Genomic DNA, 115,343 nt, shown 5'->3' with positions numbered 1-115,343 from the left:
GCTGTGCAACAGCAAGTCTTTCCACTTGAGCACCAGCATCAGCCCTACGCCTGCCGAGATGATACCGGCCGTCCAGAGCTCATGCGCCTCAACCCCGAGCATGTTGCCAAAGAGGATGTGATCCAGATGCGCATTTGTCTCTACCGAGACATAGAGAACGATGCCCACGCCAAACATGCCGGAAAAGACCACCCCCATCACCGTGTCCTGTTTCACCCGGCTGTTGCTGGAGAGGTACCCCGTTGCGAGGGCGCAGGTCATGCCTGCCGCAAACGCGCCGAGGATCAGCGGGATGCCCAGAATATAGGCCAGCACGATGCCCGGCAGAACGGCGTGGCTGACCGCATCGCCCATGAGGGCCCAGCCTTTCATCACCAGAAAGCAGGACAACAAAGCAGTGGGCACGGACACGATGATCGAGATTAGGAAGGCGTTCTGCATGAAGCCGAAGGTGAAGGGCATCAGGAGGGTCTGCATATCCATCAGGCGACCTCCTCCACCGGGATGGGCGCGCCCTCTCGCAAGGCAATCCTGGCCTTGCGCCGCGCCGCCAGCAGCCCGTGTGTGGGGGCAAAGACGAAGGCCAGAAGGAAGATCAGCGTCTGCAGGGTGACGATGATACCGCCCGTGGCGCCATCGAGGAAATAGCTGATGTAGGCGCCGGCAAAGCTACTGCCTGCGCCGATGGCCACGGAGGTCGCGATGAGGCGCGGGAAGCGGTCACAGAGCAGGTAGGCGGTGGCGCCCGGGGTGACGACCATGGCTATCACCAGAAACGCGCCGACGGTCTGCATCGCGGCCACCACAGAGGCGGACAGCAGCACGAAAAAGACAGCCTTGAGCAGGCCGGGGTTCAACCCGATGGCGCGCGCGTGATTTTCATCGAAGAAGGTCACCATCAGATCCTTCCATTTCGCCAGCAGCACAGCAAGCGACACAAACCCGATCAACGCCAGTTGCAGCGTGTCCTCTGGTGTGATGGCAAGGATATTGCCCATGGTGATGGTCTGGATCGACACCGACATCGGGTTGAGCGAAACGATGAAAAGGCCCAGGCCAAAGAAAGAGGTGAAGATCAGCCCGATGATCACATCGACTTTGAGACCGGAGCGTTCGGACAGGAACAGCATGGCCCCCGCCGCAAGCCCGCCCGCGATAAAGGCCCCAAGCGCGAAGGGCAGACCGAGGATATAGGCCCCCGCGACGCCGGGCACGACGGAATGGGACAGCGCGTCGCCGATCAGCGACCATCCCTTGAGCATCAGGTAGGCCGACAGGAACGCACAGACACCCCCCACCAGTGCAGAGACCCACATGGCGTTTGTCATGTAGGTGTAGGCGAAGGGTTCTGCGAGCGTCTCGATCACTCCCGCGGCTCCGTCCGTTGGGTTTTGTCGCCGTATTGCACAAACGGGCGTTCATCATCGGTAAAGATCGTGACCGCGCGGGCGTCTTCATCGTCGTGCAGCGTGTCGCCGCCAAGGGTGAAGTGCCGCAACACGCCACCAAAGGCTTTTTCGAGGTTTTCGCGGGTGAAAGTCGTTTCCGTGGGGCCGTGACAGAGCACGGTGCCCTTGACCAGAACCGTGCGGTCGCAGAATTCCGGTACGGACCCAAGGTTATGGGTTGAGACCAGCATCACCCGGCCTTCGTCGCGCAAGGATCGCAGCAGCGCCACGATCTGCTCTTCGGTTTTCACATCGACACCGGTGAAAGGCTCGTCCAGCAGGATGACTTGCCCGTCCTGCGCCAGGGCGCGGGCCAGAAAGACACGTTTGCGTTGGCCGCCGGACAGCTCCCCAATCTGGCGGTGGCGGTAGTCCTGCATGTTGACGCGGGCAAGCGCCTGATCGACGGCAGCGTGATCGGCAGGGGCGGGGCGGCGCAGAAACCCCATATGCCCGTAACGCCCCATCATCACCACGTCTTCGACCAGCACGGGGAAGGCCCAATCGACCTCCTCGGACTGCGGCACATAGGCGACGAGGTTCTGGCGCAGCGCGTCGCGCACGCTTTGACCCAGAATGCGGATTTCCCCCTTTGAGGCCGGGACAAACCCCATGATCGCCTTGAAGAGCGTCGACTTGCCCGCACCGTTCACGCCGACCAGTGCCGTCACCGTACCGCGCGGGATTTCGAAGCTGGCGTTCCACAAGGCGGTGTGGCCGTTGCGATAGGTGACCGTCACATCCTGCGCCATCAGGCCGCTGGTGCGGGCATCGCCACCGGGAAGCTCCCGTTCTGCTGGCAGATCATCGCGCATTCGGTCGTCCTCACCTTGCAAAGCATGCGCAGTCCTCACCGACCGCACATGCTGCTTCATCGCCTGCAAATAGGGCGCATTTGCCCGTCAATCAATTGGTCGCCTCCGTCAGCCCTGTGGCCACGGTCCCCGCCGTCACTTTCAGAAGGTCCAGATAGGTCGGCACCGGACCGTCCGCTGTGCTCAGCGAATCCACATAAAGGACGCCGCCATATTGAACGCCGGTCTCCCGCGCGACTTGTTTGGCCGGGGCCGTATTTACCGTGCTCTCGCAGAACACCACCGGGATATCGTTGGCGCGGACCGCATCAATGACACCGCGCACCTGTTGAGGGGTGCCCACCTGATCCGCGTTCATCGGCCAGAGGTACAGCTCCTTCATGCCGAAATCACGCGCCAGATAGCTGAAGGCCCCTTCGCAGGTGACAAGCCAGCGGGCGTTCTGCGGGATCTGCGCGATGGCCGCACGCAGCGGTTCTATGGTCGCCCGCAATTCGTCTTTGTAGGCAGCTGCGTTTGCCGCGTAGATTTCCGCGTTTTCCGGATCCTGCTCCGCGAAGGCTTTGGCGATATTGTCGATATAGATCAACGCATTGTCTAGCCCCATCCAGGCATGCGGGTTGGGTTTGCCGGTGTAGCTGCCCGAGGCAATCGGGATCGGGTCGATCCCATCCGTGAGGGTCGCTGATGGAACATCTTTGAGATTGGACAGGAATTGTTCGAACCACAGCTCCAGGTTCATACCATTCCACAGGATCAGATCGGCATCCGATGCGCGCACGATGTCCTGCGGCGTTGGTTCATAGCCATGAATTTCAGCGCCGGGCTTGGTGATGGAGACCACATCTGCCGCGTCACCGGCGACATTTGCCGCCATATCCGCAAGCACGGTGAAGGTCGTGACCACCTTCATCTTGTCGTCGGCATAGGCATGTGTCGCAAGAACGGCGGCGAAAACGGCGCAGGACGTGGATTTGATCAGCGAGTACAGCATTGGAGTCTCCGTCATGACTATAGGGCTTTCTCGACTGTAAATGCAAATCACTCGCAACTGTCAAGGAGTTTGAGAACGACTCGCAACTGGAGGCGATCACTTTCTAGTGCGCGTCCTGCGGCCTGCCCAGAAGATAGGTATCCATGATCCACCCATGCTGCGCACGCGCCGCCTGTCTCGCGGCAACGATCCTTGTGGCCACATCGGCCAGCGGCCCGTGATCCAGAACCTGTTCGGGCATGCCCAGATAAGCCCCCCACCAGATCAGCAGGTCAGGCTCGTCCAGATGTTGGAAACTGGCCTCCCCGTCCAGCATAACCACAAGACGTGTCGCGCCAATTGGCCAGCCGTGATCGCGCAAACGGCGGCCCGTGGTGATCTGGATGGGGCCATTCACATCGTTCAGCGGGATGCCATGGGCGGCGGTCAGCGCCTGAACTGCGGTGATCCCCGGCACAACCCGCAGCGTCGGTTGTGGGGTCAGACGCCGGGCGATACGGATCGTGCTGTCATAAAGCGATGGATCGCCCCAGACCAGCAAGGCAACCGGACCGGATACGCCGACATCTGCCAGTGCCGTCTGCCAGCGGGCGGCAATCTCGTCATGCCAGCGTTCGACCCGCTCCAGATAGGGCAAGGCGGGATCGCGGATGGGATAGTCAAACGGTACAATCCGCGCCGTCGATCCGGCGGCGGCAATGATGCCGTGCCGCAGGGAGGCGAGATCATCTTTGCCCGCGCCTTTGTGGGGGACAAGAATGACCGATGCCTCGCGGATAGCCTGCATCCCCTCCATCGTGACATGGGCGGGCGACCCGGTGCCGATGCCGATGAGCCAGAGGGTATCGATCATGAGAAATGTCCGCGAAAAAGCCCGGACCCCGCAAAGGGACCCGGGCCATTGATGTCAATCGGATCAGGCCGCGTTGTAAAGACGTGACGTGAAGAGGCCCGACAGTTTGCCCGACCGCACTGCTTTGGCACCCGCGAGCACCGCCAGATCGGCAATCGGTTCAATGAGGACGACCAGCATGTAGGCGGCCCCGAAGGTCAGCACGGATTGCGCAGTTTCCGCCCCGATGCCCTGGCCGTAGAAAGCCCAGAAGGCCACCCAGGCGACGACGCCACCCTGATACATCGCAGAGAGCTTGAAGACATCCGCATAGGCAAGGTCAACATAGGCTTTGTCCCGCGGGATGAACCGGTTGGCCAGCGCCGAGATCGCAAAGAGCGGCACCAGAAGCGTCGTGACGTTGACGAAAAACATTGGCAGGTCGCTGGGCGCAAAGAACGCGCCTTGAACCAGCAGGCCAAGGGCCAGACCAAGGGCGGCGGGTGCTGCTCCCATCAACAGGAACAGCGTGGTGCCCAGAATGAAGTGTACTTCAGAGACACCTACGGCGAAATGCGGCAGCACTTCGAAGAAGATGAAGGTGCCCACGGTAGCAATGACCGTGCGCAGCGCGAAAGAGGCGACGTTGTGGCTTTTGAGGTCTTCGAAAGCGAGTTTCGCGGTGTATCCGGCGGCGCCTGCTGCGGTTGCGTAGGCAAAGGCCATCTTGGCCCCATCTACTACGCCTGGTTCGATATGCATGTGCTGTCCTTTCTGTCCTGCCCCTCCGGCAGGTAATATCCCGTGCAAGCACGGCGTTGCGTTGTGCGGCAGGTCTCCTGACTTGCGGGTCGCAGCGCTCAGGTCCTTCCCAGCCGTCAGGCCAGTGGGTCATCCATCGCGCTCACCGCTTACAGTTGCGGGGGCAGTCTGAGACTTTCACTCAGTTCCCTTTTCAGCCACAAAACGTGGCACCGTAGTCCAGTCCTATCTCCGATGCGCGCGCCCGAACAAGCAGAAAAGCGACTTTCAACCCTCGGCAAACGGCCCATAGAGGATCAGGGCCGGTTTATCACCGATTTCCTGTGCCAGCTGCCTCGCCAGTTGTGACACGGTGGAGCGATGGATGCTCTGCTCCGGGCTGCTGACACTTTCGGCGAGAATCGCCGGTGTGTCAGGCGGCAGGCCTCTCTTGGTCAGCTCTTCCAGCAGTTTGGGGAAGGTGCGTTTACCCATGAACACCACCGTTGATGCTGTCGGATCGGCAAGCGCCTGCAGGTCCAAATCCTGTGGCAGTTGACCACTGACATCATGGCCGGTGACAAATTGCACACGGCGCGCGGTCAGACGCCGCGTCAGCGGAATGCCCGCCGCCGCCGCAGCGGCGCAGGCGGAGGGGATGCCCGGAATGATCTCATATGGAATACCCGCCGCGCGCAGGGCCACCAGTTCCTCCTCCAGCCGGCCAAAAAGCCCGCTGTCGCCTGACTTCAGGCGCACCACACGCTGATCCATCTGCGCGTATTCAACCAACAGTCGGCTGACGTGCTGCTGTTTCGGTGAAGGCCGCCCTGCCCGTTTGCCGACCCCGACCAGATCTGCGCCCGATCGCGCATGGCTGAGGATCGGCCCCGAGGAGAGATCGTCAAACAGTACGGCATCGGCGCGTTTCAACCGGTCTACAGCCTTCAGCGTCAAAAGCTCGGGATCGCCGGGACCGGACCCCACAAAGCTGACGAAACCGGTCACGCGTTTTCCTCTGCGGTGATGAAGTGGAAAAACGTGCCGGAAACGTGATCACGGTGCGATCCGGTCTCGGGCACGGAGTTGCCGTCAGCATCTGCGACGTCGGCCAGCGCCGCATCGGGTTGTTCCAGAATGGTAGAATAGTGGAATTCATGCCCCCGCAAAGCAACACCCGGCCCATACCCCGGCAGCGGGGCCGTCAGCACCGCCCGCCGATAACCCAGATGGAACTTGCGTTTCTCGTAGCTGGTGACAAGACCCAGCAGCCCTGCCATCTGGTGCCGGGTGCCTTCCTTGTCGATCAACGCTTCTCCAAGGGCCATGTAGCCCCCGCACTCCCCATGCACGGGCCGCGTCTCTGCGTGTTTCCGCAAGCCGGTTTGAAATGTGGTGGCTGAGGCCAGCACGCCACCATGCAGTTCCGGATAGCCCCCCGGCAGCCAGACCAAATCGGCGCTTGCATCCGGGGCCTGATCCGCCAGCGGGGAAAAGGGCAGGATTTCCGCCCCCGCCTCGCGCCAGCCCTTGAGCACATGCGGATAGGTAAAGGAAAACGCCGCATCCCGCGCCAGGGCGATACGCTGAGCCGGTGGTGTTGGCAGCTTGGCGCTGTCGAGGGGTGTGATCTGGCCCTTGGCCGCTGCACGAATGGCCGCGATGTCGACATGGTCGCGCAGAAACTGCGCATAGCCTGCAATGGCGGCCTCCAGATCGGGATGTTCAACTGCCTGGATCAGCCCCAAATGGCGTTCCGGCAAGGTCAGGTCCCCCCGGCGTGGCAGGACGCCCAACACGTTCAACCCGGCGTTTTCCATGCCCAGACGCGCAAGGCGTTCATGGCGCGGCGAGGCGCAGCGGTTCAGGATCACCCCGGCAAAGGGGACATCCGGGTTGTAGGCCTGAAATCCGAGCGCCGTTGCCGCCGCCGATTGCGCCTGCCCGCTGACATCCACGACCAGAACCACGGGCCAGCCCATGCGCTGCGCCGTCTCAGCGCTGCTGCCAAATCCGCTCTGCCCCCGGGTGGCCACACCATCATAGAGGCCCATAGACCCTTCGGCGACACAGATATCGGCACCCGTCGCCTCGGCGGATATTGCGGCCAGCAAATCCGACCCCATCGCCCAGCTATCGAGGTTGAAGGACGCGCGTCCACTGGCCGCATGGTGAAAGGCCGGGTCGATGTAGTCCGGCCCGGATTTGAAGGGTTGCACCCGCAGCCCGTCTTCTGCCAGCGCGCGCAGCAGCCCCAGCATCACCGTTGTTTTCCCTGTCCCCGATGACGGCGCAGAGATCATGATGCCCGGCATATCAGTCATCGCCATGGCTCCAGCTTGCCCAGGGGCTTTCCGCGCTTTGCGGGCGGTAGCGCCTGTCGTAATCCGTTGAATAGAGGCAGCTTTCGTCAAACCCCTCCGCTGCCAAAGCCGGTCCAACGAGGATCAGCGCCGTGCGCGCAATCCCGGCATCCAGTCGCGTGGCAATGTCCGAGAGCGTACCCCGAATAATCTGCTCATCCGGCCAACTGGCACGATAAACCACCGCCACCGGGCAGTCGGCACCATAGGCGGGCGTCAGATCATCGATAACCGTATCAAGGTTCTGAATGGACAAATGGATGGCCAGGGTTGCACCGGTCGCGGCGAAATTCGTCAGGGTTTCGCCTTCCGGCATCGAAGAGGCCCGGCCCGGCGTGCGGGTCAGCACCACCGATTGCGCCAGCCCGGGCAGGGTCAGCTCCGCCCCCAAGGCGGCGGCGGCGGCCGAGAAGGAAGGCACGCCGGGCGTGACCGACACCGGGATACCGGCCGCGCGCAGGCGGCGCATTTGTTCGCCCATCGCGGACCAGACGGACAAATCGCCTGAATGCAGCCGCGCGATATCCTTACCCGCCGCATGTGCGGATTGGATCGCGCCCATGATGTCATCCAGCGACATCGACGCGGTGTTCACGATCTCTGCCTCCGGTGGGCAATGCGCAAGGATCGCCTCCGGCACGAGGGAGCCCGCGTAGAGGCACACAGGGCAGGACGCAATAAGATCGCGCCCGCGCAGGGTCAGAAGGTCGGGAGCGCCCGGTCCGGCGCCGATGAAATGGACGGTCATGATGTCTCTCTGATGGCAAGCGCGCAGGTCGCAAGCTTGTCGGCTGAAATATGTCTAAGGGTCAAGAGGCGGGCGTCCGGGCCAGCTGCGGCAAGGGCTGCGGCCTCGGCGACCGATCCGGTGCCATGCGCCTTTTGCGAGGCCTCAGACTGGGTTGTGGTGGATTGCTGCTGCAGGATGTCGGCGGGCACAGCCTTCACTGGTATTCCGATCTTTTCCGCGAAGAGACGGAACGCCTCTGCGGTTGCTTTGTCTTCTGATGTTGCCAGCACATCCGGCTGCACGGCCTCGCAGGCACGATCAAGGGCGTCCTGCAAACTGCCGACGGAGGCGGTTTTGCGAAAGCCAAAACCGGCGGCAATCATAGGGACACGCTCCATTGAACAATCGGGTAGCTGGTTTTCCACCCGCGTTTCGGCCCCAGCGGCTCGGCGCGCGCCACCTCCAGCCGGATCAGCGTGCCGCCTAGGCGGCGGTGGGCTTCAGCAACAAGTGCTTCGGTTTCGAGTGTCACGGCATTTGCCACCAACCGCGTGCCCTTGGCAAGATTACTCTCCAGCCACTGCAGCAGCGCGCCGGTCAGCCCGCCGCCAATGAAAACCACCTGCGGCTCTTTCTGCCCAACCAACGCATCTGGTGCTGCACCGGTGACGACCTTCAGGCGGTCGACCCCAAGCCGCCCGGCATTTGCACTGATCCGGGCGGCACGGTCCGGGTTCGGCTCAAAACTCGTGGCCTCAAGTGTCGGATGCGTCAGCAACCATTCGATCCCGATGGATCCGGAACCGCCACCAATGTCCCACAGGTGTTCAAAGGGCCTTGGAGCCAGCGCGGAGAGTGTCATCGCGCGCACCGGTTGCTTGGTGATCTGCCCGTCCGTTTCAAACCAGTCGTCCGGTCGACCGCTGGCCAGCGGCAGGGCAGCCCCACCCCCGGCAACCTCAACGGCGACGCAAAGGGGATGTTCGAAGCGCTCCGTCGCAACGGCATCGACGCGCAGATGCGTCACCCGCTCGCGCGGCCCCCCCAAGGCTTCAAGCACGCTTAAAGCGGAAGCCCCAAACCCGGCATCGCTCAGATAGGCCCCCAACGCCCCAACGGCGTCACCATCGCGGAGCAGCGCGATGATTTTCACATCGGGTGCCAAATGAGGCCGCAAGCGCGTCAAGGGAGCCGCATGCAGGCCCAGGCAAACCGTCCGCTCCAGCGACCAGCCCATGCGATTGGCCGCAAGGGAAAAGCTGGAGGGACCGGGGAAGGAACACCACTCTTCCGGCTCCAGATGGCGCGCCAGCGTGGCCCCTGCGCCGAACCAGAAAGGATCACCCGATGCCAGCACAACCACGCGTTTGCCCCGCAGGCCCGACAGGATATCGATGCCGTCAGAAAAGGGAACCGGCCAGCGTCGCGTCTCACACGGCAAATCGCCCACCAGCGCCAGATGCCGTGGGGGGGCCATGACGATTTCCGCAGCCTCAAGGGCGGTTCGACTTGCAGGCCCCAGGCCTTTGAGGCCATCTTCGCCCAATCCGATGATGGTCAACCACGGGGTCTCAGACATGGAGCCAAACCTGCTTGTTCTTGGCGGCACGACCGAAGCCACCGCGCTCTGTCACGCCATGAGCGATGCAGGTGTGCGGGGCACGATCTCCTTTGCCGGTCGCGTGGCGCGGCCGGTTCGGCAACCGCTGCCGCAGCGGGTTGGCGGGTTCGGCGGTGTTGCGGGGCTGGTGGACTATCTGCGCCAGGCCGCCATCACCCATGTGGTTGATGCCACACACCCCTTTGCCGCGCAGATGAGCCGGCATGCGATTGCTGCCTGTTCTGAAACCGGCGTGCCGCTCACCGCGCTGACCCGCGCCCCTTGGACGCCGGAACCGGGGGACAATTGGACCCATGTTGCGGATATCGACGGTGCCGTCGCCGCGCTGGACCGGCCCGCCGCGCGCGTCATGCTGGCCATCGGGCGGATGAACCTGCCCGCGTTCGCCCCGCGACCACAGCATTTCTACCTGCTGCGTCTCGTCGATCCGCCCGAAACACCGCCCGCCCTGCCCGACCATCACGTCGAGGTCGACCGTGGCCCGTTCAGCTTTGACGGTGACCTCGCCTTGATGCGCCAGCACGCAATTTCGCTGGTTGTGTCGAAAAACTCTGGCGGGACAGGGGCTTATGCCAAAATCCGCGCCGCGCGCGCACTGGGGCTGCCGGTCATCATGATCGCCCGCCCGGATTTGCCCCCCCGGCATGAAGTGCATGATGCCCATGCCGTATTGGACTGGGTGGGTCATGCCTCCACCGACCTCGGCGTATAGACAATCGGCGCGCCATCCCGTTCGATCACACGGGTGGTGGAGGAGCCGATAATCACCATCGTGCGCATATCCGCCATATCGGGCGTCGCCTGCGACAGGGATACGATACGGATGCTTTCCTCCGGTGTGGAGACGGCCCGCGCAAAGATGATGGGGCGGTCATCGCGGCAGGCGTCCTTGAGGATCGATAGCGTTTTTTCAAAGCCTTCGGGGCGCGATTTCGACCGTGGGTTATAGAACGCCATGGCAAAATCGCCTTCTGCCGCCAGTCGCAGCCGCTTTTCGATCAGCGCCCAGGGTTTGAGATTATCGCTGAGGTTAATCGCACAAAAATCATGACCCAGAGGCGCGCCCACCCGCGCCGCAGCGGCCAACATCGCCGTGATCCCGGGCGCAACCCGTATGTCCAGCGCATGCCAGCCCGGCGGTCCGGCCTGGACCGCTTCGAACACCGCGGCCGCCATGGCAAAAACGCCCGGATCACCGGATGACACCACCACGACGCGCCGCCCTGCCGCCGCCATTTCCAGCGCATGATTGGACCGGTCGATTTCCACGCGATTGTCACTTGGATGCAGGCGCAGGCCTTCGCGTTCAGGCACCCGCGCCACATAGGGAATATAGCCCACCACATCCGTCGCCTCGGCCAGCGCACGGCTCACCTCCGGGGTGATAAGGTCCGGATCACCCGGCCCCAACCCTGCGATGACCAGCCAGCCGCTCATGGTCTGCGTCCCTGCCCATGCACCACGATGATGGAGAAATAGGGCGTGATCTTGTCACCTGCCTCGGACAGGCGCTGCACTGTCTGATTGGGCATGCTGGCGTATTCCACCAGCCAGGCGGCGTCGAGTTTGCCTGCCCGTTTCAGCGCCGATTTCACCTTTTCAAAGTGTCTGCCGATCTTCATGACGACGACGGCATCGCTGCGCTGCATGGCGTCGGCCAGCATGTCCTCTGGCAAGGTCCCCATCAGCACCGTCAGGATATCATCCCCCCAGGTGACCGGTTGCCCGGTGGCCGTCCAGGCCCCCGACATACCCGTAATCGCCGGTACGACCTCGACCGGCACCACGTCTTTCAGCCGGGTATATAGATGCATGAAGGAACCGAAAAAGAAGGGGTCCCCTTCGCACAGCACCACGACATCTTCCCCAGCTTCGGCCAGTTTGCGCAGATGGTCGGTGCATTCTGTATAGAACGCAGAGAGGGCCGCGTTGTAGCCGGGATCGGTGACCGGGATTTCCGTGGTCACCGGGTATTCCATCGCGAATTCCACCACCTCGTCGTGCAGCATGCCGTTGACGATGCGCCGTGCCTGCCCGGACCGGCCCGCCTTGCGGAAAAACGCCACATGACGCCCGTTCCGCAGCAACCTGTCCGCGCGGACGCTCATCAAATCCGGATCACCCGGACCAAGGCCAACGCCGTAAATCGTGCCGACACTCATTCCGCGCGGCTCGCAAGGGCGTTGACGGCCGCGACGGTGATCGCGCTGCCGCCCAGGCGTCCTTGCACGATGCAACAGGGCACCGGTTGATCCGCCCAGAGCGCATCCTTGCTCTCCACGGCACCGACAAAGCCCACCGGACAACCGATGATCGCAGCCGGGCGCGGGCACGCGGGGTCCTGCAGCATGTTGAGCAGGTGGAACAGGGCCGTGGGTGCGTTGCCAATGGCGACCAGGGCACCGGCCAGATGGGGCCGCCACAGCTCCAGCGCTGCGGCAGAGCGCGTGTTCTGCATCTTGGCCGCGAGGTCGCGGACGCCATCATCATGCAGGGTGCAGATGACCTGATTGTCTGCCGGCAGACGCGGGCGCGTGACCCCTTCGCTGACCATGCGCGCATCGCAAAGGATCGGGGCGCCGGCCTCCAACGCCGCCCGCGCGGCCTGCGCGAAGTCAGCGGAGAGCCGGATGTGTTCTTCCAGACCGACAAGCCCTGCCGCGTGGATCATCCGCACGGCGATCTGCTCTTCATCCGCGCTGAACCGGTCCAGCTGTGCTTCCGAGCGGATCGTGGCAAAGGACTGCTTGTAGATCGCGGCGCCGTTGGTCTCATAGGTGTAGGTCATCAATGGCTCTTCACTTCCGCCAAAAGGTCATTGGGCACCAGCCCGGATTTCTCGGGGGCATCCCATGCACATCCCTGCCGGACAAGGTCAAATCGTCCCGCTTTGCCAACTAAAGTCACGTCAGCCGGTTGGCTGCGCGCGCATCCCTTGGCACATCCCGACACATGCAGCGTGCCCGACATTCCTTGCGCGAGCGCCTGTGCAAGCCCGCGCGTTTCGACGCTGGCACTCTCGCAGAAGGGGGCGCCGGGGCAGGCATCTGCATGCAACAACGGGTCATCGGGCGTTGACACAAAATCCGCACCGGTGAGCGCAGAGCTCCCCTCCAGCACAAAGAGCCGCCACGGTGTGACCCGCAGCGCCCGCGCGCCGGATGTTTCCATGGCCCGCGCCAATGCCCCGGCATCAAGCTGACCAAAGGCAGCGCCCAGGATCAGTCCGGCGGCATGGGGTCCGGGCACAGGCAGGGGCCCGGCAGCCAGTGGCGCCGCCGTGTCCCATCCCTGCGGCAAGGAGGTGCGTGCAAGCAGGGTCCGCATGCGCCGCTCGTCCGGTCGGCGTTCTGCCGTGAACCATGCGGCAAGCTCCAAGATGGTCGCGATGACCGCGCTGCGCGGCACCGGTTGCCCCAGGGGCGACCCATCGGCCCGCACGATGAACCCCTCCGCACTACGCTCCACCCGGATATCTGCCGAGGCATTCTGCAAGAGCGGTGCAGGCCCGGTATCGATGGCAAATCCGAACTTGGCAGGCAGGTCCGGCAAAGAGGGCAGCGCCTCCAGCAAATGCGTGACGATGTCGTGGGTGTCATCGCCAGCGTCCCAGAAGGGAGACACCAGAATGTTCCGGCGCGCCTCTATCTCAGGCGTTGCGTCCAGCAGGTCCAGATCGTTCAATGCGGCAAGCAGCGGCTCAAACCCTTGCTCCGACACGCCCCGGATCTGAAGATTGGCGCGGTTGGTCAGGTCCAGAAAGCCGTTGCCATAGGTCTGTGCCAGATCGCACAGACCAAGCACCTGCCCGCGATCGAGGCGGGCGTGAAACGGGCGCACCCGCACGATCAGCCCGTCGCCCGACATCATCGGTTTGAATGCCCCCGGGCACCATCCTTTCACACTGAGCTGCACGCTCATTGTGCAGCTTCCAACTGGGCCAGGATCGAGTTGCGCCGTGTCTGCCACAGACCGGCGGCATGCAACTCGGCGAACCGTGCCAGCATGGCCGCGTGGGCTGCCGGGTTGGCATCCTGCAAGAACTGATCCGTCTCCGCGTGGCCCAGCGTTGCATCGTGATAGAGATCAAAGAGATGCGGTGAAACAGCCCCTGCCAGATGCGCAAAAGCAGCCATGTGATCCAACGTTGCCGCAATCTCTGCCGCACCGCGAAAGCCATGCGCGCGCATACCCGCAACCCAGCCCGGATTGGCGGCCCGCGCCTGGACCACACGGGCGACTTCCTCGGGCAAGGCCCGCGCCCGGGGGCGGTTTGGGTCGGTATTGTCGAGATGATAGAGCGCCGCCTGCCCGCCGGTGATCGCCTGCGCCGCCGCAAATCCGGCCTCATGCGCGGCGTAGTCAGCCGCCAGCAGCAGATCCGTTTCGGGCAGGTCCTGCGCGTGCACAAAGGTATCCGCTTCGGCCACACGGGCGCGAATGCCGTCTTCGTGCCGTTCGGCCTCGTCGCCATCCAGCCTCCAGGCGCTGGCGTTGAGCCATGCTTCACCGGCGCGCTGACGGCCCTCGGCCGTGTAGGTCTCTGCCGCGTCGGTCATGCCAACGCCGAAACGCCCCGGGGCCGGGCCATAGACCCTCGCCAGATCACTGCGCCCGACATAAGGGTTCCAGTCAGCGGCCTCGTCCCGCGCGGCCAGGGCGCGGACCGCCTGACCAAAAAGCGCCGACAGCGTCGGAAAGACATCGCGGAACAGCCCCGAAACCCGCAGCGTGACGTCGATCCGCGGGCGGTCCAGTTCGGTGATGGGCAAGACCTCGACCCCCGAGACCCGCTCGGACCCGGCATCCCATACCGGGCGCGTGCCCAGCAGATGCAGTGCCATGGCAAAGTCTTCGCCCGCTGTGCGCATCGTGGCCGACCCCCAGAGATCAACGATCAGCCCGCGCGGCCAGTCTCCAGCCTCCTGCAGGTGGCGGCGCACCAATTCCTCGGCCAGCCGAACGCCCTGCTTATAGGCGGCCCGGGTCGGTACGGCACGCGGGTCCGTGGTGTAGAGATTGCGCCCGGTGGGCAGCACATCGGTCCGCCCGCGATAGGGGGAGCCGGAGGGCCCGGCGGCAATGCGTCGGCCATTCAGCGCATCAAGCAGCGATTGCCGCTCTGCCCTGGTTGACGATGCCGTCTCGAAAGTAGTCTCCGATTTAACGGGTCGCCCCCAGATGTGCAGCCCCTCGCCAAACTGGCTTTCTTTGATGTCACAGACAAAGCGGTCAATGCGCGTGATCGCCTCGGCGTCGCACCCGGCACGGTCCAGCCCGAGGTCCTCCTCGACGCCCAGTGCCTGCGCTTCGGCGCGGATGTCTTCCTGCAAACGGTCCCGGCGCCGAGGGTCGAGCCCGTCCGCATTGGAAAACTCATCCAGCAGCGCTTCCAGACGCACCAACCGGTCCGGCGTGCCGCTTTCCCGCAGGGGCGGTGGTACGTGGCCCAGCGTCACCGCACCGATCCGCCGCTTGGCCTGTGCCGCCTCGCCCGGATCATTCACGATGAACGGATAAATCACCGGCAGCGCCCCGGTCAGCGCCTCTGGCCAACAGGTCTCGGATAGGGCCACTGACTTGCCAGGCAGCCATTCCAGCGTGCCATGCGCGCCGATATGCACAAGCGCGTCCACATGGGATTGGAGCCACAGGTAAAACGCCACATAGGCATGGCGCGGCGTGCGCGACAGGTCGTGATAATCATCATCGCGCTGCGCGTGGTTGCCCCGCTCCGGTTGGAGCGCCAGAACGGCGGCGCCTTCGCGCAACATGGAGAAGTGAAATGACCCATCCCGCACGTCCGGATCGGTCTCCGGCGCGCCCCACGCTTCGGTCAGATCATCGCGAAGCTTTTGCGGCAACTTGCCCAGAGCCGCTTCATATGCTGCGATCGGCCAGATTTCGCGCTGTTCGAGCAGCCGGTGCGACAGGTCATCCGCAACGGGCGCTACGTCATAGCCCACGGTGGCAAGGTCCCGCAGAATGGCAAGCGCGGATTCCGGTGCATCCAGCCCGACCGCATGGCCCATGTTCCAATCCTTGCCCGGATAGGTCGAGAGCACCAGCGCGACGCGACGTTCGGTAATGGGCGTGCGCGCCAGCGTGAGCCAGCCGTGCACCCGATCCGCAATCGCGTCGATCCGATCCGCGTCCGGCGCATGGGCGAACCGGGAGTATTCCAGATCAGTGTCGCGGACGCCGGGCTCTTTGAACGACGCCACGCCGCCCATGAGCCGCCCATCCACCTCTGGCAACACCACATGCATGGCCAGATCGGCAGGGGACAATCCCCGCTCTGCCTCAGCCCAGGCGGCGCGGGTCGATGTGGCGAGCGCCACTTGAAACACCGGCACCTCACCTGCATCCAGCGGCGAGGTGCCATCCTCTCCCTTGCCGCTAAAGGCGGTCGCGTTCGCGATCGCCGCCGGTTTCAGATGCGCCACCTGCCGACGCAACCATGCGGCGGCCTGAGGGGCCTTGAGTGAAGGGACGAAGAGCCCCGTGACATCATAACCGCGCGCCCGGAAGACCTCAAAAAGCTTCGTGATCGGTGCCAGATCGGCGGAGACCAGATAGGACCGGTAGAAGGTCACCAGAATGCGCGGTTTGGCCTCGGGCGTCTGCGCCATGACAGGACAGGTGACTCCATGTTCCGGGGTCCAGGCGCCCAAGGGCGGCAGAACCTTCGCACCCTTGACCGGCCCGGCATAAAGCCCCGCCGCAAGGGACAATTGGGCCAGCGCCGCCTGTGCCGCCACCACGCCGCCCGTGTCACAGAGATGCGCGAGCCTGCGCAAAGTGGATACGGGCAGCGTGGCATAGTCATCCAGACGCGTATCCACCCGGCCATCCGCGGGCAAGACGGCCAGTGCGATGCCTTTCCGCTCTGCCAAGGCCCGCACTTGCTGCAGCCCGTAAAACCAATAGGGCACCCCGCCGATGAGCCGGATCAGGATGCCCTTTGCGCCCTCAAGGGTCTGTTCGACATAGGTGTCGACGGACAGCGGATGTTTGAGCGCCACCAGATTGGCCAATCGCAGCGTGGGCAGGCGCCCTTCCGGGCCGCCCCCGCGTCGCCACGCCGCCGCGAAAGCACCGAGATCACTGTCGGAGAAGGACAAAACCACCAGATCGGCTGGGCTCTGCCCCAGATCCGTCGGCGTCTCGGTCTCTTCCAACCCGTGGCTTTCGCGGAAAACGACGTGCATTGGCTGTTACTCAGCCGCCTCGACGGCTCTCACGCCCAGAACGGATTTGATGGTGTCCGCGTTGATGTCGTCATGCTCGGCAATCACCACCAAGCGCCCTTGGCGCGCCTCATCCGGCTGCCAGGGGCGGTCATATTGGTGTCGCACGCGGGCGCCAACCGCCTGCACCAGCAAGCGCATCGGCTTACCGGCCACCGCTGCATAGCCCTTGACCCGCAGGATATTGTGATCATTGGCCAGAGCTTCGACCGCGCGCACCAAATCTGCCGGATCCGCCTGTTCCGGGATGTCGACAACGATGCTTTCAAAATCATCATGCTCGTGATCATCATGGCCATCGTGATGGGAAGGGCGTGCCTCCATGTCATCTTCGGCGGCAGCCTCAAGCCCGAGGATCACACGAGGATCCACCACACCTTCGGCCACTTCGACCACGGGCAGCGGGCGGGGGGCTTCGGCGGCGATGATCGCCTTGGCCTTGGCCACGCCTTCAGGACCCGCAAGGTCAGGCTTGGTCAGCAGGATGATGTCGGCGCAGGAAATCTGATCCTCAAAGACCTCCGACAGTGGCGTTTCGTGATCAATGCTCTCATCGGCTTCGCGCTGCGCGTCCACTGCGGCCACGTCAGGGGCAAACCGGCCCGCAGCCACGGCCTCGGCATCGGCCAGCGCAATCACACCGTCCACGGTGATTTTGGAGCGGATATCAGGCCAGTCAAACGCCTTGAGCAGGGGTTTCGGCAACGCCAGACCCGACGTTTCGATCAGGATATGATCGGGGCGCGGCTCCAGCGCCATCAGCGCCTCGATGGTCGGGATGAAATCATCGGCCACGGTGCAGCAGATGCAGCCATTGGCCAGTTCCATGATGTTCTCGGCCGGGCAATCGGGAATGGCACAGCTTTTCAGGATGTCGCCATCCACACCCACATCGCCGAATTCGTTCACAACCACGGCGAGGCGCTTGCCACCGGGGTTCCGAATCAGTTCGCGCACCAGCGTGGTTTTGCCCGAGCCCAGGAAGCCGGTGATGACGGTCACGGGAAGTTTTGCAAGATCAGTCATGTTCGTTCTCCAGCGGCGGGATGCGCGCGATACAGTTGCGTTTAAAGTGTTCGGGGCGTTCACGCCACGGGATCAACCCATCCTGCGTGGCGTTGTAGCGGGCGGCCCCATCGATCAGGATGTCCGGATGCGACACTTCATCGATGTTTCCGTAGATATATGTCCACCGATCCCCGCCCCGCAGGGCAATGGTGCAGCCATAGTCGCAGTTTTGCAGGCATTCGACCGCCTTGAGGCGAATCCCCGGTGGCATCTCGCTTTGCGCCAAAGTGTCATAGAGCCGTTGTCCCGGGCGGCGCTCGTCCTCCGGGATTTCGAGGCCGCGCCTGCATTTGACACAGACCAGTAATTCTGTGGTGTGACCGTCAGGCGCCGTGGCGTTGGTCGTCATGAGGTTATGTCCCATATGTCATGGGACGTGGGTCAGATGGCGAGATGGGCCTGATTGCCTCAGGACTTTTCCCGACACCGGAACACCCCGTCCGGTTTCTTCACGCGTTGCTGGCAGGTCTCCCGGCTCACGGATTTTGGCGTCTGCCTGCGGTCTGCCTGCCTTCCCGGAGCACGGCTCCAGTGGCATTGGCGAACCTTTCCGTTCACGGTCGCGGGGGCGGCTGTGCTTTGCCAAAAAGAGGTCCGGCTGCACATTCCCTTTTCACTTGCCTGAGCAAGCACCAACAGGAAAGCAGTTGCTTCGGAATGTGGGGTGATGTCAAGCGCAACCGGTGGCACGCTGGCAGGATCAGGAGGTCATATTGCCCGGCCTATTGTGTTTCCCGCGCCGGAGCATTCCAGAAATCGACGGGCATGTCCTGCAACAGTTGTGCGGCACAATCCTCGATCCAGTCCTGCTGTTCCTCAGCAGACCAACCGTCAAAGCCCTTTTCCTGCGCGGACAATGTCCGGGCATTCCGCAATGCCTGCTCGTACTTCAACGCCTCAATCGGTTTGTCGGGTACAATCGCGTAAACGAATTTACCTCCCATCGAACGGGCAAGCCGGTCCATCTGCTTGAGCGAGATGGAACCTTCTTTTTCGCTCCGTTCCGCCTGATAAATCGCGTTCCGGCTGACACCCTTGCGCGCGGCCACATCCTCGGCAGACATGAACAATGCTTGACGCATTGTCGAAATCCATCCCTTTTCCGGCGGAGACAAATCAGCGACAAGATCGGCACTGCGGTCAAGAAACCGCGCCCACCTGCGTCGTCGCATGAAGTCCGGCATGTCACGTCCTTGGCAAAGGTTTCGTTGGATGTTCGTTAAAACATAGAGTGGAGATCAGTAAATACAAGATATAGTCACTTTTTTTGGAAAAATGCACATCTATACCTAACAATCATGTGATGTAACTCCTATGTATTTATTGAAAGGACTTTTATGATTGATCTGTTTCTTGCCGCGCAGTCTTTGCCATTTGCAAGCGCCCTTGCCGTGGTCTTCGGGTTGTTCCTGCTGGAAATTCTGAGCCTTCTGCTGGGCAGTACGGTTCTGGGTTTCGGCGGCGAGGCGCCCGATCTGGATGCAGATATGGACGCGGATTTCGACTTGTCCTCTGATCTGGAGGCGGAAACGCCGGGTCTGAGTGACACAGATGTCAGCAGCCCTTCCGGCCTGCTGGGCTGGCTGGGCATCCGCGATGTGCCCTTTCTGATCTGGCTGGTGTGCTTTCTGACCATGTTCGGCCTCTCCGGCCTGATCCTGCAGTCCGCAATTGGCAGTATTTTCGGCGCTCCGCTGCCCGCGCTGATCGCGTCAGGGATTGCCCTGATACCTGCCGCGGCGCTCACACGGTTTCTGACCGGTTGGGTCGCCGCCCTGATGCCAAAGACCGAGACAAGCGCCATGCGCAAACGGTTCCTGGGTGGGCATCGCGGCGTCATTTCGCAGGGCACCGCCACACGTGGAAAACCCGCGGAGGCAAAGATCAAGGATCGGTTCGGAAATACCCACTACCTGCGGGTCGAACCGCTTTATGACGGTGATGTCTTTCCCCAGGGCAGCGACATCACGCTCATTCGCAAACGCGGCGATCAGTTCTTCGTAATCTGACGCCACCCTAGAATTATCCCGTTCTCACAACTTGAGGAGTTTACTATGACGTTCACACCTATTCTTACGATTGCCGCAACGATTATCGGGCTTCTCCTGTTTGTCGCCCTGATCATGGCACGGCTCTACAAACGGGCGACCCGCGAGACCAGCCTCGTGAAAACCGGCTCTGGCGGGCGCAAGGTCATCATGGACGGTGGCACAATCGTGGTGCCCTTCCTGCACGAGATCTCCAAGGTCAACATGAAGACCCTGCGCCTCGAAGTGGCGCGTGTGAACGAGCAGTCGCTGATCACCAAGGACCGGATGCGGGTGGATGTGGGTGTGGAATTCTACGTCTCGGTCAATGCGACCGAAGATGGGATTTCGCGTGCGGCCCAGACGCTGGGCGACAGAACGTTCCATGTGGACCAGCTGCGCGAGATGATCGAAGGTAAGCTGGTGGATGGTCTGCGCGCCGTGGCCGCGCAGATGACCATGGACGAGTTGCATGAGAACCGCGCCAGCTTTGTACAGGAAGTGCAGAATGCGATTTCCGAAGACTTGCTGAAGAATGGTCTGGAACTGGAAGCGGTTTCGCTGACCGCGCTGGACCAAACACCGTTCGACTCGCTGGACGAGAACAACGCCTTCAACGCGGTTGGTATGCAAAAACTGGCGGAGGTCATTGCCACCTCGCGCAAGAAGCGCGCTGAAATCACGGCAGAGGCAGATGTCTCTGTGGCGCGGTCCGAAATGGAAGCCGAGAAGATCAAGTACAATATCGACCGGGAGCAGAAAGAGGCCTCCATCGATCAGATCCGTGAAATTCAGACCCTGCAGGCCAAGCAGGAGGCGGAAATCGCGCGCAATCAGGAAGCCTCCGACCAGGCCAAGGAACAGGCGCGGATCGAGCGGGAGCGCGCCGTGCGCGCCGCGGAGATTGAGCGGGAGCGGACCATCCGCGAAGCAGAAATCGCCAAGGAACGTGAATTGGAGGTGGCTGATCAGGAACGTCAGATCATCGTGGCGCGCAAGTCCGAAGAGGAAAGCCAGGCCCGTGCCTCTGCTGACAAGGCGCGTGCCGAGGCCAAGAAATCGTCCGAGGCCATCGAGACCGCCCGCGCCGTCGCCGAGGCGGAACGTCTGAAAAGCATCGCGATTATCGAGGCGCAGAAGGAAGCGGAGCGTCAGGCAACCGCCATTCGTCTTGCCGCCGCGGCGGAGAAAGAAGCCGCCAGTGACAGGGCCGCCGCGCTGCTGGAAGAGGCACAGGCCGATGCGGATTCCGTGAAGGTCCGCGCGGAGGCCAAGCGCACCGACCTGCTGGCGACAGCGGAAGGTCAGACCGCCATTGCGAACTCCGAGAATGAGTTGAGCGCCGAGATCATTGCAATGAAAGTGCGCCTTGCACAGCTGGAGGCGATGCCTGCAATCATTGCCGAAATGGTCAAACCAGCCGAAAAGATCGACTCCATCAAAATTCACCAGGTCACTGGCATGGGTGGCGGCGCAGGCACACAGGGCGAAGCAGGCGGTACACCTGTCAACCAGGCGCTCGACTCCGTGCTTGGCATGGCCCTGCAAATGCCCGCGATGCAGGCTCTTGGCAAAGAGCTCGGCATCAGCCTTGAAAATGGAATTGCAAATGTCGCCAATGGCACGATTGCAGGGCCGACAACCGCCCGATCCGCAGAGGAGCCGACAGAAAAACCGCTGATTGAGAAAGCGACCGCAGAGCCTGTTCAGACCGAAGAAAAACCTTCGGTACAATAGCCGATAACGTCAGCGTCATACATCACGCCCCGGATCCGCTTCGAAAGTGGGCCTGGGGTTGCCCAAAGAGGAGTGCCATTTGGCTTCCGAGCTGTTTCTGATGTCAGAACCGTTTGTCGATGGGCCAAGGTCGATAGTCTGATGAATTGGCGGTCGTCGCCTTCACTCGGCAACCATGGACCAACGAAGATGGATAAAGCAGACATTGGTGCGCGCAGCAGGTGCCGCACGCCGACAGAGCTCAAATGTCGATCCGCTCCGCGATACTCAGCATGTCATCCAACTCGACGCCCAGACAACATATCGTACTACGGACCTTGGTGTGACCAAGCAAAGGCTGTACCGCTCGGAGGTTCCCAATCGTGCGATAAATCTTCGCAACTTTGCTTCGGTGGAGTAAGCGGGTACCGCGAACGCACGAGGCGACTGAAAACCCATTTGATTGGCTGCTGAGCTCTGCAGCAGATCAGCTTTGTCGGTGAGCCCATTGGTGCAAGACTTTCCGATGACTTATGGCAGAAGGTCCTTCGGCATGTTCTGGTAACACACCGGACGCAGAAAACGACGAATGGCCATGTTGCCGACCGATGTGGCCTCAAGATTGGTCGAGGCGGGATAGGGGCCGCCATGGACCATGCTGTCACAGACCTCTACGCCGGTGGGAAACCCATTGGCCGACAGCCGTCCGGCCTTGCGTTCAAGGATCTACAAAAACGCCCTGGCGTCGACCGTGTCGTCAGCGTCGAGATGCATCGTGCAGGTCAACTGACCGGGAAGCGCTTGAGCCACGGCGCGCATCAATCTGTGCGGCGACCTCATTGAGGAATGCGGCACGCTCATCGGCAGAGCTATAGCCATAGCTCGGAACGCGTCTTCCGCTGCTTGGCAGGCGCGGTTGATCAACTCGGGTGTGCCCGCCGCGAAACTGTCCGAGGCACGGTCTACGGGTTCATTGCAGAAGTCCGGTCCGAGCCGATCCAGTCACCTGCGACCAGTGAAACGCCTTTGAGCATGTCAGTTTCCTTCTGTGTATTCCGTGATGGTCAACCCTGCTTCGCCCAACATACGCGCGGAGACCTGAAAGCTGTGATCCAATGCGCCGTCCGCCTTTGGGATCGGCGGCGCCACGATCCGCGCCACGCCAGACTGGATCAGGGCGCGTCCGCAATCGGCGCAGGGAAAGCGGTTCACAAAGGCGGTGCAGCCCATAAGGGACACGCCGGTGCGTGCTGCGTTGTAGATGGCGTTGCGTTCGGCATGTTCGATCCAGTGAAACTTCTCGCCGCTGGCGCGATCAAAGCGGGCGTCGTCATCGGCCAGAACACCGCGCGGCAAGCCGTTATAGCCCACCGTGCGCACTTCATTGCCGCGCGGGTCGACGATGACACAGCCGACCTGAAAATCACGATCTTCGGACCAGCCTGCAATGTGGTCGCATAGGCCCATGAAGCGGCGCGCCCAGATTTTCTCATCCGCCATCTCCGCTAACCCTCTACTGCGGTTCCAAGATCCCGCCGGGCCGCGCCCGTTAGCGTACAAAAAGGGGGCAGAACGGCCCGCCACCGCGCATCCTGCGTGCGATCCGCCACAAGCGATTTCACGTTTGCGATCAAGCGCGGACCAGCGATAAGCCCCCGTTTGCGTGCGATTTCACTGCATAAATCTGCAGGTGGCGTTTCGCGGTGCGCCCAGATTGCGCCGGCCAGTGGCGCAGTGATGTTGACGCTGGCAGAAATGCAGCCCGCGAACCCATCCTGATGCGCTGTTACAAGCGCGGTTTCGGAACTTGGGAACACGCCGAGTGCGGGGTTTGCCGCAACGATGCTGCGGCAATAGTCCAGATCGCCTGACGAATCCTTGATGCCTGTAAATCTTGCAGGCACGCGCCGTGCCAGATCGGCGATAACAGCGACCGGCATGGCGATGCCTGTCATCTGCGGGAAGTTGTAAAAGTAAATCTGAATGTCGCGCGCGCCCAATGCCGCGTGCAGGGCCATGAACCAGTCGGTCAAGCCTTCGTCCGTAAGCGGTTTGTAGTAGTAAGGGGGCAGCACCAGCGCGACCCCGTAGCCCAGATCATCGGCATGTTTTGTCAGGGCAATCGTCTCGTGCAGCGAGGGCGTGCCGGTGCCCACCATTAGGCGGTCCTCTGGCAGGTTTTCCGCGCCCCAGGCCATCACAGCGCGGCGTTGTGCGGTGTCAAAGGAATTGGCCTCGCCGGTTGATCCCAGAATATTGAGCGCATCACACCCATGGGCCACTGCCCAGCAGCAATGTACGACGAACAACTCTTTGATCGGTGTGCCGTCTGCGTCAATCGGTGTGGGAACGGCTGCGATGACACCCTGCATCTTATCCGACCGCGCTTGTTTTGGGCTGAACCAGCCCGAGCAGATCGGGCGGGTCCTTGACTGGCGCATCACCTTTCTTCCACCCGCCGGGTTCCGCCATACGGCCATCGGCATCGCGGAATGCCGCGTCATTCAGTGCCACAAAGGCCTGCTCCTCCTCACCCACCTCATCGTCATAGCGGATCGCGTCGACCGGGCAGATGCTTTCGCACATGCCACATTCAATGCATTCGGTGGGGTGGATGTAATACATGCTTTCGCCCTCATAGATGCAGTCCACCGGGCAGGAGGTCGTGCAGATGCCGTCCTTGACGTCAATACAGGCGCTTGTGATTACGAGGGTCATAGGCTCAGCGCCCCGTCCAGACGGGTCGGCGCTTTTCGCGAAACGCGGCGACACCCTCATCCGCGTCATCGGACTGCAACGCAGTGATCAATTCCGGTGTTTGCCGCGTGAACGCATCGTGGACGGGCATATCCGGTGTCTCGCGTACCAGCGCCTTGATGGCGCGGAGCGATAGCGGGGCGGAAGCAAGGATATCGGCAACCCACGCATCAACTTCAGCATCGAGGCTGTCTTGCGGCACCACGGCATTGATCAGACCATAGCGCGCCATCTCTACCGCCGGGACCATGCGCCCCGTCATCATCATGCCAACAGCAATGTTGCGCGGGATCAGCCGTTGCAGCAGCACCATGCCCCCATCAAGCGGGACGCGCCCGACCTTGGCCTCGGGCAGGGCAAACCGGGCAGTGTCGGCCGCAATGACGATGTCACAGCCCAGCACCATTTCGAGCCCGCCGCCAAGGGCCAGCCCGTTGACCCGCGCAATCACCGGGGTTTTCATTGTCCGGCGCAGCGCCAGCCCTGAAAACTCTCTGCTGATACTTTCCCAATACGCGACACCGCTATTGCCGGTGTCATCCTTGAGGTCGGCACCTGCACAAAACGCCCGCGCGCCTGCGCCTGTCAGTACGACGCATCGGATGTCGGGCGTGGTCTCGACCTCTTCCCAGATCTCGCACAGGCGCTGGTGCGTTACCGTGTCGATGGCATTCATGCGATCCGGGCGGTCGATGGTCACGCGGGCCACATGATCATGAATGTCAAAAATGACGCTCATTCAGCGGCCTCTGTCCGCAGCCGGGCGGCCAACCCCTCCAACACTTCCTGGGTATGTTCCCCCAACCGTGGCGGCAGGCGGTGGACCTGCATTGGCGCGTCACTCAAATGAATAGGAGAACCTACAAGGGTCATTTCACCCAGCAACGGATGATCAATGGGGCAGAGCATCCCGTTGATCTTGGTCTGCTCGTCATCCAGGGCTTCGCCGAGCGACCGCACAGGCGCGCAAAGAAGATCCTGCGCCTCCAACCGCTCCAGCCAGTAGGCCGAGGTGTTGGTTGCAATCCGGTCGCTGAAGCGCTTCTGCAAGAGCGATTTGTTGGCCCGCTGCATCTCCAGCGTCGGATAGTCGGGCGACATGTCGTCAAGTTCGAGCGCTGTGCAGATATCCCGCAGCGGGTTGGCCTTAAACGCCCCTACGATCACAATCGCGCCGTCCGTCGCGTCGAACACACCGGTCAATGGCATCGCGGCCCAGTTCAGCACGTCGCGATGTTTGGACCATTGGGCGGCCTCCTGCATCTGCATGGCGATCATGCTGTCAAAAAGCGATACGCCCACTTTCTGGCCCCGCCCCGTTTTGTCGCGCATCAACAGAGCGGCAAGAATGCCTTGGACAAGATGCATCCCCGCAGAATAGTCGCACAATGTCGTCGGATAGATGGATTTCGGGATGGACGGGTCCTGGGTCTTTTCCATGACCCCCGACATGGCCTGCGCCAGCACGTCCTGCCCGCCCTTATGAGCATAGGGGCCGGTTGGACCGTAGCCCGTACCGGACGCGCAGATGATGCGCGGGTTAATCTGGCTCAGCGCGTCATACCCAAAGCCCAACCGATCCATCACGCCTGCGCGGAAGTTGTCGACAACCACATCCGCCGTGCGCACCAGATCAAGAACCTGCTGGCGCCCTTCTTCTGATTTCGTGTCGATCTCGACAGAGCGCTTGTTGCGGTTGAGCGAGGCAAAAACTGCGTTGTTCATGGCCTCTTCCGAGGGTTCGCCAAAGAAGTTGCGGCTGAGATCGCCTGAGCCGGGGCGTTCGATCTTGATCACATCGGCCCCGAAATCGCCCAACATCTGGGTTGCGCAAGGGCCAAGCATCACTTGAGTGAAGTCGATCACCCGAATGCCGCCGAGCGGCGTCGTTTCCTCTGACATTTTGAAGTCCTTGTTATTCTGCTGCGACGGTGTCGCGGAGCCGCGCGTTGGGGGAGGGCACATCGCCAGGATCGGCGCCTTGGGCGCGCATCTGTTTCTGGATGGCCTTGTAATCCACGTCGCGCAGCGCCTGATCCCCGTTCAGCGCCAGTGACACTGCAACGCCTGCGGCTTCGCCCTGTGCCTGACAGGGGGGGATTTCTCGGCTGAGTTTCTGCGCATCGCTTTCCACGGAGTAATGACGTCCCGCGACGATCAGATTGTCGATGCCCTTGGGCAAAAGCGCGCGGTAAGGAGTATAATAATCCCGGCCCCGGCAGACTGTGTCGTCAAAGTAGCGGCGGCTTTTGACGTCGTCCTTGTTGACCACATATTCACCCTGCAACAGGCGTGTCTGGCGGACGCCCATCTGCTCTGCCGCGCCCAACATCACTGAATTCTCAAACCCGGGGATGTTCTCCTTGGCAAAAGCATGCAGCGCCATCATCCGGTCGCGGCCCTCGCATTCGGCCTTGACCATGTCTTCGACCGACAGGCCGTCATAGCCCGGCATATGAGGACAGTTGCACCAGACGATCCCCGGCAGCGGCGTCTTGAGCCACCACATGCCCCAGGCCCCGCCGATCACGCGGCGGGCCTGACGGTCGAGTTTTTTGTATTCTTCCGGCTCGGCAAATTCGAAAGCCACGGCCTTGTTCGTGTCGACATTGGCGATCCGAAACACGGTCGTCACGATGAACTGCCCATCCGTGTAGTCCGCCCCGGCTGCCGCACCGACGTCCAGATCTCCGGTTGCGTCGATAATATATTTCGCGCGGATCACCTGCCGGCCCAGTTTGGTCTGTGCGATTACGCCGGTGATCCTGCCCCCCTCGCGCAATACGTCAGAAAACCAGCTATGAGTGCGCAGGTTCACGTCGGTTTCGCGCACCATATCCAGACTGACCCGCTTCCACGCATCAGGGTCAAAGGCCACCGCGTGAATGATGGGCTGCGGCATCATTGCCTTGTGGAAATCAATGCAGCCCCAGCGGGACCACTTCTGCCACATCTCCCAATTGGTCTGGTGGTCTTCCTTTGGCGGATAGACGGCAGCCTCCTGCCTTTCCAGCCGCTCGACAAATTCACTGACGATGCCGGTGGTGACAATCTCGTTGCCTTCATTGACCATGTCGTCCAGCACGAGAACCATACCGCCCGACGCCATGCCGCCCAGATGGTGGTACCGTTCCAGAAGCGTGACCGACGCGCCGTTGCGCGCGGCGGAGATGGCAGCTGCATGACCCGCAGGCCCTGCCCCGACGACCACGACATCGCAATCAGCGACGACGGGCAGTTGCTCCCCCTCGGTCTTAACGAATGTTGTAGTGCGATCTGTCATAACAGGTCCTTTCAAAAGTGGCCTTTCCCATGGGGCAAAGCGATGAGCGGCGTCCGCGCTACCAGCGAACGATCAGTTTTTCGGCGATTGTGACGCTGGCAAAGAGCAGCACCGACAGGCCGGATGAGACGAAAACGGTCGCGTAGAGAAGTGGCGACCGGAAATTGAAGGTGCTTTCGATGATCAGCGCCCCCAGCCCCACATTTGCGCCGATCCATTCGCCCACAATCGCGCCAATGACGCAGGTGGTGGAGGCGATCTTGAGCGCGGAAAACAGGAATGGCAGCGATGACGGCAAACGGATTTTCCAGAACACTTCGGATTTGGAAGCCGACAGGATGCGCGCCAGCTCCAGCGTCTGGGGCGAGACAGACTGCAGGCCCCGCACCATGTTGACCAGGGTCGGGAAGAAGCAGATCAGCGCGGCAATCACGACCTTTGCCGTCATGCCGGGACCGAAGATCAGCACCAATATCGGAGCAATCGCAAGGATCGGGATGGTGTTGATAAACACCGCGATGGGAAAAAAGGCGCGTTCCACCAAGCGGCTGTGCACAAAGGCCACGGCGATCAGGATTGCCGCCATGTTGCCGATAAAGAACCCGGCCAGACTTTCCAGAAACGTGGGCCAGAAGTTGCGCAGCAAAAGCGCGAAATCGGTCTGAAACACGTGCAACACATCTGTTGGTGCGGGTGCGATATAGATGGGCACCTCGAACACCCGGACCCCAATTTGCCATATCAGTAGCAGCGCCACCGCCGTGCCCAGCGGGATGGCGATATTGACAAGCCGCGTGCGCGATTGCGCCGACAGCATCCGCTCAGTCGCCACGTTTTCAACGGCGGTTTCGGTTACGGACATCAGCAGTCCTCCAGAAGTGCGCGCAGGCGGGCGCAGTAGCTGTTGAACTGAGGGGTATCGCGCAGCGCGATTTCACGCGGGAAGGGCAGATCAACCTCGACCACGTCTTTCACGCGGCCCGGATTGGCCTTGAGCATCAGGACTTTCTGACCCAGGAAAATGGCTTCTGGAATGGAATGGGTGACAAAGAGGATCGTCGTGCCGGTTTCCCTCCAGATGTCGAGCAGTTGCAAATTCAGGTGGTCGCGCGTCATCTCATCCAGCGCGCCGAAGGGCTCGTCCATCAGCAAGAGTTTGGGCTGGCAGACCAGCGCGCGCGCAATCGCCACCCGTTGACGCATGCCGCCGGACAATTCATGCGGCAACGCATCCTCGCGTCCCTTCAGCCCAACCAGTTCCAGCAATTCACGAGGGCTGCGTTCGCCCGTCGGGATATTGATACCCCGCTTGCGTCCGATCTCCAGCGGCAGTTCGACATTCTTGAGCGCGCTCCGCCAGGGCAGCAGCGTGGCATCCTGAAAGACAAAGGCGAACTCGCGGGCCAGTCGCGCGGCCTCGGTTGTCTTGCCGAGAATTTCCACCGTTCCGCTGGCCGGTGGCACAAGGTCCGAAACCAGCCGCAGCATCGTCGACTTGCCGCATCCCGATGGCCCGAGAATGGTCCAGAAATCACCGGCTTCGATATCAAGCGAGATATCGCGCAGCGCCGTGAAATTCCCAAACTTGACCGATGCCCGGTTGAGGGAGGCCGCCACCAGGCGGCTTCCTTGCGTTTGAGTGTGGCTGCCATCCACCGCGATCACCCGATTTTTGGACGCGAGTCGACAGTGGCGTCGAGGATGTCCATCGTCATGATATCCTCCAGTTTTGGCGCGCCGTTGGCGAATTGATCCAGCCCCGCATAGGTGTCGATCTGCGCCTGCCAATTGTCCGCAGTCATCTGTCCCCAGCCATTGCTGGCTGTCTGATCGTTGAACGTAAAACCAAGGACCAGATCGACGGCCTTCATCTCGCTGTCTTTGTCGAGATTTGGATAGCGTTCGACGAGGGCATCAACAGCGGCAGCAGGGTCTGCATGGGCGGCACCCCATCCGCGCGCGATGGCGCGGATTGCTGCGGTGATCTTGTCACCATCCTCATCAAGCACCCTGTCGGTGGTGTAATAGGGGTTGGCGTAAAGCTGAATACCCGCGTCCCACAGCATCATGTCAACGCGCTTGTCCCCCAGCACAGAAAGCGCGCCCACATTGGTTTTCCAACCTGTGACAGCGTCCACCTGACCTGATTTCAGCGCGGCCATATCACCACCCATGACCACGACTTCGACATCGTCCTCGGAAATGCCGTTCTTGGCCAGCAGCGCGCGCAGCAGAATCTGCGCGGTCCCCTGGGTCCCGATCTTTTTGCCGATCATGTCCTCGGGCGTGCGGATTGGATTTCCATCCAGGGAGAAATACGTGAAAGGGTGCTGCTGATAGCCCGCTGCAACGCATTTGATCGGCAGACCGGCAGACCGCGCCAGCATGAGCGATGGCGAGGACGAAATAGAGGCGAAGTTGTTGGCACCAGAAGCGACCGAGGCCACACCGTCGATATTGGGCCCGCCGGGCACGATCTCCAGTTCAAGGCCTTCCTCAGCGAAATAGCCCAGTTTGTCGGCCATCACCTCGCCCAGAATGCCGTTGGATGCGAGCCAGCCCAGTTGCATCCGAATTTTGTAGGCGTCCGCAGCTTGAGCAGGCCCGACCGACAAGAAGGATCCGGTGCTGGCCAGACCTGCCATTGCCCCCATGCCAGCCAGAACACCGCGGCGATTCATTTTTTGATGCGTCATGTGTGTCGTCTCCCAGATGATGATTGATTCTCAGCCCTTTTGGTCATGCTAGACACGCCCAGAGCGATGCGCATAGGATCGAAAGTGCGTCATAGCGCTGCGTTTTTCGCATCACTGCCGTCATCGAAATCCTAAATCCGCGCAAATGAGGAGACCCAAGGTGCATGATAAGTTCTTGACATATTTGGATGAAGTTGCCCGACAGGGGTCAATCCGAAAGGCCGCGGCTGTCCTGAAAGTTGCGTCTTCGTCCGTGAACCGGAAGATCATCGGCGTCGAAGAGAGCCTTGGGACCCGCCTATTTGATAGGCACGCGGACGGTGTCGAACTGACGGAAGCGGGGGCCGTGCTGCTGGAACACTGCCGCAAGACGATCTTTGACTATCAAAAAATTCTCACCCAGATCGAGGACATCAGCGAACTGCGATCCGGGCACATCCATATAGCAACGCTGGACTCCGTCGCGCATAGTGTTTTGCCGAAAGTGCTGGACCAGTTTTCCCAAAGTCATGCGGACATCCAGTATACGATTCAGACGGCTCAGCCCGATGAGGTCATGATGGGGGTCGCGGATGGAGAGGTGAATATCGGCATTTCCTTTTGCAATGATCTGTTGCCGGGAGTCCGGATCCATTCACAAAAGTCGACGCCGATTGGTGCTATCCTGCGCCCTGATCATCCGATGGCAGAGCGCGACGCGCTGGAAATGGAAGACCTTGCCCCGTTTCAGGTTGTGCGATCTTTCGATGGTCGCGCGCAGCAGTCCTTGCTGAACGAAGCCGTTGCCGAGGCGCAAACGGATTTGCCGTTGCAATTGATCACCAACTCCCTGCCGCTTGCCCGCTCTCTGGTGCTGCGCAATCACGGCATCGGCGTCTATTCCAAGATCGGGTTTCTGGAGGAGATCGAACAGGGCCTGCTGCGCTACATCACCATACTTTCGCCTGTCCTGAAGGATCTCAAGATCGGCATTCTCACATCTTCGCGCATCCACCCGACGCCCGCGACCCATCTGATGTGCCGGTCTCTGACAAAGGCACTCAACGCGCTTAGGTTGGACTCCTGAGGCTTCTCTGCCGGTAACGGATTGCAACGATGACATTTCTTTTAGTCTGCAAAACCACGTTTTTGGAGAAGCTTTTGGTTCCGGGTCGTTGTCCGGCGCTTTCATGAGGTACCGCCGGTCGTCTCGAAGTGCATTCGAGTGAACCGGGCCCGAATGTCTTCTGGATGAGCGCTGACAGCCGCTTTAGTCGATTTTAAGCGCTTTTTTCGGGTTTGGCAGTAACGGCGGCGCGCTTCCAAATGCGCCTCTCTGGGCATAATTTTGGAGTACTTGCCGATCCTCCTCAAGCGGCGGTCGCGCTCATAGGCCACGAAGAACGATTTTGTTTTGGCCGGACATAGCACGCCAAAGCCAGAAATTGCTTTATCCCAGTGTTCTTGCTGCCCGCTGGCTGCAGGGGAAGTCCACGTATACTGGTGTCCGTAAAGCGCGTTTTGTCTCCGAATTCGATGATTTACACCCGCCACCCATGAGGAAGCATGGATTTTGCCAGCTGAACTTCGGAAGGGGGCTGCTCTATCCAGTTGACCCATGGAACCGACGTGTTCAGGTCAGATCAACTTCCTGCGCTGGTCATCGATCGTCAAACCATCACGAACCGTGCTTGATAGGGAGGGTTCACCTGCGCTACGAAGGCGCAACAACATAGGGAATTCAGAGTGACAAGACCCAAGCAGCGCCCGTTGACCCTCCGCGATGTATCAGAGGCCTGCGGCGTATCGGAGATGACGGTCAGCCGGGTTTTGCGCAACAGGGGTGATGTATCCGCCGCGACCCGCGAACGCGTGCTGCAGGCGGCAAAGTCCCTTGGATATGTGCCCAATCAGATTGCCGGATCGCTGGCCTCGCAACGGGTCAACCTCGTGGCCGTGATTATTCCCTCCCTGTCGAACATGGTCTTTCCCGAGGTACTGACCGGGATCAACCAGACGTTCGAAGACACGCCGCTGCAACCCGTGGTCGGCGTGACGGATTACATGCCTGAAAAGGAAGAACAGGTCCTCTACGAAATGCTGTCCTGGCGACCCTCCGGTGTCATCATTGCCGGGCTTGAGCATTCGGATGCCACCCGGGCGATGCTGCAGAATGCCGGGATACCGGTGGTCGAGATCATGGATACCGATGGCAATCCGGTGGACGCGATGGTCGGCATTTCGCACCGCCGCGCGGGCCGGATGATGGCGGCGGCGATCCTCAAGGCCGGCTACACGCGGATCGGTTTCATGGGCACGAAAATGCCGCTCGACCACCGTGCGCGCAAAAGGTTCGAGGGTCTGACCGAAGGGCTGACCAAAGCCGGGATCGAGATCGAAGCGCGGGATTTTTATTCCGGCGGCTCGGCGCTCGCGAAGGGGCGCGAGATGACCCAATCCATGCTGGAACGTGCGCCTGATCTGGATTTCCTATATTATTCCAATGACATGATCGGCGCGGGCGGTCTGCTGTACCTGCTGGATCAGGGGATCGATGTGCCGGGACAGATTGGTCTCGCCGGGTTCAACGGTGTAGAGCTGTTGCAGGGGCTGCCGCGCAAGCTGGCCACGATGGATGCCTGCCGGGCGGAAATCGGCGCCGCCGCGGCCAAGATCATTCTTGATCGCAGCGCGCTGCCCGAAGACGCGGACCCCGGTGAGCCTGAGCGTATCACCCTGACCCCCACGATCACCTATGGGGACACGCTGCGCCGCAACCAGCGCGGATGAACACTGCCGTCCTCAGCAACAAAGCTGCGCGGCGGCTGTTTCTGGAGCGCCACGGGCTGAGTGAAGCACCGCAGGGCGAGGCGCACGGCGCAGCGCTTTTGTCGCTCATAGAACGCCTTGGTTTCGTTCAACTCGACAGCATCAACACCGTCGCCCGCGCCCATGACCTTATCCTCTTTGCGCGGCGCCCGCGTTATCGCCCCAAGGCGCTCAAGCGGCTTTATGAACAGGATCGTGCCCTTTTTGAACACTGGACGCATGATGCCGCGGTGATCCCCATGGGCTACTACCGCTGGTGGCAGTTGCGCCGCGAGCGGGACGCGGAAAAGCTGCGGGGGCAGTGGCGCGATTGGCGGCGGGATGGGTTCGAAGCGCAGTTTCAAACGGTGCTGGATCAGATCCGGGATCAGGGTCCTCTGTGCTCCTCCGATGTCGGGGCCGGAGAGAAACGCGGCTCAGGCGGGTGGTGGGATTGGCACCCCTCCAAGACCGCGCTTGAATATCTCTGGCGCAGCGGTGCGCTTTGCGTGGTCGGGCGCGATGGGTTTCGCAAGCGCTATGACCTGACGGAACGGGTGATCGACGAGGGCCTCTGCCATCCTCTTGAAGAGGAGGAGCATGCCGCGACCATCGATTGGTGCTGTGCCGGGGCGCTGGACCGGCTGGGCTTTGCCACGCCCGCGGAAATCGCCGCCTTCTGGGACCACATCACCCTTGCGGAAGCCAAGGACTGGTGCGCCGCGGCACTGGCTAAAGGGGCGCTGCAACCGATTGAGATCACCGGTGCCGATGGCGCACGGCGCAGCTCATACGCAAGACCCGACGTCATGGCCGACCCCGCGTTGGATACCGAGCCCACACAGCGCTTGCGCGTTCTCAGCCCGTTTGATCCGGCCCTGCGCGACCGCAAACGGGCCGAGCGCCTCTTTGGTTTTGACTACCGGATCGAGATTTTCGTGCCCGAGGCCAAGCGCAAATATGGCTACTATGTCTTTCCCATTCTGGAAGGGGACAAGCTGGTCGGTCGGGTGGACATGAAGGCCTTTCGGGACCGCGACACGCTGCGGGTCCGCGCGCTCTGGCCGGAACCCAAAGTACGGTGGGGCAAGGGGCGGATCGCTGCCTTCGAGGGGGAGTTGCACCGATTGATCCGGCTTGCCAACGTCAGCGAGGTTCAGTTCGAGGATGGTTGGCTGCGCGCGCCTCAGTAAGTCGTGGCAGCCCTTGCCGCCTGATCATACTGCCCCGACATCAGGCGTAGAAGCGACGCCGCACGGCTGACCTGCTCGGGCTCAAGCCCGAGTTCGACCACAGCACGCAGCAGCAGACCTTCGCGGATTTCGCGATACCGCACACAGGTTTCAGCGCCTTTTTCAGTCGCGGCGACGGTCTTTTCCTTGCCCTGGCGTCCGTCTTTCACAAGGCCCGCCTTGATCAGTTTCTTGATCGCATAGTTGACCGTGTGGGTGTCTTCGATGTTCAGCACAAGGCAGATGTCGGCAAGTTTCTTGGGCCGTTCGCGGTGGTACACGGAATGCAGCACCAGCACGTCGAGCGCGCCAAGCTCCGGGTACCCCGCCATGGCAATCGCGCGGACCATCCAGCGCTGAAACGCGTTGTTGGCAAGGGTCAGACCAAACTCCAGCTCCGATATCTCTGCAAACGAGCCGCTTGCAAGATGGGCGGAGGACACAACGGGGCCAAGAAATCCATCAGACATGGGTACCAGACTGCCTGATATCGACATTTTGTCAACATTTTGTTGACGTGTTGTGAAAGTTGGGCAGTATTAACGCTAGGGAATCAGCCTTTGCAGGGTTCGTGGTGTATTGAACTGCGCCAGTTGCTCAAAGGAGGGTCTGCAGACGACAGGGGATAAACCTCTGCGCTGAATAATAATTTGAAGTCCAATACGGAGAGACACATGAGACTGACACAAAACCTGATGGCCGGGGCGGCCACTGTCGCGCTGACGGCGGGAACGGCCTTCGCGGCAGAGAAATGGGATATGCCGATGGCCTATTCCGCCTCGAACTTCCACTCCGAGAACGGCGTGACCTTCGCAGAGTGCGTAGGCGCTGGCACCAATGGCGAGATCACCATCGAGGTGCATGCCGGCGGCTCACTCTTTGCTGGGGCCGACATCAAGCGCGCGATCCAAACCGGTCAGGTGCAGATCGGCGAGCGCCTGCTCTCCGGCCACCAGAACGAAAGCGCCGTCTTCGGCTTCGACAGCATCCCCTTCCTCGCGCCATCCTTTGACGACAGTGTAAAGCTCTACAATGCCGCCAAGCCGAAGATCGAGGCGCTGTTGGATGAGCAAAACCTGGAGTTGCTCTATGCCGTGCCGTGGCCGCCCCAGGGCTTGTACTTCAAGAAAGAAGTCAACAGCGTGGCCGATATGTCCGGCGTCAAGTTCCGGTCCTACAACAACACGACCAGCCGGCTGGCTGAGCTGACGGGCATGCTGCCGGTGACGGTTGAAGCCGCAGAGATCAGCCAGGCCTTTGCAACCGGTGTGGCGGAATCCATGGTCTCCTCCGGTGCGACGGGCTATGACCGCAAGGTCTGGGAGAGCCTCACGCATTTCTACGAGGTCGACGCCTGGCTGCCGCGCAACTACGTGATGGTCAATCAGGATGTCTGGGCGGATGTGTCCGACGCCAACAAGGCGGCCATTCAGGCCTGCGCCGCCGAAGCCGAGGCGCGTGGATTGCAAGCCTCCAAGGACTACACCCAGTTCACCATGGACGGGCTGGCCGCGGGCGGCATGACCGTACAGCCTGCCGGAGATGCCCTGATGGGTGAGCTGCGCGAGATTGGTGCGACCATGACCGCCGAATGGCTCGAAGCCGCAGGCGACGACGGCAAGGCGCTCGTCGACGACTTCAAGGCGATGCAGTAATCGCGCCGGGCGGCCTCACGGTTCCGAGGCCGCCCTCCTTCTACCTTCCATGAGAACAGGGGGTGCGCTCGTGACTGCGATCCGCAAGACGCTTGATTTTCTGTACCTTGCCTCCGGCGTGGCGGCTGCCCTGTGCCTGATCGCGATCCTGGTGCTGATCGTGGCGCAGATGGTGGCCCGCTGGACCGGCGAGATTTTCCCCGGCGCGCCGGATTACGCAGGCTACGCGATGGCCGCGGCAAGCTTTCTCGCCTTTGCAAATGCGCTCAATCGCGGGGCACATATCCGCGTGTCGATCCTGCTCAATGCAGTGACGCCGGGCCCCAAACGGTTGTTGGAGATCTGGTGCTTTGCCATCGCCGCCGCGGTGGCGTGGTATTTCACCTATTACGCCTATTGGTTTGTCTATTGGTCCTGGAAGTTCAACGAGGTCAGCCAGGGGCAGGACGCGACGGCCCTTTGGATTCCCCAGTCCGTCATGGTGATCGGCGGTGGGTTGATGGCCATCGCCCTCACCGACAATCTCATCCATGTGATCGTCAAAGGCGACCACCGTATCGTGCGCGACAGCGTCGATCAGAGCCACGGGGAATGACATCATGACCGAACTTTACGCGATCATCCTCTTTCTCGTCGTCCTTTTCCTGCTCTTGGGCACCGGCGTCTGGGTGGGTCTGGCGCTGATGGGTGTGGCCTGGGTGGGCATGGAGCTTTTCACCACGCGCCCTGTCGGCGACACGATGATCACAACGATCTGGGCCTCATCCAGCAGCTGGACGCTCACCGCGCTGCCGCTCTTCATCTGGATGGGTGAGATCCTCTATCGCACGCGACTATCAGAAGACATGTTCAAGGGGCTGTCGCCCTGGCTCGCGCGTATGCCGGGCGGGCTGGTGCATACCAACATCGTTTCCTGCACGATCTTCGCCGCCGTGTCCGGGTCCTCCGCCGCGACACTGACGACCGTGGGCAAGATGGCCATCCCCGAGCTGCGGGCCCGCAATTACCCCGAAAAGATGGTGATCGGCACGCTGGCCGGTGCGGCCACGCTGGGGCTGATGATCCCGCCGTCCATCGCGCTGATCGTCTATGGCGTGACGGTGAACGAAAGCATCACCAAGCTCTTTTTTGCAGGCGTCTTCCCCGGCCTGATGCTGGCGGCGATGTTCATGGCCTATGTCGCCGTGGTGTCCAAGACCTCGCCCTCGTGGAACCCAACCATGGAAACCGGCATGAGCTTTGCGGAAAAGCTGCGTAACTCGCGGTTTCTCGTGCCTGTGCTGGCCCTGATCTTCGTCGTCATCGGCTCAATGTACGGCGGCTATGCCACGGCCACAGAAGCGGCCGCCATCGGCGTGATCGGCGCGCTAACACTCGCGGCGGCACAAGGCTCGCTGACGCCGACGTCCTTTCGTGAGAGCCTGATGGGTGCGATGCGCACCTCGGCGATGATCGCGCTGATCCTTGCAGGGGCAGCCTTTCTGAAGCTGTCGATGGGGTTCACCGGCCTGCCGCGAGCGCTGGCCGATAACATCGCCGCAATGGAGCTGGGACGGTTCGAGCTACTCATGGCGCTCTTGGTCTTCTACATCATCCTTGGCATGTTCCTCGATGGCATCTCGGCGGTGGTCCTGACCATGGCCATCGTCGAGCCGATGGTGCGCGAGGCAGGCATTGATCTGATCTGGTTCGGCATCTTCGTGGTGGTTGTGGTCGAGATGGCGCAGATCACCCCACCCATCGGGTTCAACCTCTTTGTATTGCAAGGCATGACGCAGCACGAAATGGGCTATATCACCAAGGCCGCGCTGCCGATGTTCGCGATCATGGTGCTGATGGTTTTCGTCCTGATCTGGTTCCCGGATATCGCCACATGGCTGCCGGAAAACATCCGAAACACCCCCTAGATGATAGGTGCCTTTGGCTTATGTGCCTCCTACTCCCGCAGCCTGCTGATCCTTGGTCTTCTGGCCGGTGTCGGCCTGCCCGGCCTGGCCGCCGCGATGGCGCCGTGGCTGCCGGAAATGGTCGCGATCCTGCTGGTGGTCACCGCCTTTCGGATCGGTCACCGTGCCGCCTTTGGCGCGCTCAGCGACCTGCGGTGGAGCCTGCCTGCCGTGCTGATCCTGCAGCTGGCACTGCCGCTTGCACTGGTCGCGGTGCTCAACGGCGTCGGACTTGCGGGCACACCTCTGGCCCTGGCGCTTGTGCTCGCCTGCGCTGCGCCAACGATTTCGGGCGGGGCCTCTCTGGCGATCATCCTGCGGCAGGACCCGGCCCGGATGATGCAATTCCTGATCCTCGGCACTGCGATTTTCCCACTCACTATCGTTCCGGTTCTGATGGCGATACCGGTAGCCGTGGATATCGGGTTCCTCGCAAACATCGCGCTACGCGCTCTGGTGATCATCCTTGGGGCCGCCGCCTTGGGGTTTGCACTGCGCCACTGGACACTGCGAACGCCGGACGCGCGACAGATCAAGGCAATGGATGGCGCATCGATCCTCTTTTTCGCGATCATCGTCGTGGGGTTGATGGCCGCCCTCGGGCCGATGCTGCGCAGCGACCCGGCAACCGCGCTGCTCTGGGCGCTGGCGGCGTTTGCACTGTCTTTCGGTTTGCAGGCCATGACGCTCTTGCTGCTCCGCCGTTCCGCCTTGGCCCCTGTGAGCGGCCCTCTCGCACTGGCGGCTGGCAACCGCAACATCGCCCTCTTCCTTGTCTCCCTGCCAACAGAGGTCATGGCGCCGGTGATGATCTTTGTCGCATGCTGGCAGTTGCCCATGTACCTGACACCGATCCTGTTGCCGCGGCTCTACAGACTGGCGGGCTGAGATGACGGAGACACCCTGCATCCGGCGTGTCGGCCTCTCCGGTCTGCTGGTCAGCTTTGGCGATGCCATGAGCGAACCGGCCAACCGCGCCGCCCTCGCCTTTCGCGCCGTGCTGGAAGCCGAGGTCTGGCCGGAAGTGACAGAGACCATGATGTCGCTGGTGTCGGTCTTTGTCGCTGTCGATCTGGTCGACGTCTCTGCCGATGAGATCGAAGAGCGGCTACGGGCCCTGCTGGCCCGGCAGGATTGGTACGCGGCACCCCTGCCCAAGGGCCGCACCCTCTGGCACGTCCCAACGGTCTATGGAACAGATCTGGCCCCACAGTTGGAGGAGGCCGCAGGTGTTGCGGGCCTTGACCCGGACGAGGCCATTGCGCAGCTCTCAACCGCGCGGGTCCGTGTCCTCACCATCGGGTTCGCGCCCGGTCAGCCTTACCTGGGCGAATTGCCCGAGGTCTGGAACATCCCGCGCCAGCAGGGGCTGACCAAGAGCGTGCCATCCGGGGCGCTTGTCACAGCGATCCGGCAGTTGATCATCTTCACAGCTCCCACCCCCACCGGCTGGCGGCATGTGGGGCAAACCGCGTTTCGCAACTTCAACCAGCTGACAGAAGATCCCTTTGCCCTGGTCCCCGGGGACGAGTTGATTTTCCCGGCCATGGATCGCCCTGCGTTTGACAAACTGGTTGCCAAACATAGCTATGGCGCTGCTGACCGTGAGGCGATTTCATGAGGGCCGCGCTGCGCATTCTGTCGGCGGGTCCGGCGCTGAGCCTGCAGGATATGGGGCGGACGGGATACCTGGCGCACGGGCTGACCCGCAGCGGCGCTGCCGACGTGCTTGCCTTGCAGGAGGGTGCCGCACTCCTGCGCCAAAGCGCGACCTGCGCGGCCATAGAGATGATGGGCATGGGCGGCAGTTTCGAGGCCACCACTGATACGGTGATCGCCCTCACCGGCGCGCGGATGACCGCGACACTGGACGGCGCGCCGCTGATCTGGAACGCAAGCCACACCCTGCCCACCGGTGCAAAGCTGGTCATTGGCGGCGCGCAATCCGGCACCTATGGGTATCTCCATATCGCGGGTGGTTTTGAGGCGCCGATGGAGATGGGCGCACGTGCCGCCCATCTGGCGGCGGGGATTGGCGCGCTGCTGAAGGAAGGCGACGCGCTGCCCATTGCGCCCAACCCGCAAACGTCGTCGGGCGTTTTCCTAACCCCGCAAGACCGTTTCAACGGTGGCACCGTGCGCATCGTGGACTCCTTTCAGTCCACGTTTTTCTCGGTGGACACCCGGGCGCGTTTCACCCGCACGGAGTTTCGACGCGACCCTCGCGCCAACCGTCAGGGGGTCCGGCTGGAAACCGATGCAGAAGGGTTTCACGCCGAAGGCGGGCTCAGCATCGTCTCCGAGGTAATCACACCCGGCGACATCCAGATCGCAGGCGACGGCGCGCCCTATGTGCTGATGTGCGAAAGCCAGACCACCGGCGGGTACCCCCGGATTGGCACGGTGATCCCGGCAGACCTGCCGTGCGTGGCGCAGGCGCCGGCGGGTGCACCGCTTCGTTTCGAGACCGTCACGCTAGAAGAAGCCATCGAGATCGAAAAACGCGCCCGCGCCGAGATCAAGGCCCTGCCATCGCGCGTCGAACCGCTTGTCCGCGATCCGCATGACATCGCGGATTTGCTCAGTTACCAACTGGTCAGCGGCGCCGTGTCGGCCACCGCCGACCCATTTGCCCCCTGAAGGAGACCCCATGACCCGCGTAGACCTGAATGCCGATATGGGAGAGAGCTTTGGCCCGTGGAAAATGGGCGATGACGCCGCCCTGCTGAAAATCGTGACCTCGGCCAATATTGCCTGTGGCGCACATGCGGGGGACGCGCAGGTGATGGCGACCACCATGGGGATCGCGATGGAAAACGGCGTAGGCATCGGCGCACACCCCGGCTTTGCCGACTTGCAGGGTTTTGGGCGGCGGCGCATGAACGTGCCGCGCGGCGAGTTGCAGAATTCCATTCGCTATCAGGTGGCGGCCTCAGTGGGGGTCGCGCGCGCGATGGGCACCAAGGTGCGGCATCTGAAACTGCACGGCGCGCTGGCGAATATGGCCTCGGAGGACGAACAGCTGGCGCGGGATTGCTATGACGCGGCGCTCTCGGTTGATCCCGAGCTGATCGTCATGGTGCTCTGCGCCACGGCACAGGAGGCGGCCGTGCGGGCGTTGGGCTGCGCCCATGCAGGCGAAATCTTTGCCGACCGCGCCTACAACGATGACGCAACGCTGGTGGACCGCAGCCTGCCGGGCGCGGTGATCCACGATCCGGAGGTCGCAGGCCAGCGCATGGTCGAGATGGTACAGGCAGGCGCGATCATCACCGCCTCCGGCAAGCAGATCGAAACCGATATCAACACCATCTGCCTGCATGGGGACACGCCGACCGCTGTGCAGATTGCCGGCTCTGTGCGGGGGGCTTTGGAGACAGCGGGGGTGACCGTCACGCAGTTTGACGGTCGGCGCTGATCAGGGCCTTTCCGAGGATCAGAGCGGCCCGCCGTCCACCACTTGCTCCGGGTGGTGGTCCACCCAGTCTGCAAGCAGATCGGCCAACACCGGATCAACAGCCGCATCCGGCGCGCGTCGTGGCACGGGCACGCCTGCTTGCAGGGCCGCCACCAGGCAAGCCGCGTGATCACGCTCTGCCCGTTGCGGGCAATTCTCAGAGCCGTGCAGGATCGTCGACAATAGCGTACCGCCGTAGCCGTTCTGATGATCCAGATTGGCGCCGATCTCGATGAAATACGTCATCAATTCGGGCAGGCCTTCCCAGCCAGCAACATGCAGCGGGGTCAGGCCCTCGGCATCAGGCGCATCGAAGGGGACCCCCAGTCCCACCAGCCGTTTGATGTGATCGCCCTTGCCCGGCAGATGCAGGATCATGCGGATGATATCCCGGTAGGCCCCGGGCAACTGCGCGGGATCGATCCGTGCGCCCCCGACATCCCCGCCTGACGCCGCGTTGGCAAGCATCTCCTCTACCGGACTCAGCCGTGGCGCAGTACCCTTTGCCTCGATTGCATCCGCCAATACCTGATTGCCGAACACACGCGCGTAAGCATAGGCCGAGTGTCCTTCGTAGGTGTCCGCGGGGTCCGCCCCCGCCGCCAGCAGAAGCTCTACCATCTCCCGGCGGGACATCCGGCGTGCGGCCTGATGCAAGGCCGGAATGACCCACGGGCGCTCTCCCCCCACATGGGTGCCATCGAAATCATTGGGCCGCGCACCCGCCGCCAGCAGCAGCCTGACCGCCTCGACATCATGGAAATCCATGGCCCGCAGCAGCGCATTCGTGCCGCGCGGATCGGCCCCGTGTTTCAACAACAGCCGGAGCCCCTCGTGGTGTCCAAGTTCCGTCGCGTGATAGAGCGATTCGCCATCGTTCGGGTCGGCGCCGTGCTCCAGCAGCCACTGCCCGAGTATCATGTTGTTCGCGTGACCGATGGCACCATAGAGAGCGGATAGCTGGTGATCATTGTCCGGTGCCACCGGCATGGAGTCATTCACAGATGCCCCATGGGCGAGCAGCAGTTCAGCAAGTGCAATCATGTCATCGGCACGGTCAGGCCGGTGATGGATGTACCGGGAAAAAGCCAGATGACACATCGGTGTCCGCGGGCCAAGGGGACGGACGGCGGCCTGTTGATCCACCGCCAGCACCGCCTTCACAGCCATCAGATCATAGAGCGCCACCTGCAAGCCGAACTGCCCCTCCGCCAAGTCGGGCGTATCGGTGAGCAGCTTTTCAATCACGTGGCTCTGCCCCTGAAAGATCGCGATTTTGAGCCGTTGTTGCAGGGCCGCCCGATCAAGCCCCTGCAGTTCTGCGGCGAGTTTCAGAGCAGGCCAGCTTTCGAACTGAGCTTCGCGGGCGATGACATGCAGGAAATCAGCATGTTTCAGCGGAGCGCCATCAGGGCGCGGCGGGTGGTTGGCGACGCGTTGCCGCGCATAGATCTCATCGGCCTCGTACGCCCGGCGCAACGCCTTCGCATCACGTCGCAGTTGATCAAGGGATTTTGTCATGGGTTTCCTCATATCCTGCCCTTCGGTCCGCTGGATCGGGCATGAGAAACACCAAAGTGTTCTAAGCGATATGAAAGGGCGCCGATGACGGCTTTCCGCGGACCTGGGTGCCGCCCTCAGTCGGCCAAAACAGACTACCCCAACACCCCGCTTCATGCCAAGAGCGAAGGCATTCGAGTCACCAGTTTCACCGGTTCTGCCACGCAACATGTTCTGATCTTTGAGGTTTTTCCGAGTATGCAGAAAAGTGCAGATTTTACCTCAAAGCTAACCGGTTGTTAGGGTATCCCAAGGCATACAGATCGGGACCGACCACTCGCTAGGAGGCCGATATGTTACCGGAATCGCTCAAAAATACCTCGCTTGATACTCTTTTTCGCATGATCGTCGCGGCATTGACATCTGCGGGCTTGCTGTTGACGGCCTGTGCTGCCGTCATCGTCTATCTTTTGATGGAATCCGAACGCGATGCAGGCATCCTGTCGCATTCTGCCGACCCGGTTGGTATTGAGTTGGGCGAGGTCATTACGTCGGTCGGTTACGGCGGTTTGATCCACTCCTTCAAGAACTATGTCCTCAGAGGCACGGAACGGCATTTCGACGATATCTCTGATGACGCCCACGCTGCGAAAATCGCGCTGGAGCGGCTGGCCAGAACCAGCCCCGAAAACAAGGTACATGCAGAGAACATCACCGCCGTCGTTGCCGCCTATCTGGCAAAGTCCAATGACGTCAAAGCCATGGTGGAGACAGGGGCCACGCCGGAGGACATTGATGCCGTCGTCAAGATTGACGATTCCCCAGCACTCGACGCTCTTGCCGCCATCGCCGCCGCTCAACAACTTGCGTATGTGGAAGCCACAGGCCTCTCTGCGGAAGAAGGAAGCAAGAGCAAGTCCGGATTGTTGAGCGACCTGCGCAGCGCACTTGGCTATGGCGGCATGATCCACCATTTCAAGAACTACGTGTTGCGCAAGGACGCCCCGCGCGTCGAAAAGATCACGGCGTCACTGGAGCGGGCAAAGTTCGATATCGAGCTCTACGCATCCCTGCCCACCAACGACACGGAGATCGCGGCGCTCGACGCCTTGAGAGAGGTTGTTTCGCAGTATGAACAGGGTTTGGAACAAGCCCAGAGGGCGGTAGCGGAGGGTCTCTCAGCCACGGAAATTGACGCCCTTGTGAAAGTGTCGGATGGCCCTGCCCTTGAAGCGCTTGCACAGCTCGATTCGACAATCGATGTGAGCCTTTACGAGCAAACGAGGGATCTGGACGACGATATTCGGTCCTCCAAATACATTGGGATGGTCATTGCATCGGCAACTGCACTAATCTGTGCGGCGCTGGCGCTCGGGATCGGGCGCATACTCAAAACCTCCGCCGTTGCACCTGCCAAAGATCTTTCCGAACGCATCTCGGCGTTGGCGCAGGGGAACACGTCCGTGACGTTCAGCGACCTGGCGGGCGCAACTGAAATTGGTTCTATCGCCGAAGCGGCGAGTTCCTTCCGCTCTTCACTGATCCGAAATCTTGAACTGACCGAAGCGGCCGAGAAAGCGGCGGAAGAGCATCGGGTCATGGCGGAAGAGCAGATGAGAATGCTTGCGGAGCAAAAGGCGCTCCATGAGGAACGTGAGCGTGCTGCAGCGGAAGCATCCCAGCGTCAGAAGGAGCAGGATGCGCTGCAGGAGCGGATCGGACAGGTTTCTCAAGCCGCTGGCAACGGGGATTTCTCCACACGCGTCGCGATGGCATCGAAGCATGAGGATCTGGCCCTGGTCGGGCGACACGTCGATGAACTACTGGAAACGGTGGAGACGGGCCTGGAAGCGATTTTCGCTGTGACAGACAAGATGCATGACGGCGATCTGAGCGCGCGCATGGACGGGGACTTCAAGGGCGCGTTCCGCGAGCTGCAAAAATCGTTCAATGCCTCACTGATGCAGATCGCAAAACTCGTCGATGCGGTGCTCGAGAATGCACAAGCGATTGATGCCGACACGGATGCAATTGCCAATGCAACGAATTCCTTGGCCAAACGCACCGAGTCGCAGGCGGCATCTTTGCAGGAATCGTCCAGCGCCGTGACGGAGCTGTCAGCGTCTGTCGAGTCCGTGTCCACGCAGGCAGGGGAAGCGCGAGACCTCACCAACGAAGCGCTGGATATCGCCAACAAGACCGGGGATGTCGTGAAGCGAGCAGTGGCATCCATGGCTGCAATTGTGCATGCATCCAAGGAAATTTCGAAGGTCACTTCGCTGATCGATGATATTTCGTTTCAAACGAACCTGCTTGCGCTCAACGCGGGTGTTGAAGCGGCCAGAGCCGGAGAAAGTGGGCGTGGCTTCAGCGTCGTCGCCTCAGAAGTGCGCGCACTCGCGCAACGCGCGGCAACGGCGGCCAGTGAGATCAACACGCTGATCGAAACCAGCGAAGCACAGGTAACCAAAGGCGCGAAACAGGTGGACGAGACGGGTGATGCGATATCCCGAATTTCAGACTTCATCGAAGGCCTGAACGACGCCATGCATTCAGTTGCAAACGCGACTATTGAACAGACTGCGGCCCTCACCCAGGTGAGCGGTGCCATGAATGAACTGGACGGTGTCACCCAGCAAAATGCTGCGATGTTTGAAGAAACTGCGGCATCGACTGCCGCGCTCAAGGTCAGAACCGACGCGCTCATTGAAACCAGCGGGTGTTTCAAAACAGACGCGCGCGCCACAGTGTCCGAGCAAGCGGCAATGAACTGACCTTCACGGCCAAACCGACACAATGCACCGCGCACAAGTTGCGCGGTGCAAACGCTTGATGAAGCCACATTGGGCTTCCGTCCAGTTGTGCAGCCTTCTTGACCAAAGTCAGCTGCGCGCGACTTTCCGAGATATTCCGAATTTCGGCGAAGATTGGGGCCGCACCTATGCCTTGGGCAGGTCACACAATGTAAATGCGAACGCGCATTCCAAGGGCCCCCTGAAGGAATACGACCGTCCGCCAAGTTAACCTCCCCGATAAGCCAGGCTCAAAGACAAGAGACGGCACGGTACCATCTTGTGATTTCAGGACATGCAAATATATCTGGCATGCAAGAGACGACACCCATCGACACGTGAGCCCATCAGAAATTAACGCCAAAAAAGGAAGCGCGATGACCGCCCGTAAGCCGCCAAATCTCTGTAACAAAATGCAGGATCTACGTGTTGAAATAGATGCCATTGACGCGGATCTGATTGATCTTCTTGTTGAACGAAGCCGCTATATCGACCGCGCCATCGTGATAAAAGAAGCCGAAGGGCTTCCTGCACGTATCACGGACAGGGTTGAGGAAGTGGTGAACAATGTTGCGACGCGGGCCCGTGCACAAGGCCTGGATCCGGTCCTTGTGGAGACCATCTGGCGCGGCCTGATCGAATGGTCGATCGACCGTGAAGCGGAAAGGCTGGGTGCGTAGTCCCAATACACTGAAGAGCGGGGCCTCCGGTAAACCACATTGGCTGAGCACATTGGAAAGTCGCATATGGCAGCCCCCTGCGGTACCCTGTAAACTCTACTGGTCAGGAACGATGCCTTCGGGGTGGCTCAAAAAACACACCTGCTTTGCGATCACCGAGGTAGAAATCAAAGTTGGCGCAGGATCTCTCGATCCGTCGGGTGCGATCGACATGGATTTACTGTCCTAATTCCGAATAACAACCGATTCACCCCAGGCCGTGCCGGTATCAGTTTCACTGGGCGAGATGGTCGCAGGCATTCCAATCACACTGCCTATTGCGCGCTTAAACGCAGCGTTCTTTTCCGGGCCAGAGCTTTTGTTGGATAGATCGAAATGGCAATTGACATGATGACTGAGAGAGATTGCTTCGTCCGCGACCCGCTCGTTCGGCGTCCAATCAGCGGTAGAGACTACACAACCGACCGGTTTTGTCACCGTATTACGGCACAGATTTCCGACCATCTGCAGCAACCTCCTTGTTCCCAGCACACATAACAAGGAAATCGAATTTACCGTTTTTGCCGCTTCCGTCCAAGTCTGTGATGCGCGCCGATATCTGTTCTTGATTGGCGAACGGCAGGTGTCCTGCGCCAACATGGGTTATATGTCGATGCACTCAGCTATTCTCAGAGCATCCTCCATCTCACCGCCTAGGTGCTCACGCCCAATGCACCCTTTGTCGCAGTGGCCGTTGGTTTGATTTTCAAAGGCTTCGAAACTGTGATGTGTGGCAACAGTGATCGGCCCGACGCGGGCAAGGGCTGGCTGGGCAAACAACCACCAAAAGTTGGTCAAAAGCGTTTGTGACCGCGAGCGCCTGATTACCGTGGTCTGATCCGAACGACTGGGTGAAACTCTGACCCCCATTGGCCGTCGGACTCCGATTCCGCTCTGGAGTGCACGGTGTGCCTGCGCACCGATCCTGACGCATCCCGCGTGAGCAGATATTGCGGTTAGCACATTCAGGAAGTGCAGCAAAACCGCTTCCAAAAAACGGGGAAACCCTGCCCTTCAGATGGGCCTTCCATCTAAAACCCGAGCGGCGCGTCCAGCACAGAGAAACTGATACGCGGAATTCACCTGCGGCATGCTATCGTAAGCGATGTTCCGACACCGGCTCTTTGCCTGTCTTACTCAATTCTCCGGCGTTAGGTCAGTGGGGCACACCCCATCAGTCCTGCGGGCAGCACGACAATTGCCCCTGCCTGGTAGAGTTGCGCGACAAAACCCGCATCCTTGCTGACCAGCACCGTGCCAAGCGCCGTGGTATCTGTAATCGAGATGTGGTCCGGCAAGGCATCGATAAAATTCGCCGTCGCAAGCGGGACCAGGGCCGCAGGCGCATCGCTCGACAGCAGCATCACCGAGGCCAGAAGCGCAAGCCAGCCGACACCCAGAACACCCAATCCCATCAGCCATTTAATAATCATGAATGTGTTCCACGGTCACGCCCGCCGCCAGAAATCCGCGCAGGCGGTCCCCTAGATCACGTACCTTGAGCCCGACCAGATGGCGGTGATCCCCATAGCCCTGGCGGCGCATGGAGCTGCGAGCATCCTCGAATTCAGCTGCATCTGCAAGAACGGTCAGCATGATGTCATCATTTCCTGCAATCTCCACAAAATCCACACCCTCCTGCGCCATGCGCAGCATCAACTCGGTCAGCGCGCGGTACCGCGGCGTTTCAAGCTCCGTACCTTCGTCGCGTTGCGCGACCACGCTGACACCGTCCGGCGCGGGGCCAGAATACCCTGTCACAATCATACGCAAGGTTAACGCATCCGCTCCAACATTCTCGACCGCAGCGGCGATGGCCTGCGCATAGACCGCTTTTGCCTTGTATTCCAAACCCAGCGCGATCTGCCGTTCGCGATCGCGCAAACCTGTTGCGACGGAGTTCTCCAGCGCCGCAGCGTCTGCGAGGAAATCCCATTGGTACCACGGCACCTGCTGCAGGAAGGTCGCATATCCGCGCGCCTGTTGTGCGAAAAGATCGTCCAGCGGGGCGCGCGCAGGGCCGCGAAACCAAACCACGGCACGCCCGACGGTTTCCTCATAGGCGGCCCTTAACACCAATTCGACGGTGAAACTGATGCCGATCACATAAACCATTTGCTTGGTCTCCCAGGGAAATCCACCGTGCTGGCCTGATATTTTCGACAGGTCGCATAGCGCGGCCCAGAACCCGTGAATACCCTGCAGAAACCCAAAATCATGCGGATCACCGGTTGCGATGACCTGCGCATAGTCGTCGTAGGCATGCACGATATGCCATTCAGGATAGGTCAGATACGTGCGGCTCTCCGGACGGTGATGCTCTGGTGGCAGGATCGCCGCGTAGTCATCGGGAATGCTCTCGCCCCGGCAGGCAATCTCATTATGGGCAACTGGAATCAGCAACACAACGACAAGCAGCAGCAAAAGGAGGACCGCGCCTCGGATGACGCGCCACAACAGGGAAATCACGCGCGATCCAGTTTCAGACCGGCCCAAAGCGCGACCGCACCCAACAGCAGGTGCGGCACGTTCGCTGCAAGCCGCAGGAAGGTGAATGACAGTCCAGCAGAAGCGTTGGTGAAGATGCCCAGATCAAGATAGCCATAGCCGGTGAAGAAACCGAAGACACCATCGCCCAGATAAAGCGCGCCGAACACGATGAGAAAGAACCTGGCGGATTGCTTAGACCAGAGCGCCGCAAAAAGCGCCCAGAGCGCCGAGGCGACATGCAGGGCGTCGTCGAAGATATCGAGCGCAAAGATACCAAAGGCCAGCCCCTCCGCATCCGTCAGCCCGGGGATGTAGTTGAGCGAGGCCGCGGCCAGCAGCACGACGACATAGACAAGGCAGATCTTTTGCAGAATGCTCATAGCGGCTCCAGATAAGTGTCCCAGAACGCGCTGCGATAGAGCCCGCCCGGATCCAGCACACGTTTTGCCGCCGCGAACTCCACGGCACGCGGGTAGGCGTTTTGAAATTGCGCCGGGGTCGGATGCGGACGGTAGGGCAAATAGTAACTGCCGCCGATTTCGGTGATGGCCCCGACAAGGGCCCGGGTCATCCGCTGCATGTCGGCTTCTCCGCGGGCTGTTTTCTCCTGACTGAAGGACATCACCGCCGCAATACGGGGCACGGTCGCGTAACTGAGCCAGCTTTCGGGATCGCGATCCACAAACCGCAACGTGACATTGAGAAACTCCTGGTAGGAGGCCGGAATGATATCGCGACAGACCTGCAGGAATTCCGGGAACCGGTCCGGTGCCACGAAATATTCATGCAGAATATCGACCCGATGGGGATTGCGGTCGTCCAGCGTGACCACGGGTTCGTTGATCAGAGAGTTGCGCGTGGTCGGCCCGCCACCAACCATGGGTCCGAGTTGTGTCTCAAAGGCCCATCGCAAGGCCTTGCCCGGTTCATTGCCCAATTGCGCACGATAGACACGGCTGGCCAGACGAGACACGGCGCCGGACCCTGCAGCCGCGGGCAGATCGGATTGATCCGCAGACGGGCGGTAGGTGACCAGAAATGCCTCTTCGAAAAAGGAGTCGTGATCCACGTTCAGCCTGCCGTAGGCCATGTTCACCTGCGGATCATTGACCGCCTCCACGAAGACCTCACCAAAGGTCTCTGCGGGCATGCGTTCGAATGAGGGGGCAAGCCTGAGGTTCGGTTCCGCCGCCACCTCCATGGCGACAATGGCGCCGGTGAGCCCATAACCCCCCATGCTCATGGCAAAAAGCTCCGGGTTCTCCTGCCGGGAACAGCGCACCAGATCGCCCTCGGGCAACAGCAACTCGATGCTCCGCACGGTGGCGCCCATCGGGCCAAAGGGCACCGCCCAGCCATGGGCATTCACGCAAAATGTCGCCGCAACGCCAAAGTCATGGTTGGACTGCATCACCTGCGGCGAAAACCCCATGGGGTCGAGCGCTGCGATCACCTGCGACCAGCGCGCCCCGGCATGGACGCGGTAGGTCCTTGCTTGACTGTCGAGTTCGACCAAACCGTTGTCGAAAGTAACCGCGTGGCCACCCCTTGGGATGGCCTGTCCACCCATGGAATGCCGTGCGGCCCCGATATTGATCGGGCGCCCCCCGTTTTTGGCCTCGGCCATTTCGGCGCGCAGACGATCAACTAGCGCGTCCGTCGGGTCTTCTGTCAGGGTGATATGGCGATGAACCGGCGTCGCGCTCAACTCGCTGGCGTCATTCAGCGTAAGCTCCGACGCCGGCCCCTCAGTCAGCAGGGTATCGGCAATCGGTGTGAGATTGGGTTGCAGATAACGGGTGGCGAGAGCGCCGACCGCGGCACCGGTGCCCAGCAAAAGGGCTCGCCTGCCAAATGTCTTCATGCCATTCCTTTCCGGAACGCCTTATTGGTGTGTTTCTACCCAAGGGTATCCTCGAAAATCGCAAAGGTCTAAAAGCTTCACGCCATCGAGCCATAAAAAATGACCTAGGCCAGGCAATATTTGCACACAGGGCGGATACAAAAAGACGTCGCAGGCGACCTATGCCTTGGACGTCGAAGGTGCCAGAAAATCAATTTTTTCAAAGAGGTATTCGATATCTATTGGCTTTTCCATGCCGATGTCCGCACCAATCTGGCGCGCGGTTGACAGGATATGCTCCATGCCGGGAAACTTGGTCGTGCCGGTGATCGCGATGATGGGCATCTTGCAGTGCTTTTCCTGCCGCCGAACCCATGAAATCAGGCCGATCCCTCCATCAGGCACTGCTTGCCCACTCACCTTGACGATAACATCCGTGATCAGCAGATCAAATTCCGCCAGCATAAGCTCTTCCTGCGCGGCCGAGGCCGAACTGCAGGTTTGCACGGTGTGACCCGCCTTTTCCAGGCTCAGCGACAGCTGATAGCTCAATGTCAGATCGTCTTCCATCAGAAGAATGCGTGCCAATTTTTCCTCCACCGAAATCGCGTTTTTCACCCCTAGCGTGTATTTATGCACTACGATAAGACCAGAGGGAAGAACCATATTGGACCGTTCGAGACACAACCGCCCGTAAGGTATGGGATATCTGCGGATGTAAACGCAACGCGCCAGGCAAACGGAGACATCAGATGGGCCAGCGTTTGACCGAGGCGGAGCTACAGCAAGCGCTCGACACCTGTGCCAGCGAACCGGTGCATATCCCCGGCATCGTGCAACCCTTTGGCTATCTGCTTGCCTATGATCCTGACACCGGTCTGGTGCGCTATGCGAGCGAAAACTGCTCCGACCTGCTTGGAAAGCCCCTGAACAAACTGCTTGGCACATCCGCCAAAGACCATCTTGGGCCGGAAATCTGGCACGAGCTGCGCAATGCAGCGTCGCGAAACGAGTTTTCGGACGAAAACCTCTCTGTCTTCAACAGCGAAATCAATGGCATGCTCTGCGCCATCGGCGCTTTTGAAAGCGGCGGCATGCATGTCGTCGAAATCGAGAAGACACGCGAGGACATTCTGAACGGTGCAGAGGCCCTGCGGTCGATGAGCTTTCTGATGGCACAAGTCCACGCGTGCACCGAAAAGCAGGAACTGATGGACCTGACCGTCAACCTGATCCGGCATTTCACGGGCTATGACCGCGTGATGATTTATCAGTTCGACCATGAATTTAACGGCGAAGTCATCTCAGAGACCTGCCGGTCCTCCATGCCGAGCTTTGCAGGGCTGCGCTTTCCACATTGGGATATTCCCGAACAGGCGCGCGCCATCATGAAGAAAGTCCCGGTCAGGCTGATCGAAGACGTGGATCAGGTGCCGGTTCCGCTGGTGGCCGCCGGCGCGGATTTGCCGCCTCTGGACATCACACTGGCTGCCTGCCGCGGCGTGTCCCCTGTTCACATGCAGTATCTGACCAACCTCGGCAGCAAGGCAACGATGACGTTGAATATTGTCGTCGAAGATCGCCTGTGGGGCATCATTTCACTGCACAATCGCAGCCGGAAAGTGCCACCGGCCACGCTGCGGGAGGTGTTGAAAAGCTTCGTACCGGTGTTTTCGGCAAAGCTTCTGGCCATTCGCAACGAGGAAACGCTCGGCCGCATCAGAAGGCTTGAAGAGACCATCGTGAGCGATCCCGCCCGAGATTTCAGGATGGAGAAACTGCTGCCTGAGATCGCACCGCTTGTGATGGAGGTGATCGATGCTGACGGGATCGCGGCCATCGGGGCGACCACAACCTCCTCCTTCGGCATGTCACCCAAACCGGAGCTCCTGCGACAGCTTCAGATCCACGCAAGTGGTCAAGTCGGCACCGTGATCGCCATTGACAATCTGGTCGACGCTTTTCCCGATCTGGCCAAGGAAACGAATGGATGCGCCGGTGCGCTGGTTGCGAGCATTCTGCCGGACAGCGCGATTTGCATCTTCCGCCGGGAGGTCTCGCAGGATGTGGCGTGGGCGGGCAAGCCCGACAAACCCGTCACCGAGGTTGATGGAAAACTCCGACTGTCTCCGCGCGGGTCCTTTTCGGTCTATATCGAAAACGTTGCAGGCCGCAGCAAAACATGGTCGGCGGACGATCAGTACTTCATCGGGCACGTGCGGACGCTGCTGCATGCTTCCGAGCGCCAGACCCTGATGAACACGATGAACCGGCAGCAATCGCTGATGATCGACGAATTGAACCACCGAGTGCGCAATATCCTTGCGTTGGTAAGGTCCGTTTCGCGTCAGTCGCGCAGGCGATACACGTCAATCGACGGCTACGCCGACGCCATCGAAAGCCGCATCCGCGCATTGGCCGCCTCGCACGAGTTGAACGCGCAGTCCTTGACCAGCTCAGTATCGATCAAGAGCCTCATCAAGAAGGAATTTGAACCGTTCACAAAGGTGGCGGAAAGTCGGCTTCACCTTGAAGGTCCGGACCGCAACCTGCTCGCCGAAACCGCCCCGATTTTTTCCCTCGTGATGCATGAACTGGCAACCAACACGGTAAAATACGGTGCCCTGAGCGTCGAGGAGGGGGAGGTCCGCATCATGCTGGAGCGCCTGCCGGATGCCATGCAGGTCACCTGGCAGGAACATGGTGGGCCGACGGTTAACACGTCAGCCGCCAATGGCTTTGGCCGGGCGATGATCGAGCACGCCGTGCCGCACGAGCTTGGCGGGAGCGCACAGCTGATCTTTGAACCCACGGGTGTCAAAGCGGTTTTCCTGCTGCCTGATCGACACTTTGACGATACCGAGGCGCCGCGGGACTTAGAGCCCCGGGCCAATCCGCGCGCGCCGGGTGCAAAACGCTTTTCCGCCAAGGACGTCCGCGGCCCGGTCCTGCTGCTGGAAGATAACTACCTCATCGCCAAGGAAATGAGCGATCAGATGCGGGAATTCGGCTTTGCCGAAGTAGAGATCTTTGCAAACTCGGTCGACGCACTTGCGTTTCTGGACATCGAACCTGTTGCGCTGGCCATTCTGGATGTCAATCTCGGCCAGAATCAAGACAGTTTCGAGGTTGCCATGAAGCTGCAGAGAATGGATCTGCCGTTCCTTTTCGTGACAGGATATGGCGGAAATGCCGTACTCCCAGAGCCCCTCAAAGACACGCCGCTGCTGAGCAAACCGGTGTCGAACGACGAACTTCAGGAGCAGCTTTTCAAGCTCACACGTTAGTCGTTGCCCCCACGGACGTGCGGCAGCCCGCCCGCGCAGGGGCGCCTTCGATGCCAAGCGACTGTCGGTACTTTGCGACCGTCCTGCGCGACACCTTGGCTTCGCGTCTGGACAGCATCCCGGCAAGCGCCTGATCGGTCAGTGGGCTGTCGGGATCTTCGGCGACAATCATGTCGCGCAGCAGCGCCTTGAGTTTCCGGCGCGATGCGTGCCGCCCGCGTTTACGTCCAAGCGCGCGGGAAAAGAAACGCGTCAGTTCAAGCATCTGGACAGGTGTCTGCACCAGCAACCCCGTTGCGACACGCCCCACCGTGCTTTCATGCACGCCCAACCGCTCAGCCACGTCGCGGCGGCGCAGCGGCTTCAACCCAAGCGTGCCACGTTCTAGAAACCCCACCTGATGGCCAATCACCGTCCGCGCCACATCGAGCGTCATCTGGTTGCGCAGACGCACCGCATTGACCAGCCAGCGCGCATCACGGCGCAATTTGGCGAGCATCGGATCAGCGGCCTTGCCCGTACGCATCAGATCGAAACTCGGCAATGTCGATCGATCCAGTTCGATCTGCCAACCGCGCGCCTCCTTGCGCACGATGATATCGGGGCGGCGTCGCAGGCTGGGATCGTCCTGCTGAAACGCGGCACCGGGTTTGGGGTTGCAGGCACGGATAGCTGCCAGCTTGTCCGCGACAACGCCGGGCGCGAGGCCTGTGGCATCGGTCAAGGCATCGGCACCCCCTACGAGCATAACGCCCAAATGCGCGATGACGGCCGCAGCCGCGTCATCCCAATCGCCATTCTCGATCAACTGAAGCCGCAGGCAGTCGGCCAAATCGCGGGCGAATAGCCCGGTCGGTTCAAAATCCTGCAGACGGGCCAGGACGGCCTCCGCCTGCCGTACTGTCACGCCCGCATGTTCGGCGATGGAGGCCACCGGCTGTCCCAACCAGCCGCTGGGTTCCAACGCTTCGGCAAAGGCATGCGCAACCCGCAGCTGCGACGGATCGTCGAAAGCCACATTGATTGCGCTCAGGACATGCGCATAAAGACTGTCTTCGGCTGCAACGACCGGCGCGTCATAGGCATCCTGCCCGCCCCGCCCGGTAGGTGTGAAATCGAGCAGCGGGTTGCGCGCGGCCATTTCGGAGACGTGGCGGCTCAACTCGTCGTTGTTCATGCGCAGCAGCCCGACCATACCGCACAGCCGCGCACTGACATGCAGCGCCGGTTTGGGAACAAGGCGAAGGTCTGGTTGCATCATGATCGTCCTCTTGCGGACCGCATCAGTCTAGGGCAGCAACGCGTTTCGGTCGAGGGGCAAGTCACGCAGCCTCCTCGGCGGTTTCGCCGCCTTCTTGGGTGGCCCCCTCATCCGTGGGGTCAGGCTCGCCACCACCTTCGCCGTCGGTGGGGGCCTCTTCCTGTGCGCCACCATCTTCTGCGGCTGCCTCGCCGCCGCTTTCTTCGACGTTGGCGTCTTCTTCGCCCGCCCCCTCTTCTTCAGCTCCGGTGGGGTCCGGTACCTCCAGCTCTTCGTCACCTTGCGTGAACTGTGTTGGCTGCAGCCCCTGGTTCAGGTTCTGGCTGCGTTGATTGCGCTGGCTGGTCCGCCGGGTTTCACGCGCTGTCCTGCGTTCCTCGGCCACGCGCCGTTCTTCGGTCGGGTTCAGCGCATTTACGCGAATGCGGTTCACATCGCCCGTGCCCGCCAGCCGCTCAAGCGGCACGTAGTCGGTGCGGAAAATCAGCTCCACCGCGCTGTCGAGCTCGAGGTCCGCGTTGACCTCCTCTTCGGTCTGTGTCCGCTCGGTCGAGACATAGCCGATGGTGTTCTTCATCTTGGCCGAGGCTCCCCAGGGGCCAAATTGCGCCTTAACCCCGGCCTGAACCTCATTGCGCACATCGAAACGGGAGCCACGGTCATCCGTCGCGGCACTGGAGGCATCAATGTGAAACCGCATCGATGCATTCAGACGACCGGAATCGATAACGATCCGCTGCATGCCCATCATCACCATCGTGGCCAGCATCTGCTGTTTGTTGCGCGCCAGCAGCGTGCGAACGGGACCCACCAGAGACTCCGGACTTCCCGTGGGCACGGATTGACCGCTTGGAACCCCAAGCGCCGTCCGCAACGCGCCTTCGGACGGCATTTCCGCCCCGGGGCTGAGTTCAAGGCGCTGGTTCTCCGCCCGCTCCGCCATCCATTCCGCCCGCTCGTCCGGCGACATCTCGTTTGGATTGTCGAACCCTTCCTCCGTGTCCCCTTCGATGCGAAAGGTACCCGGGAACCGCTCCACCAGCCACTGGCGCGCGCCCATGTCGCCGATGTTCGCATCGGCGAACCCGTCGGTGGTCGCGGCCACATTGCGGATCAATTCCACATAGCTTTCAAGCTGTTGTTCGTTCGATTCATTCATCGCCTTGAACACGCCCGTGATCAATTCCCCCACGAAACGCGGAAAGGAGACTGCGTTCAGAATGCGCTCTGTCTGGGGCGCGATCTGGTCGATAGCGGTGCCGGAATAGGCGCGCCCGGCAGATTGACCCTCTGCCAGCGGCGCGCGGCGTTTGCGGGGCAGCGGCGAGGGCGGATCGGACCCCGCTTCTTCGGCCAGTGTCAGCGCGGTGGAGGAAATACGTACCAGTGATTTGGCAACATCCAGACGGGTTTGAGGATCAAGCGTGTCGAACCCTTCAGCGGCGGTCAGCAGGGCGCGGACACCGTGGCGCACGTCATTGCGGGGCCGGTTCGGCGCTGCAGGGAGGGCGGCGACCGCAGTCATGGCGTCACACCCCCAGGTCGGCCCAATCCGACACCGGCGCGGTATTCCCCTGGCCCCAGAGCCCCCCTTGCCCCGGCGGTGGCGGTGCGGGCGCTTGGGTGCGCGCGTGCAACTCGCTGATCGTCAGCGAGGCCTGCAACCACTCCACAGCCGCCGGGATGACCGGATCACCGCGTCCGACAATCGGTTGGCCGTATTGTCGTAACCGTTCGGCGGCATCCGCCAGCCAGACAATGATTGTCATGCCCGCGCGGCCCCGATCCACGAACATGCGCGGATCACCCCCGGTCATCCGGGCGCGCCTGCGGATGCCTGCGATTACGTCCCAGACGTCCCGCGCCGCAAAGAGACCACGCAGATGCGGGTGTTTGAGGATCGCGAGCGCCTCTTTCAGCGCCGCCATCAATTCGGTTGCAAGGAACGGCGTGATGCCACCGCCCGCGCGCGACAGGTTGCCCAACATGCCCCGCGCAGCGGATCGGATGCGCGCCGTATTCGCGGAAGGCGCATCATTGGAATAGCGCGCCTGTTGTTCGTCCAATCTGTAGATCGCCTCGCAGAGCTCCAGCATCCGCGCTTCGAAGGCCATGTTGGCGACGCCATCCGCCGGGGCGGGGCCGTATGACACACCGAAGAGCCGGGCGTAAAACGCCCCGCGCTCGGATGGATCAGGACGTTGATGACGCTTGCGCCAGAAAGCGTGCAAGGGCCCTGCCACCGGGCCCAGATCAATACCCAGCGCCCCAGAGGAGGCCAGAGACGACAGCGTTTCCACAGAAGAGATGATACCCGCAGGCTCCAGATCAGCCGCCAGATAGAGCGCCCCAAGCGCCCGCATCTGCGCGCGGTCCACCTGGGTTGCGGCACTTGGGGGCAGCTCGATATCGCCAAGCATATCGAGACCCACCGCGAACACCGACGCCTGTGCAGCGGCGGCGTGACGGCTGCCATCTTCCAGCAGCTGGTCCAGCACCTCTTCCGGCGCGGGCGGCGGTTGGGTCGCATGAGCATGGGTAAAGAGCGGTTGATGTATCATCACGCGCCTCCCTCGGCTGGGTCTGCATTGGGATTGAACGGGCTGGAATTGCCCTGAATGGTGGAAATCATGCCCGGCGTCGCCATTTTTTCGAGCGGCAGGTAGTCGGATTTGAAGTTGACCCGCACCTCACCCGACAGCCGCGATTTGACCTCGGCCTTGGATTCCGATGTCTCGTCCACGGCGGAGCCGACCGTCGCCACATGTTCACTGCTGGTCGAGGTGCCGATGGAGCCGGAGACCGGCGAATACCATGACCCATAACCGGCCCGCGCACTGAACGAGGAGGCATCGGTTTTCTTGTCGTGCATCGATGCGGTGTATTGCCGCCCGGCAGTGTCATGGGCGCGCATGTCAAAGATGACTTTCGCGCGGATCGATCCATCCGTCACCACAATGCGGTTGATGCCCAGCATGACCATCGAGCTCAATAGTTGCTGGCGGGACTTGGCCATTTCAAGCCGGGCGGCGGTGACCAGCCGCAGTTCCGCATCGGCATCCGATATATCCGATATCGGCGGGTTGACGTTCATCTCCTTGCTGATGCGGGCCAGCGACACCTCCGGATCCTCGCCGCGCGCTTCCAGCCGGGCCTGCGTCTCAGCACCGGCGTCCTCGCCGCCTTCGGCAAAGCTGTCAGCGCTGGAGAAGAAGCCGACACCCAGTTCGCCGGGGTATTTTTCGGCCATGTAGTCGCGCCCGGCGGACTGGCTGATATTGTCCGCCATGAACTGATCGACGGTCTTGCTGACATTCGCGATCAACTCGCCATAGGCGCGCATCTGTTCGATGCTGGCCTCCACCATGGCCTGAAACACATTGGTGATCAGCCCGCCGACGAATTTGGGGAAATCCACCTTCTGAATCAACTCGCCGTATTGCTCGACGCCCTGCTCCACCGCACCGGCAACGAAATCCTGTCCGGCAAAACCGGGACTCTCGGAGAGGGCCTCCTTGGTGGCATTCACCGCCGCATCCGACAGGGCCGCCGCGGGCGGGGGCCGGTGTGGTGGGGGTGCTGCATCACCGTCTCCGATTTCGGACAGCACGCCGTCGGGGTCGGTCATGTAGGACAGGACCTTGGCGGTGTTCCGAGCCATCGACTGCTTCTCAGTCTGGCTCAGTGCCTCGTAATTGGGCATTGCCTCCAGAAATGCCCGGGTCTGCCGCCGCGCGGCATCCAGCGCTTCGGCGCTTGTCCAGTCAGGAGGATGTGCGGGCTGCATCAGCTGGCCCCTTTAAGACGGCGGTGCCGGGAGCGTCCCGGTACCTGCTGGGGTCTGCCCGGTGGCGCCGGCCTCGCCCGGTGCCGGGGCCACCTGTCTGGCGGAGGGCAGAACGTTCGGGTCCACCGGCGAAGAGTTGCCTTGGATCGCGGCGATCATCCCCGGCGTCGCCATCTTCTCCAGCGGCAGATAGTCCGATTTGAAGTTGACCGAGACATTGCCCGCCAGCTGCACCTTGGTCTGGATCTGCGTCTCCGATCCGGTCATGGCGCTGGCCGAGGCGGTGATCACCGGCTTGTCCTGATACTTGTGTTTGCCCTTGAGGTAGAACTCCGCGTTGCGCGTCCCGCCTTCGGAGCCGCCATCGCCATCATAGCTGCGGCCCCGGCGCTCGCTGCTGGAATCGATTTCCATTTCGCTTTCACCGGACCTGACCGTCTGGACATTGCCGTCCGCATCGCGGGCCACATCCATCGCCGTGGCGGATCGGCGTGAAATCTGCCGGTCCCCCGCCCGGAAATCATAGAGGATTTTCGCCGAAATCCGGCCATCCGTCACCACGATCCGGTTGATCCCCATCAGGATCAGCGAGGCCATCATTTGCTGGCGCTGCTTGGCCAGTTGCAGCCGGGCGTTGTGCACCAGCGCCTTCTCGACATTCTCATCGCTCAGATCGAGGGTCTTCAGCTCACCATTTTCGAAAGAGATCGAATTGTTGACCTTGCGCAGGGCCGCGTCTTCTTCAACGCCCTCGCGCAGCTTGAGCTTGGGTTGCGCGGGGCCGTCATCAAATCCGCCCCAGTCATCCATGCCAATTTCAAACAGATCGGGGAACTTGTCGACCATATGGTCGCGCCCCTGATTTTCAGACACATGCTGATCCATGAAGGAATCGAGGCTCTGTGCCACCGAGGCAATGAGTTCCTGATATTGCTCCATCTGTTCGATGGAAGATTGCACGATGCTTTGGAAGACGTTCTGGATCAACCCGCCAACGAAATCATCGAACCGCACCTGATCGAGCAGCAATCCCGCAACTTCAGCCCCCTCGCGGGCGGCCTCGGCGCGGAACGGACCTGCAGCGACATCTTCCACGGCGTCCATGCGTTCCTGAAAAGTCGCCTCCTGCACCGGCTGCGGATCGTCCTCAAGCGCGCGGGCCGTCGTGCCCAACCCGCCGGGGATCGTGTTGCCGGGCACCCCCATCGGGCTGGCCAGGAAATCGGCGACCTTGGCCATGTTGTTTGCAAAGGTCTGGCGTTCCCTGTCGTCCAGCGCCTGAAACGCCTCGGATTTCTCCAGAAGCTCCCGCACTTTGCGGCGCACATGGATGTTCGGTGCCTTGCCATCCTGCAGGGCGGCAGCAGGGGCCGGGGGGGCAATTTTAAACATGGGACGCGCTCCTTATGTCAGGCGGCTGTCTGCTCGGGCGTGGGAAGTTCGAATTCCGCGGGGCGCAGGTAGAGGCTCACGCGCGGCGGGCTGACGCGGTTGGTCCGCAGGCTGATGATCGAAAAACGCCCCGGCCAATAGTCATCTTCGGGGGTCAGCGCCCCCATCCAGCGTTCCAGCGCCCGCAGTGATCTGGGCCGTTCCGCCAGCCCCATCGTCAGCAGGCTGAGAAAGCTGGGCGGCACGTCGTCGATGGCGCTCAGCAACACGTAGATTTCGAAATCCGGCCCGGCGGGTCCGTGGCCAAAGGCCAGAAGTGTACTGTGCGCGGGCAGATCGAACTTGCCGCCGAGAACCAGACCCAGCGTTTGCATGATACTGCCCAACCGGTGCCCCAACCCCAGCACATCCAGTGTCGGTTGCAGGTCCGCCAGCTTCAGCGGCGCGGTACAGGCGAAGGTCAGGCGCTGCTCTCCCGCATCACGCCGCGCGGCAATGGTGGTGAAAAGCGGCTTGAGGCCCGGAATGCCCTGCAGCGCGGTCATGACCACCCGCACCAGGCTGGGGGGCAGCCCGTCGATCGCCCCCTGCCCTTCGGGCGTTTCGTAATAGACCTTGGTGGTGTGCAGCCCGTTGCGATCGTGTGCGGTGCCAAAGAAAGCGCCATAGTTCAGCGCGGCATTGCCGTGAAACCCCCGGTGCGGTTCCGAGGCCTGATCGAACCAGCGCACCGCCTCGCGCCCCGCCAGCCCGTTGACAAAAGACCGCATGGCCGCCGTGACCGTATCACGCCGGTCGATCCCCGGGGCTTCGGGCGGCAGCGGCTGCAGCGTGATCCGCATCTTGTCGGGCTGATCCTCGGCAAAGGAGGGTTCGACCGGCAGGGCCATGGGCATCAGCATATTGCGGGCATAGGCGGCCGGATCATCCCGCACAAAGGTCCGTTCAATCAGCGGCTCCAGATCCCCCGCCGGATTGGCCGTGTTCAGATGATCAGCCCATCGCGACAGCTTGTGTTTGACCCGGTTGGCCAATGGATGCGTAAACATAACATGTCTCCTCTCAGGGCTTCAGTGGCGGCTCAGACCAATGCCAAGGTCGCCAATGTCGCCCACGATTTCCTGCACCACCGAAGGCATCTGGATGGGCCGGGACGGTTGCTCTTCCGCAGCACGCATCGCCGCATATTGGTTGGTCTCCGTATCCGGGATCGCGTATTCCGACAGGTACAGTTCGCAGGCATTCACAAAGTCGAAATCATTGGGATGCGTGATCGCCTTCTGCCCGGGCGGATAGGGCGACGGATTGCGCACTTCGCCCATATCCAGCAGCTGTCCGGTGCTCGACATGATGTGATGGGCGTTGTTGGCCAGCCACGCGGTGATGATCGTCCCGCAGGTCGCAAGCGTCTGATATTTCAGCGTGTTCTTCGGCCCGCCGGGCAGATGCAGCGTATTGATCTGATCACAGACCTGCCACATGTCCCGCGCCCCGAAGTTCGCGCGGATTTCCGGGTGGCTCAACACATCGATCACGAAGTTCAGCTGTTTCTGAAGCTCGCCCGCGGCATAGTAGGCCATGCCGTAGCCGTGCAATGACAGGTTCGCCGCCAGATCGCGCGCGGCCTTGCGGGCACGCTGCTGGAAGATGAACGAGACGTTTTCCGCCTCGCGGTACTGGGTGATCAGCTTTGAGACGTTGCTGCACAGGTGCAGCATCAGCGGCTGGGCATTCTCATTGCGCGAATACCCTGGCTCGCCGCCCGGCACACCGATGGTCTGCGACAGGAATGTACGCCGCTCCAGATCGCTCAACCGGTTGGGCGCGTCACGCCAGTAGTTGAAGAGCCACTGGCCCACATCATTATTGCCGACCAGAACGATTTCGCCCCGCTGGCTTGCTTCGACACAGTAGTCCAGACACTGGAATGCCCGGATTTCATCGAACATCGCCGAGACGAACATCACGCCCATCAACCGGATGTTTTCCGGCACAAGGTTGTAGCGGTCCAGCGCCTCCAGATCAGGCGGGTTGATGCCGTTGTCGCGGGTGGCGACGCGGGTATAGGGCCCGGCCTCGTCGATATGCTGAAAACGGTTCAGCGCTTCGTTCACGCGGCGGCGCAGTTGGATTTCATCTGCCGAAACACCGCGCCGTACCAGTTCGCGCATGATTTCCGCGAACTCGCGGACCATCACCTCGGGGTCTCGACCGCCGCGGCCGTCCGCATTGCCTTCTTCCGCCAGGATCGGCAGCACCAGACGGGCAAGGTCTTCCATGCCCTTGGCTTCACCCAAGGCGGAGTAGAAGGCCTGCGACACGCTGTTCCAGCGCGCGTCCGACCGGTCCGGGACAATGCAGAACCCGGCAGGCACCGGGCTTGAGGCCGCGATGATCTGCGGCGCATCCGTACCTTCCAATTCCAGGATGCCGAGGGTCAGCGCCGCCAGGACGATGTTCTCATCCTTGGGCGACGACACCGAGGACATCTTCGGCGTTTTGGAGCCATCAGATGCCAGCTTCGCAAACTTCAGCCTGCCGTCATCATGCCCGACCAACGTTTCCTTGTTGGCGCAATCCTCGTCCTGCATCAGGTAACGGAAGGCAGCAAAGAGCGGGTTGGCCGTTTCCTTGGGGTCCGTGGCCGCGTCGATGACCTTCAGCACCTTGTTGATGCGGTCGAGTTCTTCCTGCTCGGTCTGCGCCAGTTGCAGCTTGTCCGCGATCTTCTTGTCCAACTGCGCCTTGCGGTTGGTCAGCTTGAGGTGTTCCTTGATCTCCCGCAATGCAATATCGCGGAAACGGGTTTTGTAAAGTGCCATGTCAAGTCTCCTTGATTGTGCTCGATGGCGGGAATGGACGGGCGAACAGGCTCAGCTCAATGCACATGCTGCCCTCCCGTCTCTCCGGGTGAATGGACGATCATCTCGTCCAGGGTGGTCAGTGCGGCGGCGGCATCGAGAATACCCGCCCCCGCACCGGAATGAGTTGCCCCGCCGGGAAACGGCTGGCAGGAGCGGATGAGGATGTCGCGCGCCTGCTGGCCATCCAGCGGATGAGACATGCGGGCGGCACGTGACACCAGCAGGGCGGCAGCACCCGCGACAAAGGGCGCGGCGAAACTTGTCCCCGTGGCATATTGATAGCTGCCCAGCGAGGTCGTCAGGATGCGCGCGCCCGGTGCCGACAGCGTCACGTGATTGCCGCGTGTGGAGAAGGCGGCGGGCTGCCCGGTGGCATCCACGGCACCGACGGTGATGACCTCCGGATAGGCGGCGGGCCAGAAACGCTCTTCGCGCCCGGAGTTCCCGGAGGCCACGATAATCACGCACCCCCGCGCCGCCGCATACCGGATTGCATCCTGATGCGGACGCGGGCTGTTCGGGGCGAGTGCGGCGTCGCTGGTGCCAAAGCTCAGGTTCAGCACCTTCGCCCCCAGGTTGACGGCCAATGTGATCGCCAGATCGAGATCGGACAGCGCGCCCAATCCCACCGGCAGGACTTTGTCCGGTAACTTCGCCGCCCCCAGCGCGCGCATCGGCAGCACGCGGCACTGCCCGGCCAACCCGGGCGGCATGTTGAGGCCAAGCGCCGCGATGATCCCGGCGCACCCCATGCCGTGCCCGACGAAATCATCCACAGGATGAGGATCGTTCTCTGTGTAATCGCCCAGTAGATGCACCCCCGGGGCGACGTCGGTGCTGTGCAGTTTGACGGTATCAAATCCGCCCTCCCGCACACGGCCCGCCAATTCGGGATGCCCCTGCGCCAGACCGCTGTCGATGACACCGATCAGGATGCCCGGATCACCGGGTTCATGCTCCAATGCCTCCGCTGCACCGACCATGTTGCGCGGGTGCCATGCAGTTGCGTCGTTGGTCGCGCGCGGTCGCTCCAGCCCCGGTTCGGCATCCATATTCTGCGCTGTCATGTAGTTTGGTGTGACCGCTTCGACGGCGGCAATCTGGCGCAACCGGTCGCATATCCGCGCAATCGGCGCACCGCGCGGCACTTTGACAAAGAAGGTCCGTGCGACACCCGTGACCTGTTCCACATCATCGTATCCACGATGGCGATGCCCGCGCGTATGTTGACCGCGGGCGGCGCAATGTAACCGCGCGGCACGGACCGCCCCCGCGTAGCGCGACAGGATGCGGTCCACCGGGCCCCGATCCAGATGATGCGCGGGATCATGGCAGCAGTCATGCACATCCAGCAGCGCCGGCGCATGGTCAGGCGCCTCCCCCAGCCGCATCTTGACCAGCAGGCTGGTGGGAGAGGAATACACCCGGTCATCCGGGTCGGCCCACGGCATCAGAAGGTTCATGACACGCCCTCCGGTGCGGGCGGCAGGGCCCCTGCCGAGCCATTCTGCGAAGGCGAAACAGGTGCTACGGGTGCGGAAAAAGCCGACAGATCAAAACTCATGGAGGTAGAGAGGTCCGGTGCCGCTTCCACCCGCATTTCGCCGGACCATTGGTCCGCCTCGGGCGCCAGCAGAATCTCTCGCGGTGTTGCCTTGAGGATCGGCGTGGGCCGCCCGTCGATACGGACAGCAGGCGTGCGCCCCTCCTCGATCAGGTTCCGGCCCCGGACCCGCAGGATGCGGCGCAGTTGCCCGGGTGTGTCATCGTCGCGGTCCACCGGTGAGACGTCCTCGACCATGGGCGATGCCGCGCGGCGCAGCGCCTTGCGCAACCGGTCAACCGGCAGGTTGGTGACCCGCCCGATTTCACCACCGATGCCCTTGCGCTCCAACTCGCGCAGCTTGCCCACGGTGCGCACGCCGACCCATTCCAGCTTGCGCCGCTCTTCCTCGGTCAGGTCTTCATCCAGCGTATCCAGCGCCTGATCATCAGGGTCCGTGGCGAAGGCGGCGGCGTTTTCCTCAATCATCGGTCGGGTAATGGCGGTGAAGACGATGTGAAACACGCTGGCTTCTTTCTCATCCGCGCCCGCAGGCCGTATGCGGATTTCACCGGCGGCGAATTCCACATGCGCCCGCAGGTCCAGATTGATGTCCTTGATGGCAAAGGTCATCGGCAGGTTGAGGTTGCGCGCCTTGACGGCCATGGCCGATTGCGCCTTGTCCAACTGGCTCTGAACCGCCTGGATAAAGTTTTCGAGGGGGAGGGTGGCCTGCGCGTTCATACCGGCACCTCCCCCAGCGTGATGGTCAGCTGTGCGGGTTCCGGATCAAATTCAGTGCGGCGCCGAAACAGCGGGAAATCGGCCTGAAAAACGCCCTCATCCGCCGCCCAGCGGACATCCAGCGGCACGGACATTTCCAACGAGGTAACCCGCAGCGGCAAGTGACCTGCGGCCACCAGCGTTTCGGTCATCGCACCATCGGCGATATCCGTCAGGGTTTCATGCAGGGGACGCAGAAGGCTCATGATCCGCCGCCTCCCTGCGGATTAGGCGCGGGTGGGAGCGCCGCAGGTGCCGGTGCAGCCGGTTGTGGTGCGACCGGCGCAGGGGCCGGTGCCGGGGTTGGTGCCGGCGTCGGTGCAACTGGCTGCTGTTCGGCGCGCGCAATGGCGGCCCGATTGCGGGAGTGGCGCTCCAGAATGGCCATTTCCGCCTGATCCATGAAGCGGTCGAGCGGCAGGGTCTCGGAGGCAAAGTTGATTTTCACATCGCCATAGAGCCGCGCTTCCAGCTCGGAATCCGACTGCGCGTTGACGTCGATGGTCGACACCTTGGTCACGGCGGACCCGCGCTGCGTGCCGCGCCGCCCCCATTGCGTCTGCCCGGATGCGGGATCGTTCGAGGTCGCGAAATCCAGCGCAACGCTGTCCGAGGCCGCAGCACGGAACCGCAGCCGTGCACCGATGGTGCCGTCCTTGACCACGACGCGGTTCATGCCGGTCAGCACCATGGTCGCCAGTGTCGACAGCCGTTGTTGCGCCACCCGTTCGCGCGCGGCGGGCAGAACGGATTGTTCCAGAAACTCGCCCGACAGCTCATTGCCGTCCAGCCCGAAATCCGCCAGCCAGCTAGGCGGTTCGGTGAACTCCTCTTCGGAGGCCTGGCGCGGTGTCAGTTGGTATTCATTGCCGGTGTTCACCAGCTGCACGTCACCGGGGTATTGTTCTGCCAGCCAGTCCCGCGCCTGATTGCGGGTCACGTTTTCGCGGGCAAACTGGTCTAGCGGCTTGGCAACAGCGGCCACCAGATCGGCATAGGCCTCCATCTGCCGGATGGCGCTGTCGGTGATACCGTTGAAGGTGCCGTCAACGAGGGAGGCGACAAAGGCCGGGAAGTCGATTTCATCCAGCAGCGCGCCCGTGCGCCGCCCCAGCGCATCGGTGGCCTTTTCGCGGGGCGGTTTCTTCTCCGCGGCCGGATCCTGAAAGGGTTGTTGCGGCTGCGCGCCGGGCTGTGGCGGGATTTCGTTGCCAAAGATGTCTCGTGCCAGCGGGGCAGCCACCGCCCGTGCCGGGGCAGGCGGTGGTGGGGGAAGTCCCTGATGATATTTACCGGTCACGCGCGCGGCTCCCTATGCCATGGCCGCTTGCGGGGCGAGGCTCTCATCCGCGTGGCTGACCTCATGCTTGCCGGAGCCGCAGAGGATCACGTGGCAGACACCGGTCCGGGTCTGTTCCCCCTGTTTGGTGAAGGCCGTCCGGACGGTGACCTGCAGCTTGGTTTCGTCCGAATCCGATGGCCCAGGTCCTACATCCGTGGTGACGGCAACGGCCCACCCATCGTGCACAGCCGGGCTGCCGGGGGCCGTCCGGACATTGCCCACGGCTCCACCGCCGTAGGACCAGTCGAGCACGACGCCGCCCTTGCTGCGGCCCGATGGCCCATCGAGATAGGGCCAGTCGTCCAGCACGACCTGTTGCCCCGGTATCAGCGGCTGCGCGACGGCAGGCGGCATGTCGGGATATACGCTGCCGTCCATCAGGAAGAGCGCATAGCGCACGCCGTTGCGGTCCACGTCCGATCGGTGGATCGTCACACCCGGCGGCGGAAAATCTCCGTCCGGATGCGGGGTTGGCTGCGGTGGCATGATCGGTGGTTCGATGGGGGGCGGCACCGGCTGTCCGGGCATGGGCGGCATCGCGCCGTTCTGTGGGCCGGGTGCGGGCGTGCCCGCGCTCGCCTGCATCATCGCAGCCAGCGCCGAGGCGGCGGCGGGCGGAACTGCAGGGGCCGCAGCTGCACCGTTGCCCGGGTGCTGTGGTGCACCCTCGGATGCCGGTGGTTGCGCCACAGGCGCAGCGGGCGGGGGCACGGCAGGTACCGCCGGCGCAGGTGCAGCTGCTGCCGGACTGGGGGTAAAGGCGGTTGTGACAGCCGTCGAAATCGCCTCGATCTGGCTTGGTAGTGTCGGGCCTGACGCAAGGCGCATGGCCAGTGCCAGCGGCAGATCAGCGGCATCCAGCAGCACGGCCCCGGTCACCTGGGTATCCGTTGCGAAAGAGCGTGCTTTGGCCCATTGCGTGAAGAGTTGCGGCTCCCCTTCGGCAATGGTCACCAGCAGCTTGGCCGGGTCTGCAGCGCTTGCCGCAGCAGAGGGATCGCCACCATAGCGGAAGATCGTACCACCGGGGGCCACGCCCACGCCCGGCGCAGCGTAGCTTTGCGGGGTGTCGAGCCCTACGGCAATGGTCCAACCGCGTTTGGCCGCCAATGCCGGAAGTTGCGCCAGCGCCGCGACATGATCGGCACTCAATATCTCCGTCACGGCGGTGGTCCAGCGTGTTTCGGTCGGCACGCCATTCGGACCGCTCACGGGGATCACGGCGGCAGGCGCAATCGGCGCGACCTCCTCCGAAATCGTGACGGCAATCGCTGCAGGCGTCGCCGCACCATTGGGTGTGGGTGCAGGGGCGGAAGGCGGCGCAGATGCCGCATCCTTCATCAGCGCAGCCGCATAGCCCGGAGGCGGCGCCTGCGTTCCCCGGTTCAGCGTATGACCGTGGTGCCCACCCGCATGCAATATCTGGAAGGACCGCCCGGTGGTTGACGCCCCCATCAGCTCATATTCCTGCTGGAAGGCGGGCCATGTCATGATGTAGCGGCTGCCGGTGAGATGGGTGGATTTGTGACTGCCAGGCGTGCCCGGCGTGCCGACGATCCGATCCCAAGGGTCCGTGATCCGCACCATCAGGTCGCCATTTTCATCGTTGTACATGCCGGTCACGACAACCGCGTGCAGCGATCCGGGCAGCGCCACGCCGACCCAAAGCGGGCCATTGTCTTCCAGCAGATCGCGGAACCCTTCGGCGGTGAAGCTCTGCCCCGCCATTGCTGTCAGCTCCAGAGCCTCTGCAAGGTCCTGCACATTATCCGGGTTCAGGCCCTTTTTGATCGGCCTGCCCGCGATTTCAGCAACCATGCTCGGCGACAGGCTGATCTTGTCCCGCCAGCCGACAACCATGGCGGCGGCGGCGGCCCAACAGCTTGCATTGGTGGGCTGCGCCACCTGATCGACATCATCCCAATTGATCGTAAAGCTCTCGTTGATCGCAAGCGCCTGCGCACTTGATCCGGGGCGCGCGACGGTGACCCAACGCGTGTTGACCTCGGTATCTCCCCACCCGGCCAGCGAGCTGGGTCCGTTCCCGGCGGCCACCGGATCATAGCGATAGATCGATCGGCCATTCACATAAAGCTCATGACAGGGGAAGCCGTCATGCCGCCCACCAGCCTTGACCTGGATCTGACCGTTGTGCATGCGGATGAAGACGGCAACATCGGCGTCGATGTCGGGGGCAACACGCGACAGCGGCATAGATCCTTCGGCCTTCACGCTGACAACGGAGGCATTCTCCAGCGCTGCCTGTATCGCCCAGCGCCCGGAGGTGCCCATCTCGACGTTCAGATTGTCGTCATTGGCGCGCAGCGTCTTGCGTTCTGTAGGCGTGGCACCTGACCGTCTGCCCAGCCACCAGTCCGGTTTGCCGCTGACCGCATAGGTATCATCGCTGTCATAGGCCTTGGATTCGCTCCAATGACGGCGCAGAACGCGCAGGCGTTCGATGCCCATGCCACGGGTCAGTTTGACCGACGCCACGATTTCGCCCCGGCTGCTGCCCTGATCGTAGGAGAACCCACGCCCGTCGCCGCCGTAGTCATCACTGAACGGTCCGGTGATCGCCGGGGAGGGAATGAACATGCGGTACTTGATTTCGAGCGTGTAGGGGTCGCTGTTCGCACCCAGGGCCTGCGACCCGCTGCGGCCCGAGCCCGCCAGCGCACGCGTGGTATCACGCCAGGAGAAATGCCGCCGGAACGGGGTCAACACACGGGCCGATCCCCCGTTGCGATTGACATGTTCGGCCACCTTTTCCTGGAAACTGCGCCACAGCCGTTCCGCCACGGCGAAAGCAGGCGTTTCGAGCGCGCCCATCGCGCTGGGATAGGTGAACCGATCCGCACCGCGGGTGTAGATGATATAGCCGTCGTCATCCGTTTCCCGAATGCCGAATTCGCGGTGACCGGAGACGGGATGCGTGCCCGTTGTAGGGGTTTCGATGGTGGTAAAACGCCATTTGCGCGGCTCCACCTTGGAGGCCACGACCGCCGCGTTGTCGCCGGGGATGCGCAGGTTGAACATGGTGCCTTCGGGGCTCGACCCGCTCCATTTGCGCGAATCCGCTGCGGAGAAGAAATCGAACCGGGTCAGCGTCGGATTGACGAAGCGTGCCATGTTGATGCGGATGTGCCGGATCAGGTCTTCGGCGGATTGGCCGGACGGCAGGCGGCTGACTTTCACCTCCAGCAGATCAAGATTCAGATCACCGCGCGCGCTGGCGAAAGTCTGGATACTGAACCCGCGTCTGCTGACCTCGGAGCGGATGGCGGAGGGCACGCGCCAGCGCAGCAGGTGCCGCCACCGGGGCGCATAGCGGCGCGCGTCGGCGCTGCTGTCGCGCAGCATCGGTTCGGCCAGAACCGGGTTCGCGCCGAAGGCCGCTGCAAAACCCAGGCTTTGCGACACGCCGCGCTGCACGCCCGCATAGACATCCAGCGGCGAGCCGATGCCGAGACCAATCTCAACCGAGACACCGATGAATTCGTTGCTGGTGTCGAAGATGGCAGCACCGCCGCCCACAATCCCCTCACCCGCAGAGAACCCGGCCACATAGGTGATCCCTTCGAAGGCCGAGACACCGCCGTTCAGAACGGTCATCTGTATGGTACCACTGATCGAGAAAATCGCCCCGAGATCAAGCTCGCCCACGCCGTAGACGCCCATCTTGTTGCCCGGCGCAAAGATGATGCCCGTGCCCAGGGCGCCCCCGGCGGCGAACCCGCCTGAAACGGCAATGCCCAGACCAACGGACAGACCCTGACGGTTGGCAAGGCGGATGGCCGCAACCGTGGTTGCAAGCGGCGGATTGGCGAGGATGGCAGCGTCGAGGGCGATCTTCATCGCCGTGCCCATCGCGGATGTCTCCGGCGCCTGGGCCGCGATTTTCTCGCCGACCCGCACGTCGCGCACAGCCGGTTGCGTCTCGCCCAGCGAGGCCGCGATGGCTGCGTCTTCGGGAGGGGTCTCCTCCTCCGCTTGAATCTCGGCCTCTTCCTCGACGCTGACGTCGTCATCCTCATTCTCGGCGACGTCGTCCGCGTCGATCTCCTCCTCCGGCCCAGGCACGACACGCGCGGCGGGCGGCGCGTCTTCGGGCAACGGCGGCAGATCGCCAAATCCATCGTTGTAAGGCGCGGGTTTGGCCGCCGGTGCCTCAGCGCCGTTCTGACCGTTTGGCGTTTGAGAGGCCTGCCCGTTCTGCCCCGCCCGCCCGTTCTGCGGTGCGTCCACCTCATCCGTGCTGGGTCGCGCGGTGTCCCCGGCCCAGGTCAGACCCGCCTTACCATTACTGCCGTATCCCGGCACCTGTTGCGCGCGGTTCGGGAACATCCGCACACGTCGCAGGCTGCGCCCGGTCAACCCCGCAAGCGTGATGTAAACACTGTCCGCGTCCGGCATGACCTGCACCTGATACCCTGTGCTTTGATCCGCCGGGCGCGTGGCCAGCGCGAAGTAGAGCTTCTCCTTACCGACGAAACGCGCCAGCACCTCAGCGGGTACGATATAGACGGCCTCGCCCTCCAAAATCTGCAGCGGCCCCATCGACGCCGTGGAGAAGAAGTTATCAGGGGACCGTTTCTCCGCATTCCGAAACAGGGCCGGGTCGGTTGCCAGCGTGACTTCTGCCAGTTGCGGCATCCCGTGGCTTCGGATGGTGAAGCCCAGCATGGGATAGCGGTCACTGATCGAGATACGGTTCGGGCTGATGTCTGAGCGCATGGGGGTCACCTGTCCTTGGGATCGTCGAGGGCGGATCCCGACCCGGAGGATCGGGGCTTACGTCGGGCCTCCGCGGCCCGGCGTTCAAAATCTGGGGAAATGTCGAGAATACTGGCCAGCGGGTCATCTTCGCGGACATCGGCAATCGCGCCGAAGTCCCGTTCGAACTGTTCGACGGAGCGCGACAACAGGCGCATCAGCAATTTCGCATGGGTCGGACCCAGCGCCAATCGGCTGTTGATGGTTGCCGTTCCGCGCTGCGGGTCGATTTGCCCGAAGTCGATCAGGAACTCGTAAGGGTTATGCCCCACTTCGAAGTAATTCGCATATCCGGCGATAAGCGTTCGCCCGTCGCTCGGAGGCGCATGACCATCCGCCATTGGCAGTTCTCCCGCTGTTCCCTCTAATAGGTGCAAGAAACGTGCCACGGCCTTACGTTTATGATTTTCTTTTATTTACAGACGCTTGACAATTTCACGCCCTGTCACATCCGTCACAGGCATGTGTCACAGCGCGACGCGGATGCTGTTACAGGGTCGGAATACCCGCCACTTCAAAGCGACCGAAAGGGGCGAATGGCGTTCACTGTCCAAAACACGCGGTAGGGATACGGTGTTACCGGGGTGCGAGCGGGCTGCGCGCGATGCGGTACTTTTCGATCTTCCGGTAGACGCTCATCCGGGACATGTTCAGCAGCCGTGCCGCCTCCGCCTTGTTCCACTTGGTGCGGTTCAATGCCTCGATCAGGTCGTCCTTTTCGGTGGACAACACGGTGCGGTGGCCGGAAATCAATGTCTGAAAGGCGGGCGGCAGGTCCGACACGGTAATCTCGCCCTCGGGCGGGTCGATGAAAACCGCCTCGATCATGTTGCGCAATTCGCGCACATTGCCGGGCCAGGCATAGCCTTCGAAGAGCCGCGCCAGCCGTCGGTCCGGGCCGGCGACCGCACGGCCGTCACGCCTGTTCAACTCATCAATGAAACCCTCGGCAAGCACGCGAATGTCATCAGGCCGCGCCCGAAGCGGGTCCACTTCGATCCGCGCGACGTTCAGCCGATAGTAGAGATCCGCGCGAAAGCGGTGCTCTGCCACCAGCTCCTCCAGCGCCTGATTGGTGGCGGCGACAAAGCGCACATCCACCGTGGTTTCCTGCGTAGCACCAATCCGGTCGATCTTGCCCGCTTCCAAAAAGCGCAGCAGCTTGGCCTGGCCGGTCAGGCTCATCTCGCCAATCTCATCGAGAAAAAGCGTGCCGCCATCCGCCTGTACGGCGCGCCCGTCGTAGCGGGTCACGGCCCCGGTGAAGGCCCCCCGCTCATGGCCGAAGAGTTCTGTTTCGATCAGACCCTCGGGCAACGCGGCGCAATTGATCGCCACAAACCGATGCCGCCTGCGCGGACTCAGGTCATGCACGGCCTGTGCAATCCGCTCCTTGCCGGTCCCGGTTTCTCCGGTGATCAGGACAGGCGCCTGACTGCGCGCCACCTTCGGAAGATAGGTTCGCAGCGTATCCGCCCACGAACTCTCCCCCTGAATGGCGGCCAAAGCATCCATCGAAGTGTCCCTCAAATCCGAGCGGGAATGGCGCGTTTTTCGGTTTAGGTGGATGGGTAGATGCTACCCGACAACGACGCTTAGCAAGGCTTGGCACCCCTTTTGTCCAGACGATGTTGTGCGCTTCTGTGTCCCCGTCGAAAGAATGTTTGTCTAATGCTTGAAATGAATTTTCAATCGTAGCACGAAACATAACGCTTTTGAGGAATTCGTTAACGCGGCGGTCAGGGCGGCAAAGGTCCGCTTAGTCGGCAAAATCTCTCCGGTTGTCCGAACTCCGCTCATGCGCCGACGGATTTTGCCTCTTTGGGTGATCAAAAATTGTGCGACTGACTAAAAATACGAAGGCGCATTCGTGTCCAGGATTTTCAATCCCGGCGAAACGCCCCTAACTGTCCGAATGTCAGACGCGCTTACGATCATTGTTGTCGAACCAAGCAAGGATCGCGCCTTGCAGATCGTCGATGGCCTGCGCGAGGCGGGCATTGACCATATGATCCACGTGGTGGCTGAACCCAGCAGCCTGACGCGGCAGATCGAGGTCTTGCAGCCCGATGTCGTGTTGATCGATATGGCCGATCCGTCCCGCGACATGCTGGAGGAACTGGCGCTGGCCTCCGGCCCGACAGAACGCCCGGTGGCCATGTTCGTGGATCAAAGCACCGAAGGTCTGACCGCCCTGGCGATCGAGGCCGGATTTTCCGCCTATGTCGTGGACGGCTTGCAGCCTGACCGGCTCAAACCCGTTCTGGACGCCGCCCTTGTGCGCTTCCGGATGATGCAGCGGATGCGCAACGAACTGGCAGAAACCAAGCGCGCCCTTGAAGAGCGCAAGGTGATCGACCGCGCCAAGGGCATCATCATGAAATCGCGGGACCTGACGGAAGACGAAGCCTACGCGCTGCTGCGCAAGGCGGCGATGGACCAGAACAAACGGCTTGCCGATGTGGCGGGCGCGCTGGTCAGCACCGCAGGGCTGTTGTCATGAGGACGGTGACGCTGACCGCAGGATTCATCCCGCTGGTGGACGCGGCCCCCTTGATCGTGGCGCATGAGATGGGCTTTGCCGCAGAGGAAGGCATCGCGCTCGACCTCAGGCCCGCGCCGTCCTGGTCGAGCCTGCGCGACATGCTCAGCTTCGGGCAGGTGGATGCCGCGCATATGCTCTCGCCCGTGCCCATTGCGGCGTCGATGGGGCTGGGGGGCGTGGGTACAGCCCTGGCGGCTGTCTCCGTCATGTCGGTGAACGGCAATGTCATTGGCGTAAATGACCAGCTGGAACGCAAGCTGCGTGATCTCGGGCATGACTTCGACTTTCGCGATCCGCACGCCGCCGGGGCCGCGCTCTTCAAGGCCAAGACGGGCAGGCTCAGGATCGGGGTGCCCTTCCCCTTCTCGATGCATTGCGAACTGGTGAGCTATTGGCTGGAATCGCTGGGCTGGGACCTGTCGGGCGATCTCGACATCCGCACCGTACCGCCGCCCCTGATGGGGGATGCCATCACGGCAGGCGAGATCGACGCCTTCTGCGTGGGCGAACCCTGGGGGTCCCGCGCGGTCGATCAGAACGGCGCCGCACTGCTGTTGCCGGGATCGGCCATCTGGAACTTCGCGCCGGAAAAGGTGCTGGCGGTTCGCACCGACTGGGCGGAGACGGAACAATCGCTCTTGTTCCGACTGATCCGCGCGGTGTGGCGCGCGGGCCGGTGGCTGGCTCAGGATGGAAGCGCCCTGCTCGCCGCTGAAATGCTGAGCCGCCCCGGATACCTGAACCTCTCGGCGGAAGTGCTGGAGCGGGCGCTGTCCGGTCAACTGGTCATCTCGCGCAAGGGCGAAGAACGGCACGCAGACCGTTTTGTGGAGTTCCACAACGGATCCGCCACCTTCCCATGGCGCAGCCAGGCCGCGTGGATCGCAGACAGACTGGCACGCCGCTCAGGCAAACCGCCCGAAATCGCACGCGCGGCCGCATCGGTCTTTCGCCCCGATCTCTACCGACAGGCGATGCATCACACGGAGGCCGATCTGCCCGGCGCTTCCGGCAAGGTCGAAGGCTCCCTGAGCGCCGACACCGCCGTGGCCTCCGCCGAAGGGCGCGTGATTCTCTACAGGGATTCGTTCTTCGATGGGCGCATCTTTGAGCCACAGGAATAATTCTGCCAAAAATTTGTGCGGCCGCAGCAATCAAGCGCCGCGTCGCAGCATTCTTTATCGGATTTCCACTCTTAAGACTTGGCAGATCGCAAACCACGTCGGACAGTGTCTGCACAGACAGGCAACGGTGCCCGTCCCAGGAATTCTCCCTACGACAGGGAATACCCAGAGCAAGGCCGCTCGACCTTTTCACCTCCTCCCGGTGAACTGCGTCGGCGGTCTTTTTTTGTTGCCCGAACCTTGGGCCACGCACCGAAAGGATACTCATGATGAAAAAGCTTGTACTTGCGGCTTTGGCGTCCACAGCGCTGACCTCTCCAGCCTTTGCCGAGGCGTTGGAACTGGAAAAGGATGAACTGACATTCGGGTTCATCAAACTGACCGATATGGCCCCGCTGGCGGTTGCCTACGAGCAGGGGTACTTCGATGACGAAGGGCTGTTTGTCACTCTTGAGGCTCAGGCCAATTGGAAAGTGCTGCTGGACGGCGTGATCGACGGGCAGTTGGACGGGGCCCACATGCTGGCCGGGCAACCGCTGGCTGCAACCATCGGCTATGGCACCAAGGCGCATATCATCACGCCTTTCTCGATGGATCTGAACGGCAACGGGATCACCGTGTCCAACGACGTCTGGGAGGCGATGCGCCCGCATGTACCGTCGATGGAAGACGGTCGCCCGCAGCACCCGATCTCTGCCGAGGCGCTCAGACCGGTGATCGAGGACTATAACGCCAAGGGCAAACCCTTCAACATGGGCATGGTTTTCCCGGTATCGACCCATAACTACGAACTGCGCTACTGGCTGGCCGCGGGCGGGATCAATCCGGGGTATTATGCGCCGGACAACATTTCCGGCCAGATCGGTGCGGAGGCTCTGCTTTCCGTGACGCCACCGCCGCAGATGCCCGCCACGCTGGAGGCTGGCACCATCTATGGCTACGCCGTGGGTGAGCCGTGGAACCAGCAGGCCGTCGCCAAAGGCATCGGTGTGCCGGTGATCACCGACTACCAGCTGTGGAAGAACAACCCCGAAAAGGTCTTTGGCATCACGCAAGGGTTTGCCGATGAAAACCCCAACACGACCCTCGCCGTGGTCAAGGCGCTGATCCGCGCGGCGATCTGGCTGGATGAAAACGACAACGCCAACCGGGAGGAAGCGGTCGAAATCCTGAGCCGTCCGGAATACGTTGGCGCGGATTTCGATGTCATCGCGGCTTCCATGACCGGCACATTCGAGTTTGAAAAAGGCGACATCCGCGATGTGCCCGATTTCAACGTCTTCTTCCGCTACAACGCCACCTACCCTTATTACTCTGATGCGGTCTGGTACCTGACGCAGATGCGCCGCTGGGGGCAGATCGCCGAAGCCAAGCCCGACAGCTGGTATGACGAAGTGGCCAAATCCGTCTACAAACCAGAGATTTATCTCGAAGCCGCCCGTCTGCTGGTCGATGAAGGGCTGGCCAATGCGGATGACTTCGATTGGGACAGCGATGGCTACAAGGCCGCGACCCCGGCCGAGGATATCATCGACCAGATTGGCTATGACGGCAAAACCCCCAACGCCTATCTCGACAGCCTGCCCATCGGGCTAAAGGGCGAGCAGCGCGTCATTGGCAACGAAGTCCAAGGGTAATGGTCGCTCGGTCTGGTTCCGTCGCAAGGCGACCAGACCGAGCTCTCCCTCCAGATCACAAAGGTGCGTCCCATGACCGCGATTGATCCCACAACTCTGAATGACGAAGCCCGCGCCGCGCGCAAGGCCCGCCTCTTCACCCGCATCAATACGGCCGACAAATGGTTCCAGGTTCTGGGGCTGAGCTGGATGACGCCACTGTTGAAGGCCGCCGCCGGGGACAACCCGCGCGCGCAGCTTTCCGAGATTTGGCGGCTGCTGGTGGTGCCCCTGCTGGCGATCAGCGCCTTTTTGGTGATGTGGGCAACCCTTGCCCCGCAGGTGCAGACCTCGCTGGGGGCAATCCCCGGGCCAGCCGCCGTTTGGGCAGAAGCCAAGAACCTGCACGGGGACGCGCAGGCCAAGGCGGAAAAACGCGCCAAACACGAAGAGCGTGTGGACAAGCGCAACGAACGTTTCATTGCCAACGGCCAGCCGGAAAAGGTCAAGGACATCCCCTTTACCGGCGCGCCCTCCTATTACGCTCAAATCGCGACCTCGATCAAAACCGTCTTTTTCGGCTTTCTGATCGCCAGTGTTGTGGCTATTCCACTGGGCATCGCGGCGGGCCTCTCAGCTACGGCGAATGCGGCGCTGAACCCGCTCATTCAGATTTTCAAACCGGTCTCGCCACTGGCATGGCTGCCGATTGTTACGATGGTTGTCAGCGCCGTCTATGTCACGCAGGACGGCTGGTTTGCGAAATCCTTCCTCGTCTCGGCCATTACCGTCACGCTCTGCTCGCTCTGGCCGACGCTGATCAACACCGCCCTGGGGGTATCGAGCATCGACAAGGATCTGGTCAACGTCTCCAAGGTGCTGAAGATGAACACTTGGACCAAGATCACCAAACTGGTCCTGCCCTCGGCCCTGCCGCTGATCTTTACTGGGTTGCGCCTGTCGCTCGGTGTCGGCTGGATGGTTCTGATCGCGGCGGAAATGCTCGCGCAGAACCCCGGACTCGGCAAATTCGTCTGGGATGAATTCCAGAACGGATCGTCCCAATCGCTGGCCAAGATCATCGTGGCCGTGCTGACCATCGGGATCATCGGCTTCCTGCTCGACCGGGTGATGTACGCGCTGCAATCGCTCTTTACCTTCACGAACAACCGGTGAGCGGCATGACACTTTTAAGCCTCAAGAACTGCTCCAAAAGCTTTGGCACCGGCACCGCGCAATCGGATGTGCTCAAGAACATCGACCTTGATGTGCAAACCGGCGAATTTCTGGTGATCCTCGGGTTTTCCGGTACCGGTAAGACCACGCTGATCAACCTGATGGCCGGGATCGAGACGCCGACAGAGGGCAGCGCCACCTTCAAGGGTGCGCCGATCACCGGTCCCGGGCCGGAACGGGGCGTGATCTTTCAAAGCTATTCGCTGATGCCTTGGCTGACGGTGACGGGCAATGTGCGTCTGGCCGTGGACACGGTCTTTCCCAAACTGTCCAAGGCGGAGAGGGCGGAGAAAACCGCGCACTACGTCAATATGGTCGGCCTCAGCCACGCCGCCAGCCGCCGCCCGGCGGAGCTGTCTGGCGGCATGCGGCAACGGGTCAATGTGGCCCGCGCACTGGCCATGAACCCGGAGATGCTGCTGCTGGATGAACCGTTGTCCGCCCTTGACGCGCTGACGCGGGCAAATCTCGCGGATGAAATCGAACGCATCTGGGAGGCGGACAAGAAGACCTGCGTGCTGATCACCAACGACGTGGATGAGGCGATCATCCTCGCCGATCGCATCATCGCCCTAAACCCCGACGGCACCCTTGGCGCGGAGTTCAAGGTCAACATCGCCCGGCCCCGTGACCGCATCGCGATGAATCACGACGACAGTTTCAAGCGCCTGCGCGCCGATGTGACAAAATACCTGATGGATGTGGGGATCGAAGCCAAGGTCGAAGGCGCGCGCCTGCTGCCGGACGTGACGCCCATTCACGGTGTGCCCACCGCCGTGGCGGATGCGCAAAAGGGCCTGATCGACAACCGGTTCCTCGACTTTTCACAGCTGCACAAGGTCTACCCGACCCCCAAGGGGCCGCTCACCGTTGTGGAAGATTTCGATCTCAAGGTCGACCGGGGAGAGTTCATTTCGCTGATCGGGCATTCGGGCTGTGGCAAATCCACGGTGCTGACCATGGCGGCAGGCCTCAATGAAATCTCCAAGGGGGCGATCAAGCTCGATGGTCGCCACGTCGAAGGTGCCGATCCCGAACGCGCGGTAGTTTTCCAGTCGCCAAACCTCTTTCCCTGGCTGACGGCCAAGCAGAACGTGGCCATCGGCGTGGACAAGGTCTACCCCTCGGCCACGCGGACGGAACGCCAGGAGGTGGTGGAATACTACCTTGAGCGCGTGGGGCTGGCTGATGCGATGGACAAGCCCGCCAGCGATCTGTCGAACGGCATGAAACAACGGGTCGGCATCGCGCGCGCCTTTGCGCTCAGCCCCAAGCTTTTGCTGCTGGATGAACCTTTCGGCATGCTCGACAGCCTGACGCGCTGGGAGCTGCAGGAAGTGCTGATGGAGGTCTGGTCCCGCACCAAGGTCACCGCCGTTTGCGTGACCCATGACGTGGATGAGGCCATCCTTCTGGCGGACCGCGTGGTGATGATGACCAATGGCCCGCAAGCAACCATCGGCAAGATCGTCGATGTGCCACTGCCCCGTCCACGCACACGCAAGGCGCTGCTGGAGCACCCAGACTACTACGCCTATCGGCAGGAAGTGCTCGATTTCCTCGAAGAATACGAACACGGCGCCAAGCCAACCCCGAAACCCACCGCAGGCGCGCCTGTGAACACCTCACGATCCCCCAAAGCGGTCGCAGCGGAGTGATGAAGATGAAGCAGAAACTGGTCGTCATCGGCGCGGGCATGGCCTCTGGCCGGGTGCTGGAGCACCTGACGGATGCAGAACCCGACGCCTATGACATTACGATTTTCAACGCCGAAGCGCGCGGCAATTACAACCGCATCATGCTCTCTCCGGTGCTGTCGGGGGACAAGACCTATGAGGACATCGTCACCCACGACGATACCTGGTACGCGGATCGCAACATCACCTGCCGGTTTGGCGAACATGTGGTGGGCATTGATCGTGACGCAAAAACCGTCACCGGTGAAAACGGCACCGTCGCCTATGACAAGCTGCTGATCGCCACCGGCTCCGCGCCCTTCATCATCCCCGTTGAAGGCAAGGACTTGCCCGGTGTGATCACCTATCGCGATCTCGACGACACCAATGCGATGATCAAAGCCGCCGACAAGGGCGGCAAGGCCGTCGTCATCGGCGGCGGTCTGCTGGGCCTTGAGGCGGCGGCAGGATTGGCCGAACGGGGCATGGAGGTTACCGTGCTGCACCTGATGGGCCATCTGATGGAACGTCAGCTGGACGAAGCAGCGGGGTATCTCCTGCGCCGCGATCTGGAAAAGCGTGGCATCAAGATCATCACACAGGCCTCCACCGCCGCGATTCTGGGCGAGGATCGCGTTGAAGGCGTGATGCTGGAGGACAACACCGGGCTGGAGGCGGATCTGGTTGTGATGGCCGTGGGCATCCGCCCTGAAACGCGGCTGGCGACGGATGCGGGCCTTGAGGTTGCGCGCGGCATCGAGGTCAACGCGCAGATGCAATCCAAGACCGACCCGGATGTCTATGGCGTCGGCGAATGCGTGGAGTTTGACGGGCACCTCTTTGGCCTTGTGGCGCCGCTTTATGATCAGGCGAAGATCGTGGCGCAGGGGCTGCTGGGCGAGACAGGCGCCTTTGTGGTGAAAGACGTGGCGACCAAGCTGAAAGTCACCGGCTGTGACCTCTTCAGCGCGGGCGATTTTGCAGATGCCGAGGGGCGGGAGGATATCGTTTTCCGGGACCCGTCGCGCGGCATCTACAAACGCCTCGTGATCGAAGACGACAGGCTGATCGGCGCTGTCATGTACGGCGATACGGCGGACGGCAACTGGTTCTTCGGGCTGATCAAGGATGGCACCGAGATCGACGAAATGCGCGAGACGCTGATCTTTGGCCCGGCCTATCAGGGGGGCGATACCGCGGACCCGCTCTCAGCCGTTGCAGCATTGCCGCCTGAGGCGGAAATCTGCGGCTGCAACGGCATTTGCAAAAGCACCATCACCGACGCCATCGCAGAGGGCGCAACCGATCTGGGCCGCTTGCGCGCCAAAACCAAGGCCAGCGCTTCCTGCGGCACCTGCACCGGGTTGGTGGAACAGCTGCTTCAGGTCACGCTGGGCGATGATTTCCAGATGCCGGCGCCGCAACCCGTATGCGGCTGCACCGATCTGACCCACGAGGACGTGCGGCGGCTGATCAAGTCACAGGCGCTGAAATCGCAGCCCGCCGTCTGGCAAGAGCTGGGATGGACAACGCCCAATGGCTGCCATGTGTGCCGCCCGGCGATCAACTTTTACCTGCTGGCCGATTGGCCGATCGAATACAAGGACGACCCCCAAAGCCGTTTCGTGAACGAACGCAAACACGCGAACATCCAGAAAGACGGCACCTTTTCGGTTGTGCCGCGTATGTGGGGCGGGATCACCAACGCGGATGAGCTGCGCGCCATTGCCGATGCAGCGGACAAATACGATGTGCCGACGGTCAAGGTCACCGGCGGGCAGCGGATCGACCTGTTGGGCGTGAAAGGCGAAGATCTGCCGCATATCTGGTCCGACCTCAACAAGGCCGGTCTGGTCTCCGGGCACGCCTACTCAAAGGGTCTGCGCACCGTGAAAACATGTGTTGGCACCGACCATTGCCGCTTTGGCACGCAGGACAGCACCGGTCTGGGGATCAGGCTGGAGAAACTCCTTTGGGGGTCCTGGACGCCGCATAAACTCAAGCTGGGCGTATCAGGATGCCCGCGCAACTGCGCCGAGGCGACCTGCAAGGACATCGGGATCGTCTGCGTCGACAGCGGCTTTCAGATCGGCATTGGCGGGGCCGCGGGCATGGACGTGAAAGAGGTTCAGCCTCTCATTCAGGTCCCGACGGAGGAAGAGACCATCGCCGTTGTCATAGCCGTTACGCAGCTTTACCGCGAACATGCCAAATATCTGGACCGCATCTACAAATGGATGGCCAAGGTTGGGCTTGAGTGGATTCAGGAACAGATCGGTGATCTGGACACACGCCGCGCCTTGGTCGACCGGTTCGAGTTGAGCCAGTCGATCTATCGCAAGGACCCCTGGGCGGAACAGGCCAAGGAACCTCCGAAATTTGCACCCCTCGCGGATTTGACACTGGAGGCTGCGGAATGAACTGGATTGACGTTGGAAGCATCGAGGATGTGCCCCTGCGCGGTGCACGATTGGTGAAAACGCCCGTAGGCTGTATCGCGCTTTTCCGCACGGATGAGACAGAGGTCTTTGCCGCCTCGAACAGTTGTCCGCACAAGGGCGGGCCGCTTTCGGAAGGCATCATTCACGGCCAGAAGGTGACCTGCCCGCTGCACAACTGGGTGTTCGACCTGAATACCGGCGCGGCCTTGGGCGAAGACGGGCAGATCGAGACCTTCCCGGTGCGGGTCGAGGCGGGGCGCATTCTGCTCGATGGGCATGCGGTCGGCAAGAGGAGCGCTGCCTGATGGACGGCAGCGGCCTGCCCGAGACACGGTCCACCTGCCCCTATTGCGGTGTGGGCTGCGGGGTTCTGCTGCGTCCGGACGGTCAGGGCGGGCTTGCCGTGCGCGGGGATCCGGACCATCCGGCCAATCAGGGACGGCTTTGCTCAAAAGGCACGGCATTGGGGCAGACCGTTGGACTGGAACAGCGCCTGCTGCACCCGCAGATCAATGGACAGCGCGCGCCTTGGGATACAGCGCTTGATCTTGTCGCGGACAAGTTCAAATCGGCCATCGCAAGCCACGGCCCGGACAGCGTGGCCTTTTACGTCTCAGGGCAATTGCTGACCGAAGATTACTATGTCGCCAACAAGCTAATGAAAGGCTTCATCGGGTCGGCCAACATCGACACAAATTCACGGCTGTGCATGGCCTCGACCGTGGTCGGGCATAAACGCGCCTTTGGGGCAGACACGGTACCCGGCACCTACGAAGACTTGGACGCGGCGGATCTCGTCGTGCTTGTAGGCTCCAACCTGGCGTGGTGTCACCCGGTGTTGCACCAACGCCTGCTTGCGGCGAAGGCGAAACGCGGCACCCGGATCATCGTGATTGACCCGCGCAGGACGGCCACCTGCGAAGGCGCCGATTTGCATCTGCCCCTCGCGGCGGGCAGTGACGTCGCGCTCTTCAATCACCTGCTGGCGCAGATCGCGCAGGAAGGCCGGATAGACGCGGACTACCTGCGTCATGTCGAAGGCTTCAGTGCTGCCCTCGCGGCGGCACAGGCGGATGATGTGGCGGCCACCGGCCTGTCGCGGGAGCAGATCAAGGCCTTCTGCCGCCTCTGGATCGATACCCCCAGGGTGGTCACCGTGTTCAGCCAGGGGGTGAACCAATCCACCTCCGGCAGTGACAAGGTCAATGCCATTCTGAACTGTCATCTCGCCACCGGTCGTATCGGCACGAAAGGGTGTGGTCCGTTTTCCGTCACCGGCCAGCCCAATGCCATGGGCGGGCGCGAAGTGGGTGGGCTCGCCAATACGCTTGCCAGCCATCTGGAGATCGAGAACGCAGACCACCGCGCGGCAGTGCAAGACTTTTGGGACGCGCCGGCAATGCCCGAAAAGGCCGGCCTCAAGGCCGTGGAGCTGTTTCAGGCCGTGGCTGCGCGCAAGATCAAGGCGCTTTGGATCATTCACACGAACCCGGTTGTTTCGATGCCCGATGCGGATGCCGTGCGCGACGCGATTGCGCAATGCGACTTCACCGTGGTGAGTGACATCACCGCGCGCACCGACACCGCACAGCTGGCGGATGTGCTGCTGCCCGCCACCGCCTGGGCGGAAAAAAGCGGCACCGTTACCAATTCCGACCGGACGATCAGCCGTCAGCGCGCCGTGCTTGCCGCCCCCGGCGAGGCACGCCCCGATTGGCAGATCCTTTGCGCGGTCGGCCAGCGCATGGGCTGGGAACAGGCGTTCGCCTATACTTCGCCCGCAGAGATTTTCAAAGAACATGCGGCTTTGTCCGGGGTCGCAGGCGCATTGGGCCGCGACTTTGACATCTCGGGTCTGCACGACCTGACAGATGACGCCTATGACACCTTGCCGCCAACCCGCTGGCCGGTCAGCAAAAGCAAAAAAGGTGGCCGGTTTTTCGAGGATGGCCGGTTTTTCCATCCGGATGGCAAGGCACGGATGCTGCCTGTCGCCGCCCGCCCGCCAGCCGCAGCGGTCACGGCGGAACATCCATTTGTGCTCAATACCGGGCGCAACCGGGACCAGTGGCACACGATGACGCGGACGGCCCTGTCGCCGCGCCTCTCGGCGCATCTGGCAGAACCTTACGTGGATATTCACCCGCAGGATGCGAAACACCTGGGTGTGTCAGCCGCCGATCTGGTGGCGCTGGACAACGCAACCGGGCGCGCCATCCTGCGCGCGCGTCTGACGGAAGCGCAGCAACCGGGGACGCTTTTTGCCCCGATCCATTGGACCGGACAAACCGCACCCGCCGCCCGGATTGACGCGCTGGTGCCCGCCGCAACGGACCCTCTTTCCGGCCAGCCGGAGAGCAAAGCGGCCCCCGTTTCGGCCAAAAGATTTGCAGCGGCCTGGTACGGGTTTGCGATTTCCCAAACCGAGATGACCCCAACGACCGCCTATTGGGCGCAGGTGCGCACGGATGCCGGATGGCGTAGCGAACTGGCCGGGCGGACCCCGGTGACGGATTGGGAAGGCGAAGCGCGCCTACTTTTCGGGCTGGAGGATGCAGAGCTGCAGATGCTGCAGGACATCAGCAAGGGAACTGCGCGGCTGGCCTTTTCGGAAAACGGCGTGCTCAAGGCCGCGCTTTTCATCAGCCCGCACCCCGTGGCGGTCATGCGCGACTACCTCGCGACACTGCCGGGGTCCGAGGCTACCGCGACACTGACGGGGCGGGCACCCGTCGGGCGGGTCGATCCCGGCCCCACGATATGCGCGTGTTTCGGGGTGGGGCTGAACACCATCGCCACCGCCATCGAAAACGGGAACCTCTTGACCGTCGAGGCGATTGGCGAGGCGTTGCAGGCTGGCACGAATTGCGGCGCCTGCCGCCCGGAACTCACCGCACTTCTACCCCAGACATCCAACCTGCAGGCCGCCGAGTGATCTCAAGGAGAGGAACCGCCCCATGAAAAGCTTTCCGATGTTCATTAAGACCACAGGGCGACGCGTGGTCATCGCGGGCGGTGGTGAACAGGCGGCGCAAAAGGCGCGGCTGATCCTGAAAACCGATGCCCAGATTGTGCTGGCCGCCCCGGAAATCGAGGAAGAGCTGGCCGCTATGGTACGCAGCGGTAAGGCCACATGGCACAAAGGCCCGATTGATGCCGCCCTCTTCGATGGGGCCGCCATGGCGTTTGTGGCAACCGGCTGCCCCGGGTCGGACGCAGCCCTGCATGCGTTGGCCAAGGCGGCACGCTGCCCTGTCAATGTGGTGGATCAACCGGAGCTCTGCGACCTGACGACCCCCTCTCTGGTGGATCGTGATCCGGTGGTTGTCGCCATCGGCACGGAAGGCACGGCCCCGGTTCTGGCCCGCCAGATCAAGACCGGGGTCGAAGAGATGCTGGCGCCCAACCTCGGCGGGCTGGCCGCCTTTGCCGGGCGATTGCGCGGCGCGGTTGCCGCCCGCGTGCCGCGTGAGCACCGCCGCGCCTTCTGGCGCTGGGTCTTTGCCGAAACGCCACGCAACGCGTGGACCAGAGGCGCCGAAAGCCACGCCACCAGCCTTGTCAAACAGGCGCTTCACGCGGGCCGCGCGCCGGATACTGCCGGGACAGGCAGCATTGCCCTGGTTGGCGCGGGGCCGGGTGCCCGCGATCTTTTGACCCTGCGCGCCGTGCAGCGGCTGCAGGAGGCCGATGTCATCTACTACGACCGCCTTGTCGACCCTGAAGCGCTGGAACTGGCGCGGCGGGACGCGGAGCGCGTCTTTGTCGGAAAGGTCGTCGGCGCGCATGCCTGGCCACAGGACCGCATCAACGATGTGATCATCGCCGCCGCGCGGCAAGGCAAACGCGTGGTTCGGTTGAAATCCGGCGATCCATCCGTTTTTGCCCGCGCCGGTGAGGAAATTGCCGCATCAGAAGCCGCAAACATCCCGATCGAGGTTGTGCCGGGCATCACCGCCGCCTGCGCCATGGCCGCAGCGACAAAACGCCCGCTGACCGAACGCGGGATCAGCGACAGCCTGATCCTGACCACCGGGCAATCGCAGGCGGGGGATGGGGTGCCCGATAGCACACGCCTCTGCCTGCCGGGCACCACAACCGCCTTTTACATGTCCGTGGGGCAGGCCGCACGGATACAATCCGACCTGCTGGCGCGCGGTGTAAGCCCGGATCGGACTGTGCAGATCGCTGCGGATATTTCCAAGGCGACCGAGCGCCATGTGCACACGACGGTCGGGCACCTCGCGGATGACGTTGCAAAGAGTGATCTCTCGGGATGTGCCGTGATCATGCTGACGTGGCCCAAGACCCAGGCCGCGCGGGCCGTGCTCCCAGCCAACATGGCGCAAAACGAGAAAGCCATTTCTTGCGCCGGATGAAACGGCGCGCGCCTCAGGCTGGATACGGCGCCAATCGGAGGGGATGATCGACCAGGTGGTCAAGAGCGAGCACGGCGTCACTTGATCCAGGATCGACAGGCGGAATCCCAAACCAATCGGCAAAGTCACGCGCAGATCACGCAGCGTTGAACATTTCAAGCGCGTTTGGCCTTGCTGACGCAGGTGCGGCGACCAACATTAGAAGCTCACGAAACGGGGCCCTGATGAGCGACCCAGCGATCACACCGGCCGAAGATGCGACCCATCGCCCGAGTGGTGTTCGCCTGCCTGCCACGCTGTCCCAAACCCTCCATGGTCCAAAATTCCCCAACACCAGGTTCCAAGTGACAAGAACTGACAGCAGCCATGCCCATGGTCAGAGTTCCGACTTATCCGTTCCGCGCCACGGCGCCCGCAAGGAAAATGCCCCATGAATGTCTCTCCCGCCCCACTGCCCCCACGCGATGCGCTGATGCTCTTTGAACGCACGCGGATGCGTACGGACGCGCTGGTTGCTCCGCTGACCCCGGAAGACACGATGCTGCAAAGCATGGAGGATGCCTCCCCGGCGAAGTGGCATCTCGCACACACGACGTGGTTTTTTGAGGAGTTCATCCTCAAGCCGCGCCAGCCTGGATATGTCTCGCCGGATGACCGTTTCGCGTTTCTGTTCAACTCCTACTACACGCAGGCCGGGCCGCGCCATGCGCGGGACCGCCGGGGGCTGGTGTCCCGTCCGGGCGGCGAGGCGGTGCGCGCCTATCGCGCCCATGTCGAGGATGCTCTGGCCACGCTGATGTCGGCGGGACGCGATGACGGTGATGAGATCGCTGCGCTGGTGGAGCTTGGGTGCCACCATGAAATGCAGCATCAGGAATTGTTGGTGACCGACCTGCTGCATGGGCTCAGCTTCAACCCCCTTCTGCCCGTCTACAAGGACCCTGAACCGCTGCCCGTTACAGCGGAAGTCACGCAAGGCTATACACGTCACGAAGGCGGGTTGGTGGATATCGGCCATGGTGGCCCAGGGTTCGCCTATGATTGCGAGGGGCCACGGCACAAGACGTTCTTGCAGCCCTATGACATCGGCACCCGCCCGGTCACCAACCGCGACTGGATCGCCTTTATGGAGGATGGCGGATATGCCGACCCGCGGCACTGGTTGATGGAAGGCCATGATGTTGCCCTGCGCGAAGGGTGGGAGCATCCGCTCTACTGGTGGCAGGCCGACGGGGAATGGTGGACCTACACGCTGCGTGGCCCGCAGCCTGTCGCACTCGAAGCGCCCGTCGTGCATGTCAGCTACTACGAAGCGGATGCGTTTGCCCGCTGGGCCGGGGCGCGCCTGCCCACCGAAGCCGAGCATGAGGTGGCGTTCAGGGATCACGCGATCACCGGGAACCTGATGGGCGATGCCGGGGCCACAGGGGCCCTGCGCCCGCTGCCCGGGGACGGGGTCTGGGGCGATGTCTGGGAATGGACGGCGTCGGATTTTGCGCCCTACCCCGGTTTCCAGGCACCCGACGGCGCATTGGGGGAGTACAACGGCAAATTCATGGTCAATCAGCGCGTTTTGCGCGGTGGATCCTGCGCGACGCCCAGAGACCAGATGCGGCCCACGTACCGGACATTCTTTTATCCCCATCAGCGGTGGCAGATGATGGGTCTGCGGCTGGCAAAGGACGTCTGATCATGGGACATGCAGAACCGATCACCGCAGGCGACATCGTCACCGCCCCCGCGTCAGACTTCCTGCGGGATGCTTGGGCGGGTCTGGGCGGGCCTGAAAAGTCCATCAATCCCAAGTGGTTGTATGACCAGACCGGCAGTGCGCTCTTCGAGCAGATCACGACCCGGCCCGAATACTATCTGACACGCACCGAAATCTCGATTTTGCAGCGCCATGCAGATGACCTTGCACAGCTGGTGCCGACGGGTGGTGCTCTTGTCGAACTGGGCTCGGGCGCGAGCGTCAAGACGCGCACGCTGCTGGATGCCGGGCGACATCTGTCGGCCTATGTGCCCATCGACATCTCCGCCGCTTTCCTGAACCTGACCGCGGACGACCTGCGCGCGCGTTATCCCGATCTGTCCGTGCGCCCGATTGTCGGCGATTTTCTCCAACCTGTCGCCCTGCCGGACGATATGGCCTCGCGGCCCAAGGTGGGGTTCTTTCCAGGCTCGACCATCGGGAACATCACGCCAACGGATGCCATTGACCTTCTGTCCCGCGCGCGGGCCTGGCCCGAAATGGAAGCCTTCATTCTGGGGGTTGATCTGGTCAAGGCACCGGGCGTGCTTGTCGATGCCTATGACGATGCAGCAGGCGTGACCGCGCAGTTCATCACCAATGTGCTGGTGCGGATGAACGCGGAACTGGGCGCGGATTTCAAAATTGCCGATTATTCGTATCAGGCAATATGGAACGCGCAGGATGCCCGCATCGAAATGTCGTTGATCTCCGGCAAGGCCCAAACCGTTGACCTGGCAGGTAGGCAGATTGCCTTCACGGAAGGCGAAGCTATCGATGTCAGCATGTCGCGAAAATACACCGTGGACAGCCTGACACAACTGGCGCAGGCCTCCGGATGGGCGGTCAAGCAAATGCATTGCGATGACGCAAAACAATTCGCGGTCGCCGTTCTGACGCCTACTTAGCGGGGTTTGATCATCATACGCGGAGACGCCTGGGGGGTCACCTGGGCTTTTCGGCACGCGCCTGTTTCAACCGGTCGCCGTTCTGCCGGAATACCTCCACAAGGTGATCGGCAACAACACGGACGCGTTGCGACGCGGAAAGGTCGCTGTGCAGAACCAGCCAGATCGGCTGATCGAGACCCAGTTCGACGGACAAGGGCTGCAGCCCCGCCTCCCGCGCCAGAAAATGCGGCAGAACGGCGAGCCCGATGCCCGCCTGCGCTGCGGACATCTGCGCGGCAAGCGTTGAGGTCATCAGCACCGGCGCCCTGCCCCGCAGGGCCCTTTCGATCCATTGCGCGGCCGGAAGCGTGTTTTGCCGCTCCGACCACCCGATGACGCGGTCGTTCTCCAGCAGCCCCTCTTCCGGGTGTGCCCGGCGCGCGGCCATGTAGCCGGGTGATCCGTAAAGTCCGAACCCAATCGTCCCGATCCGGCGGATCGTGACATTCCCGCCGGTCGGGCGCACCATCCGCACGGCAAGATCGGCCTCGCGCCGGTGCAGGTTCGCGGTTGCCACATCGGTGATCACGTCCAGCGTGAGATGAGGGTGCCTGCCCAGAAGCGCGGGCAGGGTCGGAATGATGATCGGGTTGGCCAGGTTCTCCGCCGTGGCCAGACGCACGTGCCCCGTGACCTCTGCCTCTGCCGTCACACCCGCCCGAAAGCTGAGCATCGCCTCCTCCAAAGCTTCGGCACGCGGCAGCAACGCCGCCCCTTCATCCGTCAGCTTATAGCCCGTCTGATGATGCACGAAGAGCGGCATGCCCAAGGCCTCCTCCAGCCGCTGAATGCGGCGTGAAACCGTCGCAATACCTGTGCCGAGCATATCGGCGGCCCCGGTCAGGGTCCCGCTACGCGCCACGGCCAGAAAGACCGGCGCATCGTCCCACTTGAGGCGCATATTTTTCATTTTCAAAAAATAGCATTCCAATCGTAGGTATTTCTACTGCCTTTTCGGAAAACTATCTTGAGGGTCCAATGAATGGAGCAACAGATGCAACAACGATCCCTGTCCCCGACCCTCACCGTCTCCGCGCTTGGCCTTGGCTGCATGGGTATGAGCGAGTTCTACGGCCCGCGCGACGATGACGTATCCCTGAAAGTCCTGAACCGTGCCGCGGATCTCGGCGTGACCTTATTTGACACCGCCGACATGTACGGTCCGCATCACAACGAAGAACTGATTGGCCGCTTTCTGAAGGAACGCAAACCGGATGCCGTGATCGCCACCAAGTTCGGCATTGTCCGCGCACCCGGCGAATATGCCAGAACGCTCGACAACGGCCCGGACTACGCCCGCACCGCCTGTGAAGCATCCCTGCGGCGGCTGGGCGTCGAACGGATCGACCTTTATTATGTACACCGGGTCGACCGCAATCGCCCGATAGAGGAGGTCATGGGCGCGCTTTCCGCGCTCGTAAAGGCCGGTAAAATCGGTCACATCGGGCTGTGCGAGGTCAGTGCTGACACCCTGCGCCGCGCCCATGCTGTGCATCCGGTCACAGCGGTGCAAACCGAATACTCGCTGTGGTCGCGCGAGGTGGAACAGGATGTCCTGCCCACGTGCCGCGCGCTTGGTATCGGCTTTGTGCCCTACTCGCCTTTGGGGCGCGGTTTCCTGACCGGCAGTTTCAGCAAGGGCACAACATTCGGGGAGGGCGATTTTCGTGCCAACCTGCCGCGCTTTTCGCCGGACAACATCGAAACCAACACGACGATCCTGGATGTGGTCCAGCAACTTGCCGCGTCAAAGGGCTGTACACCCGCGCAGATCGCTCTCGCCTGGCTGCTGGCCAAAGGCGAGGACATCGTGCCGATCCCCGGCACCAAACGGTTGAAATATCTCGAAGAAAACACCGCCGCACTGGATATCACGCTGGCACCGGCAGAGGTACACGCCCTGGAGGTGGCGATTTCCCATCTGGAGGTGGCAGGCGCGCGCTACACTGAGGAGGGAATGAAAGGCCTGAACGCCTGAACAGCTGGGGCACAAGCTGCAACCCCACGGCACATAATCTGACAAAAGAACCCGGGCGGTGCGATTGCCCGCCCCGGTTCAACCCATCACATGCCCGCGCGCTTTGGCAGGCCCACGTACATCTGCACATGGGTCACGGTGGAAAACTCACCGGTCAGCGGGCCATAGGTCTTGCCATCCGAATGCCACGCCACGGCAAGATCCGCCATCAGATGCTCGCCTGTCAGCTGCAGACAGGGTGATATGGTGCGGATGAATTCGGCCGACCCGTCTGCATCGGCAACAAAGACATTCTCGGACCCGTCGCGCGCCCCGAAGGGCAGGTCATATGTGCCAATGAACGGGTCGGTTGGCGGCCAGACCATAAAGTCGTGCCATATCGTATAGACGCCATCGGGCACGAGGTTTTCAAATGAGAAATCCACCTTGCCCACGCCGTTCTCGCAGGTGTAGGTGCCATTGCCCTTGGCGGCGAACCACTCCCCCAACGTCAGGCCGAGCGCGCGACCCTTTGGATAGGGCCCGGTGTCTTCGGTATCGAGGAAGTTGTGCGCCACAGGAACCGCTGGCGCATAGAGCGGCGCATCCATGTCCCGCGTGGCGGCCGTGGGCCGGAAAACCTCGCCCGACCCTTGCACCTTTTCATAGAAGACGTCCTGCTCCGCCATCCCTTCGTCGATGTGAAAGATAAAGTTCAGAGTCATATGTTCGGGTGCATCCGCGACGGCTGGGGTGGCCGACGTATTGGCCACATTACCCACGGGAACGCCGGAATCGAATTGCACCTCCTGCGTCTCCGCTGCCACGGTCGCAGCGCCAAGAACCATGGACACTGCCGTTGAAACGAGAAATTTGGTCATTTTTCAGTCCTTTAGATTGAAAGCAAATATGCTTGGTTGGAAATTCCGGCTTCGGATGGGGAAACCGGTAGGGAAGGCTGCAGCACCGCACGCGCGGCGCTGGCAGCGGATCTCGATCGATACGGTGGTCAGCGAAGACACCGGGGTCAGTGCAGGCGCTATCCTCCCCGCGCGCGACCCGGTTGCGGCGGCAAACCGGAGGGCACAGTGTCCGGGATCAGATGACTGCGGTCGACAGCGGTCGGGTCGGTCAGGCTGTGCAGGAAGGCCAGCAGGGCATCGACCTCGCGATCCGACAGAGACACCGGCGCCAGTTGGGAGGCCTCGGCAATACGGTTCCGCAGAGCCTCTGAGCGATGCACCCATGTATCGCGCAGATCAAAGGCAGCGCGCTGGGGGCTGCCGACGAGGGGAAAGAGCAGTTTGGAGCCTTCCCCTTTGGGTTCGATCACCCGATCCAGCGGCAGCAGATCGATGGCGGTGGCGTCATAGGCATTGAGCGACGCAACGCTGTCCAGATGATGGCGCACCATCGCCTCCAGATCGTCAAACGCGCCGTTGTGACCCCAGGGACCGGTCAAGGCAACATTGCGCAGACTGGGCGTGCGAAAGGCAAAGAGGTCCGCATCGTCAAAGGTCACACGGTAGCGTCCTTCGTCCTCCAGCCTGTCTTTGAAACCAGAGGCGCGCCAATAGCCGGTGTCCGCACCATGGCCCTTGCCGGGGCCGATCTGCGGCACGGCGATCGCGTGGAAACCATGATCGGTCAGCAGGGTGCCGGAATGGCAGCTGCCGCATCCCGCTTTCCCAAGGAAGAGGGCAAATCCGCGCCTCTGCGCTGCGGTCAGAGCGGTCTGATCGCCGGCCACCCAACTGTCAAAAGGGCTTTGATCAGACCGGAACGCAACGGTCTGGAAGGCCGCAAGCGCGCGGGCGGCCTGCACGAAGGAAACCGGTGCATCATCGCCCATCTCGGGAAAGGCATGGCGAAAGCGGTCCTGGTATTCCGGCACCGCGTCCAAACGCGCCGCCAGCAGGTCCCAGGCATCGCCCACCCGGTCTTCGGCGACCGCAGTTGCAACCGGGTTTTCCCCCTTTTGTCCCGCCATTTCAGACGCGGACAAGACCGGGAACATCGCCTGTGCGGCCAGCAGCGTGTCGAGACCCTCCGGCAGGTCTTCCCGCGCAGGGCTCCAATATCCGCTTTGGAAAATCCTGTGTGGATCAGGCTCCAGACGGCCATCATGAAACATCGATACGTATTCCCGGGCACCGATATTCCAGAGCGCCTGCGCGTTACGGGGAATCCGCTGGGTGACGCCCTGCGCCGTGCGCCGTTCGGGGCCAAACCCGGTACCGCCCTCGCCGATGGAGAGGGCAACGCCGTCGCTGCTGCCGCGCGCCGGGTCATGGCAGGTGCCGCAGGAGATATTGCGGTTTCCGGACAGAATCGGATCAAAGAACAGGGCGCGGCCCAGCGATACCATCGCCTCTGGCGGCGCGCCGTCATAAAGGAAATCTTCGTCAGTCAGGGAGCCAGGCAGCACCTTTTGTCCGGCATCAGCCTGAAACACGCCGCCGACGGACATGGCCACCAATGCAATGGCACTGGCCGTGACCACCAGACGGCCCAAGACTGTCCGGGTGCTTTGGTTTCTGTAAGACTTCTGCATCTGTCGTCTCTCTTTTCGAGGTGGGTCTATCTGCGAAATCAGCGCCAGTAATCCTGGCCAAATCGGTAGCGTTCCGCGCGGGTCAGGTGCTCCAACCCCATGTCCCGCAACAGGTAGTCAGGCATGTCGTCAAGCCTTCTCAACGCGCGTTTCTGGCGCAGGGCTAAGCGCCATTTTGTCAAAACTCCGTGCAGGCTCGGACTGTGCCGGCCCCGGCGATTCATCACTGTAATAATCATCGTTAACTCCATTCACTTTTAGCGCCTTTTGAGCGATCTCGCCCGTGCCGTATGTGACGCTGTTCACGGTGGGCAAACTTTTTTCTGATCCACCGATGGCTGTCGCGATGCGCGTCGCACTTTCGCCTGCGGTGTGAAAAAATCCTTTTAATTTAGGTGCATATCCGGTGAACCACAGACCGGGATTGCTGGGATCTGGCGCGCCTGTCGGGCGCAACGGCTGGCCCGCATCGTTCAGGACTCCGAATTCCCCGAACAGGGATTCGAGGCCGGTCCGGTATCCGGTCGCGCAGATGACCACATCTGCCTTCACCGCGCGTCCATCCATCAGTTGAACGGTGTCTGCTGTGAATCCAACCGTTTCGGCAACCGCCTCAACCCGGCCCGATTTCAACGCGGCGACAAAGCCGTCATCCATTGCAAAGGTCACCCCTTCGGTCATCATGCGGGTGTTGCCGCCGAGCTTGTGCCGCCGCAGGCCGTGCCGTCGCAGGTTCCCGAATGCGACCCATTGGGTTGCGGCAAAGAGTGGATCAAGCGACCACTTGGGAAAGCGCAGAAACAGACCCGCCAAGCGGTGCAGCGGAAAGCCAAGGATACGGGTCGGCAAAATCGACGGACCATGTCTGAGCGAGACCCAGAGTTTCGCAGGGGCGGCGCGCGACAGGTGGTTCAGGATATCGGTACCGGAGTTCCCGGCGCCAACAACCAGCACGTTTTTCCCGTCATATGCGCGAACATCCTCAAAGTCTGCCGCATGGATGACCGTTCCGCCAAAATCGTCGAGACCCGGCCAGACCGGCAGGCTCGGGTGCTGCTCGCGACCGGTGGCGACAATCAGATGGGTGGCGGACAACACGCCTTTGTTGGTGACCACCCGCCACCCTTCCGCCGCGCGCGCCACCTGCTGCACCCGCGTTCCGAAATGGATCGGCGCATCGAGATCGCTTGCATAGTCCTCCAGGAACTCGACAACCGTATCCCGGCGCACAAAAACCCCATCCTTGCAGGTCATCTTCTTGCCGGGCAGGGACGCATAGTGGCGGTGTATGTTGAGCCGCAATTGCGGATGCCGTGACCGCCAAGGGCTGGCGATCTGGTCCTTTGCCTCCAGCACGGTGACCGAAATATTTCGGGCCCGCAGCTCGTATGCGGCGGCCAGACCAGAGAGGCCTGCCCCAATGACGATGGCGCCGTTTGTAGAACTCTGTGACATCAAAACTCTCCACTCAGGAAAAAGGCATCAGGGCCGGGCGACAAAGTAGGCGTTGATCGGATCATGCGGCAGGCGCAGCATCTCGATCTGCCCAAACCCGGCGCGGGTCAGAAACTCCTGCGCGGTTTCAACGCCCCACATCGCGCCCAGGCCGGGCCCGCCCTGACCGACGGAGATCGGCGTGCAGTGCATCAGCGAGATGGTGTAGAGCAGCGGCGCAAAGGGGTTCTGGATATTGAGCTGCAGGTCCCGCGACCCGCCAATGTCCTGCATCAGGAAAACGCCCCCCTCCTTCAACGCGTTGAAGATCAGATCCAGCGCCCCTTGGGGGTCCTTTTGATCGTGTATGGCGTCAAAGGCTGTCACCAGATCATATGTGCCGAGCTGCTCAACCTTGGACAGATCCTGCTGTGTGTAGGTCAGATTGGTCAGACCTTTTTGCCGGGCCTCGGCCTGCGCCGCGTCAAACGCATCCGCACAAAGATCGACACCGGTGAACCTGCTGGCGGGAAAGGTTTCGGCCAAATGCAGCATGGCCCAGCCTCCACCACACCCCATGTCGACGACATCGATCCCCTCTTCAAGCCGTTCGCGCAGCCCCGGAACGATGGGCAAGATGTGATCGACCAGCGCCGCCACAACCGTCTGAGCGCTGTCTTCGCCCATGACCTCGTGGAACCGGTCGTAGTGATGGTAGTGGGTGCCTGCTCCATCCTGAAACCGCGCCAGCATCTCTTCTTCGACGGCGGCAGCGACACCGATGAACTGGCTGGTCACGGCGATGTTGTTGGGACTGGCGGCGCGCGTCAGGAAAGCAGCGTGTTCGGGTGGCAGCCGGTAGGTCTGGGCGGTTGCATCATAGGCGACCACCTCCGAGGTGACCATCACGCCGAGCCATTCCCGCACGTAGCGCTCCGCCAGATTGGCCTTGTCCGCAAGGGCCTGGGAAGTGGCGTCAGGCAGGTCGGCAAGTACATCGAAAAGCCCGCTGCGATGCCCCAGCGATGTCATCAGGGACAGTGCACCCGCGTTCAAAGCGCCCACCAGACGATGTGCAAAGGCTTCCGCCTTGGCCTCGTCAAATGACGAAAAGGGGGTTTGTTCTGTCATGATCTTGCTCCACGTCATGAGGCGGGATGCCTCTGTGCCTGCAGTGTTATTGCCGGATGCTTGCGAGTCGTGATATGCGGCGAACAGATCAAAGCGGTGAAAATCGGACATATCGCATGACCTCTTCTCCTACCGCCTGCCGAACTGCCGTGCTGGCCATGCCCTGCGTCGGCACCTCCACTGTTTTCGGCATTCTCGATGTCATGGGTTCGGTCGGGCGCGACTGGCAGATGTTGCACGGCACGCAAGCCGGGCCCTCCGCCTTCAACGCAAAGCTCTTGTCGATCGATGGTGCCTCCTACCGGGATGTGAATGGCCGGGTCATCACGCCCGATGGCGCCTTGAGCGATTTTGATCGACCGGATGTCGTGATCGTGCCGGATCTGCATCTCGCCCCTTCCAGTCCGATGCCGGATGAATTTTGTGAAATGTCGACCTACATCCGCACTGCCCATGCCCGGGGTGCCGTCATTACATCGGTATGTTCGGGATCGGTCCTGCTCGCGGCCACGGGATTGCTGAACGGGCTGGAGGCGACCACGCACTGGGGGTTCGGTGATTTCATGACGCGGGAGTTTCCAGATATTCAGTTGCGGCGGGAGCGCATTCTGGTTCCCGCAGGTGAGGGGCACCGTGTGGTGACAGCGGGCGGCGCGTCCGCCTGGGGCGATTTGATGCTCTACCTGATTGGCCGCTTTGCAGGCGAGGAAGAGGCCAGACGCATGGCGAAGATCTACCTGTTGCAACCGCATACTGAGGGGCAATTGCACTATGCCTCGCTGCTGGCCGGGCGACAGCATGAAGACGCGGTAGTGGCCGAGGCACAAGTCTGGGCGGCGGATAACTACGCGGTGCCACGGCCGGTTGCTGCCATGGCCAAACGCACCGGATTGACCGAACGCAACCTGTTGCGACGGTTCCGCCGTGCCACAGGGCAATCACCCGCCGACTACATCCAGACCCTGCGCATCGAAGAAGCGAAACAGATGCTCGAGACAAGTGACACGCCCATCGAGGAGATCGCCAGCGAGGTCGGCTACACGGAGACGTCGAGTTTCAGGAATGCGTTCAAGCGCCATGTTGGCATGTCCGCCTCCGCCTATCGCAAGAAACGCCTGCCGGGGGTGGCGCAATTCTCCGCTGCGTCACAGTGACGTGGTGTCGGCATCCGCTGTGCGGGTGCCCTTCGTCAAGGATCAGAGAGACCCTTCAAAGTGGCACGGCGTGGCAGGCGCACCGACAGCCAGCCACACACCAGTGCGGTCCCCATCGCGCATAGCAATGGCAACATGAAGCTGTCGCGCATGTCGAACATCACCCCACCCGCCCAAGGTGCGAGAAACCCCGCGACCCCCCACGCGGAAAACACCACGGAAAAGCGTTTGGCAAAGTCATCCGCCCCAAAGGCGGCTCTGGTCATGACCGGAACCGTCGAGGCGACGACCCCGTAGCCTGTGGCCACCAGGATCAGGGCGACGCACAGCATCACCGGGTTGAGGTGAAAAGCGGCCATCGCCAAGCCAGCCAGCGTCAGGCCCATCGCCATCAGCATGCAGGTCTGCGGCGTTAGGTGCTGGGTTAGCAGGGCAACGGATAAACGGCCCGAGGTGTTGCCAAGCGCGATGCCGGCCAGGCCGAGACTGCCCAGGGCGACGCCGGCTCCGGCGACGTCCATCATCTTGGAGGCCAGTCCAAGCACCATCAGCCCGCCGAACGACCCGAAGGCAAAGATGGTCCAGATCATGGCCAGCACCTGTGCCGACTGCGCCGGGCGGGCGGATGTGACGCGGTCCGCACGCGGCGTGCTGCGTATGGGGGAGCCAAGCTTCGACGTAAAAGCCGCCAACACAGAACAGCCGCCGAGGCCCCCCGCCAACAGCAGCAACCCGTCCAGCCCATAGCCCGCTGCGTCCATCACCCGCCATAGCGGTCCGAATACGGCGCCGCCGGTGCCGAAGGCCGCGACCATGGCCGGGGTGGCGATCTTATGCGCAGGTGCCGAGGCGGCAACGCCGAGGGCCGCAATGTAAATGCCTCCGCTCGCGGCGCCGAAGCCTCCACTGAACCACAGCAGGAAAAATTCAAACTCCGGCATGCGCGCTGCTGCAAGAACGCTCAGAGCACTGAACAGTCCGAAACAGGCCACGGCGCTTGGGGTCGATGTCTTTACGGGAAGGCGCGGCACGAGAATAACGGCGACGGTAAAGCTCACGATTGCCAGAGAGAAAATCAAACCCGTCTGGGCCGTGGTGACGCCGTAAGCGGCCTGCACCGGCGCGATGAGAGCGCTCCATCCATAGAGACCACCTGCGCAGAAACAGACCAATCCGGATGTCAAAAGCGACCTCAAACTCAAAGCGAAATCCTCGCCAGCCCATCACGGTAACGCCGAAACCGGCATACGGCGGCCCTGCGCGTTCATCTTCAAAATCAACTTGTATCTACAAATATGTTAGGTCAAAGTATCCCGGTGATCCAGCCAAATGTGAGCACCATTGAAAGATGCAAGTCAGAGACGTCACAGTCACCGGCGCTGCCCTGACGCCCTTCAACCGGCGCAAGGACGGGACCGGCTTTCGCGACTGGGCGCTCTCGGCTTTTGAAATGGCCTTGGAACGGTCCGGCTTGGAGCACTCGGATATCGACGCGCTTTACGTCGCCTCCGAGAGCGATTTTTTCCATTTACAGCTGAACCCGGCATCGGTTCTGGCCACAGAACTTGGTCTGACGGGGGTTGCCGCCACGCGCTGTGAAGGTGGCGGCGCGTCCGGTCAGGTTGCCGTGCACACCGCCGCCCGCGCCATTCAGGCCGGGGCGGCAAAACATGTGGCTGTCATCGGCATCGATCCCTCCGCCTCCTCATTGTCAGGCGATGCGGTCCGCACCCTTTACGGGTTTTCCTTCGACGCCTGGACAGATGGTATGACGGGCCTGACCTCAACGGCGCTCTATGCCCTGTCCTTTCAGGCTTTTGCAGCGGAACATGGGGGAACGGAGGCGGATCTGGCTTCCGTGACCCTCCAGAATCGCAGCAATGCGTGCCACAATCCCGGTGCACATTTGCCACGCAGAGATAGCCCACAGGACATCGCCGACAGCCCGGCCATCGCTTCACCCTATCGACGCTTACACTGTTCGCCATTGTCCGATGGGGCCGCAGCGATCATCCTGTCCCGAACCGATGCGACACCGCGCGGGCGTGCCGGAGCAGCCAGAATTGCCGGGATGGGGGCCGCGACGGACCACATGCATCTTGGCGCGCGAGCCGATCCGGGGTTTTTCACCGCAAAACAGATGGCGATGCAGCGGGCCTGTGCCGAAGCAGGCGCGACCCCGGCGGAGATCGGCCTTGCCGAGCTCTATGACGCTTACGCGGGGACGCAACTGCAGGCCATTGCCGCCTTGGGGCTGAGCGAGGATGTATCGCGCGACCTGAACGACGGAGTTTTTGCGCCCGCCGGCCGTTGCGCGATCAACCTGTCCGGCGGGCTGATGGGGCAAGGCGCGCCCGTGGGCGCAACCGGCGTCGGGCAGACGGCAACCTGCGCCCTGCTCCTGGAAGGCCGGTACCATCCCGCCCTGCAGCCCGACACGCTGCCCCGCTATGCGTTGGCGGATACCCATGGCGGGGTCTGTACACTCTCGGCTGTCACGATCCTTGAGCGGGCGGAGAGAGCGGCATGATTTCACATCATCTCGGCCTCGACTACGCATTGAACCCGGGCTGGATGGCACCCTATGTCGCTGGGCTGTCGGCTGGCAAAGCAAGGGCCCGACGCTGTCAAAGCTGCGCCGCGACCAGCTTTCCACCCTTGCGGGTTTGCACCTGTGGCTGCTTGGAGGGGGACTGGACAGACTTGCCCGGCACCGCGCAGGTCCTGTTTCGCACCACCGGGCTGGACGGCGATTTCGGTCTCGTGCACTTCGACGGGGCCAACACGAAAACCACGCTGCGGCTGCAGGCAATCCCCGCAACGGAGACGCGGGGCATCATCGCCGCATCCGGGGACAATCTGCCCGTGCTGCGCCTGACAGCTCTTGCCGAGGAGCGGGACGGGTGAGCGCAAAAATCAACATTCCCCGCGACCTGCATGCCGGGCTCAATCTGACCGAAGTCGGTGATGGCTACGAGATCGGGTGGCCGGAAGACGCAAACATCTTTCACATGACGGTGGGCAAGCACCTCGGCACCGCCACGCGAGACAATCCGGCCATGATTTTCGAGGACAGTGCCGGCGTCACGCATGTGCAAAGCTTTGCTGAGATCAACCGCGCAGCGACCAACCTCGCCGCGCAGCTGAGGCAACTGGGCTACGGACGCGGCAGCCTGATCGGCCTGCACACCGGACAGCATCCCGATACCGCCATCGCCCATATGGCCGTCTGCAAGCTGGGCGGCACCGCCGTGACACTGTCGCAGCTCTATGGTCCCGACACGCTGCGCCATGCAATGAACGATTGCGAACTGCCCGTCATCCTGACCGCGGCCGACGCCTGGGAGCCGATGCGCGCGACTGCCCGGAGCGATTTCCCGCACCTCAAACATGTCCTAAGCCGCGACCCGCAGGATGGCGATCTCGATCTTGCCGCCGCCATGGACACAGATGCGCCTGACTTTGCGCCGGAGTACACAGGCGCCGATGACCCCGCCCTGCTGATGTACACTTCCGGGTCGACCGGCAAGCCGAAAGGCATCCTGCACGGGCATCGGATACTGGCGGCATACACGCCTTCGATCAACCTCTTCTTCAACCTCGCGATGGAGGACGCGGATGCGGTCTATTGGTCCCCGTCGGATTGGGCGTGGGTTGGTGGTCTGCTGGATATGTTGTTCCCCGCGTGGATGGCGGGGCGACCCATCGCCACCTCGCTGGAACGGTTCACCGCCGACTACGCCTATGGCTTTATTGGCCGCCACCGGGTCACCCACAGCTTCCTCGCCCCCACGGCAATCAAACGTCTGGCGCAGACGCCCGACCCACGTGCGGTGCATGATCTGGCCCTCAAGGTCATCTGTACCGGCGGGGAAGCGCTGGCCTCTGAAACCCTGAACTGGGCGGAGACGAAGCTGAAGGTCGTGTGCAACGAGTTTTACGGCATGACAGAGGTGAACCACTTGATCGGCAACTGTGCCGCGCTCTACCCGCGCAGACCCGGCTCCATGGGCCGCGCCTATCCGGGACATCAGGTTTTGCTGGTAGACGCAGACGGCGAAGAGGTCGCAGACGGTGAACCGGGTGAGATCGTGACCTTGCAGACCTCTCCCACCCGGTTTCTGGGGTATCTGAACAATCCCGAAAAGACAGCGGAGATGGCGCTGGGGCCGTACCTGCGCACGCATGATCTGGCCGTGCGGGATGAGGACGGATATTTCTGGTACAAGGGCCGGTCTGACGATCTGATCAAATCGTCGGGTTTCCGGATCGGTCCGGCAGAGATCGAGGAATGTCTGCTCGCCCACCCCGGTGTGGCCGAAGCTGCGGTGATCGGCAAACCGGATGCGGATCGGGGCGCCATTGTCAAAGCTGTCATCAAGTTGAAGCAGGGCTTTGTCGGCGATGCGGCACTGTCCGAGCAGCTGCGCGCGCATGTCAAAATCCGGCTGGCAGGCTACAAGGCGCCGCGCGAATTTGCCTATGTCGACGGGTTCGAGATGACCTCGTCCGGCAAGATCAATCGCCGTGCGCTGCGCGAAGCTGAGAAAGCGGCGCAGGGAGACAAGTCATGAACATGACCCCGCTCTTGCCAGAAGTTGCCGCCTTCATCGAGGCCAAACAGGCACTCCGGATCGGGGGCAAGCGCTGTGATACCGCCCAAACGCTGGCGGTGATCAACCCGTCGACCGGACGTCCTCTGGCAGAGGTTGCGCGGGCAGGATCGCCGGAGATTGATCTTGCGGTTCAGGCGGCGACGCGGGCCTTTCAGGGCGGGCCATGGAGCCGGATGATGCCCCATGACCGGGGCCGCATTCTGTGGCGGCTGGCCGATTTGATCGAAGAACGCGCACCGATCTTCGGGCAGCTGGACGCGCTCGACAATGGCAAACCATACGCCACCGCACGCGATGTCGATGCGCATTGGTCTGCGCGTCATTTCCGGTACTTCGCGGGCTGGCCGGATAAGATCGAAGGCGCGACAATCCCGGTCAGCACACCCGACCGCTTGAATTACACACGCATTGAGCCGGTGGGGGTCTGCGGGTTGATCACCCCATGGAACTACCCGTTGCTGATGGCCGCCTGGAAACTCGCGCCCGCCCTGGCCGCAGGCAATACCATCGTGCTGAAACCCTCCGAAGAGACGCCGCTCTCGGCGCTCTACCTGGCCGATCTGGCGCTGGAAGCGGGTCTGCCGGAGGGCGTTTTGAACGTGGTGCCCGGCTATGGCCATGATGCGGGCGCGGCACTGGCCGCGCATAAAGGCATCGCAAAAATCGGATTTACCGGCAGCACGCGCACGGGCCGCGAGATCGTCAAGGCCTCTGCCGGCAATCTCAAGAAACTCTCGCTGGAACTGGGCGGCAAGGCGGCCAATATCATCTTCCCGGATGCCAATCTGTCCCGCGCCATACCCGGTGCCTTCTGGGCAAACTTCGGCAACAACGGGCAAAGCTGTACGGCGGGGGCGCGGCTCTACGTCCATGACAGCGTGTATGATCAGGTAGTGGACGGCCTGAGCGCGCTGGCGCGAGAAGTCAGCGTTGGATCCGGCCTTGAAGAACCCGGGCATGATCTGGGCCCGGTGATCAGCGAAAAACAAATGAATATGATCCTTGGTTATGTCGAGACCAGCCAACAGCAGGGTGCAACGATTCAGATCGGCGGCGTTCGGGCGCCAGGGGAGGGCTGGTTCATCCCGCCGACACTCATCACCGGGGTTGAGGATCGGATGACCATCGCGCGGGAAGAGGTCTTTGGCCCCGTGCTGTCGATTTTGACGTTCACCGACGACGCCGACGTGCTGGCCCGGGCCAACAGGTCGGACTACGGGCTGGCGGCGGGCCTTTGGTCGCAGGATGTGACGCGTGTCAGGCGGTTTGCCGAAGCCCTGCAGGCCGGAACGGTCTGGGTGAATTGCTGGGGAGAGACGGATGCCGCCTCGCCCTTTGGCGGGGTGAAACAATCAGGCTACGGGCGCGAAATGGGCAAGGACGCCATCGCGCTCTATAGTCAGACCAAAAGCGTCTGGGTCGGATAGGGGATGGTATCCATGCAATCAGAAACGCAACCGAAGTACGAACATGCGTACCGCGTGATCCTCCAGCGTCTCAAGGCGGGGCGGTACCCCGTGGGCGGGCGCATGCCGACCGAAAGCGAACTGGCCACGCATTTTTCAGTGAGCCGCGTGACGATCCGACGGGCCTTGGACATGCTGGTGCAGGATGGCTACGTCGAGAGCAAGCAAGGCAGCGGCTACCGGGTGCTGACCCTCTCGCCCGCCTCCGACACCTGCCTGACGTCCTTCACCGATGCGATGCTGCGCGCGGGGCACGACCCCTCCTCCCGCTTTATGTCGCTGGACCACTTTGCCCCCGGCGCGCCGGAAACCGCAGACCTGCCCAAAGAGATGCAGGGCACCGAGATCAGCCGTGTAGTGCGCCTTAGGCTGGTCGATGACAAGCCAAGCATGCTGGTGATGACCTATGCCCCCCGCGCGCTGCTCAAGGATGCCAGGCCCGAAGACTTCCCGGAACGCGGACCCGAACAATCCATCCTACGCATCCTCAGCGCGCGTTTTGGCTTGGACTGGTCTGCGGCCTGCGAAGACATCAGCCCCATTCTGGCCGATGACACCATGGCGGAGACCTTCCAGATCGAGCCCGGACAGCCCCTGTTGAAGCAGGCCTGTTCTGCCTTTGATGACACCGGGCGCATTGTCTTTCACGAGGATGTCTTCCGCGCCGGGTCCGTCAGTTTCAACCTGTCCCAATCCGCCCGCACGCCACGCCACGTCTGAGGAGACCCGCCCATGAGCTTTTCACCGCTCCCCCCCGCCTTGATGCAGGATCGCCTCTCATTGCCACATGACGGGCCGGTTCGGTTGCTGATCGACACGGATGCGGCAAATGAAATCGACGACCAGTTCGCGATTGCCTGGGCGCTGCTGTCGCCGGACCACATGACGGTTGAAGCGGTGACAGCCGTGCCGTTTTCCTTTGCCCATCATCAGCCGGAGCTTCTGGCGGCGGAGCGGGCCCTGGAAGAAGGCGCGGCCCGCGACGAGCATCTGGTGGGCGGGTTTCAGGGCTGGCTCGACCGGTTGCACGGGCAAGGTCGGCGCGCCGCGGATCTGACATTTGTCGGGCCTGCAGAAGGCATGGATCTCAGCCATGCGGAGATTTGCACCATCTACGAAAAGCTTGGAATGCCCGCAGAGGGCAAGGTCTTCAAGGGTGCGCAACGCTACATGCGACATCCAGAGGACGTGGTGGACTCCGATGCCGTCGACACCATCATCCGCCTTGCCAAAACCGGCGATGCCCCGCTCTACATCGCGGCGATGGGCTGTGTGACGAACATCGCCAGCGCTCTGCTGAAAGCGCCGGAGATACGGGAGCGTATTGTCGTGATCTGGACATCGGCCTATCCCTCGTCGGCTCCGCATTGCAACCGCCCGTCGCTGAACCTGGTGCAGGACGTGCACGCCTCGCGCATCATCTTCGACAGCGGCGTGCCGCATGTCTATCTGCCCGGCTATCACGTCGGCGCACAGCTCAAGATTTCGCGGCCAGAGATGGCGCAGTTTGTCAAAGGGCGTGGGGCCATCGGCGATTACCTGTATCACCTCTACACCCACAACCCGCTGCACGACATGTTCGCGATCTCGGACAGGGAACGGCGCACTTGGGTCATCTGGGACATCATCAACATTGCCTGGCTGATCAATCCGGACTGGGTGCCGACGCACTTAACGCAGTCGCCTATTCTGGATGCGGAATTGTACTGGCAACGGGATGCAAACCGCCACCCAATGCGCGAGGCGCATGATGTGCAACGCGATGAGATTTTCCTCGATTTCTACGACAAGCTTGCCGCCGCAGCTACGTAAAGTCGCGCCTGTCCAGATGCCCGCGCATCGGGACCTGTCCCAATATGTCCATGCCCGTCCAGGACGCGAATTCCGTCAGGATGCCCACGACATTGCCGGGCACCAGTACGAAGTGATGCTCCAACCCATGCGCCATCACGCTGGCCACGACATCTTCCAGACCCGCCTGTTGCCCGTCGATCTCGAAGCTGTTCAGCCACCCGCGACAGCCTGTGAAGCCACTCGGGTCCTGGCCGGAGACCTGCGCGGTCATGCCAAAGAAGGCGCTTGCGTGCCGCGCCACCCGAAACACCGTGACGGGCCCGTCGCGGAAGACCAGATCGCTGATCGCGCCATAGACCGGTCCCGCCTCCGTGCCGCGCCCGATCATCGGGTGATTGATCCACTTCGCACCCGCGTCATCAGCCAGATACAAGGGGCCGCCACCGCCATGCCACATCAAAAGCTGTCCGCTCTCCAGATCAGGCTCCGTCATGTCCAACAGGTAGCCAACCCGCCCGGTCACCGATCGGGCGACAAGCTGTGTCACCGCGCCCAGCACGTCACCTTCCGACGCGACGGGCAGGTTGTGACGTTCCTCCAACCATGTGAATGCAGCCCCGGGGTGCATGCCCGGGTCATCCTGCAACGCGGGCCAGTCGCTGACCGCTAGCGCCGCATATCCCCCCGCCTCGGCCATCTCTGCAAGCGCCAGGGCCGCGCGGGCGGTCAGCGCCATCTGATCCTCCGATACGCCGGAAATCTCGGCGGCGCGGGCCATCTCTGCCACCTCAGCGGCGACAAGATCTGGGTCCAACGCGGCCATCCGCCCGGTCAGTTCATGCATATCGTGATGGGCAACATCGACGCCAAGCCGCGCGCGCAGTTCCGATGTCGACACCTCCATATTGTAGAACGTCATGGCCAACCCGCCGATCACGCCAATCCGTGCGCCGTTCAGAGCCTGCGCCGCCTTGAGCGCCCGCACTGTGCAGCGCAGGCGATCTTGCAAGGCGGCACTTTCCGGCGCGCCGTGGTACCATTGCGCAGGCCGGGCGGAGAGGTCGCGCACCTGTCGCGTGATCGACATCGACATGTTGAGCGAAACAAAGTTGTTGAGCTGCACATCCCCGGTGCGCACCGGTTCTGGCACCGACCAGAAGCCACAGCGGAATTCAGACGCCGCCACGGTGCGGGCGACATCGCCCATCGTGAAACCGCCATGCAGGAGCAGAACAAAATCAACACCCTGCGCCCTGCAGACCGCAAGCGCATCTTCCGTCTCCCGCGCATCCATCGGGACACCGGCATACATGTAAAACGCGACACCCTCATCGGCACATAGGGTTGTCAGGACGGTTTCAGCAGCGGCCCACACCCCGTGTTTTTCGGGAAAATAGCTCGGCAGGGACGCGCGGATCAGACCAAGTTTCATGGTTTTTCCCTCAGATTCTCAGGTACCCGCCATCCACAACCAATGACGTGCCCATCACATATTTGGCCAGATCGGAGGCGAGGTAAATGCAGGCATCGGCAACCTCTTCGGGCTCGCCCCAGCGCCGGGCCGGGATCATGTGCAGATACCCTTCGCCGGTTTCCGTCCCGATCACCGGGTCATCTTCGATGTTCATCTGCGTGCGCATGATGCCGGGATTCACGTTGTTCACCCGGATCCCCATCGGCCCAAGCTCATCGGCCAGCGAATAGGTCAACAGACGTACCGCCCCCTTGCACATGTTGTAGTGCGAAAACCCGCCAGTGCCCCGCATCCCGGCAATCGAACACATGTTGATGATCACCCCACTTTTGCGCTTCACCATAGCTCGCGCGGCCATCTGCGATCCGAAAAAAACGCTTTTGACATTGACGTCCTGCATGCGGTGAAAGACGTTTTCGGTCGCCTCCAGAATGGGCTCTTTCTGCAGGATACCGGCGTTGTTCACCATGACATCCAAGCCGCCCCAGGCTTCGGCCTCCGCCACCAGAGCTTCCAGCTGATCGACCTTGCTGACATCGCAGGCGACGAACTTTGCCATGGCCGGGAATTGTGCATTGATGGCCTCTGCGGTGGGTGTGCCACCCTCCCGGCCGACTTCATCCAGGTCCGCGACGATCACCCTGGCCCCTTGCCGGGCGAAGCCGTCGGCGATGGCGCGGCCATTGCCGCTGGAGCCGCCGGTAACGATTGCAATCTTACCGTCCAAAAGCATCTATCCCTCCTCCACAGCCGCGATCAGACGGCGCAGACGCATCCTGCCGGTGTCCTGCAACCACGCCCGCAATGCGCCCTCGCCCTCGGCGCCAAAAATCGCGACGCCATCCGACCAGATCGCACGCCCGCACATGAACCCGGAAAAGTCGACACCCGCCTCCACCGCCAGTTTCAAGGACGCTTCAAACCAGTCAAAGGACACGCCCGCGCTGAGGTATACAAGATCAATCCCGTTTGCCGCCGCAGCGGCATTGCGGAACCCCTCCAACGCCTGTGCGCGTGTCATCTGCGCCGTGCCGAAGCCCTGCACAAAAGACAGATCCACAGGAATTTCGACTTTCAGAACGTCCACTTGAAATCGAGCGTCCGCAAAAACGTCTGTCGCACGCCGCACCAGATCGGGTTTTTGCGCGGCATATTCCGCAGTACCCGCCGCAAGGTCCGGGTGATACACCAACGGTTCCATCAGATATCGGATGCCCGCCGCGCGACATCGGCGCCCGATATCGGCGACAAGATCCTGCTTGCGGGCGTTCAGGTCCGGATCATCATCCGGGGCGTAATACATGAAGAATTTCAGCTGCTCCACGCCCATCGCCGGATAGTCATCAACGGTGAAGTTGCGAGGTAGTACCGTGATCCGGTCCGCGTCCGAGATATGATAGACGTCAGCTTCGAACGCCAGCATCCGGGCGCAGCCTTCGGGATAGTTGTGCAGCAAATCAGGGCCGCAGGTGGCGTCGACCAGAACCGTAGTTGCATCCGGCCCAAGGGTTTCCAGAACCGCGCGTTTAAAGGTCAGCAGATCGTCAGGTTTGGCACGGGGACCCCGCGCCGCGCGAATGCTGGCCTCCAATCCGCTACCGGCATCGACCGCCACACCGTGAATCCTGTCCGCCATGGTTCAGCCCCCCTGCGCGGTGATGTGCGGAAAGTGCGGCGTCTTATGCGGGGCACGCCAGAGCGCCAGCATCTGCGGTGTCGGCGTAAAGAGCGAGATGGAGAACCCGCCCATTTCCTGCGTGGTGGAATAGGACCCGATCATGGGCGAGACAGGTTCGATCCCCTTCTCGCCCAACTGCCTGTGCACCTCGCCATAGATCGTCAGCAGTTCCATCATCGTGGTACCGCCCGCGCCGTTGACCAGAACAACCGTGGGCGTGCCGGGCTTGATCGCACGATCCTCCAGCAGTTCACCCAGCATATAGGCCACAAGGTCCTGCACTGGCCCAACCTTCCGGCGACCGACGCCTGGCTCGCCGTGCACCCCCATGCCGATGAAAACCTCATCCTCGGGCAGGGTGAACATCAACTCGCCGGTCAGCGGCGATACACCGGGCGAGACAGCCGCCCCCAATGTCCGCGTGGCGGCGCGAACCTCGGCGCCAAGGGTCATCAGATCATCGATCTGCATCCCCTCTTCCGCCGCAGCCCCAAGGATTTTGTAGATGAACATGGTGCCAGCAGCGCCGCGACGCTCCTCCTCCTGCCCTTTGGGGGCGGAGGAGATGTCATCATACATCAGCAAGGGCCGCACGTTCAGCCCATCATCCTGCGCCATCAGCGCAGCGGCATTTCCGTTGATCACATCGCCTTCGTGACGCGAGATCAGCAGGACGGCGCCCGCATCGCCGCAGACCTCTTCAATCCCCTCAAGGATCGCATCCGGCGAGGGGGCTGCGAAGACATCGCCCACGACATTGGCGTCCAGCAATCCTTCGCCGACGAACCCCATGGCAATCGGTTCATGGCCACTGCCATTGCCGATCAGCAGCGCGACCTTACCCTCTTTTGTACGGAGCGTTTTGCGGCGTACCACCCGTGGATCAGCCCCGCGACAGACAATGTCCGGATAGGCGGCGACGAAACCGTCGATCATATCGTCCGGCATCCGTTCCTTGGTGTTGAAAAGCTTTTTCACATGCGCCTCCATTCGGCAAAGATGGCCAGTAGGGCCGCAACAGAGGTGGCACCGGCATCAATGTGGCCGACGCCCGCGCCTTCCACATATTTGGCACGCCCCCGTTTGGCGGGCATATCCCGTGTCGCATCCCGGCCTTTGGCCGCTGCCTGCGCGGCTGCGTCTAGCGTTGTCGCCGCCGCAGCGGGGATCAGCGCGTCCAGCATCGTTTTGTCACCCGGTTTTGCCTGCCCCAGCATCGCAATCCGGTCCGCGGCCTGTGACAGCGCCGCGCCCAAAGGCGCGCCATCCGCAGCCCTGTCCAATGCTGCAATGATCTGGGCAAAAAGCGAACCGGACGCACCGCCCGCCGCCTTGCGAAACGCCTTCTCTGGGGCATCATCGAATGCTGCCGCGGCGCGCAGGCCCTTCAGGATCGTTGCCCCATGATCGCCATCGCCCGTTGCTGCATCGAGCTGGTTCAGCTCTTGTTCGAGCGCTTCGAAGCGGGTGACACAGAGGGCGAGGAAATCCTTCATCCGAAGGTGCTTTTCATGAAGGCCAGCGCACGGCGGGCTGCGTCGGTTGCATCGGGCTCAATATGTCGCCAGATGTTCAAATCCGCACTGGCGGGGTTGCCCGCGACCACGAACATCTCCGCGACGATCCAGCCATCATAGCCCGCGTCCTCCAGACCCGCTTTGACCTGGTCCCAGGGGACATGTCCCGATCCCGGCACGCCACGGTCGTTGTCGGACACATGGAAATGCACCAGCTTTCCCTTGGCACTGGCGATGGCCGCGCGAATATCCTTTTCCTCGATGTTAAGGTGGAACGTATCCAGCAGAACGCCAATCCGGTCGGACCCGGACGCCTTGGCGATGCTGACAGCTTCATCCGCCGTGTTCACGAGATCCGTCTCGAACCGATTGAGCATTTCGATCCCAAGCGTGACATCGTGGGCCGCCAACGTCTCGTGCAATGACCCCAGCGCCTCGGCGGAGCGGGCTGCGCGCACGGGTTTGTTCAGCGGGTCGAACTGCCCCCAGGGCGCAAACACCACGCCTGCCAATCCGCGCGATCCGATCCGTGCCGTGGTTTCAATGGCCCATTTCAAATAGGTGACGCCCGCCGCGCGGACATCGGCATCATCAGAGGTGATATCCTTGTCGGGCGCCAACCCGTCTGAACAGGTGACCTGCAACCCGTGATCCCGTACCGCCTTGCCAAGCGCTGTAGCCTTTTCATCGCTCATCCCCAGAAGCGACACCTCGATGCCGTCAAACCCAAGATCAGCCACGATTTTCAGGATCGGCGTAATCTCATCCGTCCATCTGGCCTGCCAGAGACCGGCGTGAATACCGTATTTCATGTCACCTCCTCCGTCAGCGTAAGAGCCGCGGCAAACACCGCTTCATTGCTGATCTCCAGCTCGGCCAGCGCCTCTGGCGTCATCGGGTCCATGAACCTCCGCCCCGCGGTCAGCTCATCCCAAACCACGACCATCGAGACACCGGGCACGCCGTATTTGGCGGCAGCAGCAAGCGTCGTTGCGGTCTCCATCTCAACGCTGAGCAGCCCGTCCTTGTGCCAGGCCTCATACATCTCGACGCTTTCCGCGAAAAGCGATGAGAAGGTCACATGCGGGCCGATATGGACCGTGCGACCCCGCGTTTGCAGCGCGCTTTGAGCCCGTGCAACCCAATGGGGCGCGGCGTTGATCGTGGCGCCGGCGACGTAGTGTTCGGCCACACCGTCCTCACAGCGTATGACATCGGGAACAATGATGTCACCCGGCGCCAGATGGGATTGCAACCCGCCGCAAGTGCCGATCTGGATGACCAGCTTGCACCCCAGTTGCGCAAAAATCTGGCTGACCTCCACGGCACGCGGCGCCCCGTAAGCCATGCAGAACACGACTTTCTTGTCGCCATGCCTGCCCCAGAAGATGTCGGGAAACCCGAGCTCTCGCACATCGGTCAGATGCTGCAAGCGCGCCTTTTGCCGCTCGGCCCGCCACCATGATCCCTCAAGGATCACGACATCCGGAACATCCTCTTCAGGGATACCAAGCCCGCCCAGCCATTCCGCGCGCGTCACCTCGAAGATCGATCTGAAGGTCACCGCCATCATATCACCCATAGTGTTGCGCGTGGCAGGTGGATCGGCAGGGTATCCCCAACCGCGTAGCTTTCGATTTCATTGGGGTTCACCACGGCGTCCAGGTCGGTGTCGCCGACCCGCAGTTTCAGTCGGGTTTGCGTGCCCAGGTAGATGACATCGGCGATGATCGAGGTCAGGGAGTTCTGCCCGTCCGCCGCCGTGCCGATCCGCACGTTTTCGGGCCGAAAGGTAAGCCTGCCAGCGCCGGTTGTAGCCCCTTCCGGCAGCGACAGCTTGCCAAGCGCACAATCAAAAACATGGCCGTCCGATGTGCCGGGAATGAAGTTATGCCCCCCAAAGAACCGTGCCGTCGCCTCGTCGATGGGGCGTTTGTAGAAGACATCGGCCCGGTCATATTGTTTCATCTGCCCGTCGAGGATCAGCGCCACGCGATCCGCGAGAACCACTGCCTCTTCCTGATCATGGGTCACGAAGATCGTGGTGATGCCCATTTCCTGCTGTAGCGACCGGATCAGATCGCGCATTTCAAACCGCAGATGCGCATCAAGGTTCGACAGCGGTTCATCCAGCAAGAGCACATTGGGTTGCACGATCAACGCGCGCGCCAAAGCGACACGTTGCTGCTGCCCGCCGGAGAGAGCACTTGGTTTGCGATCTCCCAAATCCGGCAGTTTGACCAGCTCCAGCATTTCGCCCACGCGGCGTTTGATCTCTGCAGGGTCTTTTTTGCGCATCTTGAGGCCAAACCCGACGTTGTCCGCGACGCTCATGTAGGGGAACAGCAGGTAGTTCTGAAACACCATGACCACGCCCCGATCTTCGGGCTTGTCGCGCAGGACAGAACGGCCATCAAAGGTGACATCGCCGGATGTCGGCTCCAGCAGCCCGGCGATCATCTTCATCGTCGTGGTCTTGCCGCAGCCGGACGGGCCCAGAAGGGCGGTCAACTCGCCGGTCGGGATTTCCAGCGACAACCGGTCCAGCGACGGGGTGGTCGCGCCGGGATAGACCTTTGTCAGCTCTTTGATCGAAACATGAGTCAAATCTGTCCGAAGCCTCCGACAGCGCCGCTGCGACCCGAGAGGTGCTTGGCGGTGAGCAACAGGATGATGATGCCGGGCAGGATGTAGATCATGCCGATGGCACCGGTGATGTCATTGCGGCCGGCGGTCGCGAAGTTGAAGAGCAGGAGCGGCAGGGTTTCGACCCGCCCGCCGCCGATCAGCAGGGTCAGGATGTACTGGCTCCACGACACCAGAAAGGCAAAGAGCCCACCGACAATGATGCCGGGGCGGATCGCGGGCAGGGTGACGTACCAGAAGGTCTTGAGCGGCGAGGCCCCGAGGCTGCGCGCCTGCGCCTCGAACGCCGGATCGTAATTGGCGAAGATGCCCGACATGACCAGCACCATGTAGGGCAGCGTCGGGATCAGATGCACGAGGATCACGCCCCAGACGGTGTTGTTCAGACCCATCGAGATAAAGACCGAGTGGATGCCCAGAACGACAGCGATACCGGGGACAATCGTGGGGGCGAGGATCATCAGTTCGACAATCTCCTTGCCCCGGAATTTATACATCCCCAGCGCGCGTCCGGCGGGCACACCGACCAGAATGGACAGAACCGTCGCGGCCAGCGAGATGCCGATGGTCAGCCACAGGCTGTCAAGCACCCCGGCGGTGTCGGACATGGCGTATTCCCAGGCCCGCAGCGTCCAGGTCTTGGGCAAAAGATCGGGGTAAAACCAACCGCGCGCGAAGGACCAGATGGCCAGCGGGATCAGCGGCAGGACAAGCCATGTGATCAGGACAACCCCGGTCAGGACCCGGAAGCTGCGCATTGGGATGCTCTCTGCGGTGCTCATGCGTTATCCCCTGATCCGGCGGCGCGAATAGCGCACGTAGAAATAGATCATCACCGCAGAGAGCAGCGCGATGACAATGGCCATCGCCATGGCTTCGGGGCGCGCGGCGAGATCGACATCGGTGTACTTGCGATAGGCCAGCACCGGCAGTGCGGCGGGGAAATTCGCGCCCAGAATGGCCGGGATTTCATAGGCGCCGAAGGTGAAGGCAAAGACCATCACGCTTGCGGACAGAACGCCGGGGAAAATCAGCGGCAGCAGCACGTAGCGAAAGGTCTGCCATTTGCTGGCGCCCAGCGAGCGGGCAACGCTTTCGTAGTCCTCACCGATGGATTGCATATTTGCCAGAACGATGACGCCAATGAAGGGGATTTCCTTCCAGACATATTGCAGAATGATCCCAATGGCATAGGGGTCGAAAACAAGGGCGGGAAAGTCGCTGGGCCGGGCGATCATGCCGAACTCATGCGCCAGACGCGCAAAGCTGCCGGATTGCGAAAAGAGGTAGAGCATCCCGATGGCACCCACCAGATGCGGCACCGTCAGGTTGAGCTGGAACAGGAAGTTCACGATGCTGCGACCCACGAAGCTGCGGCGCAGGAGCAGAGCGGCACCGATGGCGAGGACCGAGGAGATCACCGTGGAGGTAAAGGCGATGTGGAAGGTCAGCAGAAAGGAGAGGTAGAATTCGCGGTCCGTGAAGACGGAGATATAAGCGCTCAGGTCCGGCTCGGTCAGACCGATCACCGGCATGTAGTTGAAACTGCGCATCAGCCCGATCATCAGCCCACCAAAGAACAGCACGACGATGATGACCATGGCGGGCAGCAGCAGCAAAAAGATTTTCGTTCGGTCTGACAAATGCCCGACTTCCATTTGGATTGTTGCGGTGGCGAGGGTCCCACGACGCAGGCTGCGTCGTGGGAAGGGTCAGCGGGAGACTACTGACCGACGTTTTCCAGCCATCCCTTTTCGATGGCGGAAATCCAGGACGCCTGCAGTTCGGGCAGGGCTGCCTTGGCCAACTCATCGGCGGGAACCACATTGGGATGGGCCACGATGGTACCGAAATCCGCCTGCACCGCCTCGCTGGTGCGCGACACCTCGATGGCAGGCGCTGCGCCCCAGACATCCGGGCGCGCCTTTTGATATTGCGCCTCACCGGAGAGCAGCAGGTTTTGTAGCACAAGGGCCGCAGCCTTGTTGGGTGAATTGAAGGGGATGATCGTGTAGTTGGTGTTGCCGATGGTGCCGTCCGTCAGGCCATAGCCTTGTGTGGTCGGCGGGAAGACCCCGTTTTCAATGTTCAGCCCTACGCCCGAGGGTTCATAGTTGAACGTCAGATCCACCTCGGAGTTTGCGTAAAGCTGTTCCATGGCGGAAATCGACGCGGGATAGGTTTTTCCTTCGCGCCAGAGGTAGGGTTCCATGTCGTTCAGGATGTCCCATGTCTTGGCCGCGACCTCGTCGAACTTGGCCTGATCGAAATCGCCAAGCAGAGAGTCCACGCCCCCGGCCGCGTGATAAAACACATGGCGCACAAAGACGGACCCGTTGAAGTCCGGCGGTGCGGGATAGGTGAAGCGACCGGGATTTTCCTGCACCCAGTCGATCAGTTCACCGATG

General features: G+C 61.9%; 102 protein-coding genes, 2 pseudogenes and 2 riboswitches (2 of these 106 cut by a window edge). Of the genes and pseudogenes, 35 read left to right on the top strand and 69 right to left on the bottom strand.

Translation table 11 applies throughout. The features are described from left to right. The 11 genes from ISX84_RS06670 to cbiE all read right to left on the bottom strand — a co-directional run. Positions 1–477, bottom strand: partial view of a metal ABC transporter permease gene (locus ISX84_RS06670; RefSeq protein WP_326838726.1) — the 5' portion only. The gene continues 366 nt to the left of window position 1, outside the view; only the first 477 of its 843 coding nucleotides appear in the window; it begins with the start codon at positions 475–477; its stop codon lies off the left edge, out of view. 5 nt (positions 478–482) lie between these two features. Beyond that, positions 483–1,364 carry a metal ABC transporter permease gene (locus tag ISX84_RS06665; RefSeq protein WP_195820255.1) on the bottom strand — a complete coding sequence of 294 codons (882 nt, stop codon included), beginning with the start codon at positions 1,362–1,364 and terminating at the stop codon, positions 483–485. Beyond that, on the bottom strand, positions 1,364–2,263 hold the full coding sequence (locus tag ISX84_RS06660; RefSeq protein WP_195819573.1) for a manganese/iron ABC transporter ATP-binding protein: 900 nt from the start codon (positions 2,261–2,263) through the stop codon (positions 1,364–1,366). Before ISX84_RS06660 ends, ISX84_RS06665 begins: the two co-directional genes overlap by 1 nt. A gap of 91 nt (positions 2,264–2,354) precedes the next feature. After that, on the bottom strand, positions 2,355–3,257 hold the full coding sequence (locus tag ISX84_RS06655; RefSeq protein ID WP_195819572.1) for a metal ABC transporter substrate-binding protein: 903 nt from the start codon (positions 3,255–3,257) through the stop codon (positions 2,355–2,357). A 103-nt stretch (positions 3,258–3,360) separates the two neighbouring features. Then, entirely contained in the window at positions 3,361–4,110 is a 750-nt protein-coding gene (gene cobF / locus ISX84_RS06650; protein ID WP_195819571.1) for a precorrin-6A synthase (deacetylating), read from the bottom strand. Positions 4,111–4,173: 63 nt separating this feature from the next. Beyond that, positions 4,174–4,851, bottom strand: coding sequence for an energy-coupling factor ABC transporter permease (locus tag ISX84_RS06645; protein ID WP_195819570.1), 678 nt, complete (start codon positions 4,849–4,851; stop codon positions 4,174–4,176). Positions 4,852–4,901: 50 nt separating this feature from the next. Beyond that, a riboswitch (cobalamin riboswitch) is annotated at positions 4,902–5,083 on the bottom strand. A gap of 35 nt (positions 5,084–5,118) precedes the next feature. After that, a complete protein-coding gene (gene cobA / locus ISX84_RS06640) occupies positions 5,119–5,838 on the bottom strand; it encodes a uroporphyrinogen-III C-methyltransferase (protein WP_195819569.1) in 720 nt (239 codons plus the stop codon). Next, complete coding sequence (locus ISX84_RS06635) at positions 5,835–7,154, bottom strand: cobyrinate a,c-diamide synthase (protein WP_195819568.1); 1,320 nt, start codon at positions 7,152–7,154, stop codon at positions 5,835–5,837. The genes cobA and ISX84_RS06635 overlap by 4 nt, the downstream gene beginning before the upstream one ends. After that, positions 7,147–7,941 carry a precorrin-4 C(11)-methyltransferase gene (cobM, locus tag ISX84_RS06630; protein WP_195819567.1) on the bottom strand — a complete coding sequence of 265 codons (795 nt, stop codon included), beginning with the start codon at positions 7,939–7,941 and terminating at the stop codon, positions 7,147–7,149. The genes ISX84_RS06635 and cobM overlap by 8 nt, the downstream gene beginning before the upstream one ends. Beyond that, positions 7,938–8,306 carry a cobalamin biosynthesis protein gene (locus ISX84_RS06625; RefSeq protein WP_195819566.1) on the bottom strand — a complete coding sequence of 123 codons (369 nt, stop codon included), beginning with the start codon at positions 8,304–8,306 and terminating at the stop codon, positions 7,938–7,940. The genes cobM and ISX84_RS06625 overlap by 4 nt, the downstream gene beginning before the upstream one ends. Next, complete coding sequence (cbiE, locus tag ISX84_RS06620; RefSeq protein WP_195819565.1) at positions 8,303–9,502, bottom strand: precorrin-6y C5,15-methyltransferase (decarboxylating) subunit CbiE; 1,200 nt, start codon at positions 9,500–9,502, stop codon at positions 8,303–8,305. Before cbiE ends, ISX84_RS06625 begins: the two co-directional genes overlap by 4 nt. Here cbiE and ISX84_RS06615 point away from each other — a divergent pair. Continuing rightward, positions 9,501–10,256, top strand: coding sequence for a cobalt-precorrin-6A reductase (locus ISX84_RS06615; RefSeq protein ID WP_195819564.1), 756 nt, complete (start codon positions 9,501–9,503; stop codon positions 10,254–10,256). The two genes, cbiE and ISX84_RS06615, sit on opposite strands and share 2 nt — an antisense overlap. Here the strand turns inward: ISX84_RS06615 and cobJ are convergent. The 8 genes from cobJ to ISX84_RS06575 all read right to left on the bottom strand — a co-directional run bounded on the left by cobJ (position 10,229) and on the right by ISX84_RS06575 (position 18,944). Beyond that, complete coding sequence (gene cobJ / locus ISX84_RS06610) at positions 10,229–10,981, bottom strand: precorrin-3B C(17)-methyltransferase (RefSeq protein WP_195819563.1); 753 nt, start codon at positions 10,979–10,981, stop codon at positions 10,229–10,231. The genes ISX84_RS06615 and cobJ overlap by 28 nt on opposite strands. After that, positions 10,978–11,706, bottom strand: a complete 729-nt coding sequence (gene cobI / locus ISX84_RS06605) for a precorrin-2 C(20)-methyltransferase (protein WP_195819562.1) — start codon at positions 11,704–11,706, stop codon at positions 10,978–10,980. Before cobI ends, cobJ begins: the two co-directional genes overlap by 4 nt. Next, the gene (locus ISX84_RS06600) at positions 11,703–12,332 is read right to left on the bottom strand and encodes a precorrin-8X methylmutase (RefSeq protein ID WP_195819561.1); all 630 of its coding nucleotides are present in this window, start codon (positions 12,330–12,332) and stop codon (positions 11,703–11,705) included. Before ISX84_RS06600 ends, cobI begins: the two co-directional genes overlap by 4 nt. Beyond that, positions 12,332–13,465 (bottom strand): precorrin-3B synthase, encoded by a 1,134-nt coding sequence (gene cobG, locus ISX84_RS06595; RefSeq protein WP_195819560.1) that lies wholly within the window; start codon positions 13,463–13,465, stop codon positions 12,332–12,334. The genes ISX84_RS06600 and cobG overlap by 1 nt, the downstream gene beginning before the upstream one ends. Next, positions 13,462–16,755, bottom strand: a complete 3,294-nt coding sequence (gene cobN, locus ISX84_RS06590; protein ID WP_195819559.1) for a cobaltochelatase subunit CobN — start codon at positions 16,753–16,755, stop codon at positions 13,462–13,464. The genes cobG and cobN overlap by 4 nt, the downstream gene beginning before the upstream one ends. 6 nt (positions 16,756–16,761) lie before the next feature. Next, the gene (gene cobW / locus ISX84_RS06585) at positions 16,762–17,820 is read right to left on the bottom strand and encodes a cobalamin biosynthesis protein CobW (protein ID WP_195819558.1); all 1,059 of its coding nucleotides are present in this window, start codon (positions 17,818–17,820) and stop codon (positions 16,762–16,764) included. Then, entirely contained in the window at positions 17,813–18,211 is a 399-nt protein-coding gene (locus tag ISX84_RS06580; protein ID WP_195819557.1) for a DUF1636 family protein, read from the bottom strand. The genes cobW and ISX84_RS06580 overlap by 8 nt, the downstream gene beginning before the upstream one ends. Positions 18,212–18,306: 95 nt before the next feature. Then, positions 18,307–18,514: riboswitch (cobalamin riboswitch) on the bottom strand. Positions 18,515–18,584: 70 nt separating this feature from the next. Then, entirely contained in the window at positions 18,585–18,944 is a 360-nt protein-coding gene (locus ISX84_RS06575; RefSeq protein ID WP_195819556.1) for a helix-turn-helix domain-containing protein, read from the bottom strand. 255 nt (positions 18,945–19,199) lie between these two features. Between ISX84_RS06575 and ISX84_RS06570 the strand changes: the two genes are divergently transcribed. Continuing rightward, positions 19,200–19,871 carry a YqiJ family protein gene (locus tag ISX84_RS06570; protein WP_195819555.1) on the top strand — a complete coding sequence of 224 codons (672 nt, stop codon included), beginning with the start codon at positions 19,200–19,202 and terminating at the stop codon, positions 19,869–19,871. Positions 19,872–19,916: 45 nt separating this feature from the next. Further along, positions 19,917–21,626: a flotillin family protein gene (locus ISX84_RS06565; protein WP_195819554.1), complete on the top strand. Its 1,710-nt coding sequence runs from the start codon at positions 19,917–19,919 to the stop codon at positions 21,624–21,626. A gap of 241 nt (positions 21,627–21,867) precedes the next feature. On the opposite strand, the pseudogene ISX84_RS23150 reads toward ISX84_RS06565, so the two are convergent. The 11 genes and pseudogenes from ISX84_RS23150 to ISX84_RS06520 all read right to left on the bottom strand — a co-directional run. Continuing rightward, positions 21,868–22,035, bottom strand: a pseudogene (locus tag ISX84_RS23150) (integrase); the annotation flags it as partial. Between the two features lie 101 nt (positions 22,036–22,136). Next, a pseudogene (locus ISX84_RS23145) lies at positions 22,137–22,424 on the bottom strand (aldehyde dehydrogenase (NADP(+))); the annotation flags it as partial. Positions 22,425–22,640: 216 nt separating this feature from the next. Further along, complete coding sequence (locus ISX84_RS06560) at positions 22,641–23,105, bottom strand: deoxycytidylate deaminase (RefSeq protein WP_195819553.1); 465 nt, start codon at positions 23,103–23,105, stop codon at positions 22,641–22,643. Between the two features lie 5 nt (positions 23,106–23,110). Beyond that, on the bottom strand, positions 23,111–23,977 hold the full coding sequence (locus tag ISX84_RS06555; protein ID WP_195819552.1) for a dihydrodipicolinate synthase family protein: 867 nt from the start codon (positions 23,975–23,977) through the stop codon (positions 23,111–23,113). A 1-nt stretch (position 23,978) separates the two neighbouring features. After that, positions 23,979–24,323 (bottom strand): 4Fe-4S dicluster domain-containing protein, encoded by a 345-nt coding sequence (locus ISX84_RS06550; protein WP_195819551.1) that lies wholly within the window; start codon positions 24,321–24,323, stop codon positions 23,979–23,981. A 4-nt stretch (positions 24,324–24,327) separates the two neighbouring features. Then, positions 24,328–25,101, bottom strand: a complete 774-nt coding sequence (locus ISX84_RS06545) for an enoyl-CoA hydratase-related protein (RefSeq protein WP_195819550.1) — start codon at positions 25,099–25,101, stop codon at positions 24,328–24,330. Further along, entirely contained in the window at positions 25,098–26,264 is a 1,167-nt protein-coding gene (locus ISX84_RS06540) for a CaiB/BaiF CoA transferase family protein (RefSeq protein ID WP_195819549.1), read from the bottom strand. Before ISX84_RS06540 ends, ISX84_RS06545 begins: the two co-directional genes overlap by 4 nt. Before the next feature lie 13 nt (positions 26,265–26,277). Then, positions 26,278–27,645, bottom strand: a complete 1,368-nt coding sequence (locus ISX84_RS06535) for an FAD-dependent oxidoreductase (protein ID WP_195819548.1) — start codon at positions 27,643–27,645, stop codon at positions 26,278–26,280. 58 nt (positions 27,646–27,703) lie between these two features. Then, positions 27,704–28,507 carry an ABC transporter permease gene (locus ISX84_RS06530; RefSeq protein ID WP_195819547.1) on the bottom strand — a complete coding sequence of 268 codons (804 nt, stop codon included), beginning with the start codon at positions 28,505–28,507 and terminating at the stop codon, positions 27,704–27,706. Continuing rightward, positions 28,507–29,262 carry an ABC transporter ATP-binding protein gene (locus ISX84_RS06525; protein ID WP_326838713.1) on the bottom strand — a complete coding sequence of 252 codons (756 nt, stop codon included), beginning with the start codon at positions 29,260–29,262 and terminating at the stop codon, positions 28,507–28,509. Before ISX84_RS06525 ends, ISX84_RS06530 begins: the two co-directional genes overlap by 1 nt. A 44-nt stretch (positions 29,263–29,306) precedes the next feature. Continuing rightward, positions 29,307–30,341, bottom strand: coding sequence for an ABC transporter substrate-binding protein (locus ISX84_RS06520; protein WP_195819545.1), 1,035 nt, complete (start codon positions 30,339–30,341; stop codon positions 29,307–29,309). Positions 30,342–30,516: 175 nt separating this feature from the next. Here ISX84_RS06520 and ISX84_RS06515 point away from each other — a divergent pair, with 175 nt between their 5' ends. Beyond that, the gene (locus ISX84_RS06515) at positions 30,517–31,407 is read left to right on the top strand and encodes a LysR family transcriptional regulator (protein WP_229884164.1); all 891 of its coding nucleotides are present in this window, start codon (positions 30,517–30,519) and stop codon (positions 31,405–31,407) included. A 101-nt stretch (positions 31,408–31,508) separates the two neighbouring features. Here ISX84_RS06515 and ISX84_RS06510 read toward each other — a convergent pair whose 3' ends face one another. Then, positions 31,509–31,940 carry a hypothetical protein gene (locus ISX84_RS06510; protein ID WP_195819543.1) on the bottom strand — a complete coding sequence of 144 codons (432 nt, stop codon included), beginning with the start codon at positions 31,938–31,940 and terminating at the stop codon, positions 31,509–31,511. A 192-nt stretch (positions 31,941–32,132) separates the two neighbouring features. Here ISX84_RS06510 and ISX84_RS06505 point away from each other — a divergent pair, with 192 nt between their 5' ends. Further along, on the top strand, positions 32,133–33,110 hold the full coding sequence (locus ISX84_RS06505; protein WP_229884211.1) for a LacI family DNA-binding transcriptional regulator: 978 nt from the start codon (positions 32,133–32,135) through the stop codon (positions 33,108–33,110). Further along, positions 33,107–34,321 carry a winged helix-turn-helix domain-containing protein gene (locus ISX84_RS06500; RefSeq protein WP_195819541.1) on the top strand — a complete coding sequence of 405 codons (1,215 nt, stop codon included), beginning with the start codon at positions 33,107–33,109 and terminating at the stop codon, positions 34,319–34,321. The genes ISX84_RS06505 and ISX84_RS06500 overlap by 4 nt, the downstream gene beginning before the upstream one ends. Here the strand turns inward: ISX84_RS06500 and ISX84_RS06495 are convergent. Beyond that, complete coding sequence (locus ISX84_RS06495; protein ID WP_195819540.1) at positions 34,315–34,830, bottom strand: winged helix DNA-binding protein; 516 nt, start codon at positions 34,828–34,830, stop codon at positions 34,315–34,317. The genes ISX84_RS06500 and ISX84_RS06495 overlap by 7 nt on opposite strands. A gap of 204 nt (positions 34,831–35,034) precedes the next feature. Here ISX84_RS06495 and ISX84_RS06490 point away from each other — a divergent pair, with 204 nt between their 5' ends. From ISX84_RS06490 to ISX84_RS06460, 7 genes are all read left to right on the top strand, one after another. Beyond that, positions 35,035–36,015 carry a TRAP transporter substrate-binding protein gene (locus tag ISX84_RS06490; RefSeq protein ID WP_195819539.1) on the top strand — a complete coding sequence of 327 codons (981 nt, stop codon included), beginning with the start codon at positions 35,035–35,037 and terminating at the stop codon, positions 36,013–36,015. Between the two features lie 70 nt (positions 36,016–36,085). Next, a complete protein-coding gene (locus tag ISX84_RS06485) occupies positions 36,086–36,610 on the top strand; it encodes a TRAP transporter small permease (RefSeq protein WP_195819538.1) in 525 nt (174 codons plus the stop codon). A gap of 4 nt (positions 36,611–36,614) precedes the next feature. After that, a complete protein-coding gene (locus ISX84_RS06480; RefSeq protein WP_195819537.1) occupies positions 36,615–37,922 on the top strand; it encodes a TRAP transporter large permease in 1,308 nt (435 codons plus the stop codon). Continuing rightward, positions 37,923–38,849: a hypothetical protein gene (locus ISX84_RS06475; protein ID WP_195819536.1), complete on the top strand. Its 927-nt coding sequence runs from the start codon at positions 37,923–37,925 to the stop codon at positions 38,847–38,849. It abuts the gene before it with no gap. 1 nt (position 38,850) lies between these two features. After that, positions 38,851–39,582, top strand: coding sequence for a 5-oxoprolinase subunit B family protein (locus ISX84_RS06470; RefSeq protein ID WP_195819535.1), 732 nt, complete (start codon positions 38,851–38,853; stop codon positions 39,580–39,582). Then, the gene (locus ISX84_RS06465) at positions 39,579–40,601 is read left to right on the top strand and encodes a biotin-dependent carboxyltransferase family protein (protein ID WP_195819534.1); all 1,023 of its coding nucleotides are present in this window, start codon (positions 39,579–39,581) and stop codon (positions 40,599–40,601) included. The genes ISX84_RS06470 and ISX84_RS06465 overlap by 4 nt, the downstream gene beginning before the upstream one ends. Positions 40,602–40,611: 10 nt before the next feature. Then, positions 40,612–41,379: a LamB/YcsF family protein gene (locus tag ISX84_RS06460; RefSeq protein ID WP_195819533.1), complete on the top strand. Its 768-nt coding sequence runs from the start codon at positions 40,612–40,614 to the stop codon at positions 41,377–41,379. Between the two features lie 18 nt (positions 41,380–41,397). On the opposite strand, the gene ISX84_RS06455 is transcribed toward ISX84_RS06460, so the two are convergent. Beyond that, a complete protein-coding gene (locus ISX84_RS06455) occupies positions 41,398–42,939 on the bottom strand; it encodes an ankyrin repeat domain-containing protein (RefSeq protein ID WP_195819532.1) in 1,542 nt (513 codons plus the stop codon). A gap of 332 nt (positions 42,940–43,271) precedes the next feature. On the opposite strand from ISX84_RS06455, the gene ISX84_RS06450 reads away from it, so the two are divergent. Beyond that, on the top strand, positions 43,272–45,692 hold the full coding sequence (locus ISX84_RS06450; protein ID WP_195819531.1) for a methyl-accepting chemotaxis protein: 2,421 nt from the start codon (positions 43,272–43,274) through the stop codon (positions 45,690–45,692). A 395-nt stretch (positions 45,693–46,087) separates the two neighbouring features. After that, positions 46,088–46,390, top strand: a complete 303-nt coding sequence (locus ISX84_RS06445; RefSeq protein ID WP_195819530.1) for a chorismate mutase — start codon at positions 46,088–46,090, stop codon at positions 46,388–46,390. 1,190 nt (positions 46,391–47,580) lie between these two features. Here the strand turns inward: ISX84_RS06445 and ISX84_RS06440 are convergent. The 5 genes from ISX84_RS06440 to ISX84_RS06420 form a co-directional block, all read right to left on the bottom strand. After that, entirely contained in the window at positions 47,581–47,862 is a 282-nt protein-coding gene (locus tag ISX84_RS06440) for a hypothetical protein (protein WP_195819529.1), read from the bottom strand. Next, positions 47,852–48,898, bottom strand: a complete 1,047-nt coding sequence (locus ISX84_RS06435) for a hypothetical protein (RefSeq protein WP_326838712.1) — start codon at positions 48,896–48,898, stop codon at positions 47,852–47,854. Before ISX84_RS06435 ends, ISX84_RS06440 begins: the two co-directional genes overlap by 11 nt. Continuing rightward, positions 48,895–49,299 (bottom strand): hypothetical protein, encoded by a 405-nt coding sequence (locus ISX84_RS06430; RefSeq protein WP_195819528.1) that lies wholly within the window; start codon positions 49,297–49,299, stop codon positions 48,895–48,897. Before ISX84_RS06430 ends, ISX84_RS06435 begins: the two co-directional genes overlap by 4 nt. Further along, the gene (locus tag ISX84_RS06425) at positions 49,296–50,783 is read right to left on the bottom strand and encodes an FAD-binding oxidoreductase (RefSeq protein WP_195819527.1); all 1,488 of its coding nucleotides are present in this window, start codon (positions 50,781–50,783) and stop codon (positions 49,296–49,298) included. Before ISX84_RS06425 ends, ISX84_RS06430 begins: the two co-directional genes overlap by 4 nt. A 159-nt stretch (positions 50,784–50,942) precedes the next feature. Next, positions 50,943–51,350 (bottom strand): response regulator transcription factor, encoded by a 408-nt coding sequence (locus ISX84_RS06420; RefSeq protein WP_195819526.1) that lies wholly within the window; start codon positions 51,348–51,350, stop codon positions 50,943–50,945. Between the two features lie 164 nt (positions 51,351–51,514). Between ISX84_RS06420 and ISX84_RS06415 the strand changes: the two genes are divergently transcribed. Then, positions 51,515–54,049, top strand: a complete 2,535-nt coding sequence (locus ISX84_RS06415) for an HWE histidine kinase domain-containing protein (protein ID WP_195819525.1) — start codon at positions 51,515–51,517, stop codon at positions 54,047–54,049. Here ISX84_RS06415 and rpoN read toward each other — a convergent pair. The 14 genes from rpoN to ISX84_RS06345 all read right to left on the bottom strand — a co-directional run bounded on the left by rpoN (position 54,039) and on the right by ISX84_RS06345 (position 73,312). Next, positions 54,039–55,307 carry an RNA polymerase factor sigma-54 gene (rpoN, locus tag ISX84_RS06410; RefSeq protein WP_195819524.1) on the bottom strand — a complete coding sequence of 423 codons (1,269 nt, stop codon included), beginning with the start codon at positions 55,305–55,307 and terminating at the stop codon, positions 54,039–54,041. The genes ISX84_RS06415 and rpoN overlap by 11 nt on opposite strands. Positions 55,308–55,371: 64 nt before the next feature. Next, a complete protein-coding gene (locus tag ISX84_RS06405; protein WP_195819523.1) occupies positions 55,372–56,835 on the bottom strand; it encodes a hypothetical protein in 1,464 nt (487 codons plus the stop codon). Between the two features lie 4 nt (positions 56,836–56,839). Continuing rightward, positions 56,840–57,871: a hypothetical protein gene (locus ISX84_RS06400; RefSeq protein WP_195819522.1), complete on the bottom strand. Its 1,032-nt coding sequence runs from the start codon at positions 57,869–57,871 to the stop codon at positions 56,840–56,842. Continuing rightward, complete coding sequence (locus ISX84_RS06395) at positions 57,871–59,097, bottom strand: hypothetical protein (RefSeq protein ID WP_195819521.1); 1,227 nt, start codon at positions 59,095–59,097, stop codon at positions 57,871–57,873. The genes ISX84_RS06400 and ISX84_RS06395 overlap by 1 nt, the downstream gene beginning before the upstream one ends. Positions 59,098–59,109: 12 nt before the next feature. Further along, the gene (locus ISX84_RS06390) at positions 59,110–60,489 is read right to left on the bottom strand and encodes a hypothetical protein (protein ID WP_195819520.1); all 1,380 of its coding nucleotides are present in this window, start codon (positions 60,487–60,489) and stop codon (positions 59,110–59,112) included. A 17-nt stretch (positions 60,490–60,506) separates the two neighbouring features. Beyond that, positions 60,507–61,538 (bottom strand): hypothetical protein, encoded by a 1,032-nt coding sequence (locus tag ISX84_RS06385; RefSeq protein WP_195819519.1) that lies wholly within the window; start codon positions 61,536–61,538, stop codon positions 60,507–60,509. A gap of 21 nt (positions 61,539–61,559) precedes the next feature. Beyond that, on the bottom strand, positions 61,560–63,311 hold the full coding sequence (locus ISX84_RS06380) for a hypothetical protein (protein WP_195819518.1): 1,752 nt from the start codon (positions 63,309–63,311) through the stop codon (positions 61,560–61,562). Between the two features lie 56 nt (positions 63,312–63,367). Continuing rightward, positions 63,368–64,816, bottom strand: coding sequence for a S8 family peptidase (locus tag ISX84_RS06375; protein WP_195819517.1), 1,449 nt, complete (start codon positions 64,814–64,816; stop codon positions 63,368–63,370). After that, complete coding sequence (locus ISX84_RS06370; RefSeq protein ID WP_195819516.1) at positions 64,813–65,640, bottom strand: hypothetical protein; 828 nt, start codon at positions 65,638–65,640, stop codon at positions 64,813–64,815. Before ISX84_RS06370 ends, ISX84_RS06375 begins: the two co-directional genes overlap by 4 nt. Beyond that, positions 65,637–65,885 (bottom strand): hypothetical protein, encoded by a 249-nt coding sequence (locus ISX84_RS06365; protein ID WP_195819515.1) that lies wholly within the window; start codon positions 65,883–65,885, stop codon positions 65,637–65,639. Before ISX84_RS06365 ends, ISX84_RS06370 begins: the two co-directional genes overlap by 4 nt. Then, the gene (locus ISX84_RS06360) at positions 65,882–66,979 is read right to left on the bottom strand and encodes a hypothetical protein (protein WP_195819514.1); all 1,098 of its coding nucleotides are present in this window, start codon (positions 66,977–66,979) and stop codon (positions 65,882–65,884) included. The genes ISX84_RS06365 and ISX84_RS06360 overlap by 4 nt, the downstream gene beginning before the upstream one ends. 12 nt (positions 66,980–66,991) lie before the next feature. Next, complete coding sequence (locus ISX84_RS06355) at positions 66,992–71,758, bottom strand: papain-like cysteine protease family protein (protein WP_195819513.1); 4,767 nt, start codon at positions 71,756–71,758, stop codon at positions 66,992–66,994. A gap of 5 nt (positions 71,759–71,763) precedes the next feature. Then, a complete protein-coding gene (locus ISX84_RS06350) occupies positions 71,764–72,138 on the bottom strand; it encodes a DUF3467 domain-containing protein (protein WP_195819512.1) in 375 nt (124 codons plus the stop codon). A gap of 235 nt (positions 72,139–72,373) precedes the next feature. Beyond that, positions 72,374–73,312, bottom strand: a complete 939-nt coding sequence (locus ISX84_RS06345; RefSeq protein ID WP_195819511.1) for a sigma-54 interaction domain-containing protein — start codon at positions 73,310–73,312, stop codon at positions 72,374–72,376. Between the two features lie 400 nt (positions 73,313–73,712). Between ISX84_RS06345 and ISX84_RS06340 the strand changes: the two genes are divergently transcribed. From ISX84_RS06340 to egtD, 11 genes are all read left to right on the top strand, one after another. Beyond that, the gene (locus ISX84_RS06340) at positions 73,713–74,300 is read left to right on the top strand and encodes an ANTAR domain-containing response regulator (protein WP_195819510.1); all 588 of its coding nucleotides are present in this window, start codon (positions 73,713–73,715) and stop codon (positions 74,298–74,300) included. Then, positions 74,297–75,466 carry a CmpA/NrtA family ABC transporter substrate-binding protein gene (locus ISX84_RS06335; protein ID WP_195819509.1) on the top strand — a complete coding sequence of 390 codons (1,170 nt, stop codon included), beginning with the start codon at positions 74,297–74,299 and terminating at the stop codon, positions 75,464–75,466. Before ISX84_RS06340 ends, ISX84_RS06335 begins: the two co-directional genes overlap by 4 nt. 269 nt (positions 75,467–75,735) lie before the next feature. Beyond that, the gene (locus tag ISX84_RS06330; protein ID WP_195819508.1) at positions 75,736–77,103 is read left to right on the top strand and encodes a CmpA/NrtA family ABC transporter substrate-binding protein; all 1,368 of its coding nucleotides are present in this window, start codon (positions 75,736–75,738) and stop codon (positions 77,101–77,103) included. A gap of 72 nt (positions 77,104–77,175) precedes the next feature. Then, on the top strand, positions 77,176–78,258 hold the full coding sequence (locus ISX84_RS06325; RefSeq protein WP_195819507.1) for an ABC transporter permease: 1,083 nt from the start codon (positions 77,176–77,178) through the stop codon (positions 78,256–78,258). A gap of 5 nt (positions 78,259–78,263) precedes the next feature. Further along, complete coding sequence (locus ISX84_RS06320; protein WP_195819506.1) at positions 78,264–79,976, top strand: ABC transporter ATP-binding protein; 1,713 nt, start codon at positions 78,264–78,266, stop codon at positions 79,974–79,976. Between the two features lie 5 nt (positions 79,977–79,981). Next, complete coding sequence (gene nirB / locus ISX84_RS06315; RefSeq protein WP_195819505.1) at positions 79,982–82,414, top strand: nitrite reductase large subunit NirB; 2,433 nt, start codon at positions 79,982–79,984, stop codon at positions 82,412–82,414. Then, the gene (gene nirD / locus ISX84_RS06310) at positions 82,411–82,740 is read left to right on the top strand and encodes a nitrite reductase small subunit NirD (RefSeq protein ID WP_195819504.1); all 330 of its coding nucleotides are present in this window, start codon (positions 82,411–82,413) and stop codon (positions 82,738–82,740) included. Before nirB ends, nirD begins: the two co-directional genes overlap by 4 nt. After that, positions 82,740–85,370: a nitrate reductase gene (locus ISX84_RS06305; protein ID WP_195819503.1), complete on the top strand. Its 2,631-nt coding sequence runs from the start codon at positions 82,740–82,742 to the stop codon at positions 85,368–85,370. Before nirD ends, ISX84_RS06305 begins: the two co-directional genes overlap by 1 nt. Before the next feature lie 22 nt (positions 85,371–85,392). Beyond that, the gene (cysG, locus tag ISX84_RS06300; RefSeq protein ID WP_195819502.1) at positions 85,393–86,814 is read left to right on the top strand and encodes a siroheme synthase CysG; all 1,422 of its coding nucleotides are present in this window, start codon (positions 85,393–85,395) and stop codon (positions 86,812–86,814) included. 430 nt (positions 86,815–87,244) lie between these two features. Beyond that, on the top strand, positions 87,245–88,504 hold the full coding sequence (gene egtB, locus ISX84_RS06295) for an ergothioneine biosynthesis protein EgtB (RefSeq protein WP_195819501.1): 1,260 nt from the start codon (positions 87,245–87,247) through the stop codon (positions 88,502–88,504). Positions 88,505–88,506: 2 nt separating this feature from the next. Next, positions 88,507–89,472 (top strand): L-histidine N(alpha)-methyltransferase, encoded by a 966-nt coding sequence (gene egtD / locus ISX84_RS06290; protein WP_195819500.1) that lies wholly within the window; start codon positions 88,507–88,509, stop codon positions 89,470–89,472. A gap of 37 nt (positions 89,473–89,509) precedes the next feature. Here egtD and ISX84_RS06285 read toward each other — a convergent pair whose 3' ends face one another. Continuing rightward, complete coding sequence (locus ISX84_RS06285; protein ID WP_195819499.1) at positions 89,510–90,424, bottom strand: LysR family transcriptional regulator; 915 nt, start codon at positions 90,422–90,424, stop codon at positions 89,510–89,512. Positions 90,425–90,508: 84 nt separating this feature from the next. Between ISX84_RS06285 and ISX84_RS06280 the strand changes: the two genes are divergently transcribed. Beyond that, positions 90,509–91,492, top strand: a complete 984-nt coding sequence (locus ISX84_RS06280; protein WP_195819498.1) for an aldo/keto reductase — start codon at positions 90,509–90,511, stop codon at positions 91,490–91,492. Between the two features lie 86 nt (positions 91,493–91,578). Here the strand turns inward: ISX84_RS06280 and ISX84_RS06275 are convergent, their stop codons facing one another. The 4 genes from ISX84_RS06275 to ISX84_RS06260 form a co-directional block, all read right to left on the bottom strand. Beyond that, positions 91,579–92,352 carry a hypothetical protein gene (locus ISX84_RS06275; RefSeq protein WP_195819497.1) on the bottom strand — a complete coding sequence of 258 codons (774 nt, stop codon included), beginning with the start codon at positions 92,350–92,352 and terminating at the stop codon, positions 91,579–91,581. 158 nt (positions 92,353–92,510) lie between these two features. Next, complete coding sequence (locus ISX84_RS06270) at positions 92,511–94,025, bottom strand: cytochrome-c peroxidase (RefSeq protein ID WP_229884162.1); 1,515 nt, start codon at positions 94,023–94,025, stop codon at positions 92,511–92,513. A 129-nt stretch (positions 94,026–94,154) separates the two neighbouring features. Continuing rightward, on the bottom strand, positions 94,155–95,480 hold the full coding sequence (locus tag ISX84_RS06265; RefSeq protein WP_195819496.1) for a flavin-containing monooxygenase: 1,326 nt from the start codon (positions 95,478–95,480) through the stop codon (positions 94,155–94,157). Positions 95,481–95,507: 27 nt separating this feature from the next. Continuing rightward, on the bottom strand, positions 95,508–96,590 hold the full coding sequence (locus tag ISX84_RS06260; protein WP_195819495.1) for a class I SAM-dependent methyltransferase: 1,083 nt from the start codon (positions 96,588–96,590) through the stop codon (positions 95,508–95,510). Between the two features lie 116 nt (positions 96,591–96,706). On the opposite strand from ISX84_RS06260, the gene ISX84_RS06255 reads away from it, so the two are divergent. Further along, positions 96,707–97,744 carry a GlxA family transcriptional regulator gene (locus ISX84_RS06255; RefSeq protein WP_195819494.1) on the top strand — a complete coding sequence of 346 codons (1,038 nt, stop codon included), beginning with the start codon at positions 96,707–96,709 and terminating at the stop codon, positions 97,742–97,744. A gap of 35 nt (positions 97,745–97,779) precedes the next feature. Here ISX84_RS06255 and ISX84_RS06250 read toward each other — a convergent pair whose 3' ends face one another. After that, positions 97,780–98,928 carry a hypothetical protein gene (locus ISX84_RS06250; protein ID WP_195819493.1) on the bottom strand — a complete coding sequence of 383 codons (1,149 nt, stop codon included), beginning with the start codon at positions 98,926–98,928 and terminating at the stop codon, positions 97,780–97,782. 164 nt (positions 98,929–99,092) lie between these two features. On the opposite strand from ISX84_RS06250, the gene ISX84_RS06245 reads away from it, so the two are divergent. From ISX84_RS06245 to ISX84_RS06220, 6 genes are read left to right on the top strand one after another with little or no spacing between them, the layout of a single operon-like run. Then, a complete protein-coding gene (locus ISX84_RS06245) occupies positions 99,093–100,274 on the top strand; it encodes a thiolase family protein (protein WP_195819492.1) in 1,182 nt (393 codons plus the stop codon). Then, positions 100,271–100,651, top strand: coding sequence for a hypothetical protein (locus ISX84_RS06240; RefSeq protein WP_195819491.1), 381 nt, complete (start codon positions 100,271–100,273; stop codon positions 100,649–100,651). Before ISX84_RS06245 ends, ISX84_RS06240 begins: the two co-directional genes overlap by 4 nt. Then, the gene (locus ISX84_RS06235; protein WP_195819490.1) at positions 100,648–102,318 is read left to right on the top strand and encodes an acyl-CoA synthetase; all 1,671 of its coding nucleotides are present in this window, start codon (positions 100,648–100,650) and stop codon (positions 102,316–102,318) included. The genes ISX84_RS06240 and ISX84_RS06235 overlap by 4 nt, the downstream gene beginning before the upstream one ends. Beyond that, the gene (locus tag ISX84_RS06230; RefSeq protein WP_195819489.1) at positions 102,315–103,787 is read left to right on the top strand and encodes an aldehyde dehydrogenase family protein; all 1,473 of its coding nucleotides are present in this window, start codon (positions 102,315–102,317) and stop codon (positions 103,785–103,787) included. Before ISX84_RS06235 ends, ISX84_RS06230 begins: the two co-directional genes overlap by 4 nt. Positions 103,788–103,799: 12 nt before the next feature. Next, positions 103,800–104,546: a GntR family transcriptional regulator gene (locus ISX84_RS06225; RefSeq protein WP_195819488.1), complete on the top strand. Its 747-nt coding sequence runs from the start codon at positions 103,800–103,802 to the stop codon at positions 104,544–104,546. A 12-nt stretch (positions 104,547–104,558) separates the two neighbouring features. Next, positions 104,559–105,638, top strand: coding sequence for a nucleoside hydrolase (locus tag ISX84_RS06220; protein ID WP_195819487.1), 1,080 nt, complete (start codon positions 104,559–104,561; stop codon positions 105,636–105,638). Here ISX84_RS06220 and ISX84_RS06215 read toward each other — a convergent pair. From ISX84_RS06215 to ISX84_RS06165, 11 genes are all read right to left on the bottom strand, one after another. Continuing rightward, positions 105,631–107,052, bottom strand: a complete 1,422-nt coding sequence (locus ISX84_RS06215) for an L-fucose/L-arabinose isomerase family protein (protein ID WP_195819486.1) — start codon at positions 107,050–107,052, stop codon at positions 105,631–105,633. The two genes, ISX84_RS06220 and ISX84_RS06215, sit on opposite strands and share 8 nt — an antisense overlap. A 10-nt stretch (positions 107,053–107,062) precedes the next feature. Further along, positions 107,063–107,827, bottom strand: coding sequence for an SDR family oxidoreductase (locus ISX84_RS06210; RefSeq protein ID WP_195819485.1), 765 nt, complete (start codon positions 107,825–107,827; stop codon positions 107,063–107,065). Beyond that, positions 107,828–108,730 carry a tagatose 1,6-diphosphate aldolase gene (locus ISX84_RS06205; RefSeq protein ID WP_195819484.1) on the bottom strand — a complete coding sequence of 301 codons (903 nt, stop codon included), beginning with the start codon at positions 108,728–108,730 and terminating at the stop codon, positions 107,828–107,830. It abuts the gene before it with no gap. A 3-nt stretch (positions 108,731–108,733) separates the two neighbouring features. Beyond that, positions 108,734–109,750 carry a dihydroxyacetone kinase subunit DhaK gene (locus tag ISX84_RS06200; RefSeq protein ID WP_195819483.1) on the bottom strand — a complete coding sequence of 339 codons (1,017 nt, stop codon included), beginning with the start codon at positions 109,748–109,750 and terminating at the stop codon, positions 108,734–108,736. Then, on the bottom strand, positions 109,747–110,268 hold the full coding sequence (locus tag ISX84_RS06195) for a DAK2 domain-containing protein (RefSeq protein WP_195819482.1): 522 nt from the start codon (positions 110,266–110,268) through the stop codon (positions 109,747–109,749). Before ISX84_RS06195 ends, ISX84_RS06200 begins: the two co-directional genes overlap by 4 nt. Continuing rightward, a complete protein-coding gene (locus ISX84_RS06190; RefSeq protein ID WP_195819481.1) occupies positions 110,265–111,101 on the bottom strand; it encodes a sugar phosphate isomerase/epimerase family protein in 837 nt (278 codons plus the stop codon). The genes ISX84_RS06195 and ISX84_RS06190 overlap by 4 nt, the downstream gene beginning before the upstream one ends. Then, positions 111,098–111,871: a phosphorylase family protein gene (locus ISX84_RS06185; RefSeq protein ID WP_195819480.1), complete on the bottom strand. Its 774-nt coding sequence runs from the start codon at positions 111,869–111,871 to the stop codon at positions 111,098–111,100. The genes ISX84_RS06190 and ISX84_RS06185 overlap by 4 nt, the downstream gene beginning before the upstream one ends. Beyond that, positions 111,859–112,896 carry an ABC transporter ATP-binding protein gene (locus ISX84_RS06180; protein ID WP_195819479.1) on the bottom strand — a complete coding sequence of 346 codons (1,038 nt, stop codon included), beginning with the start codon at positions 112,894–112,896 and terminating at the stop codon, positions 111,859–111,861. The genes ISX84_RS06185 and ISX84_RS06180 overlap by 13 nt, the downstream gene beginning before the upstream one ends. Then, positions 112,893–113,717 (bottom strand): ABC transporter permease, encoded by an 825-nt coding sequence (locus ISX84_RS06175; RefSeq protein WP_229884161.1) that lies wholly within the window; start codon positions 113,715–113,717, stop codon positions 112,893–112,895. The genes ISX84_RS06180 and ISX84_RS06175 overlap by 4 nt, the downstream gene beginning before the upstream one ends. A 3-nt stretch (positions 113,718–113,720) precedes the next feature. Then, positions 113,721–114,578: an ABC transporter permease gene (locus tag ISX84_RS06170; RefSeq protein ID WP_195819478.1), complete on the bottom strand. Its 858-nt coding sequence runs from the start codon at positions 114,576–114,578 to the stop codon at positions 113,721–113,723. A gap of 80 nt (positions 114,579–114,658) precedes the next feature. Next, positions 114,659–115,343, bottom strand: partial view of an ABC transporter substrate-binding protein gene (locus ISX84_RS06165; RefSeq protein WP_195819477.1) — the 3' portion only. 548 nt of this gene lie beyond the right edge of the window; the window shows 685 of its 1,233 coding nt (coding positions 549–1,233); its start codon lies off the right edge, out of view; the stop codon is at positions 114,659–114,661.

The organism is Roseobacter sp. MH60115 (assembly GCF_015644665.1).
Taxonomy (GTDB): domain Bacteria; phylum Pseudomonadota; class Alphaproteobacteria; order Rhodobacterales; family Rhodobacteraceae; genus Roseobacter.
This window is presented reverse-complemented; position numbering and strand designations above follow the sequence as displayed.

Excerpts from the sequence above, each read along its gene's own strand:
- ISX84_RS06430 (WP_195819528.1), bottom strand. The coding sequence starts at position 49,299 with ATGAGCATTCTGCAAAAGATCTGCCTTGTCTATGTCGTCGTGCTGCTG.
- cobN (WP_195819559.1), bottom strand. The coding sequence starts at position 16,755 with ATGCACGTCGTTTTCCGCGAAAGCCACGGGTTGGAAGAGACCGAGACG.
- ISX84_RS06545 (WP_195819550.1), bottom strand. The coding sequence starts at position 25,101 with ATGAGCGTCATTTTTGACATTCATGATCATGTGGCCCGCGTGACCATC.
- ISX84_RS06405 (WP_195819523.1), bottom strand. The coding sequence starts at position 56,835 with ATGACTGCGGTCGCCGCCCTCCCTGCAGCGCCGAACCGGCCCCGCAAT.
- ISX84_RS06265 (WP_195819496.1), bottom strand. The coding sequence starts at position 95,480 with ATGTCACAGAGTTCTACAAACGGCGCCATCGTCATTGGGGCAGGCCTC.
- ISX84_RS06520 (WP_195819545.1), bottom strand. The coding sequence starts at position 30,341 with ATGACGCATCAAAAAATGAATCGCCGCGGTGTTCTGGCTGGCATGGGG.
- egtD (WP_195819500.1), top strand. The coding sequence starts at position 88,507 with ATGGGACATGCAGAACCGATCACCGCAGGCGACATCGTCACCGCCCCC.
- ISX84_RS06280 (WP_195819498.1), top strand. The coding sequence starts at position 90,509 with ATGCAACAACGATCCCTGTCCCCGACCCTCACCGTCTCCGCGCTTGGC.
- ISX84_RS06330 (WP_195819508.1), top strand. The coding sequence starts at position 75,736 with ATGAAAAAGCTTGTACTTGCGGCTTTGGCGTCCACAGCGCTGACCTCT.
- ISX84_RS06440 (WP_195819529.1), bottom strand. The coding sequence starts at position 47,862 with ATGATTATTAAATGGCTGATGGGATTGGGTGTTCTGGGTGTCGGCTGG.
- ISX84_RS06655 (WP_195819572.1), bottom strand. The coding sequence starts at position 3,257 with ATGCTGTACTCGCTGATCAAATCCACGTCCTGCGCCGTTTTCGCCGCC.
- ISX84_RS06380 (WP_195819518.1), bottom strand. The coding sequence starts at position 63,311 with ATGGCACTTTACAAAACCCGTTTCCGCGATATTGCATTGCGGGAGATC.
- ISX84_RS06385 (WP_195819519.1), bottom strand. The coding sequence starts at position 61,538 with ATGTTTACGCATCCATTGGCCAACCGGGTCAAACACAAGCTGTCGCGA.
- ISX84_RS06635 (WP_195819568.1), bottom strand. The coding sequence starts at position 7,154 with ATGACTGATATGCCGGGCATCATGATCTCTGCGCCGTCATCGGGGACA.
- ISX84_RS06570 (WP_195819555.1), top strand. The coding sequence starts at position 19,200 with ATGATTGATCTGTTTCTTGCCGCGCAGTCTTTGCCATTTGCAAGCGCC.
- ISX84_RS06350 (WP_195819512.1), bottom strand. The coding sequence starts at position 72,138 with ATGGCGGATGGTCATGCGCCTCCGAGCGACGGGCGAACGCTTATCGCC.
- ISX84_RS06240 (WP_195819491.1), top strand. The coding sequence starts at position 100,271 with ATGATTTCACATCATCTCGGCCTCGACTACGCATTGAACCCGGGCTGG.
- cobJ (WP_195819563.1), bottom strand. The coding sequence starts at position 10,981 with ATGAGCGGCTGGCTGGTCATCGCAGGGTTGGGGCCGGGTGATCCGGAC.
- ISX84_RS06325 (WP_195819507.1), top strand. The coding sequence starts at position 77,176 with ATGACCGCGATTGATCCCACAACTCTGAATGACGAAGCCCGCGCCGCG.
- ISX84_RS06505 (WP_229884211.1), top strand. The coding sequence starts at position 32,133 with ATGACGGTCAGCCGGGTTTTGCGCAACAGGGGTGATGTATCCGCCGCG.
- ISX84_RS06600 (WP_195819561.1), bottom strand. The coding sequence starts at position 12,332 with ATGACCTACACCTATGAGACCAACGGCGCCGCGATCTACAAGCAGTCC.
- ISX84_RS06580 (WP_195819557.1), bottom strand. The coding sequence starts at position 18,211 with ATGACGACCAACGCCACGGCGCCTGACGGTCACACCACAGAATTACTG.
- ISX84_RS06320 (WP_195819506.1), top strand. The coding sequence starts at position 78,264 with ATGACACTTTTAAGCCTCAAGAACTGCTCCAAAAGCTTTGGCACCGGC.
- ISX84_RS06495 (WP_195819540.1), bottom strand. The coding sequence starts at position 34,830 with ATGTCTGATGGATTTCTTGGCCCCGTTGTGTCCTCCGCCCATCTTGCA.
- ISX84_RS06305 (WP_195819503.1), top strand. The coding sequence starts at position 82,740 with ATGGACGGCAGCGGCCTGCCCGAGACACGGTCCACCTGCCCCTATTGC.
- ISX84_RS06480 (WP_195819537.1), top strand. The coding sequence starts at position 36,615 with ATGACCGAACTTTACGCGATCATCCTCTTTCTCGTCGTCCTTTTCCTG.
- ISX84_RS06260 (WP_195819495.1), bottom strand. The coding sequence starts at position 96,590 with ATGACAGAACAAACCCCCTTTTCGTCATTTGACGAGGCCAAGGCGGAA.
- ISX84_RS06565 (WP_195819554.1), top strand. The coding sequence starts at position 19,917 with ATGACGTTCACACCTATTCTTACGATTGCCGCAACGATTATCGGGCTT.
- ISX84_RS06370 (WP_195819516.1), bottom strand. The coding sequence starts at position 65,640 with ATGAACGCGCAGGCCACCCTCCCCCTCGAAAACTTTATCCAGGCGGTT.
- ISX84_RS06475 (WP_195819536.1), top strand. The coding sequence starts at position 37,923 with ATGATAGGTGCCTTTGGCTTATGTGCCTCCTACTCCCGCAGCCTGCTG.
- ISX84_RS06625 (WP_195819566.1), bottom strand. The coding sequence starts at position 8,306 with ATGATTGCCGCCGGTTTTGGCTTTCGCAAAACCGCCTCCGTCGGCAGT.
- ISX84_RS06470 (WP_195819535.1), top strand. The coding sequence starts at position 38,851 with ATGACGGAGACACCCTGCATCCGGCGTGTCGGCCTCTCCGGTCTGCTG.
- nirD (WP_195819504.1), top strand. The coding sequence starts at position 82,411 with ATGAACTGGATTGACGTTGGAAGCATCGAGGATGTGCCCCTGCGCGGT.
- ISX84_RS06455 (WP_195819532.1), bottom strand. The coding sequence starts at position 42,939 with ATGACAAAATCCCTTGATCAACTGCGACGTGATGCGAAGGCGTTGCGC.
- ISX84_RS06560 (WP_195819553.1), bottom strand. The coding sequence starts at position 23,105 with ATGGCGGATGAGAAAATCTGGGCGCGCCGCTTCATGGGCCTATGCGAC.
- ISX84_RS06575 (WP_195819556.1), bottom strand. The coding sequence starts at position 18,944 with ATGCGTCAAGCATTGTTCATGTCTGCCGAGGATGTGGCCGCGCGCAAG.
- ISX84_RS06490 (WP_195819539.1), top strand. The coding sequence starts at position 35,035 with ATGAGACTGACACAAAACCTGATGGCCGGGGCGGCCACTGTCGCGCTG.
- ISX84_RS06465 (WP_195819534.1), top strand. The coding sequence starts at position 39,579 with ATGAGGGCCGCGCTGCGCATTCTGTCGGCGGGTCCGGCGCTGAGCCTG.
- ISX84_RS06375 (WP_195819517.1), bottom strand. The coding sequence starts at position 64,816 with ATGAACCTTCTGATGCCGTGGGCCGACCCGGATGACCGGGTGTATTCC.
- cobF (WP_195819571.1), bottom strand. The coding sequence starts at position 4,110 with ATGATCGATACCCTCTGGCTCATCGGCATCGGCACCGGGTCGCCCGCC.
- ISX84_RS06445 (WP_195819530.1), top strand. The coding sequence starts at position 46,088 with ATGACCGCCCGTAAGCCGCCAAATCTCTGTAACAAAATGCAGGATCTA.
- ISX84_RS06645 (WP_195819570.1), bottom strand. The coding sequence starts at position 4,851 with ATGCATATCGAACCAGGCGTAGTAGATGGGGCCAAGATGGCCTTTGCC.
- ISX84_RS06285 (WP_195819499.1), bottom strand. The coding sequence starts at position 90,424 with ATGAAAAATATGCGCCTCAAGTGGGACGATGCGCCGGTCTTTCTGGCC.
- ISX84_RS06185 (WP_195819480.1), bottom strand. The coding sequence starts at position 111,871 with ATGGGTGATATGATGGCGGTGACCTTCAGATCGATCTTCGAGGTGACG.
- ISX84_RS06220 (WP_195819487.1), top strand. The coding sequence starts at position 104,559 with ATGAGCTTTTCACCGCTCCCCCCCGCCTTGATGCAGGATCGCCTCTCA.
- ISX84_RS06230 (WP_195819489.1), top strand. The coding sequence starts at position 102,315 with ATGAACATGACCCCGCTCTTGCCAGAAGTTGCCGCCTTCATCGAGGCC.
- cobI (WP_195819562.1), bottom strand. The coding sequence starts at position 11,706 with ATGAGTGTCGGCACGATTTACGGCGTTGGCCTTGGTCCGGGTGATCCG.
- ISX84_RS06500 (WP_195819541.1), top strand. The coding sequence starts at position 33,107 with ATGAACACTGCCGTCCTCAGCAACAAAGCTGCGCGGCGGCTGTTTCTG.
- ISX84_RS06190 (WP_195819481.1), bottom strand. The coding sequence starts at position 111,101 with ATGAAATACGGTATTCACGCCGGTCTCTGGCAGGCCAGATGGACGGAT.
- cobW (WP_195819558.1), bottom strand. The coding sequence starts at position 17,820 with ATGACTGATCTTGCAAAACTTCCCGTGACCGTCATCACCGGCTTCCTG.
- ISX84_RS06425 (WP_195819527.1), bottom strand. The coding sequence starts at position 50,783 with ATGAAGACATTTGGCAGGCGAGCCCTTTTGCTGGGCACCGGTGCCGCG.
- cysG (WP_195819502.1), top strand. The coding sequence starts at position 85,393 with ATGAAAAGCTTTCCGATGTTCATTAAGACCACAGGGCGACGCGTGGTC.
- ISX84_RS06390 (WP_195819520.1), bottom strand. The coding sequence starts at position 60,489 with ATGTTTAAAATTGCCCCCCCGGCCCCTGCTGCCGCCCTGCAGGATGGC.
- cobG (WP_195819560.1), bottom strand. The coding sequence starts at position 13,465 with ATGAGCGTGCAGCTCAGTGTGAAAGGATGGTGCCCGGGGGCATTCAAA.
- ISX84_RS06195 (WP_195819482.1), bottom strand. The coding sequence starts at position 110,268 with ATGAAGGATTTCCTCGCCCTCTGTGTCACCCGCTTCGAAGCGCTCGAA.
- nirB (WP_195819505.1), top strand. The coding sequence starts at position 79,982 with ATGAAGCAGAAACTGGTCGTCATCGGCGCGGGCATGGCCTCTGGCCGG.
- egtB (WP_195819501.1), top strand. The coding sequence starts at position 87,245 with ATGAATGTCTCTCCCGCCCCACTGCCCCCACGCGATGCGCTGATGCTC.
- rpoN (WP_195819524.1), bottom strand. The coding sequence starts at position 55,307 with ATGCAACCAGACCTTCGCCTTGTTCCCAAACCGGCGCTGCATGTCAGT.
- cobM (WP_195819567.1), bottom strand. The coding sequence starts at position 7,941 with ATGACCGTCCATTTCATCGGCGCCGGACCGGGCGCTCCCGACCTTCTG.
- ISX84_RS06365 (WP_195819515.1), bottom strand. The coding sequence starts at position 65,885 with ATGAGCCTTCTGCGTCCCCTGCATGAAACCCTGACGGATATCGCCGAT.
- ISX84_RS06530 (WP_195819547.1), bottom strand. The coding sequence starts at position 28,507 with ATGTCCGTAACCGAAACCGCCGTTGAAAACGTGGCGACTGAGCGGATG.
- ISX84_RS06400 (WP_195819522.1), bottom strand. The coding sequence starts at position 57,871 with ATGATACATCAACCGCTCTTTACCCATGCTCATGCGACCCAACCGCCG.
- ISX84_RS06615 (WP_195819564.1), top strand. The coding sequence starts at position 9,501 with ATGGAGCCAAACCTGCTTGTTCTTGGCGGCACGACCGAAGCCACCGCG.
- ISX84_RS06245 (WP_195819492.1), top strand. The coding sequence starts at position 99,093 with ATGCAAGTCAGAGACGTCACAGTCACCGGCGCTGCCCTGACGCCCTTC.
- ISX84_RS06225 (WP_195819488.1), top strand. The coding sequence starts at position 103,800 with ATGCAATCAGAAACGCAACCGAAGTACGAACATGCGTACCGCGTGATC.
- ISX84_RS06270 (WP_229884162.1), bottom strand. The coding sequence starts at position 94,025 with ATGCAGAAGTCTTACAGAAACCAAAGCACCCGGACAGTCTTGGGCCGT.
- ISX84_RS06450 (WP_195819531.1), top strand. The coding sequence starts at position 43,272 with ATGTTACCGGAATCGCTCAAAAATACCTCGCTTGATACTCTTTTTCGC.
- ISX84_RS06535 (WP_195819548.1), bottom strand. The coding sequence starts at position 27,645 with ATGACAGATCGCACTACAACATTCGTTAAGACCGAGGGGGAGCAACTG.
- ISX84_RS06510 (WP_195819543.1), bottom strand. The coding sequence starts at position 31,940 with ATGGGTCAACTGGATAGAGCAGCCCCCTTCCGAAGTTCAGCTGGCAAA.
- ISX84_RS06555 (WP_195819552.1), bottom strand. The coding sequence starts at position 23,977 with ATGCAGGGTGTCATCGCAGCCGTTCCCACACCGATTGACGCAGACGGC.
- ISX84_RS06340 (WP_195819510.1), top strand. The coding sequence starts at position 73,713 with ATGTCAGACGCGCTTACGATCATTGTTGTCGAACCAAGCAAGGATCGC.
- ISX84_RS06345 (WP_195819511.1), bottom strand. The coding sequence starts at position 73,312 with ATGGATGCTTTGGCCGCCATTCAGGGGGAGAGTTCGTGGGCGGATACG.
- ISX84_RS06215 (WP_195819486.1), bottom strand. The coding sequence starts at position 107,052 with ATGAAACTTGGTCTGATCCGCGCGTCCCTGCCGAGCTATTTTCCCGAA.
- ISX84_RS06210 (WP_195819485.1), bottom strand. The coding sequence starts at position 107,827 with ATGCTTTTGGACGGTAAGATTGCAATCGTTACCGGCGGCTCCAGCGGC.
- ISX84_RS06540 (WP_195819549.1), bottom strand. The coding sequence starts at position 26,264 with ATGTCAGAGGAAACGACGCCGCTCGGCGGCATTCGGGTGATCGACTTC.
- ISX84_RS06395 (WP_195819521.1), bottom strand. The coding sequence starts at position 59,097 with ATGCAGCCCGCACATCCTCCTGACTGGACAAGCGCCGAAGCGCTGGAT.
- ISX84_RS06275 (WP_195819497.1), bottom strand. The coding sequence starts at position 92,352 with ATGACCAAATTTCTCGTTTCAACGGCAGTGTCCATGGTTCTTGGCGCT.
- ISX84_RS06355 (WP_195819513.1), bottom strand. The coding sequence starts at position 71,758 with ATGCGCTCAGACATCAGCCCGAACCGTATCTCGATCAGTGACCGCTAT.
- ISX84_RS06175 (WP_229884161.1), bottom strand. The coding sequence starts at position 113,717 with ATGAGCACCGCAGAGAGCATCCCAATGCGCAGCTTCCGGGTCCTGACC.
- cbiE (WP_195819565.1), bottom strand. The coding sequence starts at position 9,502 with ATGTCTGAGACCCCGTGGTTGACCATCATCGGATTGGGCGAAGATGGC.
- ISX84_RS06205 (WP_195819484.1), bottom strand. The coding sequence starts at position 108,730 with ATGGCGGACAGGATTCACGGTGTGGCGGTCGATGCCGGTAGCGGATTG.
- ISX84_RS06335 (WP_195819509.1), top strand. The coding sequence starts at position 74,297 with ATGAGGACGGTGACGCTGACCGCAGGATTCATCCCGCTGGTGGACGCG.
- ISX84_RS06415 (WP_195819525.1), top strand. The coding sequence starts at position 51,515 with ATGGGCCAGCGTTTGACCGAGGCGGAGCTACAGCAAGCGCTCGACACC.
- ISX84_RS06255 (WP_195819494.1), top strand. The coding sequence starts at position 96,707 with ATGACCTCTTCTCCTACCGCCTGCCGAACTGCCGTGCTGGCCATGCCC.
- ISX84_RS06660 (WP_195819573.1), bottom strand. The coding sequence starts at position 2,263 with ATGCGCGATGATCTGCCAGCAGAACGGGAGCTTCCCGGTGGCGATGCC.
- ISX84_RS06550 (WP_195819551.1), bottom strand. The coding sequence starts at position 24,323 with ATGACCCTCGTAATCACAAGCGCCTGTATTGACGTCAAGGACGGCATC.
- ISX84_RS06460 (WP_195819533.1), top strand. The coding sequence starts at position 40,612 with ATGACCCGCGTAGACCTGAATGCCGATATGGGAGAGAGCTTTGGCCCG.